At 43.5% G+C, this 115072-nt stretch carries 112 protein-coding genes (1 of these 112 cut by a window edge); 57 read left to right on the top strand and 55 right to left on the bottom strand.

Annotated features, from left to right (window positions below):
• On the top strand, positions 1 to 994 hold the 3' portion of the coding sequence (locus ACXAFJ_RS18565) for an ABC transporter ATP-binding protein (RefSeq protein ID WP_475325490.1). The gene continues 629 nt to the left of window position 1, outside the view; the window shows 994 of its 1623 coding nt (coding positions 630-1623); the start codon falls outside the window, past its left edge; it ends in the stop codon at positions 992 to 994.
• Between the two features lie 121 nt (positions 995 to 1115).
• Here ACXAFJ_RS18565 and ACXAFJ_RS18560 read toward each other — a convergent pair whose 3' ends face one another.
• On the bottom strand, positions 1116 to 2015 hold the full coding sequence (locus tag ACXAFJ_RS18560; protein ID WP_475325488.1) for a LysR family transcriptional regulator: 900 nt from the start codon (positions 2013 to 2015) through the stop codon (positions 1116 to 1118).
• Between the two features lie 217 nt (positions 2016 to 2232).
• Here ACXAFJ_RS18560 and ACXAFJ_RS18555 point away from each other — a divergent pair, with 217 nt between their 5' ends.
• Positions 2233 to 3918 (top strand): L-lactate permease, encoded by a 1686-nt coding sequence (locus tag ACXAFJ_RS18555; RefSeq protein ID WP_475325487.1) that lies wholly within the window; start codon positions 2233 to 2235, stop codon positions 3916 to 3918.
• Between the two features lie 14 nt (positions 3919 to 3932).
• Entirely contained in the window at positions 3933 to 5711 is a 1779-nt protein-coding gene (dld, locus tag ACXAFJ_RS18550; protein ID WP_475325486.1) for a D-lactate dehydrogenase, read from the top strand.
• Between the two features lie 70 nt (positions 5712 to 5781).
• Here dld and ACXAFJ_RS18545 read toward each other — a convergent pair whose 3' ends face one another.
• A complete protein-coding gene (locus ACXAFJ_RS18545; protein WP_475325484.1) occupies positions 5782 to 6621 on the bottom strand; it encodes a mechanosensitive ion channel family protein in 840 nt (279 codons plus the stop codon).
• 76 nt (positions 6622 to 6697) lie between these two features.
• Positions 6698 to 7147, bottom strand: a complete 450-nt coding sequence (locus ACXAFJ_RS18540; protein WP_475325483.1) for a DUF3429 domain-containing protein — start codon at positions 7145 to 7147, stop codon at positions 6698 to 6700.
• Positions 7148 to 7629: 482 nt separating this feature from the next.
• Here ACXAFJ_RS18540 and rfaD point away from each other — a divergent pair, with 482 nt between their 5' ends.
• On the top strand, positions 7630 to 8571 hold the full coding sequence (gene rfaD, locus ACXAFJ_RS18535) for an ADP-glyceromanno-heptose 6-epimerase (protein ID WP_475325482.1): 942 nt from the start codon (positions 7630 to 7632) through the stop codon (positions 8569 to 8571).
• A gap of 52 nt (positions 8572 to 8623) precedes the next feature.
• The gene (locus ACXAFJ_RS18530) at positions 8624 to 10396 is read left to right on the top strand and encodes a bifunctional glycosyltransferase family 4 protein/polysaccharide deacetylase (RefSeq protein ID WP_475325480.1); all 1773 of its coding nucleotides are present in this window, start codon (positions 8624 to 8626) and stop codon (positions 10394 to 10396) included.
• Positions 10397 to 10451: 55 nt separating this feature from the next.
• Here the strand turns inward: ACXAFJ_RS18530 and ACXAFJ_RS18525 are convergent, their stop codons facing one another.
• Positions 10452 to 10658: a hypothetical protein gene (locus ACXAFJ_RS18525; protein WP_475325479.1), complete on the bottom strand. Its 207-nt coding sequence runs from the start codon at positions 10656 to 10658 to the stop codon at positions 10452 to 10454.
• A gap of 69 nt (positions 10659 to 10727) precedes the next feature.
• Between ACXAFJ_RS18525 and ACXAFJ_RS18520 the strand changes: the two genes are divergently transcribed.
• A complete protein-coding gene (locus ACXAFJ_RS18520) occupies positions 10728 to 11567 on the top strand; it encodes an alpha/beta fold hydrolase (protein WP_475325478.1) in 840 nt (279 codons plus the stop codon).
• Between the two features lie 94 nt (positions 11568 to 11661).
• Here the strand turns inward: ACXAFJ_RS18520 and ACXAFJ_RS18515 are convergent, their stop codons facing one another.
• The 4 genes from ACXAFJ_RS18515 to ACXAFJ_RS18500 all read right to left on the bottom strand — a co-directional run bounded on the left by ACXAFJ_RS18515 (position 11662) and on the right by ACXAFJ_RS18500 (position 16582).
• Positions 11662 to 12525 (bottom strand): hypothetical protein, encoded by an 864-nt coding sequence (locus ACXAFJ_RS18515; RefSeq protein WP_475325477.1) that lies wholly within the window; start codon positions 12523 to 12525, stop codon positions 11662 to 11664.
• A 218-nt stretch (positions 12526 to 12743) separates the two neighbouring features.
• On the bottom strand, positions 12744 to 14327 hold the full coding sequence (locus ACXAFJ_RS18510; protein ID WP_475325475.1) for a methyl-accepting chemotaxis protein: 1584 nt from the start codon (positions 14325 to 14327) through the stop codon (positions 12744 to 12746).
• 127 nt (positions 14328 to 14454) lie between these two features.
• Entirely contained in the window at positions 14455 to 15696 is a 1242-nt protein-coding gene (locus ACXAFJ_RS18505) for an MFS transporter (protein WP_475325474.1), read from the bottom strand.
• A 1-nt stretch (position 15697) separates the two neighbouring features.
• Entirely contained in the window at positions 15698 to 16582 is an 885-nt protein-coding gene (locus ACXAFJ_RS18500; protein WP_475325473.1) for a dihydrodipicolinate synthase family protein, read from the bottom strand.
• Positions 16583 to 16739: 157 nt separating this feature from the next.
• On the opposite strand from ACXAFJ_RS18500, the gene ACXAFJ_RS18495 reads away from it, so the two are divergent.
• Positions 16740 to 18053 (top strand): aminotransferase class I/II-fold pyridoxal phosphate-dependent enzyme, encoded by a 1314-nt coding sequence (locus ACXAFJ_RS18495; RefSeq protein ID WP_475325471.1) that lies wholly within the window; start codon positions 16740 to 16742, stop codon positions 18051 to 18053.
• Between the two features lie 5 nt (positions 18054 to 18058).
• Here the strand turns inward: ACXAFJ_RS18495 and ACXAFJ_RS18490 are convergent, their stop codons facing one another.
• Positions 18059 to 18754: a carboxylesterase family protein gene (locus ACXAFJ_RS18490; RefSeq protein ID WP_475325470.1), complete on the bottom strand. Its 696-nt coding sequence runs from the start codon at positions 18752 to 18754 to the stop codon at positions 18059 to 18061.
• 168 nt (positions 18755 to 18922) lie between these two features.
• Between ACXAFJ_RS18490 and ACXAFJ_RS18485 the strand changes: the two genes are divergently transcribed.
• Positions 18923 to 19219 (top strand): DUF1330 domain-containing protein, encoded by a 297-nt coding sequence (locus tag ACXAFJ_RS18485; RefSeq protein ID WP_475325469.1) that lies wholly within the window; start codon positions 18923 to 18925, stop codon positions 19217 to 19219.
• 115 nt (positions 19220 to 19334) lie between these two features.
• Positions 19335 to 20711 (top strand): nicotinate phosphoribosyltransferase, encoded by a 1377-nt coding sequence (locus ACXAFJ_RS18480; RefSeq protein ID WP_475325467.1) that lies wholly within the window; start codon positions 19335 to 19337, stop codon positions 20709 to 20711.
• 77 nt (positions 20712 to 20788) lie between these two features.
• Here ACXAFJ_RS18480 and ACXAFJ_RS18475 read toward each other — a convergent pair whose 3' ends face one another.
• From ACXAFJ_RS18475 to ACXAFJ_RS18465, 3 genes are read right to left on the bottom strand one after another with little or no spacing between them, the layout of a single operon-like run.
• Positions 20789 to 21280, bottom strand: a complete 492-nt coding sequence (locus ACXAFJ_RS18475; protein ID WP_475325466.1) for a GDYXXLXY domain-containing protein — start codon at positions 21278 to 21280, stop codon at positions 20789 to 20791.
• Entirely contained in the window at positions 21270 to 22379 is a 1110-nt protein-coding gene (locus tag ACXAFJ_RS18470) for a DUF4401 domain-containing protein (RefSeq protein WP_475325465.1), read from the bottom strand. Before ACXAFJ_RS18470 ends, ACXAFJ_RS18475 begins: the two co-directional genes overlap by 11 nt.
• Positions 22376 to 23359: a DUF2157 domain-containing protein gene (locus ACXAFJ_RS18465; protein WP_475325463.1), complete on the bottom strand. Its 984-nt coding sequence runs from the start codon at positions 23357 to 23359 to the stop codon at positions 22376 to 22378. The genes ACXAFJ_RS18470 and ACXAFJ_RS18465 overlap by 4 nt, the downstream gene beginning before the upstream one ends.
• Positions 23360 to 23588: 229 nt before the next feature.
• Between ACXAFJ_RS18465 and ACXAFJ_RS18460 the strand changes: the two genes are divergently transcribed.
• The gene (locus tag ACXAFJ_RS18460) at positions 23589 to 24137 is read left to right on the top strand and encodes a GNAT family N-acetyltransferase (protein WP_475325461.1); all 549 of its coding nucleotides are present in this window, start codon (positions 23589 to 23591) and stop codon (positions 24135 to 24137) included.
• On the opposite strand, the gene ACXAFJ_RS18455 is transcribed toward ACXAFJ_RS18460, so the two are convergent.
• The 3 genes from ACXAFJ_RS18455 to ACXAFJ_RS18445 all read right to left on the bottom strand — a co-directional run bounded on the left by ACXAFJ_RS18455 (position 24089) and on the right by ACXAFJ_RS18445 (position 26620).
• Positions 24089 to 24988, bottom strand: coding sequence for a LysR family transcriptional regulator (locus tag ACXAFJ_RS18455; RefSeq protein WP_475325459.1), 900 nt, complete (start codon positions 24986 to 24988; stop codon positions 24089 to 24091). The two genes, ACXAFJ_RS18460 and ACXAFJ_RS18455, sit on opposite strands and share 49 nt — an antisense overlap.
• Before the next feature lie 83 nt (positions 24989 to 25071).
• Positions 25072 to 25575, bottom strand: coding sequence for an SLATT domain-containing protein (locus tag ACXAFJ_RS18450; RefSeq protein ID WP_475325458.1), 504 nt, complete (start codon positions 25573 to 25575; stop codon positions 25072 to 25074).
• Positions 25576 to 25711: 136 nt separating this feature from the next.
• Positions 25712 to 26620: a LysR family transcriptional regulator gene (locus ACXAFJ_RS18445; RefSeq protein ID WP_475325456.1), complete on the bottom strand. Its 909-nt coding sequence runs from the start codon at positions 26618 to 26620 to the stop codon at positions 25712 to 25714.
• A gap of 117 nt (positions 26621 to 26737) precedes the next feature.
• On the opposite strand from ACXAFJ_RS18445, the gene ACXAFJ_RS18440 reads away from it, so the two are divergent.
• Positions 26738 to 27376 (top strand): LysE family translocator, encoded by a 639-nt coding sequence (locus ACXAFJ_RS18440; RefSeq protein WP_475325454.1) that lies wholly within the window; start codon positions 26738 to 26740, stop codon positions 27374 to 27376.
• On the opposite strand, the gene ACXAFJ_RS18435 is transcribed toward ACXAFJ_RS18440, so the two are convergent.
• Positions 27359 to 27847 (bottom strand): GNAT family N-acetyltransferase, encoded by a 489-nt coding sequence (locus tag ACXAFJ_RS18435; protein ID WP_475325795.1) that lies wholly within the window; start codon positions 27845 to 27847, stop codon positions 27359 to 27361. The two genes, ACXAFJ_RS18440 and ACXAFJ_RS18435, sit on opposite strands and share 18 nt — an antisense overlap.
• Positions 27848 to 27892: 45 nt before the next feature.
• Positions 27893 to 28480: an outer membrane beta-barrel protein gene (locus ACXAFJ_RS18430; protein WP_475325453.1), complete on the bottom strand. Its 588-nt coding sequence runs from the start codon at positions 28478 to 28480 to the stop codon at positions 27893 to 27895.
• Between the two features lie 225 nt (positions 28481 to 28705).
• Between ACXAFJ_RS18430 and ACXAFJ_RS18425 the strand changes: the two genes are divergently transcribed.
• Both ACXAFJ_RS18425 and ACXAFJ_RS18420 read left to right on the top strand, forming a co-directional pair.
• Positions 28706 to 29293, top strand: a complete 588-nt coding sequence (locus ACXAFJ_RS18425) for a hypothetical protein (RefSeq protein WP_475325794.1) — start codon at positions 28706 to 28708, stop codon at positions 29291 to 29293.
• A gap of 2 nt (positions 29294 to 29295) precedes the next feature.
• Positions 29296 to 30378: a rhomboid family intramembrane serine protease gene (locus ACXAFJ_RS18420; RefSeq protein ID WP_475325452.1), complete on the top strand. Its 1083-nt coding sequence runs from the start codon at positions 29296 to 29298 to the stop codon at positions 30376 to 30378.
• 8 nt (positions 30379 to 30386) lie between these two features.
• Here the strand turns inward: ACXAFJ_RS18420 and ACXAFJ_RS18415 are convergent, their stop codons facing one another.
• Positions 30387 to 30980 carry a TetR/AcrR family transcriptional regulator gene (locus tag ACXAFJ_RS18415; protein WP_475325450.1) on the bottom strand — a complete coding sequence of 198 codons (594 nt, stop codon included), beginning with the start codon at positions 30978 to 30980 and terminating at the stop codon, positions 30387 to 30389.
• A 110-nt stretch (positions 30981 to 31090) separates the two neighbouring features.
• On the opposite strand from ACXAFJ_RS18415, the gene ACXAFJ_RS18410 reads away from it, so the two are divergent.
• Positions 31091 to 32287, top strand: a complete 1197-nt coding sequence (locus ACXAFJ_RS18410; RefSeq protein WP_475325449.1) for an MFS transporter — start codon at positions 31091 to 31093, stop codon at positions 32285 to 32287.
• Between the two features lie 121 nt (positions 32288 to 32408).
• Here the strand turns inward: ACXAFJ_RS18410 and ACXAFJ_RS18405 are convergent, their stop codons facing one another.
• On the bottom strand, positions 32409 to 32747 hold the full coding sequence (locus ACXAFJ_RS18405) for a cytosolic protein (RefSeq protein WP_475325447.1): 339 nt from the start codon (positions 32745 to 32747) through the stop codon (positions 32409 to 32411).
• Positions 32748 to 33254: 507 nt separating this feature from the next.
• Between ACXAFJ_RS18405 and ACXAFJ_RS18400 the strand changes: the two genes are divergently transcribed.
• Positions 33255 to 34328 (top strand): hypothetical protein, encoded by a 1074-nt coding sequence (locus tag ACXAFJ_RS18400; protein WP_475325446.1) that lies wholly within the window; start codon positions 33255 to 33257, stop codon positions 34326 to 34328.
• 279 nt (positions 34329 to 34607) lie between these two features.
• Here ACXAFJ_RS18400 and tdh read toward each other — a convergent pair whose 3' ends face one another.
• Together tdh and ACXAFJ_RS18390 are read right to left on the bottom strand one after the other, a co-directional pair.
• A complete protein-coding gene (gene tdh / locus ACXAFJ_RS18395) occupies positions 34608 to 35639 on the bottom strand; it encodes an L-threonine 3-dehydrogenase (protein WP_475325444.1) in 1032 nt (343 codons plus the stop codon).
• Complete coding sequence (locus ACXAFJ_RS18390; protein WP_475325443.1) at positions 35639 to 36835, bottom strand: glycine C-acetyltransferase; 1197 nt, start codon at positions 36833 to 36835, stop codon at positions 35639 to 35641. Before ACXAFJ_RS18390 ends, tdh begins: the two co-directional genes overlap by 1 nt.
• A gap of 302 nt (positions 36836 to 37137) precedes the next feature.
• Between ACXAFJ_RS18390 and ACXAFJ_RS18385 the strand changes: the two genes are divergently transcribed.
• Both ACXAFJ_RS18385 and ACXAFJ_RS18380 read left to right on the top strand, forming a co-directional pair.
• Positions 37138 to 38769, top strand: coding sequence for a methyl-accepting chemotaxis protein (locus tag ACXAFJ_RS18385; protein ID WP_475325441.1), 1632 nt, complete (start codon positions 37138 to 37140; stop codon positions 38767 to 38769).
• Between the two features lie 112 nt (positions 38770 to 38881).
• Entirely contained in the window at positions 38882 to 39814 is a 933-nt protein-coding gene (locus ACXAFJ_RS18380; RefSeq protein ID WP_475325439.1) for a LysR family transcriptional regulator, read from the top strand.
• Here the strand turns inward: ACXAFJ_RS18380 and ACXAFJ_RS18375 are convergent.
• From ACXAFJ_RS18375 to ACXAFJ_RS18365, 3 genes are read right to left on the bottom strand one after another with little or no spacing between them, the layout of a single operon-like run.
• Complete coding sequence (locus tag ACXAFJ_RS18375; protein WP_475325437.1) at positions 39782 to 40198, bottom strand: hypothetical protein; 417 nt, start codon at positions 40196 to 40198, stop codon at positions 39782 to 39784. The genes ACXAFJ_RS18380 and ACXAFJ_RS18375 overlap by 33 nt on opposite strands.
• Positions 40198 to 40422: a membrane protein insertion efficiency factor YidD gene (gene yidD, locus ACXAFJ_RS18370; RefSeq protein WP_475325436.1), complete on the bottom strand. Its 225-nt coding sequence runs from the start codon at positions 40420 to 40422 to the stop codon at positions 40198 to 40200. The genes ACXAFJ_RS18375 and yidD overlap by 1 nt, the downstream gene beginning before the upstream one ends.
• Positions 40423 to 40425: 3 nt before the next feature.
• On the bottom strand, positions 40426 to 40641 hold the full coding sequence (locus ACXAFJ_RS18365) for a DUF4177 domain-containing protein (protein ID WP_475325434.1): 216 nt from the start codon (positions 40639 to 40641) through the stop codon (positions 40426 to 40428).
• A gap of 256 nt (positions 40642 to 40897) precedes the next feature.
• On the opposite strand from ACXAFJ_RS18365, the gene ACXAFJ_RS18360 reads away from it, so the two are divergent.
• Positions 40898 to 41236, top strand: a complete 339-nt coding sequence (locus ACXAFJ_RS18360; RefSeq protein WP_475325433.1) for a hypothetical protein — start codon at positions 40898 to 40900, stop codon at positions 41234 to 41236.
• 11 nt (positions 41237 to 41247) lie between these two features.
• On the top strand, positions 41248 to 42036 hold the full coding sequence (locus ACXAFJ_RS18355) for a DUF2145 domain-containing protein (protein WP_475325431.1): 789 nt from the start codon (positions 41248 to 41250) through the stop codon (positions 42034 to 42036).
• A 57-nt stretch (positions 42037 to 42093) separates the two neighbouring features.
• Here the strand turns inward: ACXAFJ_RS18355 and ACXAFJ_RS18350 are convergent, their stop codons facing one another.
• From ACXAFJ_RS18350 to ACXAFJ_RS18335, 4 genes are all read right to left on the bottom strand, one after another.
• Positions 42094 to 43536 (bottom strand): PepSY-associated TM helix domain-containing protein, encoded by a 1443-nt coding sequence (locus tag ACXAFJ_RS18350; protein WP_475325429.1) that lies wholly within the window; start codon positions 43534 to 43536, stop codon positions 42094 to 42096.
• A gap of 106 nt (positions 43537 to 43642) precedes the next feature.
• Positions 43643 to 44002: a hypothetical protein gene (locus tag ACXAFJ_RS18345; RefSeq protein ID WP_475325428.1), complete on the bottom strand. Its 360-nt coding sequence runs from the start codon at positions 44000 to 44002 to the stop codon at positions 43643 to 43645.
• 110 nt (positions 44003 to 44112) lie between these two features.
• Positions 44113 to 44508, bottom strand: a complete 396-nt coding sequence (locus ACXAFJ_RS18340; RefSeq protein ID WP_475325427.1) for a cytochrome b562 — start codon at positions 44506 to 44508, stop codon at positions 44113 to 44115.
• A gap of 160 nt (positions 44509 to 44668) precedes the next feature.
• Complete coding sequence (locus tag ACXAFJ_RS18335) at positions 44669 to 45769, bottom strand: lysophospholipid acyltransferase family protein (RefSeq protein ID WP_475325425.1); 1101 nt, start codon at positions 45767 to 45769, stop codon at positions 44669 to 44671.
• A 196-nt stretch (positions 45770 to 45965) separates the two neighbouring features.
• On the opposite strand from ACXAFJ_RS18335, the gene ACXAFJ_RS18330 reads away from it, so the two are divergent.
• The 3 genes from ACXAFJ_RS18330 (at position 45966) to ACXAFJ_RS18320 (ending at position 48338) form a co-directional block, all read left to right on the top strand.
• Positions 45966 to 46562: a hypothetical protein gene (locus ACXAFJ_RS18330; protein WP_475325424.1), complete on the top strand. Its 597-nt coding sequence runs from the start codon at positions 45966 to 45968 to the stop codon at positions 46560 to 46562.
• Positions 46563 to 46643: 81 nt separating this feature from the next.
• A complete protein-coding gene (locus ACXAFJ_RS18325) occupies positions 46644 to 47294 on the top strand; it encodes a DsbA family oxidoreductase (RefSeq protein WP_475325423.1) in 651 nt (216 codons plus the stop codon).
• A 96-nt stretch (positions 47295 to 47390) separates the two neighbouring features.
• Complete coding sequence (locus ACXAFJ_RS18320; RefSeq protein ID WP_475325421.1) at positions 47391 to 48338, top strand: M14 family metallopeptidase; 948 nt, start codon at positions 47391 to 47393, stop codon at positions 48336 to 48338.
• Between the two features lie 3 nt (positions 48339 to 48341).
• Here the strand turns inward: ACXAFJ_RS18320 and ACXAFJ_RS18315 are convergent, their stop codons facing one another.
• Positions 48342 to 49133, bottom strand: a complete 792-nt coding sequence (locus ACXAFJ_RS18315) for an AraC family transcriptional regulator (protein ID WP_475325420.1) — start codon at positions 49131 to 49133, stop codon at positions 48342 to 48344.
• A 228-nt stretch (positions 49134 to 49361) separates the two neighbouring features.
• On the opposite strand from ACXAFJ_RS18315, the gene pyrC reads away from it, so the two are divergent.
• Positions 49362 to 50390 carry a dihydroorotase gene (pyrC, locus tag ACXAFJ_RS18310; protein WP_475325418.1) on the top strand — a complete coding sequence of 343 codons (1029 nt, stop codon included), beginning with the start codon at positions 49362 to 49364 and terminating at the stop codon, positions 50388 to 50390.
• 59 nt (positions 50391 to 50449) lie between these two features.
• Here pyrC and ACXAFJ_RS18305 read toward each other — a convergent pair whose 3' ends face one another.
• The 4 genes from ACXAFJ_RS18305 to ACXAFJ_RS18290 all read right to left on the bottom strand — a co-directional run bounded on the left by ACXAFJ_RS18305 (position 50450) and on the right by ACXAFJ_RS18290 (position 55541).
• Positions 50450 to 53881: a hypothetical protein gene (locus ACXAFJ_RS18305; RefSeq protein WP_475325417.1), complete on the bottom strand. Its 3432-nt coding sequence runs from the start codon at positions 53879 to 53881 to the stop codon at positions 50450 to 50452.
• A 146-nt stretch (positions 53882 to 54027) separates the two neighbouring features.
• Positions 54028 to 54423 carry a nuclear transport factor 2 family protein gene (locus ACXAFJ_RS18300; protein ID WP_475325416.1) on the bottom strand — a complete coding sequence of 132 codons (396 nt, stop codon included), beginning with the start codon at positions 54421 to 54423 and terminating at the stop codon, positions 54028 to 54030.
• Between the two features lie 123 nt (positions 54424 to 54546).
• The gene (locus tag ACXAFJ_RS18295; RefSeq protein ID WP_475325415.1) at positions 54547 to 55155 is read right to left on the bottom strand and encodes a sugar O-acetyltransferase; all 609 of its coding nucleotides are present in this window, start codon (positions 55153 to 55155) and stop codon (positions 54547 to 54549) included.
• Between the two features lie 185 nt (positions 55156 to 55340).
• Positions 55341 to 55541 carry a restriction endonuclease subunit S gene (locus ACXAFJ_RS18290; RefSeq protein WP_475325413.1) on the bottom strand — a complete coding sequence of 67 codons (201 nt, stop codon included), beginning with the start codon at positions 55539 to 55541 and terminating at the stop codon, positions 55341 to 55343.
• A 235-nt stretch (positions 55542 to 55776) separates the two neighbouring features.
• Here ACXAFJ_RS18290 and ACXAFJ_RS18285 point away from each other — a divergent pair, with 235 nt between their 5' ends.
• The 8 genes from ACXAFJ_RS18285 to ACXAFJ_RS18250 all read left to right on the top strand — a co-directional run bounded on the left by ACXAFJ_RS18285 (position 55777) and on the right by ACXAFJ_RS18250 (position 63724).
• On the top strand, positions 55777 to 56415 hold the full coding sequence (locus ACXAFJ_RS18285; protein ID WP_475325411.1) for an RpiB/LacA/LacB family sugar-phosphate isomerase: 639 nt from the start codon (positions 55777 to 55779) through the stop codon (positions 56413 to 56415).
• A 181-nt stretch (positions 56416 to 56596) separates the two neighbouring features.
• Entirely contained in the window at positions 56597 to 57556 is a 960-nt protein-coding gene (locus ACXAFJ_RS18280) for an AAA family ATPase (RefSeq protein WP_475325410.1), read from the top strand.
• Positions 57557 to 57576: 20 nt separating this feature from the next.
• Positions 57577 to 58494 (top strand): DUF58 domain-containing protein, encoded by a 918-nt coding sequence (locus ACXAFJ_RS18275; RefSeq protein WP_475325409.1) that lies wholly within the window; start codon positions 57577 to 57579, stop codon positions 58492 to 58494.
• Between the two features lies 1 nt (position 58495).
• A complete protein-coding gene (locus ACXAFJ_RS18270; RefSeq protein ID WP_475325407.1) occupies positions 58496 to 58972 on the top strand; it encodes a DUF4381 domain-containing protein in 477 nt (158 codons plus the stop codon).
• A complete protein-coding gene (locus tag ACXAFJ_RS18265) occupies positions 58959 to 59939 on the top strand; it encodes a vWA domain-containing protein (protein ID WP_475325406.1) in 981 nt (326 codons plus the stop codon). Before ACXAFJ_RS18270 ends, ACXAFJ_RS18265 begins: the two co-directional genes overlap by 14 nt.
• Positions 59932 to 61878, top strand: a complete 1947-nt coding sequence (locus ACXAFJ_RS18260; protein ID WP_475325404.1) for a vWA domain-containing protein — start codon at positions 59932 to 59934, stop codon at positions 61876 to 61878. Before ACXAFJ_RS18265 ends, ACXAFJ_RS18260 begins: the two co-directional genes overlap by 8 nt.
• Positions 61872 to 63488 (top strand): BatD family protein, encoded by a 1617-nt coding sequence (locus ACXAFJ_RS18255; protein WP_475325403.1) that lies wholly within the window; start codon positions 61872 to 61874, stop codon positions 63486 to 63488. Before ACXAFJ_RS18260 ends, ACXAFJ_RS18255 begins: the two co-directional genes overlap by 7 nt.
• Before the next feature lie 68 nt (positions 63489 to 63556).
• Entirely contained in the window at positions 63557 to 63724 is a 168-nt protein-coding gene (locus tag ACXAFJ_RS18250; RefSeq protein WP_475325402.1) for a hypothetical protein, read from the top strand.
• A 25-nt stretch (positions 63725 to 63749) separates the two neighbouring features.
• Here ACXAFJ_RS18250 and ACXAFJ_RS18245 read toward each other — a convergent pair whose 3' ends face one another.
• The gene (locus tag ACXAFJ_RS18245) at positions 63750 to 65897 is read right to left on the bottom strand and encodes a GGDEF domain-containing protein (RefSeq protein ID WP_475325401.1); all 2148 of its coding nucleotides are present in this window, start codon (positions 65895 to 65897) and stop codon (positions 63750 to 63752) included.
• A 226-nt stretch (positions 65898 to 66123) separates the two neighbouring features.
• Between ACXAFJ_RS18245 and ACXAFJ_RS18240 the strand changes: the two genes are divergently transcribed.
• Positions 66124 to 66663, top strand: coding sequence for a L,D-transpeptidase family protein (locus ACXAFJ_RS18240; protein WP_475325399.1), 540 nt, complete (start codon positions 66124 to 66126; stop codon positions 66661 to 66663).
• A gap of 37 nt (positions 66664 to 66700) precedes the next feature.
• Here the strand turns inward: ACXAFJ_RS18240 and ACXAFJ_RS18235 are convergent, their stop codons facing one another.
• The 4 genes from ACXAFJ_RS18235 to ACXAFJ_RS18220 form a co-directional block, all read right to left on the bottom strand.
• On the bottom strand, positions 66701 to 67552 hold the full coding sequence (locus ACXAFJ_RS18235; RefSeq protein ID WP_475325398.1) for a DUF6279 family lipoprotein: 852 nt from the start codon (positions 67550 to 67552) through the stop codon (positions 66701 to 66703).
• A gap of 251 nt (positions 67553 to 67803) precedes the next feature.
• Positions 67804 to 69033 (bottom strand): ABC transporter substrate-binding protein, encoded by a 1230-nt coding sequence (locus tag ACXAFJ_RS18230; RefSeq protein WP_475325396.1) that lies wholly within the window; start codon positions 69031 to 69033, stop codon positions 67804 to 67806.
• Between the two features lie 23 nt (positions 69034 to 69056).
• On the bottom strand, positions 69057 to 71027 hold the full coding sequence (locus ACXAFJ_RS18225) for a methyl-accepting chemotaxis protein (protein ID WP_475325395.1): 1971 nt from the start codon (positions 71025 to 71027) through the stop codon (positions 69057 to 69059).
• A 230-nt stretch (positions 71028 to 71257) separates the two neighbouring features.
• The gene (locus ACXAFJ_RS18220) at positions 71258 to 74539 is read right to left on the bottom strand and encodes a hybrid sensor histidine kinase/response regulator (RefSeq protein ID WP_475325394.1); all 3282 of its coding nucleotides are present in this window, start codon (positions 74537 to 74539) and stop codon (positions 71258 to 71260) included.
• A gap of 474 nt (positions 74540 to 75013) precedes the next feature.
• On the opposite strand from ACXAFJ_RS18220, the gene ACXAFJ_RS18215 reads away from it, so the two are divergent.
• From ACXAFJ_RS18215 to ACXAFJ_RS18205, 3 genes are read left to right on the top strand one after another with little or no spacing between them, the layout of a single operon-like run.
• Positions 75014 to 75562, top strand: coding sequence for an MSHA operon transcriptional regulator (locus ACXAFJ_RS18215; RefSeq protein ID WP_475325392.1), 549 nt, complete (start codon positions 75014 to 75016; stop codon positions 75560 to 75562).
• Between the two features lie 58 nt (positions 75563 to 75620).
• Entirely contained in the window at positions 75621 to 76166 is a 546-nt protein-coding gene (locus ACXAFJ_RS18210; protein ID WP_475325391.1) for a DUF924 family protein, read from the top strand.
• A gap of 37 nt (positions 76167 to 76203) precedes the next feature.
• Entirely contained in the window at positions 76204 to 76614 is a 411-nt protein-coding gene (locus ACXAFJ_RS18205; RefSeq protein WP_475325389.1) for a VOC family protein, read from the top strand.
• 84 nt (positions 76615 to 76698) lie between these two features.
• Here ACXAFJ_RS18205 and ACXAFJ_RS18200 read toward each other — a convergent pair whose 3' ends face one another.
• Complete coding sequence (locus ACXAFJ_RS18200) at positions 76699 to 77277, bottom strand: aldolase/citrate lyase/malate synthase family protein (protein WP_475325388.1); 579 nt, start codon at positions 77275 to 77277, stop codon at positions 76699 to 76701.
• A gap of 152 nt (positions 77278 to 77429) precedes the next feature.
• Between ACXAFJ_RS18200 and ACXAFJ_RS18195 the strand changes: the two genes are divergently transcribed.
• Positions 77430 to 78944: a DUF3612 domain-containing protein gene (locus tag ACXAFJ_RS18195; RefSeq protein ID WP_475325387.1), complete on the top strand. Its 1515-nt coding sequence runs from the start codon at positions 77430 to 77432 to the stop codon at positions 78942 to 78944.
• Between the two features lie 312 nt (positions 78945 to 79256).
• Here the strand turns inward: ACXAFJ_RS18195 and ACXAFJ_RS18190 are convergent, their stop codons facing one another.
• A complete protein-coding gene (locus tag ACXAFJ_RS18190) occupies positions 79257 to 80633 on the bottom strand; it encodes a diguanylate cyclase (protein WP_475325385.1) in 1377 nt (458 codons plus the stop codon).
• A gap of 172 nt (positions 80634 to 80805) precedes the next feature.
• Here ACXAFJ_RS18190 and ACXAFJ_RS18185 point away from each other — a divergent pair, with 172 nt between their 5' ends.
• A complete protein-coding gene (locus ACXAFJ_RS18185; protein WP_475325383.1) occupies positions 80806 to 81426 on the top strand; it encodes an alpha-ketoglutarate-dependent dioxygenase AlkB family protein in 621 nt (206 codons plus the stop codon).
• Positions 81427 to 81603: 177 nt separating this feature from the next.
• Entirely contained in the window at positions 81604 to 82785 is a 1182-nt protein-coding gene (locus ACXAFJ_RS18180) for a GGDEF domain-containing protein (protein WP_475325382.1), read from the top strand.
• Here the strand turns inward: ACXAFJ_RS18180 and ACXAFJ_RS18175 are convergent.
• Positions 82766 to 83041: a hypothetical protein gene (locus ACXAFJ_RS18175; RefSeq protein WP_475325380.1), complete on the bottom strand. Its 276-nt coding sequence runs from the start codon at positions 83039 to 83041 to the stop codon at positions 82766 to 82768. The two genes, ACXAFJ_RS18180 and ACXAFJ_RS18175, sit on opposite strands and share 20 nt — an antisense overlap.
• A 273-nt stretch (positions 83042 to 83314) precedes the next feature.
• Here ACXAFJ_RS18175 and ACXAFJ_RS18170 point away from each other — a divergent pair, with 273 nt between their 5' ends.
• From ACXAFJ_RS18170 to ACXAFJ_RS18150, 5 genes are all read left to right on the top strand, one after another.
• A complete protein-coding gene (locus ACXAFJ_RS18170; RefSeq protein ID WP_475325378.1) occupies positions 83315 to 84163 on the top strand; it encodes a pirin family protein in 849 nt (282 codons plus the stop codon).
• Positions 84164 to 84317: 154 nt separating this feature from the next.
• Positions 84318 to 84797, top strand: coding sequence for a DUF2850 domain-containing protein (locus ACXAFJ_RS18165; RefSeq protein WP_475325376.1), 480 nt, complete (start codon positions 84318 to 84320; stop codon positions 84795 to 84797).
• Positions 84798 to 84896: 99 nt separating this feature from the next.
• A complete protein-coding gene (locus tag ACXAFJ_RS18160) occupies positions 84897 to 85994 on the top strand; it encodes a mechanosensitive ion channel family protein (RefSeq protein WP_475325375.1) in 1098 nt (365 codons plus the stop codon).
• A gap of 37 nt (positions 85995 to 86031) precedes the next feature.
• Positions 86032 to 86679 carry a TetR/AcrR family transcriptional regulator gene (locus ACXAFJ_RS18155; RefSeq protein ID WP_475325374.1) on the top strand — a complete coding sequence of 216 codons (648 nt, stop codon included), beginning with the start codon at positions 86032 to 86034 and terminating at the stop codon, positions 86677 to 86679.
• Between the two features lie 170 nt (positions 86680 to 86849).
• Entirely contained in the window at positions 86850 to 88442 is a 1593-nt protein-coding gene (locus tag ACXAFJ_RS18150) for an EAL domain-containing protein (protein WP_475325373.1), read from the top strand.
• Here ACXAFJ_RS18150 and ACXAFJ_RS18145 read toward each other — a convergent pair.
• The 3 genes from ACXAFJ_RS18145 to ACXAFJ_RS18135 all read right to left on the bottom strand — a co-directional run bounded on the left by ACXAFJ_RS18145 (position 88434) and on the right by ACXAFJ_RS18135 (position 90784).
• A complete protein-coding gene (locus ACXAFJ_RS18145) occupies positions 88434 to 89582 on the bottom strand; it encodes a D-alanyl-D-alanine carboxypeptidase family protein (RefSeq protein ID WP_475325792.1) in 1149 nt (382 codons plus the stop codon). The two genes, ACXAFJ_RS18150 and ACXAFJ_RS18145, sit on opposite strands and share 9 nt — an antisense overlap.
• Positions 89583 to 89857: 275 nt before the next feature.
• Entirely contained in the window at positions 89858 to 90205 is a 348-nt protein-coding gene (locus tag ACXAFJ_RS18140; protein WP_475325372.1) for an NADH:ubiquinone oxidoreductase, read from the bottom strand.
• A gap of 234 nt (positions 90206 to 90439) precedes the next feature.
• On the bottom strand, positions 90440 to 90784 hold the full coding sequence (locus tag ACXAFJ_RS18135; protein WP_475325370.1) for an NADH:ubiquinone oxidoreductase: 345 nt from the start codon (positions 90782 to 90784) through the stop codon (positions 90440 to 90442).
• A gap of 657 nt (positions 90785 to 91441) precedes the next feature.
• On the opposite strand from ACXAFJ_RS18135, the gene ACXAFJ_RS18130 reads away from it, so the two are divergent.
• The 5 genes from ACXAFJ_RS18130 to ACXAFJ_RS18110 all read left to right on the top strand — a co-directional run bounded on the left by ACXAFJ_RS18130 (position 91442) and on the right by ACXAFJ_RS18110 (position 94320).
• On the top strand, positions 91442 to 91654 hold the full coding sequence (locus ACXAFJ_RS18130) for a cold-shock protein (RefSeq protein WP_475325369.1): 213 nt from the start codon (positions 91442 to 91444) through the stop codon (positions 91652 to 91654).
• A gap of 136 nt (positions 91655 to 91790) precedes the next feature.
• The gene (locus tag ACXAFJ_RS18125) at positions 91791 to 92363 is read left to right on the top strand and encodes a hypothetical protein (RefSeq protein ID WP_475325368.1); all 573 of its coding nucleotides are present in this window, start codon (positions 91791 to 91793) and stop codon (positions 92361 to 92363) included.
• A gap of 110 nt (positions 92364 to 92473) precedes the next feature.
• Positions 92474 to 93295, top strand: coding sequence for a helix-turn-helix transcriptional regulator (locus ACXAFJ_RS18120; RefSeq protein WP_475325366.1), 822 nt, complete (start codon positions 92474 to 92476; stop codon positions 93293 to 93295).
• A gap of 27 nt (positions 93296 to 93322) precedes the next feature.
• A complete protein-coding gene (locus ACXAFJ_RS18115; RefSeq protein ID WP_475325364.1) occupies positions 93323 to 94015 on the top strand; it encodes an AzlC family ABC transporter permease in 693 nt (230 codons plus the stop codon).
• Entirely contained in the window at positions 94012 to 94320 is a 309-nt protein-coding gene (locus tag ACXAFJ_RS18110; RefSeq protein WP_475325363.1) for an AzlD domain-containing protein, read from the top strand. The genes ACXAFJ_RS18115 and ACXAFJ_RS18110 overlap by 4 nt, the downstream gene beginning before the upstream one ends.
• A gap of 40 nt (positions 94321 to 94360) precedes the next feature.
• On the opposite strand, the gene ACXAFJ_RS18105 is transcribed toward ACXAFJ_RS18110, so the two are convergent.
• Positions 94361 to 95008: a fumarylacetoacetate hydrolase family protein gene (locus ACXAFJ_RS18105; RefSeq protein ID WP_475325361.1), complete on the bottom strand. Its 648-nt coding sequence runs from the start codon at positions 95006 to 95008 to the stop codon at positions 94361 to 94363.
• Between the two features lie 254 nt (positions 95009 to 95262).
• Between ACXAFJ_RS18105 and ACXAFJ_RS18100 the strand changes: the two genes are divergently transcribed.
• Entirely contained in the window at positions 95263 to 96174 is a 912-nt protein-coding gene (locus ACXAFJ_RS18100) for a DMT family transporter (RefSeq protein WP_475325360.1), read from the top strand.
• A gap of 24 nt (positions 96175 to 96198) precedes the next feature.
• On the top strand, positions 96199 to 96801 hold the full coding sequence (locus ACXAFJ_RS18095; protein WP_475325359.1) for a glutaredoxin family protein: 603 nt from the start codon (positions 96199 to 96201) through the stop codon (positions 96799 to 96801).
• Positions 96802 to 96879: 78 nt separating this feature from the next.
• Here the strand turns inward: ACXAFJ_RS18095 and ACXAFJ_RS18090 are convergent, their stop codons facing one another.
• Positions 96880 to 97230 carry a hypothetical protein gene (locus ACXAFJ_RS18090; protein WP_475325358.1) on the bottom strand — a complete coding sequence of 117 codons (351 nt, stop codon included), beginning with the start codon at positions 97228 to 97230 and terminating at the stop codon, positions 96880 to 96882.
• 79 nt (positions 97231 to 97309) lie between these two features.
• On the opposite strand from ACXAFJ_RS18090, the gene ACXAFJ_RS18085 reads away from it, so the two are divergent.
• Complete coding sequence (locus tag ACXAFJ_RS18085; RefSeq protein WP_475325356.1) at positions 97310 to 98194, top strand: LysR family transcriptional regulator; 885 nt, start codon at positions 97310 to 97312, stop codon at positions 98192 to 98194.
• A 161-nt stretch (positions 98195 to 98355) separates the two neighbouring features.
• The gene (locus ACXAFJ_RS18080; protein ID WP_475325355.1) at positions 98356 to 100188 is read left to right on the top strand and encodes a putative bifunctional diguanylate cyclase/phosphodiesterase; all 1833 of its coding nucleotides are present in this window, start codon (positions 98356 to 98358) and stop codon (positions 100186 to 100188) included.
• Positions 100189 to 100192: 4 nt separating this feature from the next.
• Here ACXAFJ_RS18080 and ACXAFJ_RS18075 read toward each other — a convergent pair whose 3' ends face one another.
• From ACXAFJ_RS18075 to ACXAFJ_RS18065, 3 genes are all read right to left on the bottom strand, one after another.
• Positions 100193 to 101437 carry a peptidoglycan DD-metalloendopeptidase family protein gene (locus tag ACXAFJ_RS18075; protein WP_475325790.1) on the bottom strand — a complete coding sequence of 415 codons (1245 nt, stop codon included), beginning with the start codon at positions 101435 to 101437 and terminating at the stop codon, positions 100193 to 100195.
• Positions 101438 to 101635: 198 nt separating this feature from the next.
• The gene (locus ACXAFJ_RS18070; protein ID WP_475325354.1) at positions 101636 to 101941 is read right to left on the bottom strand and encodes an isoamylase early set domain-containing protein; all 306 of its coding nucleotides are present in this window, start codon (positions 101939 to 101941) and stop codon (positions 101636 to 101638) included.
• Between the two features lie 172 nt (positions 101942 to 102113).
• Positions 102114 to 102689: a hypothetical protein gene (locus ACXAFJ_RS18065; RefSeq protein ID WP_475325352.1), complete on the bottom strand. Its 576-nt coding sequence runs from the start codon at positions 102687 to 102689 to the stop codon at positions 102114 to 102116.
• A 234-nt stretch (positions 102690 to 102923) separates the two neighbouring features.
• Here ACXAFJ_RS18065 and ACXAFJ_RS18060 point away from each other — a divergent pair, with 234 nt between their 5' ends.
• Complete coding sequence (locus ACXAFJ_RS18060) at positions 102924 to 104285, top strand: YjiH family protein (RefSeq protein WP_475325351.1); 1362 nt, start codon at positions 102924 to 102926, stop codon at positions 104283 to 104285.
• Between the two features lie 79 nt (positions 104286 to 104364).
• Here ACXAFJ_RS18060 and ACXAFJ_RS18055 read toward each other — a convergent pair whose 3' ends face one another.
• The gene (locus ACXAFJ_RS18055; protein ID WP_475325350.1) at positions 104365 to 104904 is read right to left on the bottom strand and encodes a GNAT family N-acetyltransferase; all 540 of its coding nucleotides are present in this window, start codon (positions 104902 to 104904) and stop codon (positions 104365 to 104367) included.
• Between the two features lie 154 nt (positions 104905 to 105058).
• On the opposite strand from ACXAFJ_RS18055, the gene ACXAFJ_RS18050 reads away from it, so the two are divergent.
• The 3 genes from ACXAFJ_RS18050 to ACXAFJ_RS18040 all read left to right on the top strand — a co-directional run bounded on the left by ACXAFJ_RS18050 (position 105059) and on the right by ACXAFJ_RS18040 (position 107967).
• Entirely contained in the window at positions 105059 to 106018 is a 960-nt protein-coding gene (locus ACXAFJ_RS18050; protein ID WP_475324701.1) for an IS30 family transposase, read from the top strand.
• A 256-nt stretch (positions 106019 to 106274) separates the two neighbouring features.
• Positions 106275 to 106772 (top strand): putative pterin-binding protein, encoded by a 498-nt coding sequence (locus ACXAFJ_RS18045; protein WP_475325348.1) that lies wholly within the window; start codon positions 106275 to 106277, stop codon positions 106770 to 106772.
• Positions 106762 to 107967 (top strand): GGDEF domain-containing protein, encoded by a 1206-nt coding sequence (locus tag ACXAFJ_RS18040; RefSeq protein WP_475325346.1) that lies wholly within the window; start codon positions 106762 to 106764, stop codon positions 107965 to 107967. The genes ACXAFJ_RS18045 and ACXAFJ_RS18040 overlap by 11 nt, the downstream gene beginning before the upstream one ends.
• On the opposite strand, the gene ACXAFJ_RS18035 is transcribed toward ACXAFJ_RS18040, so the two are convergent.
• From ACXAFJ_RS18035 to ACXAFJ_RS18015, 5 genes are all read right to left on the bottom strand, one after another.
• Entirely contained in the window at positions 107918 to 109291 is a 1374-nt protein-coding gene (locus ACXAFJ_RS18035; RefSeq protein ID WP_475325345.1) for a UDP-glucose dehydrogenase family protein, read from the bottom strand. The genes ACXAFJ_RS18040 and ACXAFJ_RS18035 overlap by 50 nt on opposite strands.
• 179 nt (positions 109292 to 109470) lie before the next feature.
• Positions 109471 to 110220, bottom strand: a complete 750-nt coding sequence (gene pstB / locus ACXAFJ_RS18030; RefSeq protein WP_475325343.1) for a phosphate ABC transporter ATP-binding protein PstB — start codon at positions 110218 to 110220, stop codon at positions 109471 to 109473.
• 77 nt (positions 110221 to 110297) lie between these two features.
• The gene (gene pstA / locus ACXAFJ_RS18025) at positions 110298 to 111161 is read right to left on the bottom strand and encodes a phosphate ABC transporter permease PstA (RefSeq protein ID WP_475325342.1); all 864 of its coding nucleotides are present in this window, start codon (positions 111159 to 111161) and stop codon (positions 110298 to 110300) included.
• Positions 111162 to 111165: 4 nt separating this feature from the next.
• Complete coding sequence (pstC, locus tag ACXAFJ_RS18020; RefSeq protein ID WP_475325340.1) at positions 111166 to 112095, bottom strand: phosphate ABC transporter permease subunit PstC; 930 nt, start codon at positions 112093 to 112095, stop codon at positions 111166 to 111168.
• Between the two features lie 100 nt (positions 112096 to 112195).
• Positions 112196 to 113017 (bottom strand): phosphate ABC transporter substrate-binding protein, encoded by an 822-nt coding sequence (locus ACXAFJ_RS18015; RefSeq protein WP_475325339.1) that lies wholly within the window; start codon positions 113015 to 113017, stop codon positions 112196 to 112198.
• 341 nt (positions 113018 to 113358) lie between these two features.
• Here ACXAFJ_RS18015 and ACXAFJ_RS18010 point away from each other — a divergent pair, with 341 nt between their 5' ends.
• A complete protein-coding gene (locus ACXAFJ_RS18010) occupies positions 113359 to 115002 on the top strand; it encodes a methyl-accepting chemotaxis protein (RefSeq protein ID WP_475325337.1) in 1644 nt (547 codons plus the stop codon).
• Positions 115003 to 115072: the final 70 nt, after the last annotated feature.

Raw genomic sequence — 115072 nt, 5'->3', positions numbered from 1 at the left:
TATCTTGTTTATTACTCACGATTTAGGGGTAGTTAAGCATTTGGCAGACCGCGTCATCGTTATGTGTAAAGGCGATGTGGTAGAAGAAGGAGAATGTTCCGCACTCTTTGCCAGCCCGACACACGACTACACCAAAATGCTGATTAACTCCATCCCTCGCGGTCATAAAGACCCCATTCAAGATGATGCTGAGGATTTGCTGAGTGCCAAAGATATTCGAGTTAAGTTCCTAATTAAAAAACATTTCATCGAAAGCAAGAGTCAGTATTTCGAAGCGGTTAAAGGTATTTCACTTGAACTCAAAAGGGGTGAAACCTTGGGTATTGTGGGCGAATCCGGTTCAGGTAAGTCTACATTAGGACGCGCTCTAATTGGTTTGCTACCTAGCACTGGTTCGATTCAATATCGTGGTCAAGATTTTGCAAAGATGTCTGATAAAGAACGTTTTGAACTTAAGAAAGACGTTCAAATGGTATTCCAAGATCCTTATGGCTCGTTATCTCCGAGAATGACCGTCGGTGACATTATTACTGAAGGTTTGATGGTTCATCGACCAGAAATGAGCAAAGCAGAGCGCATGGAAAAAGCTCGTCAAGCTTTAGAGGAAGTTCGGTTAGATCCGCACTCAATCAACCGCTACCCACACGAGTTTTCTGGGGGCCAACGCCAACGTATCGCTATTGCGCGCGCTTTAATTCTTGAGCCTTCTTTTATTCTGTTGGACGAACCAACATCTGCGCTCGACCGCTCGGTGCAATTGACCGTTATTGATTTGCTCAAAGATCTACAAAAGAAACACAATATCGGTTTCTTGTTTATCAGCCATGACCTAAGTGTGGTTAAGGCGCTGTCTGACCGAGTATTGGTTATGCAAAAAGGTGAAGTTATGGAAGAAGGATCAGCGGAAGAGATCTTCCACCAGCCTAAACACGACTACACGAAAAAGCTTATCGCAGCGTCATTCGACTTGGATGAAGATATCAAAGCAGCGTAGTTTACCTCTGATAGCTATATAAAAGGCCCGCGTAAGTCATGCACTAGCGGGCCTTTCAGTATTAGCAACCAATCACACAGTTGACCCTCTGCAAAAAGCCAACAGCCTCCACTATTTATGGTTAAAAATAGTGTGCAATCTGCAAGTAGCGAGACTTAATGTGATCAATCAACGCCCGTATCTTTTGCGGCGGTTGCTTAGTAAACGGGTAAACCGCAAAAATCCCCAGTTTTTTGCCCACTTGGTCGGGAAATAGGTCAATTAAATTTCCGTTCTGTAAGTCATGATAAACCAAACACTTTGGTACATAGGCGATACCGTGCCCGCCTAGGGCGGCCTTTCTTAATGCCGTCGCATTATCGGTTGAGAAGCTTCCCGACACTCTGACAATTTCATTTCCATCTTTGCCCTTGAATTCCCATTCTGAGGCACCAGTCGTTTGATAGGCGTATTGCAAGCAATTTCGAGTTTTAAGCTCATTGGGGTGAAACGGCTTACCAAATCGAGAAATGTAAGAAGGAGATGCACATACAATCCATTGTGAATCTAAGATATGTCTGGCTATTAGACTAGAGTCCTCTAGGTACCCGGTCCGAATGGCTAAGTCGAACCCATCTTCAACTAAGTCAACAAATCGATTGTCCAATGACATATCAACGCTTAACCCGGGATTCATGTTACAAAACTCTGCGACCGCATCAGCCAGTACCAAATCGCCAGAGATTGTCGGTACCGACATTTTGATGTTGCCGCTGATTTTTTCTCCCAAACCAAACACCGAATCAATTGCTTCTTGACTGGCTAGCTTCACATTTTTTGCATTTAATAGTAGCGTTCGACCCGCCTCTGTTAGCGCTAATTTCCGAGTGGTTCGATACAAAAGCTGCACCCCTAATTCTGCTTCCAAGCGTCCTATTCGCTTGCTGACCACAGAGTTGGTAAGGTCATGAGCTTCAGCAGCCTTGCTAAAGCTACCTAGCTCAACCACATCGACAAACAAAATCAAATCATCAGCTTTCATTATTTATCTACTTTTGAGAATAATGTTTTTCATTATTTCCATATATAAGCAAAAAGCAAGTGAGTATGGTCACAGCCAGTTAACACGTATTCAACATGTATTAATCAAAACACATACAAAGTCATTAACTGAATTTGACATTTATTATTAAGCCTGTGATTTGGGGCGAAATTACACAATTAGCAAAACAACAAAAAAACATTCATAGAGAATAACAATGAACGATACGCTACTTGCCCTTATCGCGTTTTCACCCATAGTGGTGGCCGCCATTTTACTTGTTGGCCTCAATTGGCCAGCCAAAAAAGCCATGCCCATTGCCTTTGCATTAACTGTTGTGATTGCCCTATTTCAATGGGAAATGAGCACGACACGAATTACCGCTTCCATATTGCAAGGCTTAATGATTACCGTCTCCGTGCTTTGGATTGTGTTTGGGGCGATTATGCTGCTAAACACGCTCAAGCATACTGGTGCTATCAGCGTCATTCGCAATGGCTTTACTCACGTATCTGATGATCGTCGTGTTCAAGCCATCATCATCGCTTGGTGCTTTGGCTCATTTATTGAAGGTGCATCTGGATTTGGTACGCCAGCTGCCATTGCTGCTCCCCTGCTGGTTGCAATCGGTTTCCCTGCACTCGCCGCCGTTGTCATGGGTATGATGATTCAATCGACTCCGGTGTCGTTTGGTGCAGTAGGAACGCCGATTATTGTTGGTGTAAATAAGGGCTTAGACAGCCATAACATCGGCGAAGTATTGGTCACTAATGGTTCGTCTTGGGAAGCATACGTCACGCAAATCACCTCTAACGTCGCGATTACCCACGCCCTAGTGGGAACATTAATGCCGCTACTCATGTCGCTGATGTTAACGCGTTTCTTCGGTAAAAACCGCAGTTGGAAAGAAGGATTAGAGATCGCGCCGTTTGCAATTTTTGCTGGCTTAGCGTTTACCGTTCCTTACGCCTTAACCGGTGTTTTTCTCGGCGCGGAGTTCCCGTCACTAGTCGGTGGTTTAGTTGGTCTAGCGCTGGTTGTCCTAGCGGCCAAAAATAATTTTTTGACACCAAAACGCCAATGGGATTTTGAAAGTGAAGATAAATGGCCAGCAGAATGGTTAGGCAATCTCAAGATCGATTTGTCTTCTTCGAGTAAACCCATGAACCTGGTTCTAGCATGGGTACCGTACGTACTGTTAGCCGCCATTTTAGTGCTGAGTCGGGTTTCCACTGAATTTAAGGCTTGGCTGGTTGGCATCAACGTGACTTGGTCAAATATCCTCGGCGAAACAGGTATCAGTGGAGCAATCCAACCTTTGTATTTGCCTGGTGGCATTTTAGTGTTTGTTTCTATACTTGCTATCCTACTTCAGTCCCGTTCGCTTTCGCACTGGACTGCGGCAGCAAAAGAGTCAGGAAAAACGCTTATCGGTGCGGGCTTTGTTTTGATTTTTACTATCCCGATGGTTCGTATTTTTATCAACTCGGGGGTCAATGGTGCTGATTTAGCCAGTATGCCAGTAACAACCGCGGAGTTTGCCTCTTCGATCGTGGGGGAATTCTTCCCTGCTCTCAGTGCAACTGTTGGTGCCTTAGGTGCATTTATTGCCGGCTCCAATACCGTTTCCAACATGATGTTTAGCCAATTTCAATTTGAAGTCGCGCAAACACTGAGTATTTCTACCGCGGCGGTTATTGCACTCCAAGCTGTTGGTGCAGCGGCGGGCAATATGATTGCCATTCACAACGTGGTTGCTGCGTCAGCAACGGTCGGATTACTTGGTCGTGAAGGCGCGACACTTCGAAAAACCGTAATACCGACCTTCTACTACCTTTTGGTTACTGGCATTGTAGGTTTACTTGCCATATACAGCTTTGGAATAAGCGACGCGTTACTTTAAGCAAAGGAATGATTATGACGACTCAAACTCAACTAAAACCCGCCAAACGTTTGTCCAGTCAAGAAAAGTCTGAATTTCTTGAAAGACTTCGTTTGGTTTGTAGTAACGAACATGTAGCAACTGATCCTAACAAAACCAAACATTATCGTGAGGGTTTTCGTTCTGGCAGTGGTGACGCGCTTGCGGTTATTTTCCCGACCAGTTTAGTGGTTCAGTGGCAAGTGCTGGAAATTTGTGTTGAGTTCGACGTCGTGATGATTATGCAAGCCGCCAATACTGGATTAACCGAAGGTTCGACCCCTAATGGCAATGACTATGATCGCGATGTAGTGGTGATCAACACGACCAAGCTGACTGGTCTTCAAGTCATTAATGATGGTAATCAAGTCATTAGTTTTCCGGGGACCACACTACACACGCTTGAAAAAACACTTAGACCACTCAAACGTGCACCCCATTCGGTCATTGGCTCCTCATGTATTGGTGCCTCCATTGTCGGTGGTGTCGCTAACAACTCAGGTGGTGCTCTTGTTAAACGAGGCCCCGCCTATACAGAGCTTTCCTTATATGCGCAAATAGATGATTGCGGAAAACTGAGTCTTGTAAATCACCTAGGTATTGATCTAGGAAACGACCCACAAGAAATTCTAGATCGGCTTGAAAACGGAAATTTCTCAAACAGCGATATTGTAAATGATGACAAATTGGCGTCTGACAAAGAGTATTTACAGAGAGTGCGCGAAGTCGATGAAGATACACCAGCGCGCTACAATGCTGACAAACGTCGTCTACATGAAGTGAGTGGTTGTGCTGGTAAGCTTGCTATCTTTGCAGTTCGACTAGATACCTACCCCATACCAGAATCCGAGCAAGTGTTTTACATTGGCACCAACGATCCAGATGTCTTAACCGACTTACGACGCTCAGTACTCACACAATTTAAACACTTGCCCGAAGTTGCTGAGTACATGCACCGTGAAGCTTTTGATATTGCGGACAAGTATGGAAAAGATGTATTCCTAGCGATAGGTAAGCTAGGCACTGATAGTATCCCTAAGATGTTTGCCGCAAAAGCGAAGTGGACATCTTGGCTAAACGCCATCCCCCTGTTTCCAAAAAACTTTCCCGACAAATTCATGCAATATGCAAGTAAGTTGTTTCCCTCTCATTTACCTACGCGAATGGTGCAGTTCAGAAACCAATATGAACACCATCTGATCTTCAAAGCATCCGATGAAGGAATTGAGGAGTCGCGAGCGTTTTTCGAACAGTTCTTCAAAGACACCGAGCGCGGTGGATATTTCGAGTGCACCGCAGATGAGGGCAAAAAAGCAATGCTACATCGTTTTGCCGCTGCGGGGGCAGCAATACGTTACGAAGTTATGCACCAGGATAAAGTTGAAGATATCTTAGCTCTGGATATTGCACTCAGACGCAATGACAAAGATTGGGTCGAAAAACTCCCCGAGAGTATCACTTCCAAACTTCATTCAAGTTTGTACTATGGTCACTTTTTCTGCCACGTATTCCATCAAGACTACATCGTCAAAAAGGGCGAAGACGTCAAAGCAATCAAAAAGCAGATGCTGGAATTGTTAGAGCAACGCGGGGCAAAGTATCCAGCCGAACACAACGTCGGTCACCTCTACAAAGCCGAAGCTGATTTGGCAAATCACTATATTACATTAGACCCGACTAACACCTTTAATCCCGGTGTCGGCAAACTCGAAAAAACCAAACGAGTGACCAAATGCGGTTGTTTGGACCACCAACTTAAACAAAAGGCGTCATAAAAACTCGACGGGGAATACAAAGGGCTGCACACGCAGCCCTTTCTTGTATTCGTTACTGTTTAGAATCACTTCAATTGTTCGAATAGGTGGCGTGATAAAGCTCCATAAAATCCGCTCTTACAAATTGCTCAAGTTCACCAGCACGTTCAGTAGGGCAAAACAGTTTAATATGAACCAGCTGCTCTCCCGTATTCACACTACCAATACTGACGCGAGGCTCAGAACCAGGGAGGTCGACACCTGCCCTTTTTTCAATAATGGTGTTATAACGTCTAGCAACTTCAAGGAAATCTAAGCAGTGGTTATCGATTTTCTCGACTAAACTCGGCATCATCGGATACAAGTTATGGAATTCGGGAACCACAATTGTGAAATGATGAAACACATACCGTTTCATGAAATTTAGATTTTTAACTGGGTGTGTGAAAAACAAGCTGTTCGGCAAAGTTGTCGTCTTACCTGTGTAGTTATATTCGCCGCTGTGTAAATCGATTTCTTGTAAAACGGTCGCCATCATATTGTGTTCGATAACTTCACCACACACGCTACCTACTTCAATCCAGTCACCTATACGAAATGAACGCGAGCTAGCACGTTGGATAGAACCGGTCACACACAGAATAATCTCCTTCGAAGCAACCACAATTGCCACAGCGATTGCCGTCACTGACAGAGCAAACTCGCTAATTTCCGCTTTCCACAGAATAAAAATGGTAATGAGAACAAGAGCAAATGAGCCATTTTTTGTTCTCGACATCCACTTTCGCTGGTCTTCTGAAACAAAGTCTGCCTCACCGCGAATCTTATTTAAAACAAGCTTTCGCAAAACCAAAATCAAGGCAACCAAACCTATTGTAAAAAGGCCTTTGCGAGTGGAAAAAAATACGTAAATCTGCTCTAGATAGTCCATGATTTAAAAACTCAGTGGGTGTGCTAATACCTTCACATATAAACAAAAAAAAGCCAATGAGTTTTCCATCAGAACATTAGATCACCAAACAAATAATGTGCAGCGCTACCACGATCAGAGTGAGCCTTTGTCGCATGCTTTTATAATGGTCAATATCTTGTTCTCGTTCAATGTCTCTCACCAAACGTTCCGATAGCCAAACACCCAAAAAGCCGAGTAATAGTAATATCAACGCAGTCTGACTATTTTGACCAGAGACTAACAAGACCGCCCAAGCCAGAACCGCGAATAAATTACTCAAATAGAGCGCGTTCTTGCTTACTGAGTTTCCAGCATGATCGATAGCGTTTCCCCACAGCGCACCAGAGAGAAAGCTTAGAATGATGGCGCTATACGAGATGAAAAAGGCATCACCATTCAAGTTGAACAACGTAACACCTGATATCTTCATTACAATTGCCAGCACAAATGGCAGTAGGCCTAGATAGCCCAGCTTTTGAACCGCATGACTTGATTCGAGTTTCATTGTGCCTCCAATTGACTTGAACTTTAAAACCAACAAAATTTCACAACCTAATGCAAAGGATTACATCCCCGTCATAGCAAGGATTGCAGTAATCTCAATCCTAGTTTAGTTGTTAGTGTTTGATGTTGCTCTAATTTCTAGATACGAAAAAAGCACTGCTGGGCAATCACTCAATTAGCGAACCAAGATCACACATCAGTTGAAAAGAACAAGAAATCATCAGATTTGTATAGAATTTATACAAGTCTAGTTCTAGAGTTTAAAAACTTAGTTTTCACTAAACAAGAATCCTAACAACGTCAGCGCTAAGCTTTTTCAAAAAAATAACATAGACTAACTGGCCTCATTTTCGAATGAGGCCTTTTTTTGTTCCCGAGCTGTGTTTTAGTGGTAATTTGCATGTATCACGAAAGTAAGTAACCCTACCAATTTCAATGAACAGTGATAGTATTAACCCACTGAAAGAGAAGCAGGTTAGACCCATGATTATTGTTACTGGTGGCGCCGGAATGATCGGCAGCAACATCGTTAAAGCGCTCAATGAAAAAGGCATCAATGACATCCTAGTTGTTGACCACTTGAAAGACGGCAAAAAATTCAAGAATTTGGTTGATTTGGATATTGCGGACTATATGGATCGCGATGATTTTCTTACACAAATTATGGCTGGTGATGACTTTGGCCCAATAGATGCGGTTTTTCACGAAGGTGCGTGTTCGGCAACCACCGAGTGGGATGGCAAGTACATGATGCTCAATAACTATGAGTATTCCAAAGAGCTACTCCACTACTGCTTAGATCGTGAGATTCCATTTCTCTACGCTTCATCGGCCGCAACTTACGGTGAAACGGAACAATTCATTGAAGAACCTGAGTTTGAAGGTGCGCTTAACGTTTATGGCTATTCAAAACAATTGTTCGACAACTACGTAAGAAAGTTGTGGCTAGATGCCGAGGCACACGGTGAGACATTGTCGCAAATCACCGGTTTTCGTTACTTCAATGTTTACGGCCCGCGCGAACAGCACAAAGGTTCTATGGCATCGGTTGCCTTCCATTTAAACAACCAAATGAATGCGGGAGAAAACCCTAAGCTCTTTGAAGGAAGCGAAAAGTTCATTCGAGATTTCGTTTACGTTGGTGATGTGGCCGCCGTTAATCTCTGGTTTATGGAGCATCAAGTTTCTGGAATTTTCAATCTAGGTACGGGGAATGCTGAGTCATTTGAAGAAGTGGCAAAAGCGGTTATTCAGTATCACGGCAAAGGTGAAGTTGAAACCATTCCGTTCCCAGAGCATTTAAAAGGTGCGTACCAAGAATTTACTCAAGCGGATTTGACCAAGCTCAGAGCAGCGGGTTGCGACCATACCTTTAAGTCTGTTGCCGATGGTGTGGCAGAGTACTTGTCTATCATCAACGCTTAACCTTGTAACGGGCTGTCTCTGACGGCCTGATTTTCTCTCCAAGAGTCAAACTATGAATATCTTGATGGCCCTTTCCCAACTGGAAGTGACCGGTGCAGAAGTGTACGCCACAACCGTGGGTGACGAGCTAACTAAACGCGGACACCATGTTTTTTATGTCTCTGACACGCTGACCAAACCACACCATGGTCCGTTTTTTAAACTCAGATTTAACAAACGCAGTATTCCTAGGCGTTTCTGGCACGTTGGCTATCTGGTTTACCTCATCAAAAAGCACAATATTCAGTTGGTTCATGCCCATTCACGGGCTTCTAGTTGGAGCTGCCATTTAGCTTGCAAACTGACCAAGACCCCTATGGTTACAACCGTTCACGGTCGTCAGCCTGTTCATGCCTCTCGTAAAAAATTTCATGCTATGGGAGACAAGGCGTTGCCTGTTTGCGAGGCAATTGAACAACAGCTAATTGAAGAATTAAACGTACCTGCCGAACAGTTGCAAGTTCACCGAAATGGTATCGAAACCAACGCTTTTTATTCAAAGCCAGCCCCAAAAAACTCAAAACCTATTGTCACTATTGTGGGTAGATTAACTGGCCCGAAAGGTGATTTGTGCTTTCGACTGCTAGACGAATGCTTAGATCTTGATAAGTATGATATACGTGTTGTCACGGGCTCAAAAATGGAGTCTAGATTTGAGCCGTTTTTAGATAGAGCTTCATTTCCAGGTTATACCAACGACGTTGCTGCGATGTTGAACCAGTCCGATTTAGTGATTGGTGCAGGTCGTGTGGCGATGGAATCACTGCTCTGTGGCAGACCAACTCTGGCAATTGGCGAGGCGATAAACGTAGGCATTATCGACGAACACAATATCGAAATGGCGATGGCAACAAACTTCGGCGACATAGGTCCGAAAATCCTCGATATTGACTTTGAACAGGTTCGTCAACATATTGAAATCGGTGTTAACCAAGGCCAATGTTCGCCCAACGTAACGCAAACAATCCAAAGAAATTACGACTTATTCCAAGTCGTTGACCGCTTAGAAAACACCTACCAAGATATTGTTGTCGATAAGCTTCAACGAGAAATCCCAGTCCTGATGTATCACAGATTCATCGATAACAATGAAGACAAAGGGACTCGTGGTCCATACATCGACGTTAAATTGTTTGAACAACATTTGGCTATGCTCAAGCGTAAAGGTTTTGAATCTCTGACTTTTGAAGACATAAGCTCCAGTGGAACCATCTCGCGATTACAACCAAATAAGAAATACGTGATGATTACGGTCGACGATGGATTTCTTGATAACTTAACGTTAATGCTGCCCTTACTGAAAAAATACGGCTTTAAAGCGGTAGTCTACGTCGTAACCGGTGAAACTTATAACCGTTGGGATGTCGAGGCTGAAACAAACCCAGACAAGCCGTTCCCATTGATGAATGTTGAGCAAATTAAAGCGCTTCATGACTCAGGGCTAATTGAAATCGGTGGCCACACGCTCAACCACCCTTTTCTGTCGAAATTAGAAGCCGATGAACAGTTAAAGCAAATTAAAGAAAACAAACAACAGCTTGAAGAAATCATCGGTAAACCTCTGACGTCGTTTGCCTATCCTTATGGTGATTTGGACACCAGTTCAAAAGAAATCGTTGAACAATTAGGTTATGAATTCGCGGTAGCGACAAATAGTGGTCCTCTTGCTTTCCATCAAGACAAATATCAAATTCGCCGCATCGCTATTTTCCCTAAAACGACCAAATTTGGTCTTTGGCGAAAAATACGCGGAAACTACGTGTTTAAGAAAAACAAACCCAAATAATGTAAAAGGCTAGATCTACCAAACAGACCTAGCCGCTTTCAACCAAATCAAGCAATTAAACTGGTTCACCCTCTTTAGATCGGTACACCCCTTCAAACTCCTTAAGCCTTATTTCCATAGAAGCGCCAAAGTACTCCAGCGCAATTACTGGGTCTTTTTGGTTTGAGAGTTGTTCACCAAAGTTTTCGAGAATCGTAGCCATGAAGTCTTTGACTGGCTGCTCAGCTTGTGACAAATACTGAGATAAGTCTTTGTTTTTCATTAAAGCCTGCCAACTATAAATATGTGTTTTGTTTTATATTTCAATTTCCATCTAACTAAGGAGTATAAAATGGAAATTAAGCACTTAATTTTAAACGGCAACCAATACCGCTTTGCTAAATACCCGAACTCAGATACAGCGCAGACTGTAATTTTTTTAATGGGGTCTATGCAAGATATCGAGTCGGTCCAGTCGTTTTCTAAAGCATTCTCGAAAACACTGAATTGTGTAACAGTTGAGATCCCAGGTACTGGTAATACCCAAGCTCTTGAAGCTAACATAAGTATCAAAGAGCAAACCCAGATGCTCATCGAGTTTCTAAATCACATGGGTATCAAATCAGCCCACGTAATAGGATTTTCCTATGCGACAGCAATAGCAATAGAGCTCTGTCACGCTTGGCCTAGTGTCGAAAGCGTTTCAGTGGCTGCTGGTGTACCCGGTATTCCAATTTCTGGTCGCGGTGCGACTAAACGGATGATCTCAGCTGCCTGCGAATCTCCAGAGGTATTAGCCAAGGTTTTCACGGATTCAATTACCGTGGCCAACAATGACATCCCGCGCAACAAGGCGATAATCCGTGCAACCGTAAAAGCAGTCTCAGCGATGGACATGAAGCGATGCGACATTTTCTTTGAAAATTCTGTTCGTTTACTTGCCCACCGACCCAGTTACCTAGGAGATATTCATACACCAGCTACCGTTTGCGCTGGCGAATTTGATCCCTATGCGACGCCTATGATTGTCAACGATTTCGCCTCACAACTGAAAAACAGCCGGTTCATTGTCTTTAAAAACGGAGACCACCTAGTTCACTTACAACATCCGGAGACTGTAATCCGGGTCATGATTGCTCTTGCTGCATCATCAGTGAAATTGGAACAGGAGTTCAATACTGTTAACAACTAACTAAGGTCATGTTAAATCAGTAAAAATTATGGTCAACCTAATCTGCTGCGCTTTTTAGGTTGACCATATTCACTCGGCAAGACTCTATCGCAAATTATTGATAGATTTTAGATAGGGATATCAATATGGAAGTGACATGTTCTCGACGATTAGGCGGAACCAACTGCATAGCAGCAACCGTTAACGAGTCACGTATATGTTGTTCACGTCTCAAATGATGGAACTGAGGAAATGCTCGCATTTCTGAGGTGAAGGACACATGAGAAAAAAGTTGGAACGCCATCTTGACTCTAAAGCCAACCGAAACAGGCAGGTGCACCACCTTATTCTTGTCCTCGAGCACACTGTATTGGTACTCAGACAACCCCAGAATCTCAGCCATTTGGTCGTATGAGAGGTTTGCTTCGGTTCTAAGTTGATTCGCACCTATCGCGACCGAGCGATAGTAGTCTATCGCGAAAGCATCAATGTCTAATGGCTCAGGAGGAAAGAGCTCTGCGTAGCCCTGTGATTGTCCAAACTCCTGATACAAGGATTCTCTGTACTCGTTAAAGGTTTGCCTATCGAGTTCATCTGCGCACTCAAGCATCATATTGATAAAGAGTTCGAACTGGCTGCTAGGCACTCGTCCAATACTCAGCAAGGCTTTGACAGCGTTGTCATCCATGCCGCGGTATGACTCTCGAATATTGAGGCATTGGTAGAAGGCTGTCATGGGAACCATCATCACCCATGAAAGTGCAGCGACAACATGAAGCGGTCGAACGGAAGGATAGCTTTGTTGCATGTATCTTTTTAGCGTGCTGGCATTTAGGCCAGTAAACCGGCTAGCAAGATCGGAAAAACTAAGATTTTGAGCCCTGCGAACATAAGAAAGAGACGCAGAAATATCGACATCTATACTGCTAAACAGCTTGTCCAACTGGACAATATCCTGCTGAGAGATATTAATATTCATTTTGGATACCTAACCACATGTGCAAAGCGCACTACTCAACCAGCTGAACGAATTCAACCTAGTTGAGTCAGATCCAAGCTATTACTATTTATAAATCAATGTAATAACATCATTCGTCGTCTGATATTATTACAGCCGACGAATGAAATGTAACATATTATGAATGCTAATGCACAAGCCAAGATTTTAGGAGTCTAAATATACTTCTTTCATAAACATTAACTCTGATTTGTTACGTAGGCGATACGCAGACCTCCCCAGTGTTTGCCGCTAACAACTATAGGTACCGAAAGGTCGTGCATCACCTCTCCGGTGTCTCTTTTATAGGTTTGTAAAAGCATATCTTGAGTATGACTACCACAACGCTGGCCTACTCTATCCGAAAAAATACGTTTAGTGCGATTTGAAAGAATATCTACTTGTGGATCACCAGTTAACGGTTTACAAAACTTGTTGTTATGAGTTGGGACATATCCTTTTGAGTCAGTCGCGATCGCGTAAATCAATTCAGGATTCGTATCTAAAAGCTTTTCTTGAATACTTGGAAGAACAGAGTCGCAAAACTGGTCAAACGTAGTCGTATACTTAGCAGGCTCAGTATCACCAAAACGCTGATAGTTTCGGTCAAACAGTTGATCTTCTGAAATTTGACGACTTTCTATAGCCTCATTAAACGCATGTTCAATAGCCAGTTTACCGTCACTGGCAATTCGGTAAAATTTTTGATGGTCACTGCCAGTATAAAACTTAGTAAACACTTCATTGCCAGATTCCGCATTTTCCATCAATTTTTTGGATTGAGTTTTCAATGATTCCAGTTCGTTACTACAGTATTCCATACCCGATTGCATCGACAGTAAGTCACTGTGAATGGTTTGCAAACTACTTTGAGTGACTTCCGAACCACTCGTTATTGATTCAATACATGCATCAACTTCTTGCGCCATATGAGAAAGATTAACCAGCGCTGACCCTACTTCTTGTACTTCAGCCGCGCTGCGCTCTGCATCATCTGACAACGCCAATATTACTTTTTCAACTTGTTTTGATTCCTCAAGAACTCCGCGAATGATGGATGACACCTCTTCCGTACTGGATGTTGTGCGACTGGCTAAGGTTCGAACTTCTTCTGCCACAACAGCAAATCCTCTACCGTGTTCTCCTGCGCGAGCGGCTTCAATTGCCGCATTCAGTGCCAGTAGGTTCGTTTGATCCGCAATGGCATCAATTGTGTCGGCCACTTCAGAAACTTTGTTGATCAACACACCTAGCGATTCAATTTGTTTAGCCGCTTGGGTAGTACTTTCATTGATCGAATGCATGTCTTGGATACAAGTATCTAATGATTGTCGACTTTGTTCACTCTGCTCTCTCATCACAATCGCTTTTTCAGCAGCAGCTGTACCCATTTCATGATTACCACGCATGGCTTCAGCAATTTGCTCACTCTCTGAGGTAATTGATTGGATGGAGTTACTTTGCGAGTGAGCCTCTTGGTTTAATACGCCGATCGAATGATCGACCTCTGCTGAGACGATCGCATTGGCTGTCATCTCTTTTGAAAGGTGCAACGCCACCTTGTCTTCCAAAATGAGCTGATTGGTTTCCTCTTTGGTTGCCTGACTCGCCTTTTTAGTGCGACTTTGAACTATAGAAAATAAAGAAAACGCGATAACTAAAGTGAAGACGCAATATAACCCTGTAGACCAATCTATCAACGTCAACTGTGCTGAAATTAGAACAGAAATTGAAACCAATATAGATAAAACTGAGACTTGAATTATTAGTCTAGCATTTTGCATAGCCACCCCCTCAACAAACGACTACTGCTACCATATTGCGAGATATTAGAACTTGGCTCTACGACCTTAGTCTAAATATAGGGGCATATTTAAGCCTTTGTTATTATTTTGTTACCACTATCACTCATTAATTATGACCAGACCGGCGCTTGTTTGGCTCGAATTTCATTTTATTAGTAAGAAAAACAATCAGGCCTAGCGATGTAACCAAGATGAACGGAAAGCTTGGATTTACAACAACCAATTGACCGGCGATTAGAGCACCAAATGATGCAGAGCCAATTTTCATCGCCGCTATCCACATAAAAACTTGAGTCGCGCCACCAGAAGGTGCGTTTTCGCTTCGCGAGGCCAAAGTGGCGGTGAAAAAAAATGCATTGAACACACCCAGTGCGACCAGTCCCGCCCCAAAAATCACCAGATTGGCAAGTTCGAAATACATTAAGAAAGCCAAACTGAACATTATCCCGATGAGTGCAAGAGCATATCTATTCACCAAAACCAAGCTCGCGGTTCTTGACGGCCATAACATCTTAATAGTTGACCCGACCAAGTTGCCGACACCATATAAAGATATTAGGGTTCCAACCATAGCTATTGGATGCTGCCATTCGCTGATAAGGTAACTGGTAAGTATGTTCAAAGAAGCCAGCCCAAAGGAGATACAGGAGGTCAGCAATAAGGTTTGCCGCAACGCTGGCGATTGAAAAATAACATTCACCACCTGCATAATCGAATAAGATTCTCTCTCATGCGTAACCACTTTTTTGGTTGCCGGCCATGTTGCCAAGAGCCCAATGGCAACCAAACTGAACAACCCCAACATCGCTGTTGCTATGTAAATTGAATACGTTTCACTGAAATACGATAACCAAAATGGGCCAGCGGTAGCGGCAATACCGTAACTTGCGACATCGAACCCCTGGGCTCTTCTCAGTTTGCTAGAGTGGTGCTCAAGCAATGTCTTTAGTTGACTACTAATGCCTCCCATTAAATACGGGCTAGCGCAACCAATTAGCAAAAGCAATAAGATGCTAGCTAGGCTCACAGTAGATTCAAATATCCATAGAAATAGGAACAGTGAGATTGTGAATATCAAAGCCGAAATCGAAATAACTAGGCGTGGCCTATCTGTGTCATCTAACCATTTGCCAAGTAACGGTCCGAATAGATGAGGTACCGTTAGACAAAATGCGAAACTCCCGATTGATTCAGGCTGATAACCGTATTCGGACGCTAACATCACAACGGCGACAATCACACCGCTTGTCGCGGTGCGTGCCAAAGTTGCCGTTAAAAAAAACCTCACTAACAAACTCAAAAAAGAAGGATCTGCTTGAGGTTGTTGGATTAAATCGGTGTTCGCCATTTTAGGCACTCAGCTTATGCCAAATGATTTTCAATTTTTTTCTGTCTTCATCAGTTACCGGTAACAGCGGTTCTGGTAAACAGTTCCCTTCCACATAACCCGAGAACTCGGCCAATGTAGCGACGACACGAACACCACCACGATACTTGACAAACAGTTCCCAGAGAATTTCCAACTCATTCTGGTTATCCACTGTGATTTTTGCTTGTGCGGATTTAATAATCTGCTTAACGGTTTGAGGAAAAAGACCGCCCAGCACTGAGTACCACAAATCACACCCATTGTTCATAGCGTTGTAACCATAGCGATCACCACTGATACCAATGGAACAAGACTCCGGTAAGTAACGTCTAGTTTGAGCTAGCTTTGTTACCCCTCCCTCCAAAGTTTCAAAATCAAATCCCGGAATCTTAAAGGAAGCCACATTTTTTAAATTTGCTATCTCCCGATATAGTTCCAGAGAAAAGTTAAAACCTGTCGACTTGGGATTGTCATACACAACAATGGGGACATCCGACTCTTGCGACACCTTTTCAAATAACCCTAATACTTCGGCATCATCCAGTCTGTGGTAGGAATAAGGGCTCAATAAAACTGCACTTACGCCCGCGTGTTGTGCATTTTGTAAATGAGTCAACACATCTCGTGTGCACAATGCGCTAATTCCCGTAATAACCGGAACAGAGCTTGCCAACTCGACGGTTCTCTTAGCCACTTGTCGCCGCTCTTCAGCACTCAGATAAACGGCCATCCCAGTCGAACCTAATGCGCCAATCGAATCAACTTGATGTTCGACCAAGTTAGATATCAATTTTTCATAGCTAACTAAATCTGGTTTGCCGTGTTTGAAAGGAGTGACGGGGAATGCGCTAAGACCTGTAAACATTGTGAACTTCCTTTTTCCGTTAGAGTTATTCAATTCGCTCGACCAGAGTTCGAAAAAACAATACTTGATTTGAGAAGCTCATTCGGCAGCGATATTATTGTCATAGTATAAATTTAGTTTTGTCATAGGACAAAATACATATTGGCATGGGTCATAAATGACAATCAAGTACTTTGGTAGCTCCGCGCAAACTCTTTTCGACTGTGTTAGACAACTTATTGAATCTGAAGAATTGAAACCGGGAGATGCTCTTCCATCTGTGCGAGATCTCGCTGAGCAATTAGACGTTAACCGTAATACCGTGTCTTCAGCATACAAAAAGCTGGCGCAAGCAGGCCTGGTAGTCAGTCAAGGAAGATTGGGAACTAAAGTCTCTCCGAGCACATCGATTAACGAATATGAAGGGATTGCCAACACAAAACTCATTGATCTAGCTGATGGCAACCCGTTATCAGATTGGTTACCTGACTTAAACCAATTGGCGTCTCATACAAAGATGAATCAATACCTGTATGGAGAAGGTGTAGTGTTGCCCGAATTGATAGAGTTGGGCAAGAATTGGTTTTCCGAAATCGTCGAACCAGATTTCGAGTGCTTGATCAGTAACGGTACCGTGGACGCTTTAGAGCGAATATTATTTGCTCACCTTAGGCAGGGAGACAAAATCGCTATCGAAGATCCGGCCTATTTGGGTGCTGCCAATTCCATCCGAATACAAGGGTACATCCCTGTTGGGTTGCGTTGCGACGAAAATGGAATACTGCCAGATTCGTTACAGAGCGCTCTTGAGCACGGTATTAGAGCGGTTGTCGTGACACCAAGGGCACAAAATCCAAGTGAAAGTAAGGTTACCGCACATCGGATAAAAGAACTTCAAGCCGTCCTGACCAAATTTCCTCATGTCCTCATCTTGGAGGATGATCATTTTGCACTTTTGTCTCAAGGTGAGTATCAAAGCCTAATTACCCCACAAACCATGCATTTCTCGATTATTCGTTCGGTTTCGAAAGGCTTGGGTCCGGATTTTCGATTGGCGCTATCCGCGTGTGATAAACACACCTACACTAAAGTCACAAGTCGACTGGCGCCGGGTATGTCTTGGGTCAGCCGGATTGTTCAATCCATCGCTTATACTGCTCTAACCTCTGAAAGTACGAAACAACTGTTGGCAAAAGTTTCAAACGAACTTGCCGAACGAAGACAACAATTCATCGATAATTTGAATCTTGTGGGAATAACTCAAGTTCGTAGTGACGAAGGATTAAGTGCCTGGCTTAAAGTCCCAACACAAGCAGAAAACATCGTTCAAGACCTAGCGAAAAAAGGTTGGTTGGTGAAATCTGGTGATGTGTTTTTCATCGACGATGCGAATCGATATTCCGCTATCCGAATAACGATCTCCAAACTAGATAACTCAATGTCACAGCAGTTAGCGGCTGATATTGCAGAAGTATTCCAAAAATACTCCTGACAAATTTAAACATCTGACTTTCTCTGCGAAAGCAACCAAGTATAGATGTCAGGATTGCGATACGTTTCGGTCCAAGAGTCATGTTTAACACCAGGGTAAACGGTGTACTTAACTTGAGAGCCTAGCTGTCTCAAATAGTCTACGATCTCGGCCGTACATTGCCCAGGCACTACATCGTCCACTTCGCCATGGAAAGTCCAAACGGGTAAGTTCACTAAATTCTGCTTCTCTTGGTCGAGTGATTTAAAGGGAAGCAAACCACCACAGACGGGCATAATCGCGGCTAAGTAATTCGGATAACGGGTGGCAAAATGCCAAGTGCCAAAACCACCCATACTTAATCCTGTAAGGTAAACTCTGTTATGGTCAACCCGAAAACTTGCCTTAATGTGCTCAAACAACTGGTGCAAAACATCTAGTTCTAATGACCAAATTGTTTGGTCTGGACACTGCGGTGATACTGCAATAAATGGAAAGTCTTGTCCCTCATCAATCCGCTTTGGGATTCCGTGTCGCCGAACATCATCGAGTTGATTACCTCTTTCATCAAGCCCATGAAGAAACATTACTAACGGATAATGCAACTGCTCGTGGTAATCATGGGGAACATACAGCAAATAGTTAAGGCAGGAGTATGGTTTCCCGCTTACTGGTAATGCTTGAGCTTTCTGAACAGTATTTTTGAGCTGGGTCTTTACCATTGATCAAACTCCCATTTAAGAACTCCCATTTGAGAACTGTAATCTCTTCAATTTCTTGTACGTCGAGAATGCCGCCGACATTCAGGATAAACATGAGCGTTAGCGTGGTTGATAATTCCGAGATAAGCCGTATATTGACTTCTCACTTCAACAATTCAAGGTCAGCTAATGTACGAGCTTCTTATGGCAATCGAAGTCACCAATGACGACGTTTACGCACAATATCGAAAAGAAATGACACCGATCCTACAACAATACGGTGGTGGATTTCGATATGATTTCACGATTGATCAAACACTCAAATCCGATTCCAATCACCCTATTAACCGTGTATTTGCAATCTACTTCAAAGACAAAGAATCTAAAGAACAGTTTTTTACCAACCCTGATTACCTAGCCGTTAAAGAGCAGTTGTTTTCCGCATCCGTGGCTGGAGTGACATTCTTAGCCGAGTATCAGCGTTGACAAGTAAGTCCTCACCCCAATAGGATTATCACAAATATACTCAACTACGCGAGTATTAATTTGGATCGTTTCACGCAGTTTTGCCTCACTAATTAGCCTTATTATTGGTAAGCCCATGAATATTATTCTCAACACCGACTCCTACAAAGCCTCCCATTTTTTACAGTACCCACCAGGTACACAATATGTATCCAGTTATATCGAATCGCGTGGTGGAGAATTTAACGAAGGTGTATTTTTCGGTTTGCAAATGTTCTTGTTGGAATACTTGAGTAAACCAATTACCCAAGACAACATCGATGAAGCCCAAACACTGCTTGAGGCACATGGCGAGCCTTTTAATCGAGAAGGCTGGCAATACATTTTAGACAAGCACCAAGGGTATCTGCCAGTTCGAATCCAAGCACTGCCCGAAGGCAGCGTGACGCCGTCACATACTGCTCTGGTTCAAATTCAAAACACGGATCCGAAATGTGCTTGGTTAACAAGCTATCTTGAAACCGCGCTACTTAGAGCCGTCTGGTACCCAACTACCGTTGCAAGTAAATCATTTCGCTGTAAAAAAATTATTGCTGAGTACTTGGATAAAACCGCTGACTCTTTGGACGGATTGCCATTTAAGCTGCATGATTTTGGCGCGAGAGGAGCGGCGAGTAATGAAGCGGCAGCGATTGGTGGATTGGCGCACCTTCTTAGTTTTATGGGCACCGATACAGTCGCCGCTCTAGTCTATGGGAAAAAGTACTACGATACGCCTGTCGCCGGTTTTTCAATACCTGCGGCCGAACACAGTACCATCACCGCCTGGGGCAAAGATAACGAAAAAGACGCGTATCAGAACATGCTAAGCCAGTTTAGCCAGCCCGGAAAGTTGGTTGCAGTGGTCAGTGATAGCTACGACCTTTTTCACGCCATTGACCACATTTGGGGAGAAGAACTCAAAGATCAAATTATCGCCAGTGGTGGCACGCTAGTAGTCAGGCCTGACTCGGGCGATCCTGTTGAGATTGTGGCTAAAACCATCGAACGCTTGATGGCTAAATTTGGGGAACGACAAAATATCAAAGGATATAGAGTACTCCCCGACTACATTCGTGTAATTCAGGGAGATGGAATTTCAGAAAAGTCCATCACAGCAATTCTCGAGAATTTAGATAAACTGAAAATCAGTGCCGACAATTTAGCCTTTGGTATGGGTGCAGAGCTGTTGCAGAAGGTGAACAGAGACACAATGAAATTCGCTATGAAAGCTTCTGCTATTTGCATCAACAACCAGTGGCATGACGTTTACAAAGACCCAATCACGGACCCCGGCAAGACTTCTCGAAAAGGCCGACTAGCGGTAGTAAAAACCAAAGGGCATTGGTCGACGATCAGAGAGTCTGATCTTAACGACAGATCCAATCAGCTAAAAACTGTCTTTGAAAATGGCGAGCTGCTTCATCGTCTTACCCTGGAACAAATTCGCCACAACATCGATGCTTCATCTTAAACCAAATGTAAAAACCAAAAAAACGCTAAAGGTTAATCGAACCTTTAGCGTTTATTTCTAATTAGCATATTTTGATATTAGAGCTTTTGGAAATTGTCATCTAGTAGGCTTACCAAGCGAAGTTCTCCGCTGTCGTTAACACGAAATTGCCCGTATTTGGCACCGTTATAGCGAGAAGCCTCACCTTCTTCAAAGAAAAAGGCGTCCGTCCCAATCCTAATACCCCGTGGAGTCACTCGATAACTTAACAGTATCTGATTCTTTGAGAGGGTTTCAGAGTCGCCAAGCCTTTCGAAAGTAGCCAAGCTAGCGTCATTTATGTTGGCGACGATAGTATCGTGAGAAACGACTTCTGAACGTTCAACTTGGTCTTCGATTTGTCTTTCAAGCTGATAATCAAGCGCCATATAATCACCTTGCAACAATGACCTCGGGTCGACTGGGACTAATTCTAGAGAGACCAAACGTCCGTTATCTAAAATCGATTGGTTTTGCCAAATGCTCCAGTTCGCCAGCAATAATACCGCCATAACAGACGCTGCCATCCACTTCCATGCATTAGCTTTCATTCTGTACTCTTCCCGTTCGATTTGTTGCCGAGTAGCGCAAAACAACATAGCCAAAAAGTAACATTGCCAACCCACTCGAAATTAGAATGAATGATTTATCAAGCAGGCTATAACCCACAAAGTAGTAATACGCGGATGCCGACATCAGAGAAAAAACCACGCCAATGCTAAATAACTTACGATTCGATAGATAAAAACCTAACCCTAAAATCAATAAACTGGTGAACAAACCGTGCAGCTGGTAACCAACCGCAACAAGCAAAACAACTAGGATGAGATATGGCCAAAATCGTTTTGAAAGAATCCGATCTTTAAACTGGGGCGCGTTTGCTGACCCGCGATACATGATGACACCGACCACACATAAAACAATCGCAGCCTTAACCAACTGAGTCGCATCTAGCAGCCAATGATTGGTGATATTTGCGCCCCACCCCAATGAATTTGATTGAAAAATCACAGATTCAAAAATGGGCAGTAAACTTAGCGTAAAACCGTACGCGCAAGCTCGCCAATGAGACTTAAATTTGGCAAAGTACAAATCGAACAGCCAATAGACTGCTGTGACAAGTAACAAAACAGTGCTACCAATGCCCGGTAAGTTGGATTCTGCAAGTAGATATTCCAATGAGAAACCTGCGATAAATGCAAACCCAAATTTGACCATGGCGCTGGGCAATAGAATCATTTGACCAATTAACATCAGCCACCAGCATTCCAACAACCATTTTTCTGGTGCTAATTCAACAATAGAAAGCGACAAAAATACGTATCCAGAAACTCCGAGACCAACACCAAAATTTTGCAAGTAACTTGAGTTTTGGTCTCTTACCAATCCCCAAGCCGCAGACGTGAATACAACGCCAATTGTAAATACAACGGGTATGTCATCAATATCGAAGCCCATGACAAGAAAAATGATAGCGGTGATTAAAATCGCACTAACCCAGCCCGCAACACCAGCGATTATCTTTAGATACCATGGCGTTGAGATCGGCATTTCAGCGCTACTGTCTATCAACCCTTTTTGTGTTAGGTCATTCCATAACTGACGATGAGAACCTGAACCCGAGTTTGGTTTCAACCATTCATTAATCATAGAGTCCACCTTTTATGTAAAGCCATCAGGTTATTAACCGCAAATCCGGATATACCAATCAGCATGAATACGATAAAGATCCAATAACTAATTTCATCATCAACCGATATAAAACTTAAAGTACCGACTAGGTAGATGACAGAGAGCCATAGACAAGCGATTAGATAAAGCTGCTTTTGCTTGAAGCCAAACCGATACAATAGGAAAGTCCCTAGTATCCAGGTAAACGCAAATACCGTCAGATCGTAAATTACTGTGGACCGGCTGTGTTCACTTAGCGATACGTATTCATGGAATAGGATTTGTAGACCGATGGTAATCAAGGCGGTTATCGATAACACCAAGAGTTTTTCAAACCAAGGCTTAACAATATGTTGGCTTGAATCAAATACTCGAATAGACAACAACAAGGATAGAAATACCGCGTTGGATAACAAGGCTAAGCTACCTGTATCTAACAATTGCCACGGTACATAGGCTTGACCAAAAAACAGCGTAATACCTAAAGTACTTACCACTGTCCAAAGGCACAGCAACCCGCTACCGATAGTTGTAAACAATAGTGGAAGGCTGACAATAGACCACACGAAAAATAGCTGCCAAGGGTCAGCGCCAGTTTGGTAATGCTGACCAATGAGTGCAAAGAGCCCGCCAATCATTAAAAATGCAAACTGCGCACTTAGAGCAGCGAGCCACTTTTTTTGCCTAAACAGGTAAAACAAGATTGCGCTAATAACAAGCAATGACTGAACTAAAAGAGATTTGTTCAGAAAACTCCAGCCAGACCAATTTGCTGCAATAAAAAACATGACTCCAAGCGCGACAGAAATACCCCCTAAGGTTTGTAAAAGTCGCCCGATAAAAGTTTGCCAGTCGTTGGCAGTGGGTTCTTCGTATACATGATTGAGCACATCCAAGAACTTATTTGGACTAATTGCTTCACTGCTCATCCATTCGATGACTTGCTCTCGTTTATCCACGCCTCAACTCCTTACAAAAGTTGTATTTGGGTAATGTACACTGTTCAAAAATAAACCACCAAACAGATTGTGTACAGTGTTTTTTATTGAAAATTGCTAATTAATTGCGAACTCGCTCCAAACAATTGAACTAAAGCAATGAGGTAGACTAGAAACACTTTTCCGAAACAAAGACCAAGAAACAAATTCTCTGTATAAACACCCCGTCGTTCGTTAATGGTTTGCCCGTATGTTTTCACTAGAAACGCAAGATCTACGCTTAAGAGACATGCTTAATAAAGATCAACACCATTTTGTGGAGTTGACCCAAGATTGCAAATACCAACGATTTTATTCAGAGTCAGATAGTCAGCCTGAGCACTATCGGCAGTTATCTGAGGTATTTATGCAGCAAGCTAAGGATTGTCCTCGGCTCGCGTATCAATTAACCATCGCCGATAAAAAAACAGATGCATTTATGGGAGTCATTTGCTTAAGACTTGAAGACTACCATCAAGCTTCACTGGGTGCTGGATTAGCCAGAAAGTTTCAGGGCAAAGGATATATCCAGCAAGCCGGCCATGAATTGGTAGACTTTGCTTTTAATCGGTTGGCTGTGCACCGGATTTACTGTGAGACCATTAGCAAAAATATAGCAGCCGTTAATCTATGCCGACAGTTGGGGATGACAAAAGAAGGGCACTTTAAACACCACCGATTTTTCAAAAACCAGTGGTGGGATACGGTCACTTACGCTTTAACATCTGATGACTGGTCTGCAAAGGTTTCAAACAAGTAGTCGATAAGGGTTTGAACACGAACGGGGAGACTGCGATTAGGATGAACCAACCAAATGGCCTTTTCTTTGGGCTGGTATTTAGCAAGTACGACTTCTAGCGCGCCTTGCTTGATGTATTTCGCAACCTGCGCTTGAGGGGCAGCCACTAGCCCTTTTCCTGCAACTGCAGCGGCAATCTGCGCTCGCACATTGGTCACATGATAGCGACCTTGAACTCGCACCGCTTTGTCCTCACCATCAACACTAAATTCCCAGATCCCTTCGTCGCCAATGATGCAGTTGTGAGTATCCAAATCGTCTACCGTTTGAGGGATACCTTCTTGCTTTAGATAGGTAGGCGCTGCCACACACACAAACTTTTTAGTAGCAAGGGAGCGAGAGACCCACTCGCCATCGTTCATTTGAGGAGAACCAATGGCGAAATCCAATTTTCCATCAATCAAATCGGCTTCTGTATGATTAAAACTGGCTTGAATATCAATGTCGGGATACTCATCCATAAATTCTAACAAAGCCGGACAAACTCGCCTTTCGCTAAACTCACCCGCAAGCCCCAATCGAATAACCCCGGCCACTTCTCCACTTGTTGCGCTAATCCTATCGTGTGCTTCGGAAAGAGCATCAACCGCTTTTTGGCAATCCCGATAAAAGCTCCCACCTTGCGGCGTTAACGTGAGTTTGCGAGTTGAACGCAGTAATAGTGCGCATTTCAACCGTTTTTCTAGCTGAGTGACTTGCCTCGATATGTGCGCAACCGAAACACTCAGTTTTTGTGCAGCTTGCGTGAAACTGCCAGTTTCGACAACAGCGTTAAACTCTTCAATTCCTTGCCACGGGTTAGGCTTATCCATATCGGCGCGAGATCTCTTCAGATTAGGTTTTAAGGGTGAGTGTAACTATACGTTTATAATGGCAAATCACATCAAAATATCGACTAGTTTGTAGCATGACTTTCAACAATACGCTGTTGTTTTAGCACCGCTGAACGAGCCTTCTTCAATTGAGCATCAGTCAAATAAGGTTCGATTTGTTTTAATCGACTAATTTCATTATCGATCCGCTCTATCTCCTCTCGGAGTTGATCACCTTGTAAATACACCAATGCACGCTGCAACTCAGCCAATAAGACTTCAAACTGAGCAGACTTTTCTTTGTGGCCCTGAGAAGATTCAAGTGGTCTTAAGAAAGTATGCGCTGCGGTAAACAAAGCCACTGACCACGCAATAACTAAGCCGATAATCTCCATGTTTGAGAAGTGATCTTCTATGCCGGCGGCATCTGCGTTAACCGTATGCAAAGAGCCAGCGATCGCGGCTAGCAACGCAGAAGGCAGCCCCAATTGGATATGAAGTTTTCGGAATCGAGAAAAACTGTTGCGGTGAGCCAATGCCATAATTCGGCAGTCGTCTTCCATTCGAGCTATAAGGTCGGTTTTCACTATAGTTACCTAATTCTAACCATTTGTAACGTTGAATATTTTTAGAAATTATTGATTAGTCAGCATGTTATCTCAAGTAACACCTAAGGTTACATTCAAAAAGTAGACCGAGGGCAAACTAATCGCAAAAATCCGTCTAAACAAACGTGATTTCTTGTCCGAGTTCTTCTGAGATCGCAGGTGTTCTTTGTAGAAGATACTCCGCCAGACAAGCGATTTGGTCTTTTTTGCTCGTATGAGTTGGCCAAACCAAGTAATACTGATCGCCAGTTTCAAAAGCGTATTTAAATGGTAATGACAATAACTGACTTTGGATCGCCGGAAGACTGAGCAATAGGTCTCCGACTGAAACACCATGACCACTAATTGCAGCCATATTTCCCTGCTCTAGCGTGCTAAACACAGTTCCTGCCGTTATATCTAAATCCACTAATTTAGTCGCTTTTAGCCAACGTGACCAGTCACGCCGGTCGGGGGAAGGATGAAGTAAATGACAATCCGAAAGTTGCTTTTGAGCTGCCGTGAGTAACTTAGGAGAGCAGATAGGCACAAGCCACTCTTTGAACAAGGGAACGGATTTTGTGTTAGGGCCGAATTTACCGTTGCCAAGCAAAATCGCGCAGTCGAACTCTTCAACAGAAAAATCTACGCTATCGATATCCATCCAAACGCTTGAAACCTGTAACTCACTTGCACAGTTTGTATTTTGGAAACCCGCTTGATGATTGAGTAACCAACTCGTTGTTAACGTCGATGGTGCCTTAAGCCTCAAAACATGTTTTTGGCTGTTCACAGAATGACAAGCAGCATCAATCAGTGTAAAGCCTTGCTCTAACCGATGGGCAAAACCTTTAGCCAATTGTGTGGCTTTGACTCTTGGCCCAGTCCTTTCAAACAGCACTAACCCATACCAATCTTCAACAGTCTGAACATGTTTACTGATCGCGCTCGGCGTAATGTTCAACTCAATTGCTGCTCGACTAAATGATTCGAGAAATACAGCACGCTCAAAAGCCCTTAGCGCATATAAAGGAGGTTTGGCCATTGCGACTCCATTATGAATAAAACTCAACTTAAAGCTGATTATATTCCTTTTTTTGTTTACTGCATTAGGGGTGACAATAATCAAATAAACCTAAGTGACGCGATTTGGGAGAACTCTGTGGATTGGACCGTTTTTTTTACCTACCTGTTAACCACCACTTTAGTGATTGCCACTCCAGGACCAGTTGTCTTGCTGGTAATAACAACGGTTAGTAACCAATCCATTAAACAGGGGGTTAGTCTAGTTGCTGGAACCAATTTAGCGTCTATTGTCTTATTATGTCTTTGCTCAATCTTGCTAATGGGTGCATGGAGCCTATCACCCCACATAATGCCTAGTGTGGGTTTTGTAGGCTCAGTCTATTTGATAGTTATGGTCTATTCGAGTTGGCGTTCGTCCATCATAGAAAACCCAATAAATCGATCTACTACGAATAAAACTCAAACTAATATAAGACTATTTATTCGTGGCTTTGCGGTTGGAATAAGCAACCCTAAAGATTTGTTATTTTTTACCGCGCTTCTTCCGCAGTTCTGGACAATGTCCGAGTCTTACACAACCAGCATGTCAATTATGGCGGTCACTTGGGTGGTTTTGGATTGGGTGATAATGCTATTTTGGATAGCGTTTGTTCATTTTGCTCTGAGTAAAAAATTCCAGCTAGCCATTGGGCGATTCTCGAACTGGGTAATATTGATAGTTGGTTTGACCGGTCTCACCAGAAATGGCCAAGATTTATTAGCCATGATGGTTTAGCCATAAGAAGCTATCGACTTGGATATCGCGAGCAATCATTAGCACCTCATCGGCCGAATAGAGATCACGCAGTACTGTTTCTACTGTCGCACCCAGTGTTTTACGATATAGTTCTTGCGCATAATTGTCAGCGCGAGTGGTCACCAACACATGCTTGATGCTTGTTCCCTGCTCTCTTAGATATTGTTGAACTTGCTTTAAACTCTGAATGATCAGGTTGGTTGCAATCCCTTTGCCCTGCTGGCTCGACTGAACTGCCAATAGTTCCAGTTCCAACACGGCTTCTTTTCTAAATCCGCTTTTTTGTGTCCAAATAATAAACCCGACAATATTACTCTCTAGCTCAGCAACATAGATCATCGACTTGGGGTTCGAATTGAATACACAAGTCAACCAATCCAATGAACGATGCTGACGCACAAAGGCTTCTTGGTAGATTGTGGCTGTGGCAATTAGGTCTTGCTCAGTGATTGGGCGATACAGCAAAATTCGGTCCTCGTAGTTTTTTCTCGGTATTTAGAACTTAACGGAAATGGTCGCCATAATATTATCGACACGCTGAGATTGTCCGTATTTTTTTAATTGATAGCGATTCCATTCTACGTCGAGTGACCAATCATTCCAGTCTTCTGTTACTGTAAAGCCAGCGCCGTATACGTAACTAGTCCCATCGAAATCCTGAGCGTTTGTGCCATATATATCTTGCGTATTGCCGTCTACACTTAGATCCCAACGAGTTAAGCCCACTCGGGCAAACACGCCAGCGTTCTGATTGTAGGCATGAATCGCTTTAGCCGAAATCACAAACACGTCAGCATCGTACGTCACTTCGGCTTGGTCAGACCGTCTTTGGCTCTTGGTTTTGCCTAACGAAACGTAGTGTGACTCAACTGCAAAATTAGAGTGAAACTGATAGCCGCCACCTAGCTTCCAAGCAAACGCATTTTCATCTTCGACATAGCCTGCCGTGTCAGGGTGTTCAGTATAGGTATAACCTAAACCATATGAAGGATATAAACCCAATTGCTCGATGGTATTGTCGGCAAAAACCTGAGAGCTGAGCACCAACAAAACACTGCCAGCCAGTCTGAATAAGAATTTCATAGTTCGAAATAGGTGAGGTTACGGTATGTGGTATTGCAACACGAAGTCTGTGCAGTGGCGTAGTAAATTCAAAAGTAAATGCGAGCAGTGGCATAAAAACCAAGGCCGATAAATATGCGTCTTAATGCAAATTTTTGACTCCAAAAGTTGGGATTTTGATATGCAACCATTAGAATCTTGCGCTTCAAAAACATACAAACTAATTAGGTGATTTTTGTGAAAGGGATGGCGGCAAAAATGACGGGGACTCTATCGGAGAAACTCGATAACAAAGATCTTAAAAGCTCTGGATTTTGGTTGAGCCAAGTATTTATGGTGGTTTCAACAATATTTGGGGTTTATTTAGCGGCTCAAGCAGGTCTTCATCAGGCTTTGCTATTTGATACCTATTCAAAAATGGAAGACAACTATTACTTGCGAGTATCTCTACATGATGAGTTGCAAGACAACACGCTACTGCTGCAGGACTATGTCGATAATTATTTGAGCAAAAACCGTCCTCAAGGCGAGCTCAAAGACAATCTGCCTAAGTTAGACAAATTCGTTTGGGAAACCATGAAGCGCAGCCCAACCACGCTCGAAACTCCGAGTGTTTTCTTGACCGACGCTAGACGTTTTTATCGGGATACAGAACAACTACTCGAAAGAGCCTTGGCGAAAAGACTTGGCGCCAAATATGCCGCTGGAGAAATTCAGAAGATACTAGACAAGATGAACAACACTACGCTCCCTACACTGAAAAACAGTGCCGAGAGTTTACAATCTCAATTGGCGGATAACGGTGTCCACATTGGCAGTATCAAAGGTTCTTAACCATGACTAAAAAATGCCCCAAGTGTGCAGGTGCACCTCTGAAGCCAACAAAATACCAAGGAGAAACTATTGATGTTTGCTGTCAATGCGGTGGTCTTTGGTTTGAAAAAAACGAAGTAAATCGGTTAATCGAAGAGGTTAACGATGGTCCAGTCGGTGAATGCTTCACTGAGCACTTTGGTGAACACCTAGGTGAAACCGATCTTAAATGCCCAAGTTGTCGCGAACCCATGCAAGCTCACCACTTACTTAAAGACTACCGTCATGAAATCGATGTCTGTCGCTCATGTGACGGCACGTGGATTGACAAAGATGAACTGGTGGCGGTCGAGAAAAGCCCAGAATTGAGAGAAACACTCGATCGGCTCAATAAGAAAATTTCTTGGAAGACCTACTTGTTCCAGTTCCTGACGCAAATGCCAGTCGAGTACAACGTTAAACCGAAAATCACACCTTGGGTGACTTGGTCTCTCATCGCACTCAATATCCTCATTTTTGTTGGCTACGCCTTTAATGATGATGCATTTTTCTGGATGTTAGACCACTTTGCCATGACGCCTATGGAAATCAGTGAAGGTCGAGAATGGTGGACGTTAGTCACTGCAACTTTTTTACATGGTGGCTGGCTACACTTAGCAGGCAATATGTATTTCTTGTATGTGGTTGGAGACAATATTGAAAGCGCAGTTGGACACAAAAAATACCTGTTGCTCTATCTAGCCTGTGGCGTTCTCGCGTCAATGGTAAGCTGGCTATCTGACCTTTCAGGAGCCATCCCATCGGTTGGGGCTAGCGGCGCAATTGCCGGCTTCTTTGCCATTTATTTAATGTGGTTTAGACACGCCAGCCTCACCTTTATGTTCATCGTTTTTCAAAAGAAAATCTCTCCCATGTGGTTCTTTGCTATCTGGTTAATCATTAACTTTGTCGGCATGGCCAACCAAGAGCAAGGCGTGGACTTTATGGCTCACATTGGAGGATTTTTTGCGGGCCTAGCGATTGGATTTGCTATGCTCAACAAGGTATTGGACCAAAACCCGATGATAAACCTACTTCGGCAAGATGTAGTCAATATTCAACGTTAGAGCGAAGCCTATTGCTGAAGCAAACCTGAAAGCAAAACCTGCACTTCTTTTTTGGCTTCAACCAGCCTAGATTCTCTATCTGGGCTGGTTGCAATCAATACAGCTAACTCCATAAGCCCACCATTTATGAATTGCGCCTGTAAAGTCGGATTAATAGGTTTCACTTTGCCACTTGCGACTAAGATTTCTAGTTGGTCGGCCAAATTGACAACACACGCCTTGCGCATATTGTGCAATAGGTCTGGATCAAGCACCGAAGGCGCATCTCGCAGCATAATTCGTTGAACATCAGGTTCCGTTACGCGATCAAGATACAAGTAACACCGTTCAATGAGTTTATCCCAACTGTCTTTGTTGGTTCTACTAATCTCTGAAAGCTCATGACCGAGTTCTTGATCAATTTGCTCGAGTACCGCTTGGAACAGGCCTTTTTTATTGCCGAACTGATGATGCAAAGCACCACGAGTGAGGCCAATTTGCGCGGTTAAGTCATCCATTACTGTTGCGCTAAAGCCAATGGTTCCAAACAATTTTCGGGCAGTTGCAATCAGCTTTAGGCGAGTTTGTTCCATTTGAGCTTCGCGGCTGGAGGGCGTTTTCATCTGATTCTATTAATTTTTTCAAAAAACGGTTGCTTCTTATAACTCACATACGTAGTGTATGTCAAAAATCACACATACGCGGCGTATGTTAAAAACAACAAGGATTGGCTATGGTTTATCGACAATTATTCAAACCAGCGGGTACATTCGCATTTTCGTTTTCTGGCTTTATCGCAAGAATGCCGATATCGATGACATCGATTGGCATTATTACCATGTTGTCCGAGCTGCAAAAAAGCTATTGGCTTGCAGGCAGTGTGGCTGCGGTTTTTGTGTTTAGCACTGCCTTGTTTGGCCCCCAGGTGTCTAAGCTTGTTGATAAGCGTGGCCAAAGCAAGATACTGCCTTGGGCAACGGTAATCAGTACCCTTAGTATTTTATTGCTTCTTGCAGCGACTTACTTAGATTGGGCAGACTGGACATTGTTTGTGTTTGCTGCTGGTGGTGGATGTATGCCAAACATGGCCGCGCTAGTGCGAGCTCGCTGGACAGCAATTTATAAAAACAGTCCCATGCTACATACCGCCTACTCGTTTGAATCCGTCATCGACGAGATTTGCTTTATCATTGGGCCGCCAATTGCCGTTGGACTCAGCGTGGCATTGTTTCCACAAGCCGGCCCACTGGCATCGACCGTGTTTCTCGTAGCCGGTGTATTCGCTTTTACGATGCAAAAAGCCACCGAGCCTGCAGTAGTCAAAGAGCAAAATCATGCCAAAGGCTCCGCTTTGTCATCGCCGCCACTAAGAGTTCTCGTGTTCAGTCTGATATCACTCGGCACAATTGTAGGTGCGGTCGATATCATTAGCGTTGCGTTTGCAAAGCTTGAGGGTAACCCAGCTTCCGCCAGCATTGTTTTGTCTGTCTATGCTCTGGGCTCTTGCTTGGCGGGTTTGGTATTCGGCACCTTAAAACTCGTCATGCCACTGCAAAAACAGTTTGTGATTGCCTCTTTGTTTACCGCGTTAACTACCCTGCCATTGTTATTTGTAGACAGTATTCCCGGCTTATCCGTTAGCGTATTTTTCGCCGGACTGTTTTTTGCGCCAACCATGATTATCGGCATGGGGCTAGTCGAGCAGAACGTCGACGAATCTAAGCTAACAGAAGGATTAACATGGATGAATACGGGTTTGGGTGTCGGTGCGGGAATCGGCGCTGCGATCGCAGGATGGCTTATCAATGACTTCGGTATCACCTATAGCTTCTATCTCACTTTGTTCGCAGGCTGGATGGTACTGCTACTCGCCTATTGTTTGTCAGCCATGCTAGGCCAAAAGCCAGAAGCTATTTCGACAGCTGGCTAAACTCCTTTACCTAGTGCACAACTAAAAAACGCACCCGATGGTGCGTTTTGAATGGTAAATCTGGTTGATTAAGCTGTTAATGTGCATTGATAACAATTGGACAGTTCATTAGATGAAAGGCTCAATCCATTCGGGTAATAAAGGTTTTATCTTGGTCGACAAACGCCACATACCCACCGTGATAGATAAACACTCTACCCCGCCCCTCTACAAGGCAGGCAAGTTGCGGGTTTAGGTCTTCTTCGATGTCTTTGCTTTGAAAAGTGCCCGTATCGGTGACAACTCCCGTAAACGAAGGCAAATAGCCATAACAGCGCTTAGCTTGGTCAATCAAACTCAACTCACTAGCAGTCGAGAAACACGAGGGTATCCTTCCTGCGTCTTCGATAAATAGGGTTTTGAATTCTTCAAAAGCGGTAATCACCAGCCAGTCGATACCGTTAACATGATGGATAAACATTGAATATCTCGGTCATTCGAATCGCAGAATTTTACCACTGTCGGTATTGATTGTGAAAAGAAGTGGCTGACTGAGATTGTTTACGGACGGTCTACAACCTAAGTCAGTCAGAAAGCAAAAAGAGAGTCAGCACTTTTGCTGTGGAAAACGAGCATTCGGTCAAATCTATTGCTGACAAAAAATTCTAACAGTTGGCTCTTGGTAATTCGGAAGTGTCCCAAAGTTTGTTAGAGAATCAAATTATTAAGAGTCACTCATATGCTTCTATCACTAATAAACGAACTGACAAATCAATCGGTTGAAGTGGTAAAGCCGCTAAATGATAGAGAAGCTATACCTCTCAGTAAACTATGCTCAAATTTTACTGTTTGGTTGGAAGTGTGCTTAAGTGCCTGTAGCTGGTGGATAAAGAGAACTAGCTCAAATAAAGAGCTTAGACGTGACAAAATGAGAGCGTAGTGGCATAAGAGTGCGATATAATCCTTCTGTTAGTTGAGGGATTAGTGAATGTTAAATAACGAAATATATGAAGTACCTACGAACAGACGCTACTGGATGGTTAGGTCTAGTGGTGGTCACTACTACAACCACTTCACTTCCAATAACTGTATTGGTATTGGCCATCTGAATGTACTGGATTTGGAGTCTAAGTCAGCAGGGGAGTTCTATAGCACTGAAGCTGACCTAAGGCATGCACTGAGACAGAAAGGCTTTGAGAAGAAGCGCTTTGATAAGTACAACAGACAACTAAAGCAAGCATCAAAGTTCATCCATGAAATGGCTATCGGTGACTGGATTATTACGGTTGGTCAAGCTGGCTACAGATACGGTGTAATCACTAGTAAAGCATACATAGACCGTGAGCCTGTAGTACTAAAGGGTGAAGCTCGTGGCTATAGAGGCGATGCTGATATGCACCTACGTAGGGATGTAAATTGGGGTCCTGTAATCCGCAGAGAACATGTACCGTATGGTCTAGCTCAGGCACTTCGAGCAAGGCAGACGGTTACTTGTCTTGATGACCATTGGCAAGCATTGTGTCATACAATTTACCCTGCTTTTGCCCAAGGTGAAGAACTGTATTTATCAGTTAAAATAGGTACAGATAACCCTATTAGTAGTTATTCGATTGGTACATTGTTGACTCTGTACAGTGAGATAGAAGTGCTCGCGAAAGAGGTGGATAATACCTTTAAAAACATGGATTACAATGCAGAAGCATTTGATGCTCTGTTTAAGCAATATCTGAATTTGGGGCAGTTAACTGTAACTAACAAAGCAGCATACCACTCTCAGGGTGATGTTTGGTTGAAAGTTGCAGCTAAACACAAGCATTGGTTCCACATACTTATGCTATCAACAGTGCTACTTGGCAATGATGTGGCTGGAGTAAACGGTATTATCCCTGATGAAATTCAGCAGAAACTTTGGGAAATGGCGATAGACAGACTTACTACACATGATGCTACCGAGCAATTAGAGAAGCTTGATTTAGGTGTACCTAAGTTCCAAACCGGAGAGCTTGAAGTGCCTGTTGAGCGAGAGGTTCCTGAGCCTAGAAATATGAATCAAAAAGCCTAGCTTTACAGAAAGGAGCACGTCTGGAAAGTGTATATACGGCCACGTATCGAGAGTGCGAATCCATTAAAGATGGTTGAAATAACCTCATTTTTCTTTTCTGGCAGATTAGTCGCTAACTCATGATTGTCCAGAACTTATCTAGGTGTTTCTAAACTAAAACGAAATTATTGAAGCAGTCTCACCAGCTAATTGTTCTTCCCACTTTGAGACTCCAGAAAGTGTTAGGCAAAACTAAAAAAAAAAACGCACCCGAAGGTGCGTTTAGCTATCAATTATCGACTATTCCCAATCGAGGATGACTTTACCGGAAGCCCCGCTGCGCATAGCGTCGAAGCCTTTTTGGAAGTCATCTATTTTGAAATGGTGAGTGATGATTGGTGTTAAGTCTAAGCCTGACTGGATTAGCGATGCCATCTTGTACCAAGTCTCGAACATTTCACGACCGTAAATGCCCTTAATCACTAAGCCTTTGAAGATTACTTGGTTCCAATCTATCGCCATATCTGATGGTGGAATACCTAGAAGTGCAATTCTGCCACCGTGGTTCATGGTTTCTAACATGCTGCTAAAGGCGGCTTGCACGCCTGACATTTCAAGGCCAACATCAAAGCCCTCTGTCATACCCAGTTCAGCCATCACATCTTCAAGCTTTTGGTCAGCAACGTTAACCGCGCGAGTCACGCCCATTTTGCGTGCCAGCTCAAGACGGTATTCGTTCACATCGGTAATTACCACATGGCGAGCGCCTACGTGTTTGGCAACTGCCGCAGCCATAATGCCAATTGGACCAGCTCCGGTAATTAGGACATCTTCGCCCACAAGGTCAAAAGACAGTGCCGTGTGTACCGCGTTACCAAATGGGTCAAAGATAGAAGCGAGGTCGTCTGAGATACCGTCAGGAATTTTAAATGCATTAAAGGCCGGTAACACGAGATACTCAGAGAAAGAACCGGTGCGGTTCACCCCTACCCCTTCGGTATTTCGGCATAAGTGAGTACGGCCGCCGCGACAGTTTCGGCAATGACCACAAGTGATGTGCCCTTCGCCAGAAACGCGATCGCCAATTTCAAAGCCTCTCACTTCTTGGCCAATACCAACCACTTCGCCAACGTATTCATGGCCCACTACCATAGGAACAGGTATGGTTTTTTGTGACCATTCATCCCAATTGTAGATATGAACGTCAGTGCCACAAATGGCGGTTTTTTTAATGCGAATGAGCAAGTCATTGTGGCCAATTTCAGGCTTGTCGACTTCGGTCATCCAAATCCCTGGTTCAGCCTTTAACTTTGAAAGTGCTTTAATTTTCATTATTTGATCACTCCCATGTCTTTACCTACCTGAATAAAGGTATCGATCGCTTGATCAAGCTGCTCTCTTGAATGAGCCGCTGACATCTGGGTTCGAATTCTCGCTTGGCCTTTTGGTACTACAGGGAAAGAAAAACCAACCACATAGATGTCTTTCTCTAAGCAGCGCTCTGCAAATTCAGCCGCAACTTTGGCATCACCGAGCATGATTGGAATGATGGCGTGATCCGCACCCGCTAGCGTAAAGCCAGCCTCACTCATACGCGCGCGAAAATGCTCGGCGTTTTGCCATAGGCGGTCACGTAACTCGCCACTTTCCGCAAGCAAATCTAATACGCGAATCGAAGCTTGCACGATAGCCGGCGCAACGGAATTCGAGAATAGATATGGACGAGAGCGTTGACGCAGCCAGTCAATCACTTCTTTTTTACCAGAGGTATATCCGCCCGAAGCGCCGCCTAGTGCTTTGCCCAGTGTGCCGGTAATAATGTCGATTCTGTCCACTACGTTATGGTATTCAGGGGTACCCGCGCCCGTTTCACCCATAAAGCCAACCGCATGGGAATCATCCACCATCACTAATGCGTTGTACTTATCAGCCAAATCACAAATCGCTGGCAGGTTCGCGACCACGCCATCCATAGAGAACACGCCGTCGGTTACGATCAGCTTATGGCGAACACCTGCGTTATCGGCATCAATCAAACATTGCTCAAGTTCGGCCATATTGTTGTTGGCGTAACGGAATCGCTTAGCCTTACACAAGCGAACGCCATCAATAATCGACGCATGATTTAGCGCATCAGAAATAATCGCATCTTCGGCGCTCAGGATGGTTTCGAACAAACCGGCATTGGCATCAAAACAAGAGGTGTAAAGAATCGTATCTTCTTTACCTAAAAACGCTGAAAGCTTGCCTTCTAGCTCTTTGTGGATGTCTTGAGTTCCGCAAATGAAACGGACTGAGGCCATACCAAAACCATGACTATCCATGCCCTCCTGGCCGGCTTTAATCAGCTCAGAGTGATTGGCTAATCCTAAGTAATTGTTGGCACAAAAGTTTAACACCGTCGCACCATTGGTGATTTTTACATCAGCACTTTGCTGAGAAGTGATAACTCGCTCGGATTTATACAGTCCTTCTGACTGTACCTCATCAAGCTGCTCTTGAATTTGTCGATAGAAAGCTGAAGTCATTGAGTTTTCTTCCAGTGTCTTGGTTTTGTTTGTTTCACAAACGGATATTTATAGTTTTGTCTGTTAATAACCAAGTGTAATGGAAGCCAGGCAGAAGCATTATCTAGGAGGTAGGAAAAACATTAGTGACTGAAATTCATAAATAGATTGCTCAATGTAAGTAGCTGTTAACAAAGCAACAAATTAAGTAAACAAAACGACATACGCCTCACAAAGTTTTTATTGATAATTTCTATATTAAATCAGTTGTATTATAAAGGCGTAAATTTATAAAAAATCTAATAAATTCAAGGCCAAACACTATGAAGAGTTTATCAATAGGGCAAAAAACCACTCTCCCCATCATTGGGATTATTCTGGTTTTCTTGATATCAACTGGTGTCTCCATCTTCCAAGGTAACAAGCAACACGATCTTAACTTTCAACTCAACCAACTGGTTCAACCAACGTTGGACGACTTAGAAGATGCCTATCGCGACTATTACCAAATTATTGTCGCGGGTGGAGGTTTAGCCTCTGCACGAAACGACAAAGAAAGAGAGCTACATATTTTCGACTATGTTGATAATTCAGATGAAATTATCAATCGTGTCGAATCGACTTATAACTTGATCGAAGCGGGTATTCTCCCCGAAAGTAAACGCGCTCCGGTCGTAGCGTTAGTTGAAAAAACAGAATCATGGTTGGCACTGTATCAACAGATGTTTGATCAGCCTAAAAAAGCGAGCATGTTGTTCCTTACCCATCAAAGAGACATGATGACTCTGTTTGGAGAAATTAGAGCAAACCTAACGGTTGTGCGAGACACCATTGCTGATGAGCAAGCAGTCTTGAGAGAGCAAGTCGAAGCTGCCAACCAATCATCAAAAATCACAGGTTTGATTTCTTTAGTTATTGCTTTTGCCACAGGTATAGTCGCGTTTTGGTCTAATAGACAATTTGTGGTCAAACCAATTGTAAGCATTCGCCGCGCAATGGCCGACATAGCTGAAGGTGAAGCTGACTTAACACGTCGAATAGAAGTTTCAAACAAAGATGAACTGGGGCAACTTGCGACGTCTTTTAACCAATTTATAGACCGTATTCATAACACTGTAGGTTCTGTTATCCAATCAACCGCATCGGTCAAAGACGATACGGTAAACATCCAATCCATGACCCAAGAGATTGCTACCTTTGCTCAACAGCAACAAAGCGAGGGTGATGCTGTCGCCACCTCGGTTGATGAAATGCGAGCAACCAGTGAAAGTGTCAGCGAGAATGCGAAAGACGCGGCATTGAGTAGTGATCAAGCGGCTGATGAAACCCGCCAGACTCACCAAGTGATTGAGAAAACCGGTGATGCAATTCGTGTGTTATCTCAAGACATTGACACTGCCAGCGGTGTGATTCATCAGTTAGACAATGACGTTAATAACATCGCCTCTGTGCTCGATGTTATCCAAGGTGTTGCTGAACAAACTAACCTGCTTGCCCTTAACGCAGCTATTGAAGCAGCTCGAGCTGGCGAACAAGGGCGAGGTTTTGCAGTCGTTGCCGATGAAGTTCGTTCACTTGCGAGCCGCACACAAGAGAGTACTGGTGAAATCCAAAATATGATCGATAAGCTGCAAGCCGGCGCCAAACAGGCGGTCAGCGTGATGGAAAGCAGTAAATCCAACAGTGAAGAAACACTTCAAATGGCAACCTCCGCGCTAGATTCACTGAGTGTTATTCGACGCTCCATTGAACAGATGAACCAAATGAATACGGAAATTGCAGCCGCGGCAGAGCAACAGTCTCAGGTTAGTTGCGAGGTTAACCAAAACGTACAGAGCATTGCCAATAACACCCATCAAATGGCGGATATGGTTGTTGAAGCAAACCGAGCTTGTGACAATCTATCAAGCCAGTGTCGTTCGCTAGATGATTTAGTGGCTGAATTTAAGGTCTAGACTGAAGCCAAATTTGCAAGAGCCTCGATTAGAGGCTCTTTTTGTTGGTTCATTTGGGGCTTTCATATCGGAATCCGTTATACTGCTCGTCTAGTCCAATTTCTAATTCGACATGAACAATTCCAAACTTATCGCCTTACTTCCCGATCTTGCCTCGTTCATTCTTGTGGTTGAACACGGCAGTTTTACGCTTGCGGCAAAGCAACTCGACGTCACACCATCTGCATTAAGTAAGCTCATCACTCGATTAGAAAAAGCGCTGGGCTCACAGCTTCTCGAACGCACCACACGAAAAATTCACGTGACACCCGCTGGCGAGCAAGTTTATACGCAGGCTTGTGTCATGCTAAACGCAGCGCAACAAGCCGTGGAGAGCGCGCAAGATGACCACAGTCTTACCAAAGGCATAGTGACAGCCGCGGCGCCAGAGGCTTTCCTGAATTCAGTATTGCAACCGCTAGTCCCTGACTTTCTCGAGCGCTATCCCGATATTGAGCTGAGATTGAGAGTCGTCGACAGCCAAATCGACCTGTTTAACACAGATATTGATGTCGCGTTTAACTTAACAGACCAACCCTACGAGCACTTGGTTTCTCGAGAAATTTGTAAGTCAGATTTAGTACTTTGCGCTAGTGCGAGTTATGTTGAAGCTAACGGTACACCTCAACACCCTACTGACCTTGTATCACACCAATGCTTGTACTTAGCTGAACATGAGAAAGACAACGTTTGGTCTTTTTCTAATGGACACGAAAACCATTCGATTGCTGTTAAAGGGCGCTACGCCGTTAATCACTCACAAATGCGACTAAATGGGGTTAAACAAGGACTGGGCATTGGGATTTTTCACGACTTTGTCGTAAAAGAAGACATGAAAAGTGGCACCTTAATTCCGGTTTTAAGTGATTGGAAAATAAAGAGCAATTACCACGGAGCGATTGCGATGCAATACGCGCAAACTCAATATCAACCCGCAAGAATACGAGCTTTTATCGAGTTTGCACATGATAGGCTAACGAGTTTGCTTGACTCCACTGGTATCTAGAGCTTTGAGTCTCTGATAGATATCTTGAGACAACAGTAGATTGTGTTTTCTGGAAATGTTTTGCGAATAAAACAACTGAGGCAGTTCGTAAACTGCGATCGCCAACATGATGACAATTGCCCAAGTCTGCCCCATGAACAGTAAAAGTACACAAGTGACTAATAAACCGAATTCAATCGCGAACGTCTTGTACTTGCCCAGATACCAATGGTGAATACCCCCAACAAAGAACCAGTTGAGAGCGGCATATGTATCCGGATCTTTGAGTAATCGCTTTTGTTCCTGAAAATACATCTTACGCATGTCGTCAGACAAACCTTGTACTTCTTCACGAAGCGACTCTTCTTGAGCTTCTAGCTGCTCTATCGATTCAAAGCGCGCCACTATGGTACCTCATCATGGATTTTCTCCACCAAATCAGGTTGATTGCAACGTTTAATTCGAGACAGCCCGAGTTTCCAACCTTTAAAAAAGCCATATTTAATAATGGCTTGTTTGGTGTATTCCGAACAACTAGGAGTAAAGTTACATTCAATATTGAATTTAGCTTTTGCGCCACCTTTATCTTGATAGCGTTGAATCAAAGCCAGAGACAATCTTCTCAACACAGTTTATCGGCCTAGGGTGATTATTACCGCTTCACGTTTCCAAAATAGCCAAAAACGCTTTTGCTCTACGATTTGAAAAACGACTTGCCAACCGTCTTGAGCATAGCTGTTTAGTTCAGCTTCCATTTTTTGAGTCGGGATACCACTTGCTCCTAGCAAGATAGTTCCACAGCCACCTTCAACAACGTGTACCACTTTATATTCTTTAAAATTAGACATTTTTCCATCCTCAAAATTTGAAAAACATAATATATCTCAACCAGTTGCCGTACGCCATTTGGTCATTGAGGAGAGGCGCTCAGATATATAACGATATATTGACATTTCAATCATCAAGTCACTTTTAGTTAATCAAAAGCAGCCATTCGGATTTTTTTGAGATGTTTATCACACAAACAAATATTGCACAGTGTTTTTTATAAATCAAAGCACTAAGATTCAGTCAATCGAACAGTGTTTTATTAAGGAGTGCGACATGAAATCACTAGTTAAACCTATCTCTTTACTACTTTTAGTTATGAGTTCGAGCGTATTTGCGTCAACCAACCATAGTGCCCAGTCTGCTCAGCACACTTCAGCCGCGGCAGAGCACGGACTAGCAAGTGGCTCAGATGCAGTTGCTATATCCGCCGTCGCGACATCAGCGATTGTTCTTGCCCCTGCCGTTGGCTTGTCGGTAACGGGCGCGGCAAGCGAACGTTCTATTCAAGAAATCATCAACAACGATGACACTAATCAGTGGGCTCCACTAGAGATTTCAAATGAAGTCTTTACCGCAGGTGTTAGTCCTGAACAAGCATTGAATCAACAATAAGGAAGTTCACTATGTCTACTTTGTCCCGTTTAATCCAATCATTGTTTGTAATAGTTCTGTTTACCTGTACATCAGTACAAGCTGGAAGCGAACGTAATCAAAAACCGATTTTTGCCGCGGAAGACATCGCAAAATTCGGTAAAAAAGTCGAACGAGAGTTGGCAAAAAACGGGGCAAGAGTTGCCATTCTTAGTCGAGTTGGAAGAGAACGTAAAAAATTACCAGAGGGCGTTCTTTATACACATACTGCAATTGCAGTGTATTCACAAATTACCAAAGCCGATGGCACAGTACACCCTGGATACGCAATCTATAACCTTTATCAAACCGTGGAAGATAAATCGAAAAGTGAGCTAGTCGTCGACTACCCAATAGACTTCTTTGCAGGAGCTAAGATGCTAGAGACTGGAGTGGTGATTCCTACTCCAAAGCTACAAAAACGTATTCTTAGCGTTATCAACTCCGAAACGTACCAAGCTTTGCACGTTGCTGACTATTCCGTTATTGCAAATCCATTTAACCTGCAAAAGCAAAACTGTACCGAGTTTACGTTAGACATCATTACCGCCGCCATTTATCAAACTGACAACGTGAAACAAATTAAAGCGAACCAGTTTGCTTACTTTAAACCTCAACCCGTTGAGGCCAGTGGTTGGAAACTGATGCTTGGAAGTATGTTCGTTGATGATATTTCAACATCTGATCACAAGGGCAAGCCTTACACCGCGACATTTTCCACCATCCAAACTTTCTTGGAGCAGTACAACGCCGTACAAAGCGCTTTTACTGTCAAAGCATAGACACATCAAATGATGAAAAAGAGGAGCCTAGTAGCTCCTCTTTCACTGGTTTTGCTGTTAACTGTTAGTTTGCAATGACCGCGCACCTAGCTTTGAAAACACCAGGTAATCTAAAGCGAGAACAAACGCGATACTTAGTCCTGCCATCGGGAAGGCAATACAAATTAGGATTAACCCGACCAGACCTGTTTTCCATATACCTGGTTGAGTAAAACTCGGCGGTGGAGCGAGACTGAGCGCTTGTTTGGGCCGACGAATCCACCACATCACCACACCAGTCACTGAAACAACAATAAAAAACAAACATAAGGCAGCGTTAAGCCACTTGTTCCAAAGCCCCAAATCACCCTGATGTAAAGACGTGCCCGCTGCCATAAGTTTGGCAACCACACTGTAGTCTTGCCAAGTTACTTCCATAATGACATTGCTCGAATACTGATCAATATGAGTGGTTCTATCATCTCTTGGATCAACAATATCGCCGGCCATGGTGTTTGCTGCAATGGTAAACACGCCCTTTTCATCACGCGGGAAAAATATTCTAAATTGGTAAAAACCTATTTTCTTCGCTTGATCAACCAGAGCCTGCAAGGACAACTCACTCTCCCAAACTTCAGAACTGGTTTGGTGATGATGGCCATGATGATCGGATTCCGGCACTTCTGTCAGTTCAACACCCCATGGCATTTCCTCTTCACTTCCGTGATTTAAGTGTTTGTGAAGTATCTCCGATTCAGGCTTAGAGCCCCATGTATAAAAGGTAGGGAAAGAGCTCCACGGTTGAACAAACTTACCGCCCCAAATCCCTGCCCAAGCCAAACCAGACAACAAGAAAAACAACAGCGCAATTGAGGTTACGCCACCGATGTTAGCGTGGAGATCGCGGTAGAAGATTCGCGGACCTGAAGACTTACGAAACTTAAGGAAACCAGCCGCTCGTGCTTTATCAAGCGGCAGCCAAAGGTACACACCCGAGAGCAGTAGTAGTATTGATAAACTGGCTGCGATTTCAATCAGATAATCACCCCAATCGCCTATCAACAAAGTACCGTGAATGTCATTCGCCAGTTGATAAATACCGGTTGAACGTGGCATTTCACCAAGAACACTCGCATCATACGGATTGACCGTGACGAAAAAGCTGTTGCCTTCAGGAGAGCTCAGCGAAAATCGATGTGCGACATCTGGCTGGAATGAGGGAATATATTGGGTAATTTGGTGTTCCGGGTAAGCCACTTTGACCGAATGCATCATACGATCAGCACTTTGAATTTGCTCTCCTTTCACTACTGTAAGGATTTCTTGATGCTGAAAGTGTTCGATTTCTTCGTCGAAAAGCATGATCAAACCGGTAAGGGATAACATGATCGTAAATGGCACGACATAGAGACCTGCATAAAAATGCCAGCGCCACGTTAAAAAATATCTGGCTTTAGTGCGAGATGAAGCAGTTTTGCCGTCAGCAGAATCTGAGGCAGGTGTTTGAGTATCACTCAACATAGTTCTTCCTTATTTTACGCAACACAAAAAATCTCAATGGTGATGTGCCATTGAGTTTCATTTGAGCGATGCGTATTTATTTGACTTTACTTATATTTTTAGTTTTTTACGTTGGAAGAACGTTTGCTGGTGGCGCTCTTGGCGCATGGCGATCAACTCGGACACTTAGAGCCAAATAAGTGTAGTGAGCGTCAACAACATGGCTGAATGTTTTGATTAAAGGAGTGGTTGGAAGTTCATCTTGATGAAACGTGGAAAACTGAGCGAACGGACAGGGCTTAGAGTGCCGAGGTTCAGACTTGCCCTCTTCTACTTGTACAAGTTCAAAACCATTGATCGTACATAGAGTTGCCCAGACGCCTGCACTGCTTCCATGGGCATTTATCACAGGCATCAAGCTAACCAGGAGCCAACTTAAGGCACTGGCAAATAGCATATGTCTGTGAAACAGGCGCGAACGTATCATCGAATTAGCTTTTGGTTACGCTACGAGAGCGTGGGAATTCTTCTGTATTTTAGCCCAATACTACCTCAGATTTTAGGTATTTAAGGCAAAAAAGTTCGAATTTTGAATCTCTATCCGAAAATTAAGTTCCACACACTGGGGCTTTTTTTGTCGTGATACTCAAGGCGGAGATCATCAACCTTTTTTAAGTACTGCTTTGCAAAAGCTAAGTCGTTTTGCTCAAGGTGGAGTTGAATTTTTTCAAGCGCTCTGTCTACTCGCTCAAAGCCTTCCATATAAGTGTGGTGATGTTCTTCTGCGTACTCTTGCTCCATGCAGAGCGAAATGTACTGTCTTAGTGTTCCAACTTTCAACTTCATTTGCTCAACAGATTGAGACTCAGCCGCTTTTTTAAACGACAAACTCATTTTTTTCATCGTTTGTTTCAAATCGAATTGATCGTCTGCGTAGGTCGAAAACGATAAGCAGCTGAAAAACAATATCAAAGGGACGATAAAACGAGACATAGTGAAGTGTTCAGTAAGATAAGAGTGACTAGTTATTAGTGTAAACAAGGCGATAACAAAAACGTATTATCGAATTGTTTCAAAGTGCAAAATAATCTAGCTCCAAAAATAAGGATCGGAAACGTTCCACATTGGTTTCCGATCCTATCAACCGAGTTCTCTACTGTTGATTCTTCGCAGGGTTCGCGTAAGCCTCAACAAGGTAGCTTTGCGCCGATTCAGGTAACTGCGATAACTTTTCCTGGAGCAGCTGCTTTGTTTTTGAATCCACCGTTTCATCGCCAAAGGCCAGTTTATTAATTGGGAAAAGGCGATAGTTACTGTGTATTTGGCGATCGATTTCTTCAGCAAGTGCTTCCGGTGTTTCAAAATCTGTATCAATCACATCACCAAAGGAGACGGCGACTCGGCCTTTTTTGCCGACTATACCTTGGATGATGCTGTCAATGTCTTCCATCTCAGACTTCTCGTAGCTACCGTTGGTTGCTTTTTGATACAACTCATTTGCCTTAGCAAGGTCACAAGGGTCGTTCTCGTAAGAGATCGAAACCGGAACAATCTTTAGCGATTTTACGTAGTCCGCGAACGGTAATTTTTGCTTGCGTCCTTCCACATGGAACATTTTCAAAATCGCTGGATCGGTGAAATCGTTACCATCTTTGGCTCGACCTTCTTTTTGAGCAATCCAGATCGAGTGGCCCTCATCTAACGAGTGTTTAATGTAAGACGAAAGCGTGCCTAGCGCCTTCATTAGCTCACGAGGCCCCTTGGCTGAACGCTTAACAATAAAGCTCTTGTTCAACCTCATTAATTCAGTCGCGCATGGCTTCTTCAATAGGTTGTCGCCAATGGCAATTCGAACCGTTTTGTGCCCGCTTTGATGCAAACCGTAGGCGATAAGCGCTGGATCCATAGCTATGTCTCTGTGATTAGAGACGAATAAGTAGGATGTATTCTGATCGAGCTTTTCTAGACCACTAAAAGTCAGTCCGTCAGTGGTGCTCTCCAGCATTTGCTCTAGATAGGCTTTGATTTCAATTTGAATGCTTTCAACTGAATCCAGTTTGGCCCATTTGCGTTTAAGGAACATTTTTACAAATGGCGACATCACGGCTTCAAGCCATTTCGAACGAGTGGAAAACTTGTGTTGAACGATGGCATGGATAAACTCATCGTCGTTGACAAGTCTGTCTATAGCAGCAGGAATTTCATCGTCATTGTATGGGCGAATATCAAAATATGGATCGTTGTTGGCGCTCATTGTTGTCGTCTAATGGTAAAAAAAACCGCACTATCTTACGCATACTTACCTATCTTCGCAGCTAGAATACCTAACCAACAACTCAGGTCAGACCAGAATACAGCCCAATTTTGATCTTGCTCCGATTTAAGTTCTCGTAGAATTTGTACTAAAAAATGATAACCTTGGCGGCAATTGAGCTAACTAAAGACTGTGCATGAACCTTAGCCGACAAATTACCCAAGTAAACTGCCCCTTTTTGACAACCTCTGGCCGTAAAAGAACGGTGAAAGATCAGTTGATTCACGTTCAACGAGGGCACGCGTTGTTTAAGCTTGGAAAAACGGAATACCACCTTGGCCCATCACAGTGCTTCTGGCTACCCAGAACCTGCCTAACGGCGGTGACTTTTCTTCCTAATACTTCCTACGTTCAAGTAGCGCTTTCGGTAAGATTGAAACAAAGTTATCCGACGCAAGCAGGCTATGTTGCGCTTCCCGATCTCGATGCTCAGTTATTGGTGGCACTTCCCAACGAATCTAATGATGAAACGAAAACGCTCATGCTAAAGCTTTTGTCTTCACGACTCGCTCATGTAAATCCTGTTTTAAAGCAGAATGACATGTCGCGACAAATTGAAGACTTTCAATCTGGAAAACCGACGTCTTTGGGCAAGGATATCACCGAGGCACTATTAGCACGTGATGGCAAAAAAATGCAGCAAAGTGGCGCGACGGATGAAATGGTTGCATCTAATCTTTTTGACAACAACCTTGAGCATTGGCACCAATTGAAAGAGAAGATACTTGGTTAACGTTTTTCTCACTAAAACTGCGGCAAGCTATACTCTGTATTAGACCGATTTTTAATACATGATTACTCAAGGAGGACAAACATGGACAAGATTCAAATCGATCTCGTATCAGATGTTGTCTGCCCTTGGTGCATCATTGGTTATAAACGCCTCCAAATCGCCCTCGACCAGCTTAAGGATCAATTGTCTGCCGATGTTCACTGGCATCCATTTGAATTGAATCCCGCTATGACGCCAGAAGGTCAGAACCTTTTTGAGCATATCAATGAAAAGTACGGTTCTGATAGAGAAGCAAGTCTAAGCAGCCGTCAAACCCTGTCTGAATTGGCTCATGAAGTCGGATTTGAAATGAACTTTTCCGAAGACATGCGTATTTACAATACCCGCAAAGCACATCAGTTGCTGCTTTGGGCCGAATCAGAAGGTAAGCAGCACGATTTACAAATGGCACTATTTGATGCCTACTTCACCCAAGGGCAAGACATCAGCAACAACATTGTATTATTGAGCATCGCAAGAGCATTTGGGTTAGACCCAGACATTGCCAAGCAAGTACTAAGTGATGAAGGTTGGGCAGATAGTGTCGCGTCTACCGAGCAGCAGTGGATTGAAGCTGGAATCAATGCTGTTCCAACCATTATTATCAACCGAAAACACATCATATCCGGTGCTCAACAAGTCGAGGTCCTTAAAGAAACCTTGTTGCAAGCTTCTAAGTTACCCACTTCTTAACTATCAGTCTTATCAACATTTTGTTGTGTAGATAATCCGTGTTTCATTACACTAGGCTTTGCTGTTTAGAGACACCAAATCACAATAAGGATCGTTATGTCTACTCAACACTCCTACCCTATTGGTCGACCAAACCAACCTTGGAATGAAACAGAAAAAAAAGAATGGTTGGATACGATCACAGTCAAGCGTGCGTATTCCGATGAAGTGCTATCAAAGTTGCAATCATTGGACGAATCGAACCCTGAGTTAGCCATCGTGCAATATGGTTCTCTATCGCACGACGTAAAACGATACCCATTGCACTATATAAAAACGGCGAAGTGGGACAACAATAAACCAAATGTCTTGGTAACTGGGGGCGTTCATGGTTATGAGACAAGTGGTGTGCAAGGTGCGTTATTATTCGCCAAAGACCATGTAAAACACTATCTCGAACACTTCAATTTCATCATTGTTCCATGTGTCAGCCCATGGGGTTACGAGACAATTAACCGATGGAACCCGCTTGCCATCGACCCTAACCGCTCATTCTACGCAAATAGCCCAGCGGAAGAATCCGCCAAGCTTATGGCATTGGTAAACGAGCTTGGACATGATTTCCTAGTCCACATCGATTTGCATGAAACCACAGATACCGACGAATCTGAGTTTCGTCCTGCTCTTGCGGCTCGCGATGGAAAAGCGTATGAAGCCGATATCGTCCCAGATGGTTTTTACACGGTCGGCGATAGCAATAACCCACAAATTGAGTTTCAGAACGCGGTGATAGAAGCGGTAAAACAAGTTACCCATATCGCACCACCTGACTCAAACAATCAGATTATTGGCTCCGATGTTGTAGAGGATGGTGTAATTCTCTATCCAATGAAGCAACTCGGTCTGTGTGGTGGTCTCACCCATTGCCAGTTCGGCACCACAACGGAGGTCTATCCAGATAGCCCCAAAGTAAATGATGAAGAATGTAATCTTGCTCAAGTCGCGGCGATCAGAGGTGGACTTGATTTTGTCATAGCCGAAATTGCAAACACTCAATCGGCCTAAGCGTTAATATAGTTTTTTCTTGTAATGCTCCGGTGTCATGCCGGAGTATTTTTTAAACATGCTGATAAAAGGGCTCGCTTGCTTATAACCCAGCGTCAACGCGACGTCTTTCACCGATTTACCTTCACGCAATAATTTCATTGAATAGAGATAACGCACTCGAAGTCGCCATTCTGTAAAGCTCATACCAAGCTCTTTTTGACAGTACCTCGCCAAGGTTCTCTCCGTCGTGTGCACAACGCTAGACCATTCAGAAAGGCTGGTGTTATCGAGCGGGTTTTGTTCTGTTTTGGTCAAAATGGTTTGTAAATACTTATTGTTGGATGTAGGCAAAAAGTGCTCTTGCTGAGGCTCAACAGACAACTGATCGATCAAAACATCGATAAGACGCCGGTCTTCAGCAGATACTGCAGCACGAATGTCTCGAGATCTGAAGTCTTCGACAATCGCCTGGGCAATCGCGGAGACTCTCACCAAACTAGTATGCTGCGGAAACTTAGCGGTCAGTTGTGCTGGAATATTGATTGAACAATAGGCCAACGGCTCGCGATTAAAACTAGTGTGGATCACCCCAGCTGGCACCCAAATGGCCAAATGCGGCGGTGCCAAAAATCGGGTGTTTTCTGCGTTCATTTCTAAAATGCCACCGGTGATCAATTGGATCTGTCCCCAATCGTGGCTGTGTAAACGTGTTTCCGTGTTGGACTCAAACGCCTCGAAATTTAAAAACACATCAGAAGGCGCTTTATCAATTAGTAATGGGGTGTGAACTTTCGTCGATTTGTTTCTTTTCACGAGGCGCTGCTCGGGCTTAAACGTTTAATGTAAAGGTTATCATAGAAAAGGATGCAATTAGCCGGCTAATCCACTATCATCCTGACGCCTAAACGTTTGCACCGTGTTTTGTTTACCAGTATCGAAATCCAGACTGCGTTTTATCGCAGAATGGCAACTTCATCGCTTGGTAAGCCGATACTAAGATTACTTTAGGCATCTTGGAATTATTACTAGGTGGGAGCTCACATGACTACAATCACAATCACTCGTCCTGACGACTGGCACGTTCACTTGCGCGACGGCGATGTACTAAAAGATACGGTACGCGATATTAGCCGTTACAATGGCCGCGCACTTATCATGCCAAACACTGTCCCACCTGTTACCACAACCGAACTTGCCCTTGCTTACCGCGAACGCATTATGGCAGAAAAGCCTCACGAGAGATTTGAGCCAGTAATGACCTTGTACCTCACTGACAACACATCACCAGATGAAATCCGCAAGGCAAAAGAGACTGGCAAGATTCACGCAGCCAAACTTTATCCGGCCGGCGCGACCACCAATTCAGACTCTGGTGTTACTGACCCGAAAAATATCTACCATGTGCTTGAGGCTATGCAAGAAGTTGGTATGTTGCTACTCATTCATGGTGAGGTCACGACGCACGATGTTGATATCTTTGACCGGGAGAAAAAGTTCCTAGACACCGTATTGGCTCCTATTGTCAACGATTTCCCAAATCTAAAAATTGTTCTTGAGCACATCACAACTGCAGATGCCGCTGAATTTGTGAAAAACGCAAACGACAACGTGGCAGCGACTATCACTGCGCATCACCTGTTGTACAACCGCAACCATATGCTAGTCGGTGGAATCAAGCCACACTTTTACTGCCTACCAATTCTTAAGCGCGGCACCCACCAACAAGCACTGATTGAGGCAGCTACCAGCGGTAGTAGTAAGTTCTTCTTGGGTACGGATTCCGCCCCTCACGCTAAGGGAGCGAAAGAAAGTGCTTGTGGTTGTGCAGGTTCGTACACCGCGCACGCAGCACTAGAACTGTACGCCGAAGTATTTGACGCGGAAGGCAAGCTTGAAAATCTAGAAGGATTTGCCAGCCACAATGGCCCGGATTTTTACGGCATGCCGCGTAATCCAGATACCGTTTCACTGACTAAAAAGTCGTGGCCAGTAGCGGAAACCATGCCATTTGGCAGTGATGTTGTTGTACCGATTCGCGGTGGTGAGAACATCGAATGGACAGTTGAATAACACTTAGCCATTCAATCTAAAACTACAAACAAAAATCCCTCAATAGAGGGATTTTTTTGTTAATTGGCACTCAAAAAAACTGATGGTTTTATATCTCTATAACGCTGAGGTTCAATAAGCATTGAATTGGAACTAGCATGGCGACCAATAGTAACAACGGTGCCATCAGCTTGCTTAACAAAGAAAGTATAGTTTGTAGTAAAAACGCGTTCCACAGACGAAAACTCACTTGGGCCTGAATAAACATGATTGCCATACAAAATGGCTTCTGTGTTTTTGATTGCAAGCCAACCATTGTTATTAATGGCCACATCTGTAACGCCAATGGTGATTGGATTACTGGTATCAGGATTAGGGTCTGATTGGCTCTTAGCCACGAACAGTTTTGCGTCGTCAAGCAAGTAGAGTTGCCCCGACCGCGCTGAAAAGACCTTAACCCCTTCCATACTACTTAAATTTTGTAGTAAAAGAGGAGGACTCGATTCATGTGTAGCAGCATTAGTATGGTCATATAACCACAGACTATGGTCTGCGTGACGTAAAATATAACTGTCTTGGGATGAATAGAACTCAAGCATAGCTTTTTTTTCGATTTCTACTTGGGCTGGGTAACCCAATGGGTATCGGCTTCCCCATGTAGTAACGTTATTCGCTCCATCAATCGCCAGAAAGAAATCATATCCGGTGAACAGTTTTCTAGCGTCCGTAACCCCAACCACTGAGGGGTACCGTTCTGAATCGAATGACGTTGAATACCAAGATTTTAACTTGCCACTTTCCAAGCGAACTGCAAAACCAAATTCATTAGAAACAACTTCAACGACTTTATCCGTAAGTTCTAGAGGTGAGTAAGGAATAGATTGCGATTGACCAAGTACTAATCCCCAGTAAACAATACTCCCGTCTTCTTTAAATGCGATAAACCCGTCGTAATGAGCTTCTACTTTAGAAATGTTATTGTTTTCAGCACCCAGTAGAGTTGCATCACCACCTTTGGAGCCACCGAACCCGACAACAGTTTTATCTTCCAATAGAAAAGCACAGGCGTTGTTACCGGCTGTGACCGACGTGGTTCGTCCATTAACAGTCGATTTAATGCTATTAAATTCGCTTAACATTGGTCCCCAATATTCGAAGCTACCATTCGAATATTCGGCTAAGTATCCTGCACTGCATTTATAAATATCAGTAACTCCAGACTGCAATTTTGCGTCCAGTGATAACTCCCTTATATCCCCACCTCTTTCAGGTAGCCCCCATGCTAAAACGCTACCATCAACTCTTAGCACAGCATACGAGTACCCATCTTGGCTCAAAATTTTTGTAGGTTTTGAGTAAACTGCCCTGCTAGCATCTTCGTGCCCTAACATTGCCGCTTGCCTAAGAAAGGACTGTGCCTTAACAAAATCAACAGGAGAGTTAGGCACCAAACCTAACTTGTACATTTCCCCCAGCATATAGAATGCTTCAGGGTTATCATTTACGGAGACTTCACTGCTAAACGTATCAAATGCTAGCTGATAATTGGGATTCGAGGTTCCAAGCTTCTGGTACTCCATCTTAGCAAGCTCAAACGCAGCGTTACTGTGTTGCTTGTTAGCGGCTAAAGTGAAGTTTGCGCGTGCCTCTGTATAGTTAAGTGAAACATGAACACCCTCCCGGTAGAGCTTTCCGAGCTGAAACTGAGCTTCTGTCCAACCTAGTTCTGCTGACATTTTATATAGCTCAAACGCTTTCGAATGGTTTACAGGTAGACTCATCAGTCCATTTGAATACAAGTTAGCCAATATAGCAGCTGCTTCCGCATTTCCCCTAGAAGACGCTCTTTCTAAATACTCGGTAACATGATGATGATTTTGATTTCTTTCGATATAAAGCTTCGCGTAGGTATTCTGTGCAACCTCTAGCCCCCAGCTAGCAGCCGATTGGAGATAGTTTTTTTCCTCAGAACTACATCCAGAATTTATCTTCGAGCATTCTTTAAGGTCGTAAACTTGATACATTGCATGTGCGTCGAAATAGTATTGTGTGGCTCCCTTGTTAAATTCTACTAAGGCCGAAGAATGAAAAGGTGGAGTTATCGCACCAGTTAAATAGCCAAGACCTAAGCTTGTATGTCCAGAAGCTTGATTGTTGGAAATAGCCAAATCAAACAGCCGTTTCGCTTCCTCAGCATTTTTTGTTACTCCCAAGCCATAAAGCTGAATTAACCCTAATCCACTATAGGCTTGATAGTCTTTATCTTCTCCTAATAAGGCTTGGTCGAAGTAGCTTTTGGCTTTCACAACATCTTTAGAAACCCCAATGCCGTTAAGATGTAAAAAACCGAGCTTAGTTTTGGCTTCGTTCAAACCCTTTTCAGAAAGTTCTGTATATACTTGAACCGCTTTTGGTAAATCAACAGGAACACCTTGTCCCAATTCGTACAAAGTCGCATTTCTAAATTCTGCAACTTGGCAAACTTTTTCATTTTGTTTTGATAATGTATTACAAGCATTTATTGCCTTCTCATAGTTCTGCCTTGCTTCGAGAAATGAAAATGCTCCGTTATGAAAAGTAAGTTGGTAGTAATGACCTAAATTTATAAGACCATAAAGGTTTTCTTTGGCTGCCAATTCGGACAACAATTGGTATCCGGAAGTTTTGTCTGTGATACCCCCAAGCCCTTGTAGCTTCAACAACGCGAGATTGTTCTTAGCGGGATCGATATCCTCGTTAGAAAGAAATTCAAGTCTAGTTCTTGATTCGGTGTAGTTTCTGGCAATGGTTAGATCCCCGATAGACCCATTATAAAAAACACTAGCGAGTTTAGACTTGGCGAAAAGGCTTCCCAATCTTTCGGCTTTTAGATACGTATCCAGTGCTTTTTGACCGTTGACCGCAACACCTTTACCAAGCTCATAAAACTCAGCCAACTTTAATACGGACTCGACTAAATCATGTGCGGCTGACTTGATGTAGAACTCATAAGACTTTTCATAGTTCTGTTGAGTCCCCCTTCCGGTTTCGTACATTTCGGCAAGCAAATTTTGAGCTAAAGCTAGATCTGATTCAGCAGACTGTCTTGCCCATTCAAAAGCCAGAGTTTCATCTTTTATTACCCCGAAGCCATTAAAAAGCACGTAACTGTAGTTGTACTTACCATATCGACTGCCTCGTTCTGCTGAGAGTTTATACAGCTGATAAGCTGTCGTAAGGTTCTTTTCAACCCCACGCCCTTTTTCGTACATTAGTCCCAAATTGTTGGCAGCGGCCGCATCACCCAAGTCAGTCGCTATCTGATATTGCTCGGCTGCAACTATGTAGTTCTTTTCCTGCTCTGCATTGTAAGCGGCTGTAAAATGGTATTCAGGAGTTCCTACAGTGTGGGGGTTTTCGGTAACAGGAGTATCGGACCGAGAGGCTGGTGCAGCAGAACCGCCTCCGCCTCCACCGCCGCCACATCCGAATAATGTAATGGAAATAACCAAAAACAAGACTGCTTTCAACATACACCTAGCCTATAAAAATCAGAAACTTAGTTAGTATTTTTATCTAGGTATTTTCTCACTATTTAGAGAATCAAACAGAGTAAGAAGTGATAGTTTGACCGCAATATTACCTCTGGTTATCATTTTTTAACTCAATAAAGGTAGGACTAGCTTATATCTCGAATCAAGGAGATTTTATCATCGGTTAACTCAAAGTAGGTCTTGCCGGACAACTCTAGCTTTTGACCGGCTTTCAAGCCATTGGGCAGATCGACGGCCAGCTCCCCTACATAGTCGATGTCAATCGTGGCTTGGTTTGCCTCAAACGTTGTCCCCACAATCGTTTGTTGTCTAAATCGGAATAATTCTGCGGACTGGCTAGCCATCAATTTGAATTCTTCGATACCATCGGCTCTTGCATTGACTTCTCCAGCCGAGACATTTTCAAAAACAACGTCTTCAGTGACAAGTTCCACCATTTTTGTCACGTCAAACTGGTTGTAGGCGTTAACGTATTCTTCAATGATGGTTTGAATCGATGTTTGGCTAACCTTTTGTTCCATATATACCCCTTGTTTAACAATTTAGAAAGCGGCTTAATCACTCGCTAAATCAAAGTAACAAAACGAAAACCAGAGTCAAGAGTTTAAATTTCATACAGAACATCAATTAATAATGGAAAGCGCCTAATCCAGATCCATTACCGGTTTCCACATTTCGATAATCTCTTCTTCGCTCGGCATTTCTCCATGTTCAATGGTTTTAATCACCTTCGCGGGATTCCCCACTGCAACCACATTGGCTGGAATGTCTTTGGTCACCACACTGCCAGCACCAATGACACTGTTCTCACCGATTGTGACGCCATCCAAAATGATCGCTCCGGCGCCAATCCAAACACTGTCGCCAATGTGAATCGGATTACCAGTAGCGACTGGCCTAACACGTTCAGCCAAATTTAATGGGTGGCCTGCCGTTGAAATTACAACATTCGGACCTATTTGGACGTAACGGCCAAAATGAACAGGAGCGATGTCCAGTACAGTCACGCCGACGTTGAGAAAACCACCTTCGGTAAAGTGGATGTTACTTCCCAAATCACAATAAAAAGGGGCAAAAATTTCTGCGCCATTATGGGAGCCTAACAACTCGCCTAATATCTCTTTTCTTTTCTTGGTTTCCGATGGTCGAGAGTGGTTATAGTCGAATAGCTTTTCTTTCACCTTTAGCTGACGTTCGATCATCGCTTTATCAATTGGGTGATGGACGGAAAAATCATCGAGGCCGTAAGACATAAACACTCCTAAGTACAATACGTTAAATGCTGCTTTAACCGCTACGTTATCACGGCCGAGCCACGATGATTAGTACACTTCGGTCAATATTTGTGTGTAGAGCTCATAGATTCTGCAGGTGACAAAAAAGCGAGCTGGTTAGCTCGCTTTGGATATGGTGTGTTGAACGCTTATTTTTTGATGGATTAGTGAACTGGCGTCTCTGTCTTGGCGTAGTACTGACCAAAGTATGTTTCCAGTACCTCCGGCGTTAACTCGCCTTTTTCTTCAAGCTCTTTAAGTTTAGCGGCAATTGCTTTTTGCTCTTCTAAGGAAGGCAAGGCAACCTCAGGCTCTTCACTAACTTGCTCTGACATTGCCTCTAATTCTTTTTCGAAATCACTCATAACGTACTCCAGATTTTACAACTGACCTTAGTATATCGCTTTGAACAGGCTTCGCCCATAACTACATTTTGGAGATAAGCAGTTGAGAAGACATGTCTGGTCATTCGCGCAATTTAGTGACTTATCGCACACTGCAATAATTATATTTGAAATGGCTTTTCATTATTGTTGATTGAATTTTCCAAAATGCATAGTATAGCCGTGTTTGTTACTCCACAACTTAGAGCGTAGTCTTATGAAAATTGCATTAATGATGGAAAACAGCCAAGCGGCTAAAAACGCCATTATTCTTAACGAGCTAAACGCAGTCGCTGATGCCAACAACGATTCAGTATTTAACGTAGGCATGAGTGACGAAAATGATCATCACCTAACCTACATTCACCTAGGTATCATGGCGAGTATCCTAGTCAACGCTAAAGCAGTTGATTTCGTAGTAACAGGTTGTGGTACGGGTCAAGGTGCACTAATGTCACTTAACGCTCACCCAGGTATCGTCTGTGGTTACTGTATCGATCCTGCAGATGCGTTTTTGTTTGCACAAATCAACAACGGTAACGCACTATCTATTCCTTTCGCTAAAGGGTTTGGTTGGGGTGCAGAACTAAACATCCGTTACATCTTCGAAAAAGCATTCACAGGTCGTTACGGTGAAGGTTACCCAATCGAACGCAAAGAGCCACAAGTTCGCAATGCTGGTATCCTAAACGAAGTGAAAGTAGCAACAATGAAAGATAACTATCTTGATACACTTCGTGCAATGGATCCTGAGCTAGTGAAAACTGCGGTATCTGGTGAGCGCTTCCAAGCATGTCTATTCGAAAACGGTCAAGACCAAGAAATCATCGAATACGTGCGCTCTGTATTGGCATAAAACTATCCAATACAAACTGTTTCGTTTGAAAGAGGCCGTCATGGCCTCTTTTTTCGTTTTTGTACAAAACTTTCCTGGCGAAATTGTAGGCAAATGGTTGACTAAGGGCTTGCTTTAACGAGATGAATTCCATACATTTTTGCAACAGTCATTAGGTATCACACACTCGGAGCATGTGCGAATGTCAGTAGAAACACTCAAACAACTCGAGAACTACTTAAATCAACAAGTTATAGGCCAACAGGACCTAATAAAACAACTGTTGGTTGCACTACTCGCTGATGGTCATATTTTGGTAGAGGGCCCGCCAGGTCTTGCAAAAACCCGCGCAGTAAAAGCACTGGCAGAATGCATTGAGGGCGACTTTCATCGCATTCAATTCACACCAGACCTACTTCCGTCTGATCTAACAGGTACCGATATCTACCGACAAGAAACGGGCGAGTTTGCATTTCGACGCGGTCCCATTTTCCATTCTTTAGTTCTTGCCGATGAGATAAACCGCGCGCCGGCCAAAGTACAAGCCGCCATGTTAGAAGCCATGGCCGAAAAGCAAATTACTGCAGGTCAAAAAACGTATTCGTTGCCGGAGCTGTTTCTAGTAATGGCAACACAGAATCCGCTAGAACAAGAAGGGACCTACCCGCTACCAGAAGCACAGCTCGATCGCTTTTTGTTGCACTTGGATGTCGATTACCCTTCAGCAGAAGACGAACTCGCAATCTTACGTTTAAATCGCGGCGAAGCAATGAGTGCAGCAAGCCAATCTGAGCCTCCGGTTATGACTCAAGCTCAAGTGTTTGAACTACGTCAACAGGCATTGTCAATCTATATGTCTGACGCCGTCGAGCAATACATCATCCGCCTTACCATGGCTACCCGACAACCAGAGAAGTACGATACTGAACTTGCCAGTTGGCTATCACTGGGAGTGAGCCCTCGCGCCACTATCGCATTAGACCGCTGCGCGCGCGCTCATGCCTTGTTAAACGGACGAGATTTTGTCTCTCCCGAAGATGTTCAAAGTATGGCCTATCCTGTCTTACGCCATAGATTACTGCTGAGTTATCATGCTCAAGCCGAGGGTGTGAACGGCAATAATGTGGTGAAAAAGATCTTATCTCTGGTTGGCAGTGCGTAACCAAAAGCAATGTGATGCCAATGACTCTCGACTTACCAAACTATGCCGACGGCTTCAATTTGAGCCTTGAGGAACTGGAATACTACCGCAAGCATGCGAGACGTTTTTCTCCGCCAAACAAAAGCTTGTGGTCTAGAATGCACGGCCAGCATCAAAGTCGTCAGTTGGGTCGAGGCATGGATTTTTCTGAGGTTCGACAATACCAAGCAGGAGACGATATTCGCCACATTGATTGGCGAGTCACCGCAAGAACCGGTCAAGCACACACTAAGCTTTTTACCGAAGAACGTGAGCGCCCGACTACGTTGATGCTGGATTGGTCCCTTTCCATGTTCTTTGGTAGTCAATTACTATTGAAATCGGTGCAATCTGCGCACGTTGCTGCGCTTATAGCTTGGATTGCCGCGCAACAAGGCGACAGAGTCGGCTCATTGTGCGTCACTCCCAAAGGAATTTCAATTGAGAAAGCACAAGCGCGAAGTCTTGGCGTATTACACAACCTCAAAAGATGGATACGCTCTCACCAAGATCTTGCATCTAGCCATCAAAATTCAGCGCCATTGTTGCGTCAAGCCATGGATGAACTGGTAAGAATCGCTCCGAAAGGGCAAGATTTAGTGATCATCAGTGATTTTTTAAATTGGCAAGATCAAGAGTGGTCAACTCTTACCCGGTTAACCCAACACAATACTCTAAAACTGGTTGAGATATTCGACCCGTTAGAAGCCGGAGAAACCGCATTTAGACAAAGAATCAAGGTAACGGATGGGACTAAAAGCCGCTGGCTAAACTTCTCAGATTCGTCGACCAAACGCGCCTTTAACCAAGCCTTTCACGACAAACATCAACGTATTGATGAGTTCACTAAACAATACGCGATTCCTCATTACCAAGTAAGTGCTGCCAAAACGCTTACTGAACAATTGGACAAACTTTAACATGTCACAGTCATCCCAGCCTTTGCTAGAACAACTAAGAGATATCCACCTGCCTGAAGATATCGGTTGGTTTCCACTCGCATGGGGATGGTGGGCATCCATGTTTACTGTCTTGCTAATTGCGATATTCGCCGTCGTTTGGTTCAAGAGGCGACAAAAAAAATTGGCTGCAAAGCGAGCTGCATTGTCAATGCTAAAGTCATCGAACACGCCATCTAGTGCTATCGAGTTGGTTCGTCAGGCCACACTTTCTTATTTTCCCCGTGCAAAAGTAGCCAGTTTGACAGGGTCTGAATGGTATCAATTTTTAGATGCTCAGCTAAAAGACCCGCTTTTTGCGGTCAACCAAGAAAAATGGAACTTGGCTTTGTATCAACATGAACCTATACATACCGAAGAGCTTGTAGAACATTGTCGTATCTGGCTTGAGAACGCATTACCCCCAACACGGAGACAATTGAAACGTGTTGGTCAGTGAATGGAACATCGCATGGTTGTGGTGGCCTGTTTTTGTGCTGTTACCACTTCCTTTCTTGATTTGGTTTTTTGCACCGCAGGTTAAATCGGAGCAAGGAATTTACCTACCCTTCATTCCGCATGATTCCCTGTCACCACAGCGCAGTAACCGACTGGCCATCGCGCTTGCCAGCATCGCATGGCTAGGCCTGATCACGGCTTGCGCTAGGCCTGTCGTGTTAGGCGAACCGATCAGACAGCAACTCGAACACAGAGACTTAATGTTGGTTGTCGATTTGTCTTACTCGATGAGTAAAGAAGACATGCAATCTGGGTCGAACTACGTTGATCGGTTAACCGCGGTCAAACAAGTAGTCAGTGAGTTTGTTTCCAAACGACAGGGCGATCGCATTGGACTGACATTGTTTTCCGACCACGCCTATTTGCAAACACCTCTCACGTTAGATAGCAAAACGCTAGTTAAGCAATTGAATGAAATGCGCATTGGTATGATTGGACAGTCTACCGCCATTGGAGACGGACTCGGCTTGGCCACCAAAAGCTTTGTTGACAGCGAAGCAGAGCAAAGACTGATTATTCTGCTTAGTGATGGCTCAAATACCGCTGGTGTGCTGGATCCCCTAGAGGCAGCCAATATTGCCCACTCATATAACACAAAAATTCACACCATAGGTGTAGGCGCGGGCGAGATGGAAGTTCGCGGCTTTTTTGGTAACGAGGTAGTCAACACGGCGCAAGATCTCGATGAAAAGCTATTGATGAACATCGCTTCGGTTACTGACGGGCAGTATTTTCGCGCTCGAGATGCAAAAGACCTCGCCACTATTTATGACACCATTCACAGCATAGAGCCCATTAAACAAGCCGACGTTTTTTGGCGACCACAAACGGAATGGTTCGCTCTACCGCTTTCGATTGCAATGACATTACTGCTGGTCCTACTTGGATTAAGGAGGCAGTATGTCTGAGTCAGCCCTGACTTCATTTGTCTTTTTATACCCAGTTGCCTTACTGCTTTTGATTCCGTTGGCTGCCGTCTTAATCTTTCTCAAACGCAGTAACATTCAAACGAATCTGATCGCGCCACATTTGGCCAAAAATATTGGTCAAAGCCACAGAAAACCGATTGGTGTATTCGTCGTTTTTATGTGGTTTTTTATCGCCATCATCGCTTTAGCTGGGCCGTCTTTTTCTCATGAGAAAAGACCGAGTTTTCAAAATGGCGAGGTGAAAGTGATTATCTTAGATATGTCGCTATCTATGTATGCCAACGACATTACGCCAGACAGGTTAACTCGAGCTAAATTTAAAGCGACGGATTTGCTCAATGGCTGGAAAGACGGTCAAGTGGGCTTAATCGCCTACGCTGGTGATGCTTATGTAATTACTCCGGTGACGAGAGATACTCAAACCATTATTTCGCAAATGAAAGAACTGAGTCCGGCGATTATGCCCTACCCCGGCTCCAACTTACCTGCCGCCGTTGAGCTTGCTCAGAATTTAGTTCGAGACGCTGGAGCCGATCGCGGCCATTTGATTGTCATCAGCGACGAAGTAACGGACAGCCAAGTCTCAAGTGTCGAAGATTTGGTTAATCAGGGGGACTGGCGACTCGATGTCATTGCCGTAGCCACTGAATCCGGCGCTCCAATTCGCTTACCTAATGGCAAACTACTTCACCAAGAAAACGGAGCCCCAGCGATAGCCACCAGCGACTTTGCGGCGTTCGAGTCGCTGACCCAAGGGGTGAACGGTAATTGGTATCCAATCGCTGCAGACAATACTGATGTTGATCAGATTCTCGACTTTAGCTTTGCGAGTATGGATAGCCAAGACATACAAGCAACTCAAACCGTTCGAGTTAATCACGGGATTTGGCTGTTGCCATTACTTTTACTCCCGGTTGCCGCGCTGTTTAGACGCGGTGTGTTGCTCGTTTTGCTTAGCATCACCACCTTGTCACCTGCCATTTCCGAGGCAAGCCCTTTTTTAACTCAAGACCAAGCGGGTTTTGCGGCGTTCAAGCAAGGTGATTACCAAAGTGCCAGTGAGTTGTTCACAAATCCTGAATGGAAAGGTGCTACGCAGGCACGGCTTGAAAACTGGGAACAAGCCGCTGAACATTTTGCCAACGATATATCAGACCAAGGGTTATACAACCAGGCGACAGCACTTGCCAAAGCAGGACAGCTACAAAAATCTCTCGATATTTTTGATCAGCTACTAGAGCGCAACTCAAATCATCAAGATGGTCAATTTAATCGCAATCTGGTTGCCGAGGCGCTGAAACAGCAACAGCAACAGCAACAGCAACAGCAACAGCAACAGCAACAGCAACAGCAACAGCAACAGCAACAGCAACAGCAACAGCAACAGCAACAGCAACAGCAACAGCAACAGCAACAGCAACAGCAACAGCAACAGCAACAGCAACAGCAACAGCAACAGCAACAGCAACAGCAACAGCAACAGCAACAGCAACAGCAACAGCAACAGCAACAAAATGAAAGCTCTGAGTCGAGTAGTCAAGAGAAGTCTGGACAAAATTCCGAGTCGGGTAATAGCACAAATAACACTGCTGACTCACAGCAAAACAATGAATCAGCCTCTGAAAATGACCCACAAAACCCGTCTTCGGCGCAACAAAACTCAGAGACGCGAGCTGAACAAACCAACCAAGAGCTCGGTAAAACAAGTACTGCTGACGATGTAAGCCAACAACCTGATAAAGCTTCCGATGAGAGCAATACCGCTCATAGCCAAGGTCAAATCACTGAAGCCGACATTAACATGAGAAAGTTAGAACAAATTGAACAAGCTCGAGATCCTAGCCAACTGCTGCGATCACAACTGTTAATCCAAGCAGAAAGCCGACAAACACCAGAGCAAGAGGGCAAACTATGGTAAGGGCATGCAAATCTCTTTTGTTACTGCTGTCTTTTTTTATCTCTCACGCCTACGCAAGTGATATCCAAGTTACGGTCAGTAAAAATAAAGTCGCGAAAAATGAAGTGTTTGAGTTGGTGGTCTTAGTCACCGATATCGTAAAGCGTGACGCATTGGATTTATCTTCGCTTAAACAAGGGTTTTATCTGGGTACACCTCGATTTTCCAGTTCGAGAAACTCTATCAATGGTCGATCGTTTAACCGCTCTCAATGGGTAATCCCAATTGCAGCGCAGTCTCTCGGCATAGTAAAAATTCCCAGTCTTAGTGTTGGTCAACTGCAAAGTGCGGAGATCGCTATCCAAGTCGTAAATCAAGTGGCTGAGATAGCCGATGAAGACATAGGGGCCATCAAACTAAGCGTTGCCAAAACTAGCTTGATGCCACAAGAATCGACCGAAGTTACATTAACCGTCGAGGTGCTTGCGAATACAAGGCAGCTACAGAATACCCAAATTTCTGAGCCTGTTGTCGAGCAAGGAACATTAACTAAGGTGGGTGAAGCGCAGCAAAGTGAGAAGATTCGCAATGGCCGTCGAATTACCTTAGTTGAGCAGAAGTTTCTATTCCAAGCTGAAAACGCTGGTCGAGTAACCGTCTCACCCAGTACTTTTTCTGGTACCTATTTTTATCGAGATCCGAGTAATAATCGTGTCCTGCAACACAACTTTAATCTCGTCAGTGAGTCTCCTGAGATAACCGTCAATGCCAAGCCAGAGAATTATCAAGGGATGTGGTTACCCGCGAAGAGTCTTGAAATCAGCCAGCAGTTTATCGATAGCAATGGTGACCAAGTATCTATTGACAACTTATCGCTGGAGCAAGGTCAAGCGTTGACACGTATCATTACACTTACGGCTTCCGGCATCACTATAGAGCAACTGCCCGATATACAAATCACTTATCCGGCGGGGTTGCAAAACTACCCTGAAAAACCGCTATTTCGCTCTAATGGTGTTCAGAGCAGTTCCATGTCTATAAAACATGTCATTGTAGCCCAGAATCAAGGGGACTATACGCTTCCAGGTATAAACGTAAATTGGTGGAATACCGAATCTGATCAGATGCAAAACGCTGAGTTGAACTCAGTAGAGATGGTCGTTTTACCCATTGAAAACGCGGTTACTCAGCCAATATTAACTCAATCTAAATCAACGACTGTTACCGAAACATCAACAAACCTATGGTGGCCCATTTCAACGCTTTGCTTTGCGTTTCTGTGGCTCACCACGTTAGCTTTATTGCTCAAACAGCGTCATCTAAACAAAATGACCACCACTGCTAAAGTTCAAACACGCGACTTATCGCCAATCGACCATGCTATTTCTGTTGTTGAATCAGAGGACTGCGCAAAAATTAATGACAGTCTGACACTACTCTTACAAAGCGACAGTATGATTCCAGCAGAGCTTAGCAATGCGATATCTACTGAATTGGCGCAGATGCACCAATCACATTACTCTTTGGACCAATCGTCTTGGAGTAATAAAAGGCTCATTGAGATATTGAAGAATTGCAAGAAAACAACCAAACTTCCTAATAGCAAAACGAGTAATCTAGCAACTCTGTAACGCTTATTGGAAGGTGGTTGGCAGATTTTCTATTGGTAAGCGACCTATTTTAAGTCATTGGAGGCGGCGTGTCAGCATTGGAACAAACTGATCAAAGTCAGCTGTATGTCATTTTGTTTTTTAATGGTACAGGTATGGCACAAGTAGAACTTGAAGCAATATCAAGAGAAGACGCACTGCGCCAGTATCGCGATATGGGGTACTCTGATAAGGATATTTTCTCTATAACACCATAGCAGGCTTGGTATGAACGATTTGTGATCAGGCCGATTCTATTTGTCTTGGTTCAACCTTCAAAGATTGATAACTCACCACTCGATTTCGTCCATTCTGCTTGGCTTTGTATAGTGCTTTATCTGCCCTGGCATACAACACATCAAAATCAAATTGAGTCGCTTGCATTTTCGTGACTGTATAGCCGATTGAAACGGTTAAGTATTCAGACACTTTATTTGCTCGATGGGACATCGCTTCTTTTTCGATACAACGGCGAATTCTTTCAGAAACCTCTGACACCGACTTTTCGCTTTTTCCTGTCAGCAGTAGAGCAAATTCTTCTCCACCAATCCTGCAAAAGACTTCACCGTTTGAAGATGCGTGGTTTTGTAACAGGTTTCCTATCCGCATTAGTGCAATATCGCCCTGCATGTGGCCATATTCATTGTTGTATAAGCCAAAGTAATCAATATCTAATAGTATTAACGCATAGGTCTCAACTTGGTTACCCTCACGACCATCACAAGCTTTAGCAAGTAGCTCTTCCAACATTCTGCGATTGCCCAAACGTGTCAACGGGTCCATCTTTGACATGAGCTCGAGCTTGGCATTGGCTTCTTGCAATTCTGCCGTACGCTCGACAACCTGTTGTTCTAACGATTCGTTGAGTGCATGCACAGCTTCCTGAGCTCTAGCCTTAAGCATGACTTCCGTTAAGTTAGAAGCAAACATACGGATAACTTCGCGCAACTGTTGGGTAAGCGGCTTGCGCTTTAACAAGTTATCCGCAGCCAAAAAAGCAATAGGCTCACCGTCGTTGCTGGTTAACATGGTCATGGCGCTCCAACCTAAGCCAACGACTTGAAAATCGTGATAGATGGGCACCGATTCTTGAAACACCACCTCATTTGGATACTGTTTTGCGAGGTGAACAATTGAGCAGCCATCCGACGAAGCTTTGTAATAAGACTCATCGGTAAGTTTGCCTTTGATATCCGTTCCCCATGTGCCTTGCATGTACGAGCAATCTTTGTCGGTGAGGAACACCGCGAATCTATCAATGCCCATTTTTTCAATCGCGTATTGAGTCGCCGTTTTGCAAACGCTATTTACGTCAGCACAACGTGACAACTCAACCATACTGGCATGCAGCATTCTAATATTTTGTTCTTGACGCTTGCGTATGTAGACCTGAGACAAAATGGAGCCAAACGACTCCAGCATTTGTTTTTGATAAGAGGAAATCGGCGCACGATTGATTAAGTTATCAATGGCAATCCATCCAAATACTTCCTCTTCATCGCGAAGGATCAGCATGGCATTCCAACCCTGACCTTTTACTTGGCCGGCGCTGTATAAAGGCGCACCGTCAATGACAATCAAGGTTTTTTCGTCACCGAATAGCCCATCAAGGAAAGTTTCTTCCATCTGATGTAGGTCATATTGAGTATGGTGCTCATCGACCGTTTCACCTTGATCGTTGGTTCCATAAGTACCGTTAAAACAGCGCTTTTTAATGTCCAACAACATGAAAACCGCGCGATCAAAACCCAGTTTTTCTCGCAACGCCTCCACTGCCAAGCGATGAATTTCGTCAAGCGTCGAGAGGCTAGACAACTCCATCGCAGTTTGTTGCACCATTCTCATCGATGAAATAAACAACTCGCGTTGCTCGATCACGTCGAGATGTTTGGCTTCTTTCACATCGCGCAGCTTAAACTCTTTAGAGGCCTCAGACTCGGCGCGAACACACTGCCAGCGGGCTGCGATAAGTTGTAGTCCATCTAAGCCGTCACTGTGGTTGGCCTGTTGAACCTTATCCGGATTCGCACCTTCTAACAGCACGTAGGTACGACGGTCTGGTCGATTGTCCAACATGAAAATATAAGAATCTTTGTGGATTGACTCGGTGTGATCCCATTCGAATGGGTTCATTGATATGGGAAGAAGACCATCACTGGTATCGAACTGAGCAACCCAAGACCAAAAGATATCTGGAATGGGTTTTAACTTTGACGGTTCGGCGTACGTAAAAATGGCTTTAGCATGAGCGTTTCCATTGACACTTGGCGCGTATGCAATGACTACTGAATCAACTTCAATGATCTCTTGTAAATAACCAAACAAAGTATCCGCTAGCAGTTTATGGCTTCTAGCAGCACTGGCATCTTTCATTAGGTTTCGCGAGATCATTTTTTAAACTATTCACACATCCGAACTTTGTCTCATCATGGCGAGTTAGTATTATGCAATCAAACGAATTACACACTCGTTGTTAACTAAATCTCATTTCACCCAATAAGGATGACTTTTTCGGGAGTTTGATTACAATTTTTTGAAGGTAAAGCGACAAATTTCACCTATTGGATTGTGTTATTTGACTCAACAACTCATTTTTTCACTAAGCACGTGTGATCTTATGCCAAAAATGCCTGTAAACCAGATAACTGTCTTTGTTTTTGCCGCTTGGGTGCTTGGCCAATCGTTTTTTTCCCCGGCATTAGCGAAAATAGACAAAACGTTAGCAACCAAACAGATAGTCCAGAAAGTAACGGTAGATAAGTCAAAACGCCGAATGTATCTATGGTCTAATGGTGAGATAACCAATGAGTTTAGAGTGGCACTGGGTGGCCAACCTAAAGGTCACAAACAGTTTGAAGGCGATCAGAAAACACCAGAAGGTCGCTACCAAATCACTTACGTCAACAATGAATCAGATTTTTATCGCTCGGTCCACATCAACTACCCCAATCATGCAGATAAGGCATACGCCTTAAGCCGAGGAAAAAGTCCGGGAGGCGATATCAAAATTCACGGTTTAGCGAACGATGAAACGAGGCCCGCTCAGTTTATCCAAAGCTTCGACTGGACAGACGGCTGCATTGCGCTTTCCAATGAAGAAATGGACATTTTTATCGACCTCGTCCCTTCGGGAACCATTATCGAGATTGCGTGGTAACTGCTAGCGACTGGCAAAGGCTAGCGATTCGCAAAGGCTATTGATTCACAAAGTAAGTTTGGAAATCTTGTAAAATTTCCACCCAATCGTCGAGCTCATCGTGAAAGGTTTCTACTTGCTTGGGTTCCATAAGCGTCAGAGCTTGCATGAAATACGTCAGACTGGTTGTTTCGTTATGATCTGCTTTTCGTTTCAGTTCGCCAGAGAACCTATCCTCAGGATCGGTAACCAGTTCTTTAAACACCGCTTCCAATGCAACGGTATCAGTTCGGTTTCTCAATGCTTGCTTGAGTCGAATACGAGAATGAGTTTGAAACTCAACCCACTCTGGTGAAGCAATTTCTAACTCACCTGCCCATTTTTCAATCAATGCTTTTTGCTGTTTATTGGGGCCATCAAACCATGTCTCAAACGAATCGGATATGTTGTCGACATAACGGTCATAAGAGTCTTGTTTGGTGCGTTTTACGACTTCTTGTTTATACTCGGTATGATTCTCACGGATATTATCCATAAGTTCACTTACCTGATCGTCGTTGAAGGTCGCGACAATTTCGGTAACTTCAGGTATAACTTTATCAACAATCCGTAACCAATGGGCCTCAGCGCGTTCCTCCTGAGCGAGATAATTTTGCTCATCAATACTCTGAACATTTATCCCCTTTATATCGTCAATATGCGCTAGGTACTTAGGTACCTCTTCTTTCGCAGCCCATTGAAGCAAGCGATTAATTTTTTCGGTTGCTAAGTCTTCTTGCTCATCGGTAAGCTCAACATAATCTTCGACAAACTCAATAATTATCCAGTCCAAGTTGCTATAAACAACTTGAGATCCACAGCCCGCCATTGTCAGAGCCGTTAAGCTCGCTATTAGCCACTTTTTTAACATGGTTCACTACCTACTTGGTTATCCTTGCCTTGTACGCAGAGATGTTTTGTTTGGATTGCTAAAGGTGAGTTGAAACAGAAACAACCTTAAGCCGCTTTTTGAGACATCTCAGTGTGTCTAAGTCATTTTAAATAAGCAAGTAGCGCTGTGTGACAGAATGTCCAGAGAGGCGCTTTTGAGCAAAAGTGGCTGTACGGAGTTCGTTCAAAACGAAAAAAGGGGCTTTCGCCCCTTTTAACATCGATAGATTATTAAGGTTGATACCAACCTTCCAATCCGCTTTGTAGTCGGTTTGCAGCATCACCCGGTGTCATCGAACCATTGATAACACTAACGCTGGTTTCCCAAATTTCTAGCTCAAGGCTTGGTTCACCACGGTTAAGAATTTGGTACGAGTTACGGATTGTAGAGTCACAAGTATCACGCCAACTAATCATGCTCTGAGCAGTTGGATCAGACACATCAATAAAATGGTTAGACAATGAGAAGAATCCTGGAAGCGAGTTGGTTAACAAGCCCGCAAATTCTTCTGAGGTCATCCATTGCAGAAGCGCCATGGCGGCTTCTTTGTTGGCACTATTGGCATTGATACCAATACCAATATCGGTATGGTCACTAATAAAACAGTCATCTCCAGCTGCCAATACTGGCGGTCTAAAGACACCTAGGTCAATTTTGGTGTTAAAGGCTGAAATATCCCATGAACCAGCTGGATAAATCGCGGCTTCTCCGGCACCAAACATGGCGATGGCATCATTGTAGGTACGAGTTTGATAGCCTTCACCCATGTACGGCGACCATTTGGCTAGCTGCTCAAACACCGCGACGTATTGCGCTTCGCTGAGCTTTTCTTCACCGTCAATAACACCGAGACGTCCATCTTCCCCTTTCCAATAGTTTGGCCCAATGTTTTGGAAGCCCATAGTGGCGGCTTCCCATTTATCATTAGTGCCCATTGCGATTGGCGTATATTTTCCACTCGCATTAACTTTGTCTAGCACCATCATAAATTCGTCCACTGTCTGTGGTTCTGACAGCCCAAGTTCTGCAAATACAGATTTGTTGTAGAAGAAACCATGAATTACTGATGCAAGTGGTAAACAGAACGTCACTGAACCATCATCGGTTTGCCAAGCTGATTGAGCAAATGACGGGAAGTTTTCCATACCCTCTAAGTCAGTCAAATCTAAAAGATGACCATCTTGATAGAGTTTGAGTGAATCATCGAAAGGTCGACAAGTGATTATATCACCTGCCGATCCAGCAGCTAACCCGGCGTTTAGTTGGCTGTTGTAATCCGTCGCAACTGTGTGTTTGTATTCCACCTTAATGTCTGGATGAGCTTTGTTAAATGCTGGGATAATGGTGTTATCCCAAATTTCAGCATCTTCTCGCCAACTCTCCAATGTCAAAGTGGCAGCTTGCACTCCCATTGGCAACGCCAAAGAGGCAAGTAAAGTTAGCTTTAACGAAGGTTTCATAGTTTTCTCCTGTATATTACCAACTACAGCTTGAACCGATGTACCAAGGTTCGTTGCTGCTCTGCTAGTTGCGCTAGCACATCACTGACTGATGCTGCACCACGAGCTTCCATTTCAGTTTCCAACGAGACATCTGCGATGCCGTTGATATTGACTGCAATCTCTTTACTTACTTGAATTTGTTCTTGCGAGGCATGAGCAACTTGTATGCTCATTTCTTTGAGGACTTCCATCCGCTTGGCAACCTGCTGTAAGGTCTCATCTGTGATCCGACTTTGCGCCACACACTCTTCGGTTTTGGTTTGGCTGGCTGACATAACACCTACCACTTGTTCAGAGCTCGCTTGTAGGTTTTCAATCATGGCTTGAATTTCAACTGTGGATTCTTGAGTTCGAGTGGCCAACGTACGTACCTCATCTGCCACAACGGCAAACCCGCGACCATGGTCACCCGCCCGTGCAGCTTCTATTGCCGCGTTCAATGCCAATAAATTGGTTTGCTCTGCAATGCCCCGAATTACGTCCAAAATACTGCCGATGTTGTCACTGAAGCTTTCCAATTTGTGGGTGATCTCTACCGCTTGGTTGGTCGACTCCATCAACTGCTCGACAAGATTGAGGTTGTTTTCCACCTGTTGTCGACTTCCTTGAGTATCGGTGTAGGCCATTTCAACTTCATTTTGAGATTGTTCCGTCGAACGGAATACCTCTGTCACGCTGACTTCCATTTCGGAAATTGCAGCAGCAATCTGTTCGATCTGACCTTTTTGGCGGGAAACTTTGTCCATAGTAGCTTCACTGATTTTGGAGGCGTTTTGTGCCTCTTCCGCCAAACTATCTGACCCTGAATTTATTTTCGTGAGTACTTCACTCATCTCCGTAACTAGCTCATCAATCGATCTAGATAGCTGTCCAAACTCATCACTACTTTGATAGTTGACTCTATCCGTCATGTCACCCTTGGCCATGTTCTCCAATACGCGGTTGATACGCTTGAAAGGCTTTTGAATGGCTCTTGAGGTCGTAAAGCCGATTAGTGCCGCGACGACAGCGGAAGCCGTCGCCACTGCGATTATCAAAAGGTTGGCTGATTTCACAGCTTTTTCAGTGGTATCGCCTGTCTGATTTACGGCGGACAACGCACGTTCAGTAAGTTGCGACAACAACTCTTCCATTTGCCTGGTTGTCGCTTGAGCCAATTGAATGCGCTCGCGTATGTCTCGAACTAGCATTCGATCTTTGATCATTAGCTGAATCATGCCAGTCTCAGACACACCCGCTGTTTCAAGACGGCCAATCGTGGTTTCAAATCGCTTTACGACCCCCGCTGGGAGTTTGATTTTTTTGATTCCTTGTTTAGAAAGCTGAATATTGCGATCAAATTGGGCGATGATTTTGTCTAGGTCTGCATCAGGTCTCGCGGCTCGGAGGTTACTCAGGTCACGTTTAATACCGGACAATAAACGTTCCACTTTGTTAGAGAGCGATCGACTTTTACTTGCTCTCTCTAACATCAATTCCGACACATTTCTAAAGGCATCTTCGTGTTTGGCAAACTCACTGCGTGTTTCGATTAGTTGACTGCGGACCTCAAGCAGCGACAAATGCACCATCATCATTTCTTCTGATTGATTGAAATAGTCGGTCGCAAGACCATTCACACTATCCAGCACAGAGGTATCCGAAACCAAGGACCCTGCTTCTTCAAGGTAGGTTAAAAAGCTTTGTTTCTGACTATCGAATTGCTCATTAAGCTCAGTTAACCCTTCAAGTTCGTCGTAATTTAGGTATTCCAACAGGGTACGTTGGCTAAGGAGAATAGAATTTTGCAGTTGAGAGTTGTTGACGAGTACAGGGGTTGCAACTTGGGTTACTTGGGCAATATTAGTCTCAATACGACTAAAGTTTACGTAACTTAAAACGCCCAGTGCGGCAACTAATCCCAACATAATCAATGAGCCAACAACTGAACGTTGCACCACACTTAATGTCATACCCTGACCCCTTTAAATATATTTCTATAATTAAAACTAGACCAGTATGTGACCAATACCAAAAGTTTTTTAACAAGAAATGAAATTTTGACATTCAGGTATTCTATGGCCGTATGTGCAACCATTACCGAATTTAACTCAAAAACATTAAGCCATTGAAATAAATAATTTTATTTGGTTTTTTCGATTGCGATGATAAGGGTGCGATTTGTTTTAGACTGGTATCTTTCTTAAATGTACTTGGCAAGGGTACGATTGAAGTGATTGATGTCGATGGGTTTACTCACAAAATCATTCATTCCAGCGTCAAAGCACGCTTTCGCATCTGCTTCGCTAGTGTTTGCGGTAACCGCGACGATGACCATATCTCGCCACGCAGTATTTTCACGTATCTTGCGTGTTGCAGTCAGCCCATCCATCACTGGCATTTGCATATCCATGAGTATCAATGAAAAGTCGTTAGATTGTTTTTGCAAAATCTCGAGTGCTTGTTGTCCATGATCTGCACAAATAGGTTCAAGGCCCACTCGGAGTAGCATGGCTCTGATAAGCTCTCTATTCACCAAGTTATCTTCCACCACTAGCACTTTTTGATGACTAAAACTAAAGTCCTGCGCTAGGACAGTTGGTGACTCAGAATACGATTGTTCCGATACTTGTTCAGGGCTTTTATCGAGAACATGGAGTAACTCACTGGGCAATATTGGTAGTTCCATAATTGCGTGATAGAAATGCCTAGTTTCATCTGACAATTCCAAGTTGTCACAATACCTGGCGATGCGGACAACAGGTATAGACGACGAAGCTGCCCTAATCACAGTCAGCACTTCGTTAAGTGCGTTTTGGCTCATGTCGTAGCTATTTACAAAAACGAAGTCAAAAGTGCGAGACGACAGCGCCAACTTGGCCTTGGTTAAGTGCGTTTCCAAAGCGACCTTTAGATTTACTGACTGAAATAGTTCAGCTAACCAGTTTGCCGTCTTCGAATTTGGGTCAACAAGTAACACCGTTTTATCGGCGTGCGAAGCAAAGCGCTGATAAAGATCATCGCTGTTGGTTTGGTAGTCATATTCAATATCAAAGCTAAAACAAGACCCAATACCCAGTTCACTTGCAACTTCTATATTCCCGCCCATTTTTGCGACCAGTTCTTGACTGATACTGAGTCCCAGACCCGTTCCTCCGTATTGACGAGTGATACTACTGTCGGCTTGAGAAAAGGCATCGAACAATTCGGGTATTCTCTCGGTTTCAATGCCGATTCCACTATCTTCAACCACAAACTTAACACCAACTTTACGGTTATTTTTATTGGTCAACGACACTCTCAAATGAACACTGCCTGATTCGGTAAATTTCACTGCGTTACCGCACAAATTGACCAGTACTTGGCCGAGGCGGGTGGAATCACCAATTAAACTGTCCGGAATAGACGGGGCAATATTCACCACAAATTTTATACTTTTTTTATCGGCGGTAATCGCCACGACAGAAACGGTATTTTCAATCACCTCGTGCAGTGAAAACGGCGAGTTTTCCATAACGATTTTTCCCGCCTTCGCTTTTGAAAAATCAAGAATGTCATTCACTAAGGTCAACAAGGTCTGAGAGGCTTGATTGATTCTCTGCAGATATTTCTTTTGCTCTTCGTTTAGCGGCGTAGTGAGAACCAACTGACTCATGCCAATGATGGCGTTCATCGGCGTGCGTATTTCGTGGCTCATATTCGCGAGAAAATCATCTTTCGATTTACTCACCAAATCTGCCAACTCTTTCGCCCGACGCAGCTCATGTTCTGTCTGCTTTTGCGCCGACATATCAATCAAAACGCCCACGATACCGGGCTCTGATTCCAAGACTTGATTCACAGAGGCTTCGTACACCAAAAAGTCAGTTTCGCTGACGTCCCGATTTTCGCTCTCTTTAAACGAGATTTCATAATTCCGGACTTCCCCTAACTTCAGGGACCTTTTATGTTGCTGAGCAAATTCTTTAGAGACGTGTTGGCTAAGCACATACTCAGATTTCATAGACAGCAACTCTGCTCGAGGGACGTCGACCAGATGACAAAACCGCTCATTGACCATAACAAAATGGCCAGATTGCGCGATGCAGTACATGGGGTTTGGCGCTGCATCGATAATATGTTGGTTGAGTACCGACTGGTCCAGCAACCTTCGTTCTGATTGACTTTTTAATTCAAGGTTAATCGCCAGTTTAATACTCAGCGCAAAATCGGGAGTTAACGCGCTTAACCAAGCGATTTGTTGATTTGTTAGACGGTTTAACGTTCCGACCTCGACCAGACCGATGGTCTCTTCACCAACGCTCAAAGGGAAAAAGTGCAATTCATTGAGCCGAACGACACCTGCACCCACTTGCATCACGTGTTTGTCTTCTAGATCGTACAAGCCAAAGTGTTTTTTTTGGTCGATAATCTTGTGGAGCAAGTTGTCACGTTGCAGTTCAAGGTTGCCATTTTCCGCACCGTATCCAATTCCCGAAATTCTGACCAATTCATGCTTTTGGTACAGGTAAATCCCAATCAAGTCGGCAGTAAAGTTTTCCCCTATAAAATAGGTCACCTCATCTGCCAAAGATTGAGTCGTTTGCTGCTTCCTCAGCAAAATGTTGAAGTCTTTTATTAGAGTACTATGTGCTAGTTGAGTGGAAATCTGGTGGAACACATGATTAAGGCTGGCAATGAATTGATTGAGTTCGGCATAAGCACGCTGTTTAATTGTGAAATTGAAGTCTTGTTTATTAACGTGGTGAACTACCTGCTTGAGTAGATGTGAAATCGGGTTAATGTAGACTTTGAAAAGTAGTAAAAAAGACAAACCAATCGCGATTAATAGTGATAAACCATAAACCGTCATCCACATCTCTTGGTCCGCCATCTGTCTTCTCAGATCTTTTGTTTGTCGATCTAACCGGCTCACTATGGTTTCGTGTGCCTCTCCGATCGCAGACATGATCTTGGCTTTTTCGCTGAAATAAAGAGGGCTATAAAGAATTTGCGTCGCCAGTTCGAGGTTTGGTTCTACCTTTTCGACCGCATTGCCAAGCTCATCGCGTTTAACTCCTTGTACTGCATCGAAGGCTTTTTCTTCTAATTTAACAAGTTGGTCAGATAAACTCAGTGCACTTTTCAACAATTCGAATTCAGAAGGTTCAATGCCAGAATCACGAAGGCGAGTTAATAAAGATAAGGTATTTTGAGCCCCCAATGTTGGGAGCGTTTGAATATTTGGTTCCACAACGACCACATCCCAATAACTGTAGTCATCGTAACTTGGTTCAGGTACATCTCCACGTCTCACGTCCAGTACATGATTAAACAAGTCAAGCCATCGTGATTCGCCTGTTGTCGCGTATGCTCTAGCAAACTTTGTTAAATGATCTGAACTCGTTTTCAACTCATACGACAGCCTGTAGAACTCTCTCAGTTGGTCTTTGCTTTCTTGCAATACATCACTCAGTGCGGCCTCTTTTTGCGCACTTTGAAACATGAGCACGGAACAGGAGCCCATTAAAACAAACAGCAAAATGAAGAGTGTACGTAGTGAAAGCATCGCTCATGAATATGATACCGAGTTATTAAACAAGTGTAGTCGATAACTCGTAAACCTCTGTACTGGTGTCTGTTTCTCTATTTTGATTTGAAACAGATTTGTTTCAGTATTCATCTCAGAAATGAAAATTTTGTTACTAATATTAAAGTTTACTAATTTATTACTAATGATAAGTGGCGGGTACTTGGTCTTTTCACTAAAATACTCATTGTCGGTAGTAACGCAGGGCTCAACCTTCCCTTTCTTGACGGATGGCAGCACCAATAAAAGCAAACACTGACTTATAAATACTTGAGCTGGGTACATCCAGCCACCCAATCAAAATCAGCTTGGAAGCTAATTGACACAGAGCGTAAGTGTGTGGCTGTCGCTTTGAGTCATAGCCAAGAGCAATAATTATTAGTGTATTTCATGGACCAGGACAAATTTACTAACATTTACCGTTTGCCGAACGCTTTTCAAGTTCGTATTGGCAAATGGCAAAAAACGCTTAAAGGGACTTCTGATATCGTTCTTCATCAGGCCTTACAAGCTCGTAATGAAAAGTTCAGACAATCCGATATGTTTGCCACCGGATGGCATGTGAGACTGTTTGAAAACGACGACATTTCCGTCACCAACCATGGTAAGTATTTGCAAACTGCTATGCGTACTATGATTGACCGTAAAGTGTCTTACAAGCGCGTTTATTTAACTCGAGTACCGCTCGAAGAAGCTGAGCCTAAGTTGATTGAATACAAAAAGGAGTGGATTCAAAAGCACAACCGAGTGGCTCGTAAATACAATCAGATCAAGAAAAAGCACTTTATGAGATTTGCTCATGAAGAGCTTGATACCATGTATCCCTCGATACCTAAAATGGACTTTGATCGCGATCTATGGAACAAATTGGTGGTGAGTGAACTAGGGTCACCCAAAAAATTTGATAACCCCTATTTCGTAAAAAAAGCGGTTTTTTAATCGACAAAATATTCAAGCCCAGCCATCTCGCTGGGCTTTTTTGTAACAGGAGCGAACCATGCAGGATGAAGCAGAGAAAGTCATTAATTTTTGGTTCAATGAAATTGAATCTGACCAATGGTTCACGTCTTCCGAAGAATTTGATGCACTCGTAACGGAACGCTTTGGCGTAATTCTTCAGCTAGCCAAAGAAGGTGAGCTCACAAGTTGGAGAGACACCCCACATGGCCGGCTGGCTGAAGTGCTGGTGCTTGACCAATTTTCTCGCAATGTATACCGAGGGACGGCCGAAGCTTTTTCCCAAGATAATTTGGCTTTAGCGCTATCAAAAAAAGCAATCGAATTGGGTGACTTAGATTCTCTCAATAGCGACCAACGTGCTTTTCTTTTACTGCCACACATGCACAGCGAGTCGCTAGAAGTACACCAAGACGCGCAAACACTGTTTGCTGCGTATACCAACGAAAATACGCAACATTTTGAAAAACTTCACAAAGATATCATTGATCAATTTGGTCGCTATCCACATAGAAACCAACTATTAGGTAGAGAAAGTTCTGAAGCGGAGATTGCGTTCTTAACACAACCAAACTCTAGCTTTTAATAACAGTTTTTCAAATTCATCAAATGCAGAGATTTTAATGATCAATATTTGTGCTATTGACCACGTGGTGTTGCGCACGTCCAAACTTGAGGCCATGGTCCATTTCTATCAAACCGTTTTAAACTGCCAAGTGGAAAGAACCCTTCCTGACGAGGTGGGGCTTGTCCAACTGAGAGCAGGCAACGCGCTCATCGATATTGTTCCAGTAGACAGTCAATTGGGCAGGCTAGGTGGAAAACCACCAAGCCAAGATGGCAGAAACATTGACCATGTGTGTTTTCAAATCAGCTCATTCGACGAAGAACAGCTTATCGCCTATTTGGACCAACATCAGGTTAGCTATTCCGACTTTGCAGAACGTTATGGTGCACAAGGGTTTGGTCGTTCGATTTATATCGATGATCCAGAAGGTAATGTCATTGAGTTAAAGCCAGTCAAACCACAATAAAAAACAGCAGGTACTTTTCATACCTGCTGAAGTTTGTAGTGCTCTTTGACCACACAGAACCAGTTAAGGACATTTTGCTTTTAGCTACTTAGGTGAAAACATTGACTCCAACAAATACTCATCACCATTTTTAGCGGTAAATTCGCGAGATTCCGAACAGGCTAACGGATGCCCGTTTTGGTCTCCATTGACCAAACTGATCCAATGACGCATTCCGGTCTTGGTGTCCTCTTCCAGCCCAATCTCGAATGTGGTCACTGTTTCAAGCTGTAACTCGACTATTTCTACTTGTTCCAAATTCCCTGTGCCTTTATGGGCCCCAAATACAATTTCTAGATGCGAGCCCGACGCGTCTTTTAACAAGATGGAGTTAGGATCATCTCGCTCTCCGGTAAAAGCGACAAAATGTTGTGGGTATTGCAATCCGCTGTGGCTGCCATCAGCAAAATAAGCGACAAAGTGTCGAAGATCGACCAAGTAACTCACTACGTCTTGATGAGAGCCGTGCTCCAAAGGAAACAGCTTGTCTAACATAAGTTTGGCTTTGCATTGCGTCGCTTCCCCTTTGACCGAGCAATTGTCTTCCACTTCTTTTACCGCCTGAGCAATGTATTTCGCGTCTTTACCAGTCAATTCACCTGTTGAGAAAGTCTGCATATTCATATGTCTATCCTTGATTCTGCTGCATCGTAATCTGCAAGCTCTACGATGCGGCGACTAATTTTTGTACATTTTGTGAACTTGCTTACTAGATAGACTAGTCAATCATTGACTACAATTTCACAACAAAAATTTTACAGTGTGAATTTTACAAAATGGCAATGTCAAAAAGTTTGGTTAGGCAATCGCACTTCCTCGGGACAAAAATCCGAAATTTGAGGAAAAAGAACAACCTAACAATGGAAGACTTATCTACACGCTGTATTCGTGTCAGCCCAGAATATGCGCCGTCTGTATCATACCTATCCATGATTGAACGCGGAAAACGAGTGCCAAGTGTTCAAATGCTGGAAGTCATTGCCGAAGTATTTCAAAAAGAACCTAAATGGTTTTTAGACGATGAACCAGAGCATGCCGAAATTACACCGGTAAAAGGCAATAGAGGCGGGATAAAAGGTATGGCGCTGGAGCCTAGCTTCCTGTTTTCCAATGAAATATTACAAATTGCGATTCCAGAAATGTTGTCCCAAACTGGAATTACCGGTAAACAGTTCGCTCACCTACTGATTCGCGCGCACCAAGAAAACCATCAAAATCATTTCCCTGATTTAGAAAGAGCGGCAGAAGAGGTCGGCAAAAAACAGTTAAATTTATCCGTCGATGAACTACTTTCCATTGCGAGAAGTTTGGGATTAACCACTAAGTGGATAAAACGCACGCCAATTGAAGTTAAAGACGAACTTGGTGTCTCTGCTAAACAGTTAGTGACGTCTTTTTTTGAACCTCCTGGCATTATTTATCTCAATGAAAAGCTTAGAGAAACGCCTACTAGGCTGAAGTATGATCTCGCGGTCTACATAGGTCATTGCTTACTGCACAGCAAAGACGGCTTAAAAAGCGTTCTTTCCGTTGGTCACTCCAACAGTTGGGAACAATCGGAATACCACAACCAGAATACCGAGCTCAATTCGCAAGATATATTACAGGCATGGCGTGACTTCGAATCGAGCTTTTTCGCTGGCGCGCTATTGTGCCCGAAAGTCCCATTTCGACAGCTGCTCGATCGTAATGGTTATGAGATCTCCTCACATTCTAAAGCTGGGGTGTCACCTTCGGTCGCGATGCGCCGTATGACGGTTGTCTCACCATATCCACACTGGCACTATTTTGATGCTTACGGACAGAGCAAATTGAAAGCAGTCTACCGCGGAAACGGTATACCACTTCCCTGGGGCAACATGCGCCAAGTTGAAGATCCTTGTCAGCATTGGGCTGTATTTCGACGACTTAGTCAGCCCAAAGATGGAAGTTCAGCGCAAATATCTATGTTGAACGTTGGCGACGAAACGCGCATCTACTGCTGCGAATCGGTGAATGTCACCGATCCTGCTGGAAACAACCGCGTGCTATGCGCTGGTATTGATCTCAATCCGGCAATTGATGCACAAGGTGGAAATGCGCTAGAGATTGCAAATGAGCTAAAACAAAATGCAATTCAAAACGGCGGAGAAACCGCTATTCCCAAAAACATTCAAAAAGAGTTGTTGGCCATCGCCAAAATCCTAAATATCCGCTGGATTGAACGAGGTATAGACACTGATGCCAGACTGATCTGCTCTCGGGGTTCAGTCTGCCCAAGACAACCGAGTTGCTACAGTTTGAATCAGTAGTTTTTGGAGAGCCAATAGACTTTATATGTCATAGAAACCCTAATCACTAAAAATCTTTGAGCAATAAAAAAGGCCAATCACAATCCGTGATTGGCCGTATTAATTGTGAACAAAAAAAGGGTTCACTAACAACGTCAGTTGGCTAGGTGACCCTCGGCTTAATAAGGGTCACTTTAGATAATGCATTAGGCATGCCAACTTTTATCGCACGGTATTTCAACAACCTGTACGATCACAGGTCAAAAAATAGCAAACTGAATGCATACTTGGTTTGCAAATCGCTATAAATTTGCAACTTGCAAAAATACTAAGTTAGAGCGAGAAGCGCAGTTGATTTCGAGACTTTTTGTCGTTGTACATTCTTTGATCGGCGATTCGTATCATCTCGTCGACATCTGTCAGTTCACTTTTGTACATGGCATAACCAATGCTGACTCGAATATCGATAAGGTGGCTTTTGTAAATAATCGGGTTGTTACAAATGGCTTTTTCGAGCTTTATGGTAATCGATTCTAATTGGTTTGCATTTGACACTCGGGGTAGCAAAATTAAAAACTCGTCGCCGCCAATCCTCGCGATGACATCTGAATCTCGTAGTACCCCTCTTACGCGGTCAGCAACTGCGACCAGAACCTTATCTCCTGCTTCGTGGCCGTAATTGTCGTTCACTTGTTTGAACTTATCGAGATCCAAATTCATAATTGCAAAGCTCTGCTTACCCATACTTTTTTGAGCACTGCTAAAGAAGCGATTCACAGTAAACATGAAATATCGACGATTCGGCAATTCCGTAAGCTCATCATGCAAAGCGCGCTCGTTAGCAAGACTATAGAGTCGGTAAATCGTCATAAGTGACGCAAGTAAAATGGCAAGAATCAAATACCCCAATATTCTGACTAAATCCGCGCGATACCATGGAACTTGCTCTAGTAAGTCGGTTTTCTCCGCAACCGCGATTTGCCAGCCACCGTGAGGAAAGTGAACCAATTCGGTAGCAAAAGCATTGTCAAAAGTACTGGCTTTGCCGTAGAAAACTTCTCCCTTTAGCCCCGTACTATCGCGTCCACGAATCGCAACTTCGTATTTGAACTTAAAGCGCTCTAAACCGATATCAACGAACAAAGATTCAATATTAATGGCAACGGTACATACGCCCCAGTATTGGGTGTTGGCTGGGGCATCGGAAAAGATAGGAATACGGACCAGAAGAGCACGACCACCTTGGACTAAGTTTACAGGGCCAGAGATGAATATCTGCTTGAGCTCTCTAGCCCGGTTTATCGACTGCAACTGCTCCGGAACGGTTCGATAATCTAAGCCAAGTGCACGTTCATTGCCCGTGACCGGGTAGATATATCGAATAATATCATCGGGTGCGAGTGCCACGATTTCAACGTGGCGACTTTTTCGAATGGTGCGTCGTGCCAGTTGATTCCAAAGCTCATTGTCCAACTCGCTTTGAATGGGTACCAAAGTGGATAAGCTGCTGACCACAAATATGTCAGAAAGGATTGTTGATTCTAGCTGAGCTCGGATAATAGAAAGCTCGTCACGAGTTTCAGACTGCAAACTATCCCGCAGAAAGTCTTTCTGACTTCTATCCATCAGCTCAATCAAAAACACCAGTAGTATGATGACAGCGGATACCAACAGCCTCAGTGACCATTTTCTACCCGATTCAACAAGCATTCCTTCTCCCCAATTATCTTCCGCCACTTACTGCTGAGATTTGGCTAAGATTCAGAGTTCCATTTAAAATTCTCGTGACAATCATCATAATCGGTTTGATCTGATGGACATAGTTCAAAGTATACTCGCTATTTAGGGTTTTCGCATTCTTACTAATAGGTTTGTAGATAACATGCAGATATCACTTTTCGACTCTGATGCAACACAGGGTGCGGTACAGGATGCAAATAAAATTGAGCTAAACGGCGGCAAACTGATTTGGTACCCGAGCTTTTTCGAACAAGCTCAAGCGACTGAAATTCAGTATCAATTGAAGGAAAGCCTCGCCTGGAAACATGAAGCTATAACGCTATTTGGTCGAAATGTAATGCAACCCAGATTAACGGCTTGGTATGGTAGTAAATCGTATCGCTATTCGGGTCTCACGTTACAACCAGATCCCATGACACCCTGTTTAGAGCTCATAAACCAACGGCTTAAAAACGCGCTCAACATCAATTTTAATTCTGTTCTCGCCAACCTGTATCGAAATGGACAAGATTCCATGGGTTACCATCAAGATAATGAACCCGAATTAGGACCCAATCCGATTATTGCTTCGCTGAGCTTCGGGTCCACTCGTAAGTTTAGCTGTCGGCACCTTTCAGGCGATGACAAATTCGACATCGATTTGACCCACGGATCACTCTTGGTCATGGCTGGTAACTTTCAGACGAATTGGAAACACGCGATCCATAAAACTAAACGACACCTCAACGAAAGAATTAATTTGACTTTTCGAACAGTGCGTTAATCAGCACTCTAATCAAATAATAGCCAAGAGTCTTCCGTCCACAGCTTTTAGTTCGACATTGCGGCCTTTAGCAATAAATAGTGAGATAAATCACATCATTATTCATTAATTTGGTTTAACTCACTTCAATATGAACTAATCTTAGTAACCATAAATAAAAGAGTTCGGAAAACGTCAATGTCTGGGTTGGTCGGTAATAATCTTGAAGAGATGGCCAAGATTCAAGCAAACAGGAAAGTGAAAATTGTTTCTGCCTGTTCAGTTGTGTCTTTGCTTATTTTGTTCTTCTACGGGTTTATCCACATCAGTACCGGTGAACTGGAATTCGGCGTCCTAAATCTTTTATGTTGCGTTATCCTATGTTGGAATTTGTACCGACTGTACAAACACAAAAGCTGCCCTATTTCAGACTTAACCATTAGTGGTGTTTTACTGTTCCAAGCCGTGGTGATGTTATTGTATGTGGAAACCGTTCCCGATCGGGTTTTATGGTTGTATCCAATTTTAGCCGCAGTCATTTTTATCAATGAGTTTAAGTATGCAGCCTTATTAAGTGGCGGCTTCTGCTTACTCGTCACGCTTGCCACGGTTGTTACCCAAGTCATCCCACTCCACGAATCCATCGCTGCTGACCGCTTTTTAGTGAGTCTTTTTGCTATGTGTTTGCTGGCCAATTTTTCTTGTTATTATTTCGGCAAGATTACCGACTACTTACAATCTCTGTATAAGGAAGGTATTCAAGATCTGGCCTATCGAGATCAACTTACAGGACTCGCGAATCGTTGGAGCTTTGAAAACTGGGCAAAACAAAAACTAGAAACTTTGCGAAACGAAAATTCACTGACAGCCTTAGTATTTTTAGATATTGATGACTTTAAAACGATAAATGATACGTACGGGCATGAAGTCGGCGATATGGTACTGAAACACTTTGCCAACCGATTGAAGAACAACTTAAGAAACAAAGACAGAGATACCAACCAGGAAGACTATTCCATTGCTCGATTTGCGGGTGACGAGTTCGTTCTCCTGCTTTACGGTGTCAGTTCAAAAGAAGATTTGAACTCGATTATGCGGCGGATTTGTCGTTTGTTTGCAGATAGTTATCAAGGTTCGGAAAGGATCAACCAACTTAGCCTCAGCGCTGGTTTAGCCATTTTCAAAAAAGATGCTGACACACTAGAAGAACTGACCCGATGTGCTGATAAAGCAATGTACAACGCTAAACACAGTGGTAAAGGGCGCTATTGTTTTTACAATGAAAAGCCGATCCTGGGTGCCAGAGATAATTTGGAAAACGAGCAAAGCCTAAAAAACGTCACTCCGATCAAACGTGTTCCTAGCGGCTCATATACATAGCCCATAAACTCACAGCCATAACAACAATTAGCCAAATTGCGTACCGAGTGGTATTTGGCTTGTCCTTCTTAGGCGTAACGACGGGTTTGAAGGCCGCTCGACGCGCCGCTCCAAACACACTGGTATCTTGTTCCAGTCTCTTTCTTCTGGCCATAGCAGTGTTTGCCGCCTTGCCAAACCGATGAATTTGGTCAGCGGTTAAATCTTGTGAAGGATCATATCCCTTGCCCTTCTGCTGCTTTGGTACAACTGCCATAATCGTACCTCCTCAGTTGAAGATAAAATCAACCAGTCACGTATGACATACTGATAATTATAGTGCTAACTCACTAAGCAGACTGTGCGAAATTGCAACAATTGATAAATGACACGAATAAACTACGCCCTCATGAGCAGTTGAAATTTACATATTTTTTCGAGAAACAAACCATCAGATTTTTCGAACAACTCTCTCAAATTTTAACTCTACTCAATAGTGCCGTTCGTACTAGGATGTCCTAATCATTGTGAAAATAGCGAGTGAGTTTGTATGTCTCAAACAAATATGATTAATCGCGTAATCAAAGCCGCACCCACATCAGATGGAGATGGTGTAAAGATACGCCGAGTCGCGCTATTTGATTCTAACGATGCATCGCCAATATTGATGGTTGATGAATTAAACTCCAACGATGAGAAGGATTATGTTGGCGGCTTTCCTCCTCATCCACATCGGGGTATCGAAACACTCACCTATATGCTTGAAGGTCACTTTCAGCATAAGGATCAAATGGGAAATGTAGGTGAACTTCACTCTGGTGGAGCACAATGGATGGCTGCGGGACGTGGAGTCATTCACAGTGAAATGCCAATGATGGATCAAGGCCAGTTGCATGGGTTTCAAATTTGGATCAATCAGTTTGCTGAGCACAAGATGAGACCTTCTCAGTACCAGGACTTTCAATCGGAATCTATCACAGAGCATTCAACACCTGATATAGGTAAGATCCGCGTAATTGCAGGTAAACTTTACGCTAACGAAAATGTTTTATTGGGGCCTCTTCAGCAAACCAGCACCCCTATCACTGTTGCAGACTGGCAACCCAACGCTAACAATGTAATTGAAATCAGCCATCTGTCAGGACTAAACGTATCGATGTTTGTCTATGCCGGGCAAATTCAAGTTGGTGATGAGAATATTGAACAAGGCCACTTTGCGCTTCTTAATGACTTAGACATTCTGACATTGACTGCAAATAAATCGTCTGGTGCTCTTTTCTTTGCAGGTAACGCGATAAACGAGCCCGTTGTCCATTACGGCCCATTTGTGATGAACTCAGTACAAGAAATTGAGCAGGCTATCGAGGATTACAACAATGGTGTTTTTCACAACTATTGATGTTTGAAGCCTTGTTAGATTATGAAAAGCTTGATCTTTCTTCCGTGAATAGTAATAGGTTGATTGCAAGACTACACTTAGGTTGAATCGCGTTCTGCTGGTTGCTAGTGTGTGGCCAGACTCAACCTAGGTGAAGAGAGACTAGAGAAGTAGTATGAGCAAGTCTAAATCAACGGCCAATCCTGCAAACTCTGCTACGCGTTTTTCTTGGGCAAAACCTTTCTTTTACTTAGTTCTATTAACGTTAGCTGGCGTTTTTTCATACATTTTTTACGTAAGTTATCAGGATTATGTCCACCCTAAAAATGCTTATGGCACTTGGATTGAAGTCGGTGCGCCCGGATACAACCGTGAGAGATTAGTTCTGTCAGAGAACGGCGTCCACAAAAACAGCCGGCTGATCGCCACTCAGTTTAGGTTTGATGGTGAGCGCGTTTACGTTCAAACTGGCAAAGGCGAGTCTGTTTATGAACTGTCAGGTACGTTCGATTCGCCGCAACTAAAACGTATTGTCCCTAACAGCCCAACCCAACGCTTTGTTAAATCGGGTTACGAAGATACTGTGAACTTAGAAGGCGGTGGCGCGGCGAAAAACCGTAGAGCTGCGCTAGCAGAGCATTTCAACGAAGACTAATTCGATCTACCAAGCAAAAAAAGCGACGTTTGTTGAATCGTAATCTTACATCACAGACACTCTTTCAAAACCCTCTTCCCTCAGCAAAAAAAGGTCTTCATGGAAAGCTGGTTACAGAGCATTTTACAAAATACGCAAACACTCTTAGTTGACTGGAATCGAAATATTCTTTTTGTCCTGCTAGGTTCTTTAGTCGCTTGGTTGATATGGCGTGTTGTATGTGGCCGCTTGGCACAATTAGCCGCGAAAACAAAACTAGGTTGGGATGATATCGTCGTACGCGCGGTGAGCACGCCCGTTAGTGTGCTCATTTGGTGTTGGCCAGCAATGATTGGTCTCGACTATATTTTGGAAAATCACTTTTCTAAGCAAATTGATTGGATGGAAAGACTTGAGTTAGTTCTGCTCTCCACCACAGTAGTCTGGTCAGTCTTAAGACTTATCAATTACGCTGAGTCACACATTCTTGCTCAGAAAAAACGTGATGAAACCGCCGTTCAAGCTGTCGCGAAAGTCGCCAAATTGTTTTTCGTTGTTGTTGCCGCTTTAACCATCATGCAGGCTTTTGGACTCAGCCTTTCTGGCTTGCTAACGTTTGGTGGTGTTGGTGGTCTTGTTGTTGGTTTTGCTGCGAAAGACTTGCTGTCTAACTTTTTTGGTGGGGTGATGATCTACTTTGAACGCCCTTTTAAAGTCGGAGATTGGGTGCGTTCACCTGACAGAAACATCGAAGGAACTGTCGAAAGAATTGGTTGGCGTATGACAGTCATTCGCACGTTCGACAAACGTCCTTTGTATATTCCCAATTCTATTTTTAACAATATCATCGTAGAAAATCCTTCACGTATGCAGAACCGAAGAATCTACGAAACCATAGGTATTCGTTACGAGGACAGCGCCTCGCTGAGTACCATAGTTTCTGAAGTTGAAGCCATGTTACGCAACCACCCGGATATTGATTCAAAACAGACATTGATCGTCAATTTAAATGCGTTTGGTCCTTCTAGCCTGGACATTATGGTGTACACCTTTACCAAAACGGTTAACTGGGTACGCTTTCACGATGTTAAACAAGACGTGCTAATGAAAATTCTTGAGATCATTCATAAGCAAGGTGCAGATGTCGCATTCCCAACTCAAACTCTCCACATAGATGGCCCACCACTTGGTCAAGCTAATGACTTACAAGATCACTAAGCAAACTCGGAAGCAGTGGTAAGCTAAGTAAACACTTGTGTATACTTACTGGGTTGAGACGGATTGGGGAACCTGTGGATTGAAAAGAAGTGAACTTAAACAAGATGATATCGTCAATGCTGCTATTCGCGTTTTTTCTGATTCCGGCTACCAACAAGCAAGTATGGAGCAAATTGCGAAGAGCGCTGAGGTATCTAAGCGTACACTTTACAAATATTACCCAAGTAAAGATGTTTTGTTTACCGTAATCGTGGATAAGTTACTCTGCAGATTTGATGAAGCAGACCAATCTTACGTCAACACTTCAACTTCGCTCGAACAGCAACTTAAAGCAATCACTCAACAACAGTTGTGTTATTTGAATAACCAAGACTTTCACGCTCTTGCTCGGATGGTCATTTCAGAAAGCGTTCGTTGCCCAAACACTGCGCAAATTTTTATGACCAAATTGGCACAGATAGATGACAACTGCTCGATTCGAAGTTGGGTCGAAAAACAAAATTCGAAAGGAAACCTCAATATAGACAACGTACCCATGGCCGTTGAGCAATATATTGGTTCGATTAAGGCCTGCGTATTTTGGCCTCAAATGCTAGCACATCATCCAATTGCTAGTGCGGATGTCGTTGATCAAACCTTAAGTCTTGCAGTCTCTACGTTTTTAGCTCGCTTCAAATCAGATTAAACCACTGGACGATATACGCCATAACCTCATGAACTTTATTCCATATTCTACTAATGGCTATTCGCGTTCTCATTTATGAGAAGTCACCTAGGTTATTCGAATAACAACATGGCACCGGGGAATACATACGATATAGTCATACGCACTGAGTTTTACCATCTATTGGTTGCATGCAATTTCCTCATCAGCAAGTGTTTAATCGTGAACTTGCCATACCCACATTCAAAAGCTTGCCCAAAGCGCTTCCTATACTAATTGTGTCTATTTTGGTTGGTATGGCGTGTCTGGTTCACAATTTTTATTCTGTCACCAGTAACGCCAAGAACATTGGTCACGACGCGGTCATTTTGCTGGAAAAGAAGTTCCAAAACGTTGCTGATGAACTTACTACTCTCTACAGTCAAATCGATGAACGATGCTCTATTCGTTCTGAAAACCTAATGATGCGCTATGTATTTGACTCTCCACTGGTCAAAGAAGTGGTGCTAAGCAGAAATGGCGTTACGGTATGCTCAAGTAGCCGAGCACTCAGTACGTTACCAAAACAAGCGAGCGTTCCTTTAGTTGGCGAAAATGGAGTTCGTACTCATATTCGTGTAGTGGACTCCAACTTCGCACAGCAATTGATCGTGGTCTCAGTTGCTATTGATGCTCAGCGTAGTATTAGCGCCTATATTCCACCTAAACAAATTACTTCTCGCGTATTTGCCAACGTCCAAAGTGATTTATTCTCGTACAACCTATTTATCGACCGTCACTCTGTCGCCGAAACACATAGTTACGAGTCACTTTTAAACGAACCTGCTCGATTTTTCTCTTCCGAATTCCCGATAAATCTAGAAGTTCAAACACAAAAGTTGGCCTTTATTCAGGCCGTATACAACAGCTTGCTTAGCACTTTGCTTTACATTGCTTTAGCGGTTTCTTTGTATCTACTGATTCGATTTCAACTGCTATCAAAACGCTCTGTTGAATATTCTCTCAGTCACGCTATCAACCGCAATGAAATTGATCTGATTTTCCAGCCGATTGTCGATTCTCGTTCAAACAAATTAGTTGGGGCTGAGGCATTGGCGCGATGGCAACACCCAAAGCTGGGCAGTATTTCTCCCGATGTGTTTATCCCACTTGCTGAACGAATTGGTGTAATTGGCCGGATCACTGAAAAAACGATGGAGTCGGTCGCAAGCTTTATGTATCGACACAGGAACGAGTTACAAGGTGTCTACTTCAGCGTCAATATCAGTCGAACCCTTATTCTGGACCTATCCTTTCGACGCTTTTTGACCCAATACGCTGCAACTCATGCTTACTTGATTCCCAATCTCATGCTCGAGATTACCGAGAATATGGAGTTCGGCGACCATACTACTGATGAAATTCAGATCGCACTTGATGAACTCACCATGCTGGGCTTTAGACTTGCTGTCGACGATTTTGGGACTGGTTACTCGGGTCTGCAGTTCATTCGTACGCACCCTTTTAACGTGATGAAAATAGATAAAATTTTCGTCAACACCTTAGATTCAAGACAAGAAATTGAGCCTGTTTTGGCTTCAATGATCCGCTTAGGCAAAGAGCTGGATATGGAAGTGATTGCTGAAGGTGTTGAAACCACGGCCCAATTAGACGCTCTTAAACGTCTTGGTGTGCACTATATCCAAGGCTACTACTATTCAAAGCCAATAAAAGCGTCTTGTCTCATTGAGATGTCACAGCAATCCAAGCAAATGACACCTCAATGGATAAAAGCTCTAGAATAGATTACTAAACCAGCGGGTCACCCAATCAGTAACTCGTTTAAACCAACTCCCCTGCTCAACATCGTGTAATGCGACCAAATCGGCCGAATGAATCACCTCACCATCAAGCAGATAATTGACTTGACCCATTTTGTCACCTTGTAGAATGGGCGCTTCAAGATTTGAGCCCAAAACTAGCTCGGCTTCGACCTTATCCGCTTGCGATTTCAACACACTTAAATAAACCGTTTCATTTACACCGATGTCGAGAGTATCTTCATTCCCCATCCAAATTCGAGCCTGTGTCACTGACTGCTCTTTGGTATGAGGGTTCAAGGTTTCGTAAAAGCGAAAACCATAACTGAGTAACTGCTTGCTTTGAGATTCACGAGCTTGAATGCTCTTTGCGCCCATAACAACCGCAATTAATCTCATTTTTCCTTCAGTTGCAGATGTCGCTAAGCTGTAGCCCGCCCCTTTGGTGTAGCCGGTTTTCATACCATCAACATTTAGCATTGGGTCGCGTAACAACCCATTGCGGTTGTACTGAGTAATACCGTTGTAGGTAAATGAACGTTCTTGATACATAGGGTAGATGTCAGGCAAGTCTCGGATAATCGCTCGTCCCAACATTCCTATGTCATAAGGTGTCGAATATAGCGCCTCACTATCTAGGCCATGAGGATTGGAAAACGAGGTGTTTTTGAGTTCAAGCTGGGTTGCCCAAGAATTCATTACACCGACAAAACCATCTACTGAGCCAGCGATATGCTCCGCAATAGCCACACTGGCATCATTTCCAGACTGTATGATCAAGCCACGATACAAATCAGAAAGCGCGACTTCTTTACCAACCTCAATAAACATTTTTGAAGAATCTGGAAACTTTTTCGCCCACGCATTTTCGCTGATCACTACTACATCATCCAATGAAGCAGAGCCCGATCTTATTTCCATACCAGCTGCATATGCTGTCATCAATTTAGTCAAACTGGCTGGGTTTAATCGCCCATGAGCATTTTTTTCAACCAACACTTCTCCAGAGTGGTAATCAATTAGCACATAACCTTTCGAATTAAGCTCTGGAGGGTTTGGGATGGCAACTGGCATCGCCATCATAGGGAAGGAAATTATAGCCGAACCAATTAAACTCATTGACATCGCTAAACGAGAAGTGTTTTTCACCTAAACCACCTTGTAAGCACTCTGAAAAGAAGACTCGCTCTATTTGTTCGAACGATCTAAACACTAATAATTTGATTAAGAGGTACTGAGTATATCGACTCTCCGATGCAAATCATCGCAGTGAAACGGTTTCTTACTATTTATGTCTGGCTTGTGAGATTTGAAGCGAGTTCAAGAGATTTCTTTGAGATTAGATTTGAGCAAGATAATTAAACGTTCGAGTATCTTGCTCAGTGCCGTGGCATTATAGATTAAGCACTAGGTTGGGCTCTTCGCTTAGCGTTACGTCGTGTGTAGAACAGTAAACTCGCGATAATAGAAAAGTAGAGGTAAGACATTGCAAACACAAATGGAGAGCCAATTAACTGTGCCGATGAAGCAATCAACAAACCAAGAGCGGCGATTACAACCTTAACCAGCAATCCGCAAAACAATAATGCCAACATAAATTCTGGGAATCGGTCTGAGCGGAATGCCACCCAGTAACAACCGGCGACCGCAGCACTGGCGATACTTAAACCAAGAACAAAAGATTGAATGTGATCAGCAGCCGCATAACCGGCAGACAAGCTCAACATTAAGATCAAGAACAGTTTCATAAGTACTCCAAGATAGAAACGATTCCGTTCGATGGATGTGCTATTTATGGAAACATTTTGAATTAAAGCGGTTAAATATCAAGCGATAGACACACTTTATTACACCTTGAAATATCGGAATCACACACTGAAACAATATGTTAACAAAAGGCTAGTGAACCGATATTTTATGGGAACAGTTACCGCCTATTCGAATGAGAAATCACGAACTAAGCGGTAATTGAAAAGAGATGATTAAGCGAGGGATAAACGCTCTTGTTGCTTGCGAACTGAACGCCACGCTAAAACGATAGCAACAGAGAACAATAGGTACGACATTGAGAATACAACAGGTGAACCAATGGTTTCGTTAGACAATCCCCAAACTACGCCCACAGACGCAATAGCCAATTTGGCCACGACAGCACTAACAAAAAGAACAGCAGACAATTCTGGCAATTTTATTGAACGAGACGCTATGGCGAAACAGCTACCTACCGCGAATACCGCAACTACCAATCCGTATAAATAAGAATTTAAGTGATCAACACTAGCGATAGCCAAACCAAACGCGATAAACACAATAGCTAAAAACTTCATATAAAACCTCATTGATAGTTAATTAATTCACTCTCTCTTTGAAAGCGTGGGCATTGTGCTGATGAGCTGGTTATTTTTCAAGCAAATTAATAGCATTTTGGGGCTTGTTTTTTTGAACCTACCACATGTAGTTAAGTCAATTTTTCAGTCGATTATTCGCTCAATCAAAGTGTTAGATTTCAGAATGAAAGTTAGTTTATTTTTACTATTTTTTAATACCTAAATTAGTACTTTAGTTTATTTCACGCTGATATTATTCCATCGGGTTTATATTGAAAATCCACTAGATGCATATAGAATTTCATTATCGACCACGTTACCCAACAACAGATAAGACCTAACGCAACATCGACCTATTTTGTATTTTTCTTGTTGCTTTCATTGTGTCGCCAATATGAAACTTGCGACTTAATTTATTAAAACGGTATAAAGTGCATAAAATCTAAATAAAATACTTACAAATCACTATGTAAGGAGCAAATTTGGTTGACTTATAACCAGTGAGTTCTAGACTGAATCTAGCTCGAAAATGATTCTATGTTTTTACCTACGCTTGGTTCGGTCACTCTTGGCACTCCACACCGTATGTACGCAGTAGCAATCTACTTTTCCACGCTATCCGTGCCAATAACGGCGTTTGTAATTTAGGAGTTTTCCATGTCAGAGACAGTAACAGGAACAGTAAAGTGGTTTAACGAAACCAAAGGCTTTGGTTTCATCACACGTGAGAGTGGCCCAGATGTATTCGCCCACTTTAGCGCAATTCAAGGTGATGGTTTCCGCACTTTAGCCGAAGGGCAAGCGGTAGAGTTTCAAATCACTCAAGGTGATAAAGGACCACAAGCTCAAAATATTCGTGTACGCGCTTAGTTCTCTTATACGACTCAATCAGAGCCAGCCTGTCTGGCTCTTTTTTATTCAAGAATTCCCATCATTCGAATCAACGGATGCAGTCAGACCAAATATTCGCTAGTGTAGTCCTAATACTGTTTGACGCGAACGTTCCATGACAAACTCTTCTTCTTTCTCCCAAGCTTCAATATCAGAAACTCTCGCTAATCTAGGTGTTCTCCGGCTAAAACCTGTATCAAAATTCCGCGTGCAATTTGAACAATGGATTGAAGAAAACAACTCTAAATATATGGTTAAGCTTGAGCAAGGTCGCCAACCTAACGATGTATTGCTCGGTTTGCTTACTCACAGTCACTTGCAATTGTTTTCAAATATCGAAGCAAATAAAGCAACAACAGAATCATTACGCGAGATAATGGATGAAACACTCGGCTCAACCCACGCCAGCAAATTTGTTGAAACTAGTGAATCCAGTTTGATCTTGGTTACGCACCTTTGGCTTTACTTCCAAGGCTTAATGGAAATGGATTACAGCTTAGCCAACGACTATGCCATCCAAACGCTTGAAGCACTCCCCTGCTCTGGCGACAATACACAAGAATTGCAAAGACGAGAATTTCTAGAAAGCTATTACTTGGGACGAGACTATGCAGTAAACACTAGTGCTAGACCTTCGAACAAACTTAGCCTGCTAAGTAAACTCGGTAGATGGATGAACGGTAGATAATCTCTCCCGCTTTTAAACCTCGATATCAATTTTGTACAAAACAGGTTTTGATTGGTTTGGTATCGTCTTGTCACACAACCACGATACATTGAGTAAAGGACAGAGTTCACATGGAATGTGCACAGTATTCAGTTTCCCACGAACTACCAGGTCTCGAGTTGCTTGATGCCTCATACACCCATACAAACTTTTCCAAGCACAGCCACGAAGGGTACACAGTTGGGCTAATCTCATCCGGTGCACAAAAATTCTACCGTTCAGGTGGCAATCATGTTGCACCGACACACAGTATCATCCTAGTCAACGCTGACGACGTTCATAATGGTCGAGCCGCCACACAAGATGGTTGGTCTTATCAAGCGATGTACCCACTTGAAACACACTTTAAACTCATCAGTGAGGAAATATTTGGGCCTTCACAAAGCTGGGTACCGTATTTTGATCAACCCGTCATTCATGACCAAGTATTGGCCCGACGGTTGGCTCACATGTTTAGCACGATGAAAAGCTCCAGTAACCGTTTGGAACGGGAAAGTTTGTTGTATGAATGTTTACGAATACTCATTGTCCGGCACGCTAGAAAAAGACCACCACAAGAACACACGCTTAAATGCCAGTCTCAGTTGATGATTGTGAGGGATTTTTTACAAGATTTTCCAGAAGCTGACGTATCACTCAGTGAACTGTCAACACTAGTTGGTTTGAGCAGTAGCTATTTAGTGAGAGCCTTTCAAAAAGCCTTCGGCTTACCACCGCATAAGTTTCAAATACAGTCTAGAATCCGTAAAGCAAAATGTTTGCTGCGAGAGGGTCACTCCATTATTCATACTGCGCATACTTGTGGGTTCCACGACCAAAGCCATTTTCATCGTCACTTCAAACAAACACTCGGAGTCACCCCGAAACAATACGCCACATCCGTAACACAGTAAGTCAGTTTTCCCAGATAGATATTAAATATGAGTCGAATCAACAAATTTGGCCGCGGTTGCGTGGCTACTATCCCCCTTAGCATTGCCGTAATACCGTGGGGGGTTCTCGCAGGTTCATTTGCTTTAGAAGCGGGGATGACAGTATTAGAAAGCCAAGCCATGTCTGCGGTCGTCTTCGCAGGGGCTATTCAGTTGGTTGCGTCAGGGATGATTAAAGCGGGCGCTGGCATTAGTTCGATTTTGCTCGCCACGTTTTTTATTACGGCCCGACATTTTTTATACAGTATGACGATGCGCGACAAAATCAAGCACTTGCCCTTACGCTGGCGAGTAGCCCTTGGGTTTTTGCTCACCGATGAGCTTTTTGCAGTGTGTGGGAATCAATCGCCAGAACGATTTGATCGCTGGTATGCATTAGGCTCCGGCTTAAGCTTCTATTTGGTGTGGAATATAGCAACGGTCATCGGCATTATCGCTGGGAGTCAATTCCCCTGGATACATGAACTAGGCCTTGAATTCGCCGTTGCCGCTACGTTTATTGCTATTGTAATACCGAATATTAAAACCACGCCCGTTTTAGTCTGTGTCGTCGTGGCACTAGTGTCATCGGTCCTATTGAGCTTCTATCAGGTTTCGGGATCACTAATTATCGCCAGTTTGATCGCCATGATTAGTGGTTACCTATCCGACAGTCTTGTAAATAGAGGGCGCAGAGTATGATAACAACGATTTTATTGATGACGAGCATCGTGTTTTTAAGCCGATACCTTTTCTTAGAACCAAAATTACCGTTTTCGGTCAGCCCAAAGCTTCGTCAATTTTTGACTTTTTCGAGCCCGGCCGTGTTAACAGCAATTTGGGCACCGATTGTGTTCATGCCAGAAAACCAATTGGATGTCAGTTTCACTAACCCGTTTTTAATCGCCGCCGGGTTTGCGGTTGTTTTGGCAAAAGCGACCAAGAACGTGTTGCTCACCACGATAGTCAGCATGGCGATCTTTTTATTTCTACACCACTACATGTAACTATTAAACAGGGGGTACACATTCAACGGCGAGTCCAAAGTTAAGCCTTGGCCACCCATTCACTCTCCAACAAAATGGTATCGCCTAGTTTGATTCGACCTAAGAATACGTCGCCCGCATGGACCTCTCCAACACCTTTGGGTGTACCAGTCATAATGACGTCACCGTCACAAAGTGCCGTATAGGTTTTTAGCTCGTCCAGTATGGTTAATGGTGGATACAACATTTGAGAAGTTGAGCCTTTTTGCACTCGCACGCAATTAATATACAACTCAACTTCTAACTGGCTTATTTCCAAATCGGTAATCGGAACAAAACGACTGAACACGGCAGAACCGTCAAAGGCTTTTGCTCGCTCCCAAGGTAAACCCTTAGCCTTTAGGCGACTCTGTGTTTCTCGTTTGGTTAGATCCAGCCCAAACCCAACGCCGACAAATTGGCCTTTTTCAACCAGAAAACAAATTTCTGCCTCGTAATGTAGCCTTTCTCCATCCACCGCTTTGAGGTTATTAGAAATGGAAGAATTCGGTTTGTTGAACACCACCATTTCAGTGGGGATAGCATTACCTAATTCCTCAATATGTTCGACATAATTCCGCCCAACACACAGAATCTTACTGGGCTGAACGGTTCTACTTTCGAATTTTACACTGGGCATCAGCTTTCCTTGTCGATGTATTAACCGCATGAAATGTATTAGAAAAATTCAGATATTCCTAATCTGACTAGTTAACAACGTGAACCTTAACTCGATCTTTTTCAAAGACATCACACTACACCAATGCAAATAATTTGATATGAGAGTTCAACGCCGTGTATAGTTGCCCCAATTTTCAAACCCGTCAACGCCAACTAAAAGCTTAAAACGTCTTAATTATTAAAAGGACTTGGGTTTGAATATTGAAATCGATACTAACTAGTAACTCGTATAGGGATCATACGATGAAAAACCAACATCAACCGCTCAAAGGCGCCTCTTGGATGTTGCTCGCAGGATTTGCTTTTGCCGTGGTCAACAGTTTGTCGCAAATTGCGAGTATTAAACTAGGCTTGCCATCGACGATGGTGGCGCTCATCCAGTATTTTGTCGCCCTCATCGTTATCTTGCCCTTTTTAAAGTCACTGGGCATCTCTCAATCTCTGCGAACTGACCATTTGCCATTGCACATCTTTCGAGTTTTTCTTGCCGTCATTGGTATTCAATTGTGGCTTTGGGCCTTAGCCTACCCAGTTCCCATATGGCAAGGTATTGCATTGTTGATGACATCACCGCTGTTCGCAACATTGGGCTCAGGGTTATTTTTGAAAGAAACTGTTGGTTGGGCTAGATGGTCGGCAACCGTCGCCGGTTTTATTGGTGCAATGATCATTCTACAACCTTGGTCCGAAGACTTTGTATGGGCCAGCTTATTACCCGTCGGTGCCGCGTTTTTTTGGGCCTGCTATTCACTAATGGTCAAGCGCCTATCTTCTCAAGATTCACCAGCAACTATGGTTGTCTATCTGCTGGTGTTACTCACTCCGTTTAATCTATTTTTGGCAATCCCAGAATGGCAACTTCCAGACTCTTGGCTGCTTTGGTTTAGCCTAATTACTGCCGGCGCTTTCACTGCACTCGCGCAGTGGGCCATTGTTAAGGCCTATTCCAGTGCTGATGCCTCGTTTGTTCAGCCGTTTGACCATGCCAAATTGCCAATGAACGTACTCGCAGGCTGGTTAGTATTTAGTTGGGTTCCACCTGGAAGGCTCTGGTTAGGAGCCGCTATAATCATTTTGTCTGTTGCTTTTATTACCCACTGGGAAAATAAAAAAGCGAGAGTTGAAATGAAAACCGGATTACAAGGTTCCAATTAATAAAGTAACAAACGAGTAAAATGTATGACAAAGCCAATTAAAGTCACTTTGTATCGATGGGGCGGAGCTTGGGGACCATTTAGCGTTAAAATCCCTTGTGGAGAATGTACCCTAACTAAAGATATTTTGGCAGATACCTTTGAAAACGAGCTCAACGGTATCCCAGTAGAACTTGAAGTAAAAGATTGGCTTTCTCACTGGTGGGAACCACTAGTAAAAGGCGCATGGCACGCTCCGATTGTCCTTGTTGAAGGTGAAGTTGTCAGCCAAGGTGAAGCGCTAAATCGCGGTGTGTTGGTTCAATCCATAATTAAAAACTGGGTTGGCAAAGAACCTATGCAAGGCAACATCGTCTACGGGAAAGCGACTTGCCCTTTCTGCGTCAAGGCAAAAGCCAAGCTAGAGGCTGCTGGGATTTCCTATCAGTACTTTGATGTAGTCAAAGACGCTGCAGCTTTGTACCGTATGATTCCGGAAGTAAAAGCCATTATTGGCGAGAAAACCCCTGTGACCGTTCCTCAGATTTGGTTAGATGGCGAGTACATAGGTGGGTTCGACAAATTGGAAGCTTGGATTGAAGAAAACCCGGCCTCTGTAAACAAAGATAACGTGGTCAATTTGTCGTAGTATCAATTAGATTATTCTCGCTAGAATAACTGGATACTATTCTAGCGAGACTTGTTTATAGCTGATTCCGTGTAGTAATTAAGACCTTTTAGGCTGACGATAGGTTTTTCCAGCTGCTTGATAGGTGTCTTTACGCTTTATTTCGAAAAAGGCATCGAAGAACCAAGCAACTGCAACAATGGTGTCATCTGAAACCGTCATGACTTGCTCAACAAATTCTTCTTGTTCTCCCGCTTCATTTGTATCGGTCGTGACATGGTAAATACGCTGTGCTCCTTCAACTTCAGCCAGCGCAAACTGCCCAGTTAAAGATTCCGCCACCTCAGCAATCTCTTCATTTTCCTGCTGCTTAAGGTAAGCGAGCATTTCTTTTAAGTTTTCAGTCTGGCATAGTGCTTTAACTAATGTTTCGAACTCGTTTTGTTGCATTTTCTCGTTCCGCAATTTCGAAAGCGCTAGTGTATCAATTCCAAACTCGCTTTGCTTATCATTTGCTATCGGTGTCTACATGGATCTTTTTCGCAGTATAAAAACCTATTTAAGAGTGGTCGATGAAGGAAGCTTTTCGGGCGCCGCTCGGCGCATGAATACCACCAGCTCAGCCTTAACCAAGCAGGTTCAAGGACTAGAAAGTCACCTAGGCGTGCAATTACTCAAACGGACTACTCGTTCAGTGACACAAACGGAGGCAGGGTCCGTTTTCTATGACCGAGCCAAGCAGCAGCTCGATAACTGGCAATCGGTTTTTGACGAAACGCGCTCTGTTAACCAATCGCCAGCGGGGGTGCTTAAGATTGGAGCTACCTCTGTAGTTGGTTCACGCTTTCTAATGGATTACTTGGAAGGCTTTTTTATCGAGTATCCAGAAATTCGGGTCATGCTAATCACGACAACGCCTGGAGAAATGCCCGAATTAAGTTTGGATCTGTATATCACTAGAGAGATTGATAACTTGAATAGTTTGAGTTTCATTGGCACGCCACTCTTTCACAGCCAAGTTGGTTTTTATGCATCACCAAGTTACATACAACGCAAAGGCGTGCCGGAAAGTCTTGATCAGCTGGATGATCATGATCTCTTGGTTTGGACAGAGCAAACTCAAACGGATTTAAAGCTAATGAACGGTGATCGAATTACACTTCAAGGCAAGTTAATGAGCTCTAATAGTGAAGCACTATTTCATGCTGCTAAACGAGGCGCAGGGATTTTGTTGGCACATGAGTTTATGACAAAACACGATGTCAATGATGGTTCGTTGATACGAATTCTCAACCAGTACTCAGCCAACGAAAAAACCATCTATGCCTATTACCCCAAACTGGCGTACACCAACACACGCGCCAAGCTTTTTATGGACTATCTCAAAAAACGTTTAGCGGACGCTAACGAGTAATGACACAATAAAATCTCAATATTGAGACCATTCGTTCAACCGACTTAATCTTACCAAAACATCAATCCATCAAGTTTGAAAAACTACACACCGTATACCATAGTAATTGGGTGCATATACTAATAACAAAGCTCGATTATAACTTTCGATAGGTAGTGGCTATGGTGACAAGTCGGTCTAAGATCGAATCATTTACTGCTGAAGAACTTGAACAATTGTTACTTTTGGAGGGCATTGAACTTCAAAAACAATTGATTACTTCGTTACAAACCAAAACATCCAGTCTGTTCAGCTGTGTTCTAGAGCTTGATAAGTTTCAAGGACAAGTCAACACGTTAGCCCAAGCGTTTTCGCCTAACATTGACGCAGAGTTTAGACAATTTGATGTAAGCGCCATATCTCGACTTGTTCTAAGTGGTGTTGAGCAGAAATGCGTGGTTAAACAGGACCTACTTGACGAATACCCTACCAACCATTGGTTGCGCCAAATCGAAGCCAATTGCTTAGTCGGAATGCCTTTGCGCAATAGCAAAAATGAAGTGATCGGAGCGCTGGTATCCTTATACGAACAGGAGCCATACCAAAAAGACCTTATTTGCGGCTTACATGCAACACTCGCCAATGTATCTGTGCATACGCTGCGCGCCCGCTGGTTAGCGGCGCGATCAGACAGTCTTGTTAATCAACTAAGCTACGAGGTATCACACGATAACCTGACAGGGCTAATGAATCGTAGTTTTTTGGCTGACAAATTGGAGACCATAACTGAAACCACTGACGACAGCTTCACTCTTGTGTATTTAGATATTGATAACTTTAAATCAATCAATGATCTATACGGAAACTACATGGGTGATCAGGTGATAAAATTTGTTGCTCAAACCATTGCCAATTCAGTCCCAGAAGAGCAAATGACATTTCGAATCTCAGGAGATGAATTTGCCTTCATTACTAGGGAAACAGACTCTGGTTCCGTTTGTCGCGGCATTATCCAAAGGCTAAAAGAAGGTTATACCGATACCAACTACACCATTAGCATATCGGCGAGTATGGGACTTGCTCAACGCTCAGACGTCAAAGTGACTTCAGACCAACTGATGCTGCACGCCAGCCTTGCTCTAAAAGATTGTAAACAGACAAAAAATCGTAACATTCAAAACTACGATACCAATCTAAGCGCTCAGTATTATCGACGGACCATGGTCATTGATGCACTAAGAGTCGAGCTAGAGAAAGCGAATATTGATGATTTAGAAGTTTACGTGTTGTTGCAACCCATTGTTAATCGTCGTGAGCAACGATGGGAATCCTTCGAAGTCTTAGCTAGATGGAATAGCCAGTTGTTAGGTTGTATCTCACCGGTAGAGTTTATCGAAGCTGCTGAGCAATCTGGCCTGATTGTCGACTTGGGTGAGAAAATTTTCGAGCTTGCATGTATCGCCAAACAGAGAATGGAGCGAGGATTAGGTTACAAGATCAAACTCTCAATAAACTGCTCTGCTCATGAGCTTAATGATTCAACTCGGTATTTAGGTTCACTTAAAAAGACACTCAGCAAATACGAATTTAGCCCAAATGAGTTCACGTTAGAGCTAACAGAAACAGTGTTACTCACTCAGAATAACGAAGTGAAATATATTCTGAGCAAACTGCGTTCTATGGGATTTAAAGTAGCGCTAGATGATTTTGGAACGGGCTACTCGAGCCTAAACTACATCTACAGTTACCCAATTGACTGTATCAAGATAGACGCAACTTTTATTCGTAATATGTTGTCCAGCGAGACAGCGGAAAAGGTCGTTTGGCTAATAATTCAACTCGCCAAGCAATTAGAAGTTCGCCTAGTTGCGGAAGGGGTTGAAGACGTCGAAGCGCTTGAAAAGCTCTCTAATTTAGGCTGCGATGAGATACAGGGCTACTTTTTCTCGCGCCCTGAATCTCCAGAAAAGTTGATTGAGCAGTGTAAAGACGCATTGGGTTCACGCTCTGCTTAAACTGCTATCCTGTTCCTTTATTGTTAGATTGAGCAGCCCAACGCAGTTCTTGCGTTCTCAGCAAGATATCAAGCTCATCGCGATTCGCTTTGAATGAAGCTAGTTGAGATTTAGGAACTGAGCTCGCCATTGGTATATTGGCTTTCATCGCATTAACTGCGCGTCCTTTGATGATCAACTCGTAATGAATGTGCGCACCGGTAACCCGACCGCTTCTTCCAGACAAACCAATTTTTTGCCCACGGCTTACTTTCTGACCTTTACGAACAAGAATCTTACTTAAATGCAGATATCGCGTTTTGTAGGTGTTGCCGTGTTCAATCACCACATAGTTTCCAGCATAAGGATGTTTGCGTGTCATAGCGACCACACCATCGCCAGTGGAAACAATCGGAGTGCCTACTGGCGTTGCCCAATCCGTTCCATTATGGGGCGCAGTTCGACCAGTGACGGGATGACGACGTTTAGGATTAAAGCCAGATGTTAAACGGTAGTTACCCGTGATGGGTTTACGCTGAAATGCTCTTTGCAGACTATTGCCGTCTTTGTCGTAGTACTGTCCATCAGAATGCAGGTAAGCCGTGTAAAGCTTGCCACGGTTATGAATCTTAACTGCTTTAATTTCACGCTTTCCTGTCAAGGTTCCTTGTACGTATTGCCTAGCTTGAACGACTTCAAATTTGTCACCCGCTCTTAAATCACGAGCAAAATTTAGCTTGCCATTTAACAGGCTGACAATTTGATCCACGTCTTTTGAGGTAAGTCCTTGCCGACTAACAGACTGAGAAAAGCTACCTTCGATTTCTCCAACTAATGGATAATTTTTCCATTCACCAGGAATCTCGACCGCTGTGTACTGAAAACCACCCTCTGGCAGCAAGGTATAGACTGCCTTATCGACAATGCTAAACTCCAGCTCCATCTGTTTTAATCGACCATCGTTTTCTGATGTCCAAAAACGCAGTGTGTCTCCAGGCTGCAAGGTATCTAATGCTAGGTAGTCAACATCGGTCTCCATTACGTTCAGCATTTCACTGTAGCCAAAACCTAATCGCTCAAAAATCGCGCCTAGGTTGTCACCATTTTGAATGACGTATTCGTATTTCGGCGGGATATCCAGTACCGGAATATTGTCATTGTTCTCACTGGCTTGTACGAGCGTAGCATTGATTAGAGTTAGCAGAGATAAAGCGACTAAAAGCGCTGGTTGAGCTAAGTATGCTGTGATGATTTTACGAGCGATAAGCATAAGCGCCTTCAAACAACTTCCTACACCATTGGCAGTGAATAAAGGCTAGAGGTTACGTAGAAAAAGTAGCGATGTCACGCTTAACTTCTAGGAAAAGGCGCAAATTTAGGTCTATTAGCGCCTAACAACCAGATTTTAATGTTATTTTTATCAATTAATTATTAGCGCTACAACAAGTAGTCTATTTAAGAGCTATTACTAGGTTGGAGTGTGAGTGAAAACCAAACCATTATCTTCGCCAAACCCGTTTGGTGTGTAACGATCTGCGGCTTCATCATTGCGCCACTGATGTTTGTTCACCAAATATCTAAACTCAAATTGTTGATCTTTCGGTAATCGAGTTTTGAATTTGAATGATTTAGCTTTACTGTTTTTTTTCATCGGTTGTGGCTTCCAACCAAGAAAATCTGCACACAAATCCACACTATTCGTTTCATTACATGCTGGAATTTCAAACGTAACTTCCACTTCGTTCTTGGTTTTGAAAAAGCGTTTACTGATCATGGTGTGACTCTTACTATCCAACTGACATTTCGACTAAGCATAGTTCAGAGCTGGGCATCCGCAATCTCGCTTTTTAGATCTGCAAAACAGACCGAAAAATCTAACCTGGATAATTATTCTTCTATCAGTATTGATTGCGCGAGTTCGTCACGATTTGTCTTGGAATCTGTAACTATTCCACAATCACTAACTTCGATTGCGCTTGGTCTACCCGCACTCTTAATAATCGTCTCTCAGAACTCAATACATCAATTTCATTATCGATAACTGAAATGTCTAACGGACTATTAACTTCTAAGGTAACAAAGTCCTTCGACACAAGGCGTTTAACCGTTTGGTCAAAGCTTAAAAGAACCAACTTGGTTTGGTGGATGGCTTCACCATGATCACTCTCGGTAATTGCCAGTAGTGCAAGATGGTAGTCATCACCAAAGCGAGTAATTGAATCTGTGAAAAGAACCACTTTGCTGGGTTTACCATTATGTTGGTACTGACCAACAAGTTCAGAATCCTTGTGCCAACTTAACAAACTGGCACCGCCAGGGAGCAAGAGCGTCACAGGATGCGGACTTTGATATCCAAACAATTCCAGAACTGCTGAATTAGTCGTTGAAGATCGTTGCATCTTGGCAAGGATATCCGCATCCGATGTATTAAAGCGAATCAATCCCGCTATTGCGACTATAACTAAAAGTGACATCGGGATAAATAGGAGTATTGGAATAGAGAAAATTCGTTTGGACTTCATGTTTTTGCGTTGGTTTGCTTCATTAATCGCATAGCACTATACAGGTTCTTGCGTCGTTTACTAAATGTTCTGCCATCAATAGAAAGCCTGTAAACCTATCAAGCAAAGAAAACAAATTCTTTTAACTTGCATGACTATGCAAAAAGAACTAACATCCTCAAAACCTACTAAAAATGGATTTTTAGTGAATTATTATGCCAAGAGGCAAATTTTTCGTCTTTAGTAGTAATTATCATGCAAAACAATAATCTAGACAAAAGCAACAAATCAGGATTAGCGATATTCTTGATTCCTTCGCTGATCGGCCTTGTGTTATTCATGTTGCCGGTAAGTTTTCAGGGTGAAATTACGATTCCCGTTGCTATCTTAGCAAATGGATTAAAAAGCCTTTTGGGCGATGCCATCGTCCCGATCATAACATTCACCATAGTAACAATGACTGTGGCATCGATCGTTTATCGCTTTGTTAAACCAAGCTGGATTAGGCAGCACAATTTTGCTGACAACCTCTTAGCGCCATCCACGGCTTGGTTAATTGTACGAATCATTGGCGGTTTAGCTGCATTGGCTACCTTCTTTCAAGTTGGACCAGAATCAATTTGGGAAGAAAATACTGGTGGCTTGGTATTAGAAGGCTTGTTACCGACTCTGTTTGCAGTATTCATTTTTGCTGGCTTGTTGCTCCCGCTTCTTTTGAATTTTGGTTTGCTTGAGCTCTTCGGAACCTTGCTATCCAAAATCATGCGTCCGTTGTTTAACCTGCCGGGCCGCAGCGCGATAGATTGCATGACCTCATGGCTTGGGGACGGCAGCGTCGGGATTTTGCTAACCAGCAAGCAGTACGAGCAAAAATTTTACACCCAGAGAGAAGCTGCAGTTGTCGGTACGACATTCTCTGCCGTTTCGATTACGTTTAGCCTAGTCGTCATCGCTCAAGTTGAACTAGAGCATTTGTTTTTGCCTTTTTATGCGGCGGTTTGTTTGGCAGGCTTAGCGGCGGCTGTGATCGTCCCTCGTTTACCTCCTTTACGTTGGAAAAAAGATCTTTATGTCGATGGCACTAAGCCAACGCAAACCGAACATACCGTTCCGAATGGTCAATCTTTGTTTGGCTATGCCCTAAATCTTGCAACGCAACGTGCGCAAAAGAGCCCTGCACCTCAACACGTTTTGCAAGAAGGATTTAAAAATGCAGCAGATATGGTGTTTGGCGTATTACCGGTCGTAATGGGCCTAGGGACGGTCGCGTTGGTTATTGCGGAATACACACCTGTATTTGCCATTCTAGGTCAACCTTTTGTCCCATTGCTTGAATTGCTATCGATTCCTGAAGCCGCTAAAGCATCTGAAACAATGGTGGTGGGCTTTGCCGATATGTTTATTCCAGCAATTCTGGCCGCCTCTATCGACAGTGAAATGACGCGCTTTGTGATTGCCGCAATGTCAGTGACTCAGCTTATCTACATGTCAGAAGTTGGAGCACTGCTATTAGGCAGTAAAATCCCGGTCAATATCGCTGAGTTGTTCGTGATCTTTGTATTACGTACTTTGGTAACCTTGCCAGTAATCGCTGCTGTCGCTCACTTAATCTTCTAGACTTGGTCTCGTAAATTCAAACGGCGCTTTGAGCATTTCAAAGCGCCGCTTAATCCAAAAGTCACATGAAAAACCCGAATCAAACTGTTTTCTGATAAAACACTAGCTCCGCTTCACCTAAAATTTCGTCTTTCAGCCATTCTTTTTTCAAGAATGTCATTCCCAGCTTTTTCATAATGTTTATTGACCCAATATTGTCTTCCAAAGCAATAGCTGAAAAATGGGTAAGTTGATTGGTGCGGGTCAAATGGTGTGAGATGTGTTCCGCTGCCTCTGTCGCATAACCTTTCCCCCATGAACTACTACAAAACCGCCAGCCCAGTTCAAGGTCATTATATTGCGGGTCATCTGAGAAGAAGCCCATAGGTCTGACTAAGACCCAACCTATAAACTGATTGCTTTCTTGAATAAAAACTCCCCAAAGTCCCCAACCTTTAGCGTCATCTCGATAGCTCATTAACCTTGGAATTGCCTTGGTTGTTATATCACCCCATGAACTTGGCGTTCCACCATTAATAAACCTCATCACTTCAGGCTCTTGGTCCAAGTCAAACAACAATTGTCCATCATTCTCATCTAGCAGACGGTAGGATAATCGAAGTGAGTTTTCTAATTTCATAACGGGCTTCCTTAAAACTAACGTGGGGTATATACCCAGTCGAGCACTTTGATTGTTATCAACCTTGGATTCATATACTAAGTGCAACACTAAAATTTAAAACAGTGAGCTGTCATAATTCTTGTGTTTTCCTCCCGCCAAGAAGAAAAAATACATGAAATACAAACAGCTCACTGAGAATGAAAGGTATATGCTTTCTATGCTCAGAAAGCAAGGTTATAACCAAGCTCAAATTGCTCATGCCCTCGGAAGACATCGGAGCACGATCTCCCGAGAAATCATTCGTAACTCATGCAAAATTGATAAAGCCTATCGGCCTAGCAAAGCCCAGAGTCGGTCCATTCGGCGAAGAAGTTGTTCAAGGCGAAACAAACGCATCACACCAGAGCAATTCAATCAAGTTAAGCAGTTGCTGGTTAAAGACTGGAGCCCTGAGCAGATTGTCGGCCATCTCAAAACCACCGGTAAATTAACGATAAGTCACGAATCTATTTACCAGTATGTCTGGAGAGATAAAGCTAATGGAGGCCAGTTATGGCAACACCTCAGGCAATCGAATAAGAAACGTCGGAAGCGTTACGGGGCCTACGACAGCCGTGGTCGTGTTGCTTCAAAACGCCACATATCCGAACGGCCGGCTTCCGTTGAAATCCGAAAAACACGTGGTCACTGGGAAATCGATACGGTCATGGGTGCTGGCTCTAAACATTGTATTGTCACTCTGGTTGAGCGGAAAACTGGTTATACCCTGATAGGCCAACTGAATAATAGAACCACCGAATCTCTCAACCGGAGAACCATTAAAATTATGAGCAAATTTGATGGACTATTTACTTCTATTACAGCTGATAACGGTACTGAGTTTAATCAATACAAAGAAATTGAAGAAGCGACCGAAACACGCTTCTACTTTGCCACTCCTCACCACTCATGGGAGCGAGGGACGAATGAAAATACCAATGGATTAATACGTCAGTATCTCCCTAAAGGCACATCAATGGCGTCGTTAACACAGGCTAAATGCAATGCCATTGCTAAGCGATTGAACACACGTCCTAGGAAACGGCTAGGCTTTAAAACACCAGAGGAATGCTTTGTTGGTTACTACAGATAAATGTTGCACTTCAAACTTGATATCAGGAACTATCGCGGGCATCAATTATCACGGGCATCAATGGCACTGGTCCATTTTAACTAACTATTTATTATATCGGCAGCTTATTTCTAGAACTTATTGAGTAGATTGATCATTTGGCAATTACTTCTATTGTTAAATATGTAGATAAGGAATTACACTAGGTCCTAGCAAAAAGTAGTGATAACAATCTGCCAATTGTTTTTCAACCAGCGGACCATAAGGAGTAGACAATTTGAAACGAACTAACCTTCTGAGATGCTGGGCTTTTATTGTTGGGTTGGTAATAACACTCACCTCGACCTACTCGCGAGCGAATGAACTTGTCGTGCATGACATCCAGGGTAATAGTCATACACTCAACCTTGATTCCATTGAAGATACTTTCAAATTGGTGGAGTTTGAATCTAAGCTGCCTTGGTTCGAAAACAGAAAAAAATTCTCTGGGTTTTTATTGTCTGACTTAATGCTTTCGGTTTCCAGTCAAGCAGCGCAATCCGTCTACGTACGAGCCCTCAACGACTATGCATCGACAACGACTATTGCGGATATTTTGCAGTATCAACCCGTAATTGTGTACCGAATTGATGACGAGTTAGTCTCCGTTCGAGAAAAAGGGCCTTATTGGTTGGTATTCAATTTAGATAAATACCCCAATATAGACAATGCGGTTTACCATGGCCAAATGGTGTGGCAGATAAACCTAATCAAATTTATTGGCAATGAATTTTAAACACATCACCTCCGGCATTCACCCCAGTGTATTACTGGGTAAACGGTTACTGATTTTGCTGTCAGCAGTTTTGATTGCCGCCAATTTGTATTTTTTGAACGTCACTCGAGACTTGGCTCAGTCTTATTCTGACCAACAAAATGAAGCCACTTGGTTTTTACTTCAGCTAACAAAAGAGTACTCGGAGCTTGTTGCCTTAACACAATACGCAAAAGACGCACCCAATTTTGTTGAACAAGCCACACTGCAGTACGACCTTACTTGGTCTAGGTTTGATTTACTCATCAATAATCAAAAAGCTGATAGCTTTATGAAGCTTAAAGGTGCGAGAAGCTATTTTGAGTCGGCATTTGAACAATTTCAGTCACTTGAACCGCTACTACTCACATTAAGACAAACAAACCAAGCTTCTATATTTCATCAAGAACTTGTTCGCCTAAATCAAAGCATGGTGGATTATGTTAACGCGAATTTTCGAATTCAGAGCCCACTCTACAAAAGGCAAAGTGACCAAGCAAAAAAGCTTAGCGAAGTACAATTTATCCTCATGACTTTGCTATTTAGCTGTCTTGGTTTGATGGGTTACGTGCTACATCTAGAGTCAAAGCATCACAAAACACTGGCACTGACTGATCCCCTCACGCAAACATCAAACCGTCTCGCGTTTCTTCGGGCATTACAAAAACGCACCGACAAAGCTGAACCTTTTGCACTTTTGCTGCTCGACCTGAACGGATTTAAGCAGATTAATGATATCCACGGTCACATCGCCGGCGATGAAGTTTTGGTAACGTTAGCAGAAAGGCTTTCTGGAGACTGCAACGGTCATGTATTCAGTTTATTCCGTATTGGTGGAGATGAGTTTTCGATTATTCTCGATTCTATCAAAGCGACTAAAATTGCAACCCTAGAACGTTGTATCTGCGAGTTGATTGAACAGCCAATTCAACTTACTAAATCGAACTCAGAAAATGCTGAGGTAACCATATCAACCAGCATTGGTATAGCACGGTATCCAACCGATACCGACGACTACAACAACCTAATTTCACTCGCTGACCAACACATGTATCAGATGAAGTTTGGTCAGCCCAGCGAGACTATATCTAATACCAATGACGCACAAGATTCTAACTCGGCGAAGGTTACAGACTTGCAGACGATCCGGCACCACGCCCAATCGAAACGTACTTAAACCCTCTCGCTGCCATGGTTTCTGGTTCGAATAAGTTTCGACCGTCAAAAAGTAATCGTTCCTTGTTAACCCCATAGGGCGTTAACCTTAGCTTGAGCTCCTGCCAATCCGGAGCTTTGAAGCTTTGCCACTCAGTACAGATAATGAGTGCATCCGCGTCCACTAGCGCTGCTTCCTTAGTTTCTACCAAGGTCAGGTCGTTTCGTTCTGCGTAAAGCAGCCCCGCTTGTTCCATGGCTTGTGGGTCGTACGCTTTTATTGTCGCTCCAAGTTTCCAAAGTGTTTCCATGATCACTCGACTTGGCGCTTCTCTCATATCATCAGTATTAGGCTTGAATGAAAGCCCCCATAAAGCAAATGTCTTGCCTTGCAAAGACATCTCTCCAAAGGCCAAAAACGTCTGTTGAATTTTTTCAACCAAGCGCTTTTTTTGTTTAGCGTTAACATACTCCACCATAGGCAAGATAGAGGGTGTGTATCCGGCTTGAATTGCGTTTTTTTGTAGGGCACTGACATCCTTAGGGAAACAAGAACCACCATAACCACATCCCGGATAGATAAAGTGGTACCCGATTCTTGGGTCTGAACCAATTCCTTGTCTGACTGCCTCTATATCCGCCCCCACATGTTCTGCAATATTAGCCATTTCATTCATGAACGAGATCTTGGTGGCAAGCAGGCTGTTCGCCGCATATTTGGTTAATTCTGCACTGCGGCTATCCATAATAATGACTTTTTCGTGATTGCGATTAAAAGGCTGGTAAAGCTCCCTCATCACCTTTTGCGTATGATGGTCGTCGGTGCCGATAATAATTCGATCAGGGCGTTTGCAGTCGCTTACCGCTGAACCCTCTTTGAGAAACTCAGGGTTAGAGACCACCTGTACTGAGTACGATACTTGTCGATTCGATAGAGCGCGCGTAATTATCTTAGACACTTGATCAGCCGTACCGACCGGGACTGTAGATTTGTTTACTACGATTTTATCTTCATTGATGAAGTGACCAATATTGCTCGCCACATCCGTCACTGAAGATAGATCTGCGCTTCCATCTGCTAGGCTGGGTGTCCCTACGGCAATAAAGAGAACGGTTCCAAAATCCACACATTTTCTGATATCGCTGACTAAGGTTAGCCGACCATTTTGGATGTTTTCGACTAATAGTGGACTCAATCCTGGTTCAAATATATCTAACTCGCCCTTTGTTAAGCGCTCGATTTTGCCGAAGTCGGAATCGTAGCAACAAACAAAATGTCCAGCATCGGCCAACACTGCCGCCTGAACCAAACCAACATAACCTACTCCAAAAACACTCACTTTCATTGTCATACTCCTAGCCTGTAAACATTCAAACTATTCAGGCTCAATGACAAAGGCGTGAACACCAAAAGAAGGTTTTGTGTCTTACCGAAACAAGAAAGCTGGGATGAAAAATAAAAAAGCCCCTCACAGAGGGGCAAAGGTTACCATCGCTTATAGTTATAAGTGTATGCCAGTTGTTCTTAACCGAACTCACCGTTTACATAGCCTTTGGTGCGCTCGTCTCTTGGCTCTGAGAAAATTACTTGAGTTTCATCGTGTTCAACTAGCTCACCCATCAAAAAGAAAGCGGTGCGGTCTGAAATACGGCGAGCTTGCTGCATGGAGTGCGTGACAATCACTATGGTGTAATCTTTCTTTAGCTCTTCCATTAGCTCTTCGATCTTGTGAGTGGCGATTGGATCTAGTGCTGACGTCGGCTCATCCATTAAAATCACATCAGGCTCCATTGCAATTGTACGTGCAATACACAGACGTTGTTGCTGTCCGCCAGATAAGCCAAACGCATGGGATTTTAGTCGGTCTTTTACTTCATCCCACAAAGCCGCGCCGCGCAAAGAGCGCTCTACTACTTCATCGATGTGCTTTTTGTCTTTGATACCTTGGGCACGCAGACCATAAGCAACATTTTCATAGATACTCATTGGGAACGGATTGGGTTTTTGGAAAACCATTCCAACCTTGATGCGCAAATCGGCGACATCGATGTTACCGTAGATATCTTGGCCATCCATCTCCAACTTACCGGTGATCTTAACCCCTTCGATCAAATCATTCATTCGATTCAAACAACGAATTAGCGTCGACTTTCCACAACCAGATGGGCCGATCAATGCGGTTACTTGGCGTACCGGAATAGGTAGATTGATGCTCTTAAGAGCTTGGTTTTCACCGTAGTAAAGGTCTAGATTTTCAATATTAAATTTGTTCATTGTCTTGTTCTCAATTCTGTCGCTATCGTTACATGTTTGCTATTGCTAGCTTGTCGCCGAATGTCTGTTAATCGTGGTTAGTAAGTCGCTTTGTTGAAGCGCTTGGCGATCAATTTGGTAAACATGTTAATCATAAGTACTACTACGATGAGTACCGTCGCGGTTCCGTATGCCTGATTCCACTCTTCAATGGTAAACAGTTCAGTTGTTAACTTGTAAAGGTGTACCGTCAGGGTTCGACCAGAATCCATAATAGTGTCTGGAATTCTCGCTACCATGCCCGCAGTTAGGAAAACGGGAGCCGATTCACCGATAACACGGCCAATACTCAAGATTACTGACGTAAGAATACCCGGCGTAGCACTTGGCAAAATCAAGCGCCAAATCGTGTAGATCTTCGAAGAACCTAAGGCGTAAGAGCCTTCGCGATAGGTTTGCGGCACTGCCATCAACGCTTCTTCCGTGGTTCGAATAATGACAGGTAGAATCAAAATACTAAGCGTTAAAGCACCAGACAAAATCGAGAACCCGAGCCCGAGAATCGCGACGAAAAAGGTCATGCCAAACAGACCAAAAATGATCGACGGAATACCCGCTAATGACTCGGTACAAAAACGTATCACTTTGACCAATCGACTACCGACCTTTGCGTATTCGGTCAGGTATATGGCCGTCATGATTCCCAATGGAGCCGCAACTGCAATTGATGCGATAACCATATAGATGGTTGAAACAATCATTGGGAAGATACCCTGCTCATCACCGGTACGAGTGTAATCGTCGGTAATGAAATCCCAGTCTACATGCTGAAGCCCATTAGATAGGATGTACCAGATAATCCAAAATAAGAACCCTACCGTTAGCGCGGCGGCCAAACAGATAAAGCCGTATAAAATGGCGTCTTTACGGACGCGAGCTTGTTTAAGTTTTACCGTATCCATGTGATTACTTCGCCTTCTCTCGGTTTAGGTACAGAAGCACTGCATTTAGCATCATGATGAACACCAGCAATACAACCCCAGTGGCGTAAAGTGCATTCGCGTGGACACCACTTGCGTAAGACATTTCTATTGCGATGTTTGCTGTTAGAGTACGAGCAGAATCTAAGATCCCTTCTGGCATCGCAGGAGCATTACCCATCACCATTATGATCGCCATGGTCTCACCTAAGGCACGGCCAATCCCTAAGATCACGCCAGTCATGATGCCCGACCGTGCAGCGGGTACAAGCAGCTTAAAAATGGTAAAGATTTTTGATGCGCCGAGTGCAAAAGAGCCTTCTTTGTAGGTACGAGGGACAGCACGAATCGAGGTTTCAGAAACAGTAATCACCGTCGGAAGAATCATCACACCAAGGACAATGATACCCGCAAGAATCGTATTACCTGCCGGTACATCGAACACGTTTTGAATAAGCGGTACGATGATGACAAGGCCGAAGAAGCCGTATACGACCGATGGTATCCCAGCCAGCAGCTCTACCGCTGGGCGGATAATATCGGCAAGCCGTTTAGGCGCGATTTCAGCGATAAAAATTGCTGACAACACACCAACCGGCACACCAACAACCACAGCTCCGAGAGTAGACACTAGCGAGGCAACAATCATGGTTGCCACACCGTATAGTGCAGGTGGTAGCCAATCTTGGCCTAACACTATCCCTGAGACACCGGCTTCTTGAAATGCTGGGATACTTTCTTTAACGATGAAGTAGGCAATAACTGCCAAAGACACAATGCCGATTACGGCACTGGTAAGAAATAACGAGTGGAATATACGTTCGCGCCAATCTACATTTCGTTTGGTGCGCAGTGCCGACTTACTTGATTCAGAGTTAGATTGATTCATAGCCGACTTTTCAGTTGCGATGGTCATGGTTTTCTCACTTATCGCTTATTACAACTTGATGCGATTCATCGTGATTGAAAAAGCTCAGCCCTAATATGGCGGGCTGAGCAAGGGTCTTGCAGAAAGCTTAGTTAACTGAAATGTAGCCTTTCTTCTCTACGATTTTTTGCGCGTCAGCAGAATCCATCCAAGCTAGGAATTTTTGGGTTTCAACTGATGGCTTACCTTCTTTGTAAAGTACTAGGAATGGACGCGCTACTTTGTAAGAGCCGTTTTTCACATTGTCTACCGTTGCTGGCGTACCATTGATATCAAGAGCGTTTACTGAATTATCCACAGTACCTAATGAGATGTAGCCGATAGCGTACGGGTTTGAAGCAACCATAGTTTTCAGTGCACCGTTACCGTTTGCAACTTGAGCGCGCTGAGAAATCGCAGACACTTTTTTACCTGAGATTTTCTTTTTCAGTTTCATGATGTCTTCAAATGCACCACGAGTACCCGATGCCGTATCACGAGTAATCGCAACGATAGGCTTATCTGCTCCGCCAACATCTTTCCAGTTAGTGATTTCACCTTTGTAGATAGCGGTTACTTGCTCCGCCGTTAGGCCAGAAATCTTGTTTTTTGGGTTAACAACAACGGCGATACCATCACGAGCAACCACTTTCTCTACTAGTGTTGACTCTTTTTCAGAATCTTTAAGGTTACGAGAAGACATACCTAAGTCAGCTGAACCATTCTTCGCTGCTTTAACGCCTGCTGAAGAGCCCGGTCCTTGAACTTCGATGAACACGTTGCTGTGTTCTTTCATGTAAGTTTCAGAGAACAGCTCCATAAGAGGAGTAACACTGCTTGAACCTACTGCTGAGATAGTTTCTTTTGCAGCTACAGTATTCATTGTTAGCGCGCTTACTAGAGCGACGGCACCGATAATTGTCTTTTTCATCTCTTTGTTTCCTTCCTGGCGAAAATGCCGTTGAGTTATCTATGTGAACGGTGCTCACTTTAGAAATACTTTGTGACAGTTGTGTTTCACTTCGTTGAAGCCTCTGTGACAAGAAAGAAAACAGACTTAACCGATCACAACATGATGAAATGCGAACAAAAAACGGGCAAACATCAACAAATTGTTTATCTTTGGAACAAAAACAGAACGGCGTTCTAACATCATTGACTGACCTCTTCAGTTTTGCGACACGCGTCCTGTTTATTAATTGAATTATTAGTATAAGCCTATAGAATCGAACGATTCTCACTTACAAATTTTGGTTTATTGTAGGGATTCAAATGCGCCAAATACTCTCCGGTCTGTCGATCAAGACACAAGTTGTGTTACCGATCATCGCCTCTTCCATTTTGCTACTCACAGGGATCATTTTTAGCAGCCAAGTTTTAAAGTCCACATTCAACCATGTCTCTAACTCCACTGAAGAGCTCATCTTGCACAAAGATGAAGTAACAAAACTCGTCGATAGTATCTACTGGATGAGAATTCAGGCTATCTACGGCATTTTTAAGCCAAGTGATGTCCATAATATTCCTAAAGTCATCAATGAGACCCAATCAAAGGCAAAAACCTATCTTAGCTCTTTGGCATCGGTACAAGGCATGGAGTCAGATGTAAGAGAGTTTGAAAAGACATTCCAGCAATACACGATTATTTTGGGTGAGAAGCTATACCCGCTATTGGTTGAAAAACACAAAAACCAATCGTTATCGGCAGAGCAGCAACGTCAGTACGATTCCGCATCATCGGAAGGCCGAGAAGTTGGCAACCGCTTAGTTCAGCAGCTAGATAATTTGTCTGAAAGACTCAACCAGATTGCCTTGAATCATATTGTTCATCATGAAGCTAAGCACAGTAACATTTTGTGGGCATCATCAGCTGGTATGGTCGCGCTACTCCTGTTAACCGCATTACTCAGCTGGATGTTGGCAGGTGTCATCGTATCGCCAATCAAAGCTTTACAAAAAGTGATGAAAGAGTTGGCGGCTGGCAATCTTAACGTAAAGGCAAAACCAGAAGGTGATAATGAACTCTCTGCATTAGGAGAAGATGTAAATGCCACCATCGGACAACTGAAATCGACCGTCGAAACGTTGGAGCGAATTAGTCATGATGTTGCTTCTGCTTCAACTGAGCTCGCCGCTGTTATGGTTCAATCAAGTCAAAACTCGGACCAAGAAAAAGACGAAATAGAACAAATTTCTTCGGCAATCAACCAACTTGAAGGAGCAGCAGCGGAAACAACGCAAAACGCTACTCAAGCAGACTCACAAACGTTGCGTGCACAGAAAATGACTAAGCATAGTGTTGAGATGTTTGATCGCAGCAAGACTGTCAGTGAAAAGATGTCTTCAGAGATTGGCAATGCTGCTGAGTTAGTCAATGCCGTTTCATTGCAATCAGATCGTATCGGCAAAGTAATCGAGGTAATCGAAGATGTGTCTGAACAAACCAATCTTCTTGCGTTGAATGCAGCTATCGAAGCGGCGCGCGCCGGAGAAAGTGGTCGCGGGTTTGCGGTTGTAGCGGATGAGGTTCGCTTGCTGGCTGCTCGAACTCAAGAGTCCACCAAAGAAATTCAAAGTATTATTGAAGAGCTGCAGTCCACCTCAGTTCAAGCGAATCAATCAATGGAATCCAGTATTAGCTCTCTAGAGCAAAACGATGAAATGTCAGCGGGAATGCGCCAGTCAATAGAAGACATCCACCAGACTATTTGCGAGCTAACGTCTATTAATGCTCAAGTGGCCGTCGCGGCAGAAGAGCAAAGCGAAGTAACTGCGGATATCAATATGAACCTGAAAAACATCTACCAGTTAGTGACTGAAAATGTAACGGGGATTAACCAATCTGCCAGTGCTAGCCAAGAGCTATCTCAACTTTCAGAGAAGCAGCAACAACAGCTATCTTTCTTTAAGGTGTGAACCTTTACTAAGAAGCAAAACAAAAGGGATAACCACTGGTTATCCCTTTTTCATTACAATCCGATTTGAT

Source organism: Vibrio sp. ABH4_348, from assembly GCF_056159765.1.
This window is presented reverse-complemented; position numbering and strand designations above follow the sequence as displayed.

Excerpts from the sequence above, each read along its gene's own strand:
- ACXAFJ_RS18560 (WP_475325488.1), bottom strand. The coding sequence starts at position 2,015 with ATGAAAGCTGATGATTTGATTTTGTTTGTCGATGTGGTTGAGCTAGGT.
- ACXAFJ_RS18555 (WP_475325487.1), top strand. The coding sequence starts at position 2,233 with ATGAACGATACGCTACTTGCCCTTATCGCGTTTTCACCCATAGTGGTG.
- dld (WP_475325486.1), top strand. The coding sequence starts at position 3,933 with ATGACGACTCAAACTCAACTAAAACCCGCCAAACGTTTGTCCAGTCAA.
- ACXAFJ_RS18545 (WP_475325484.1), bottom strand. The coding sequence starts at position 6,621 with ATGGACTATCTAGAGCAGATTTACGTATTTTTTTCCACTCGCAAAGGC.
- ACXAFJ_RS18540 (WP_475325483.1), bottom strand. The coding sequence starts at position 7,147 with ATGAAACTCGAATCAAGTCATGCGGTTCAAAAGCTGGGCTATCTAGGC.
- rfaD (WP_475325482.1), top strand. The coding sequence starts at position 7,630 with ATGATTATTGTTACTGGTGGCGCCGGAATGATCGGCAGCAACATCGTT.
- ACXAFJ_RS18530 (WP_475325480.1), top strand. The coding sequence starts at position 8,624 with ATGAATATCTTGATGGCCCTTTCCCAACTGGAAGTGACCGGTGCAGAA.
- ACXAFJ_RS18525 (WP_475325479.1), bottom strand. The coding sequence starts at position 10,658 with ATGAAAAACAAAGACTTATCTCAGTATTTGTCACAAGCTGAGCAGCCA.
- ACXAFJ_RS18520 (WP_475325478.1), top strand. The coding sequence starts at position 10,728 with ATGGAAATTAAGCACTTAATTTTAAACGGCAACCAATACCGCTTTGCT.
- ACXAFJ_RS18515 (WP_475325477.1), bottom strand. The coding sequence starts at position 12,525 with ATGAATATTAATATCTCTCAGCAGGATATTGTCCAGTTGGACAAGCTG.
- ACXAFJ_RS18510 (WP_475325475.1), bottom strand. The coding sequence starts at position 14,327 with ATGCAAAATGCTAGACTAATAATTCAAGTCTCAGTTTTATCTATATTG.
- ACXAFJ_RS18505 (WP_475325474.1), bottom strand. The coding sequence starts at position 15,696 with ATGGCGAACACCGATTTAATCCAACAACCTCAAGCAGATCCTTCTTTT.
- ACXAFJ_RS18500 (WP_475325473.1), bottom strand. The coding sequence starts at position 16,582 with ATGTTTACAGGTCTTAGCGCATTCCCCGTCACTCCTTTCAAACACGGC.
- ACXAFJ_RS18495 (WP_475325471.1), top strand. The coding sequence starts at position 16,740 with ATGACAATCAAGTACTTTGGTAGCTCCGCGCAAACTCTTTTCGACTGT.
- ACXAFJ_RS18490 (WP_475325470.1), bottom strand. The coding sequence starts at position 18,754 with ATGGTAAAGACCCAGCTCAAAAATACTGTTCAGAAAGCTCAAGCATTA.
- ACXAFJ_RS18485 (WP_475325469.1), top strand. The coding sequence starts at position 18,923 with ATGTACGAGCTTCTTATGGCAATCGAAGTCACCAATGACGACGTTTAC.
- ACXAFJ_RS18480 (WP_475325467.1), top strand. The coding sequence starts at position 19,335 with ATGAATATTATTCTCAACACCGACTCCTACAAAGCCTCCCATTTTTTA.
- ACXAFJ_RS18475 (WP_475325466.1), bottom strand. The coding sequence starts at position 21,280 with ATGAAAGCTAATGCATGGAAGTGGATGGCAGCGTCTGTTATGGCGGTA.
- ACXAFJ_RS18470 (WP_475325465.1), bottom strand. The coding sequence starts at position 22,379 with ATGATTAATGAATGGTTGAAACCAAACTCGGGTTCAGGTTCTCATCGT.
- ACXAFJ_RS18460 (WP_475325461.1), top strand. The coding sequence starts at position 23,589 with ATGTTTTCACTAGAAACGCAAGATCTACGCTTAAGAGACATGCTTAAT.
- ACXAFJ_RS18455 (WP_475325459.1), bottom strand. The coding sequence starts at position 24,988 with ATGGATAAGCCTAACCCGTGGCAAGGAATTGAAGAGTTTAACGCTGTT.
- ACXAFJ_RS18445 (WP_475325456.1), bottom strand. The coding sequence starts at position 26,620 with ATGGCCAAACCTCCTTTATATGCGCTAAGGGCTTTTGAGCGTGCTGTA.
- ACXAFJ_RS18430 (WP_475325453.1), bottom strand. The coding sequence starts at position 28,480 with ATGAAATTCTTATTCAGACTGGCTGGCAGTGTTTTGTTGGTGCTCAGC.
- ACXAFJ_RS18425 (WP_475325794.1), top strand. The coding sequence starts at position 28,706 with ATGGCGGCAAAAATGACGGGGACTCTATCGGAGAAACTCGATAACAAA.
- ACXAFJ_RS18420 (WP_475325452.1), top strand. The coding sequence starts at position 29,296 with ATGACTAAAAAATGCCCCAAGTGTGCAGGTGCACCTCTGAAGCCAACA.
- ACXAFJ_RS18415 (WP_475325450.1), bottom strand. The coding sequence starts at position 30,980 with ATGAAAACGCCCTCCAGCCGCGAAGCTCAAATGGAACAAACTCGCCTA.
- ACXAFJ_RS18410 (WP_475325449.1), top strand. The coding sequence starts at position 31,091 with ATGGTTTATCGACAATTATTCAAACCAGCGGGTACATTCGCATTTTCG.
- ACXAFJ_RS18405 (WP_475325447.1), bottom strand. The coding sequence starts at position 32,747 with ATGTTTATCCATCATGTTAACGGTATCGACTGGCTGGTGATTACCGCT.
- ACXAFJ_RS18400 (WP_475325446.1), top strand. The coding sequence starts at position 33,255 with ATGTTAAATAACGAAATATATGAAGTACCTACGAACAGACGCTACTGG.
- tdh (WP_475325444.1), bottom strand. The coding sequence starts at position 35,639 with ATGAAAATTAAAGCACTTTCAAAGTTAAAGGCTGAACCAGGGATTTGG.
- ACXAFJ_RS18390 (WP_475325443.1), bottom strand. The coding sequence starts at position 36,835 with ATGACTTCAGCTTTCTATCGACAAATTCAAGAGCAGCTTGATGAGGTA.
- ACXAFJ_RS18385 (WP_475325441.1), top strand. The coding sequence starts at position 37,138 with ATGAAGAGTTTATCAATAGGGCAAAAAACCACTCTCCCCATCATTGGG.
- ACXAFJ_RS18380 (WP_475325439.1), top strand. The coding sequence starts at position 38,882 with ATGAACAATTCCAAACTTATCGCCTTACTTCCCGATCTTGCCTCGTTC.
- ACXAFJ_RS18365 (WP_475325434.1), bottom strand. The coding sequence starts at position 40,641 with ATGTCTAATTTTAAAGAATATAAAGTGGTACACGTTGTTGAAGGTGGC.
- ACXAFJ_RS18360 (WP_475325433.1), top strand. The coding sequence starts at position 40,898 with ATGAAATCACTAGTTAAACCTATCTCTTTACTACTTTTAGTTATGAGT.
- ACXAFJ_RS18355 (WP_475325431.1), top strand. The coding sequence starts at position 41,248 with ATGTCTACTTTGTCCCGTTTAATCCAATCATTGTTTGTAATAGTTCTG.
- ACXAFJ_RS18350 (WP_475325429.1), bottom strand. The coding sequence starts at position 43,536 with ATGTTGAGTGATACTCAAACACCTGCCTCAGATTCTGCTGACGGCAAA.
- ACXAFJ_RS18345 (WP_475325428.1), bottom strand. The coding sequence starts at position 44,002 with ATGATACGTTCGCGCCTGTTTCACAGACATATGCTATTTGCCAGTGCC.
- ACXAFJ_RS18340 (WP_475325427.1), bottom strand. The coding sequence starts at position 44,508 with ATGTCTCGTTTTATCGTCCCTTTGATATTGTTTTTCAGCTGCTTATCG.
- ACXAFJ_RS18335 (WP_475325425.1), bottom strand. The coding sequence starts at position 45,769 with ATGAGCGCCAACAACGATCCATATTTTGATATTCGCCCATACAATGAC.
- ACXAFJ_RS18330 (WP_475325424.1), top strand. The coding sequence starts at position 45,966 with ATGAACCTTAGCCGACAAATTACCCAAGTAAACTGCCCCTTTTTGACA.
- ACXAFJ_RS18325 (WP_475325423.1), top strand. The coding sequence starts at position 46,644 with ATGGACAAGATTCAAATCGATCTCGTATCAGATGTTGTCTGCCCTTGG.
- ACXAFJ_RS18320 (WP_475325421.1), top strand. The coding sequence starts at position 47,391 with ATGTCTACTCAACACTCCTACCCTATTGGTCGACCAAACCAACCTTGG.
- pyrC (WP_475325418.1), top strand. The coding sequence starts at position 49,362 with ATGACTACAATCACAATCACTCGTCCTGACGACTGGCACGTTCACTTG.
- ACXAFJ_RS18305 (WP_475325417.1), bottom strand. The coding sequence starts at position 53,881 with ATGTTGAAAGCAGTCTTGTTTTTGGTTATTTCCATTACATTATTCGGA.
- ACXAFJ_RS18300 (WP_475325416.1), bottom strand. The coding sequence starts at position 54,423 with ATGGAACAAAAGGTTAGCCAAACATCGATTCAAACCATCATTGAAGAA.
- ACXAFJ_RS18295 (WP_475325415.1), bottom strand. The coding sequence starts at position 55,155 with ATGTCTTACGGCCTCGATGATTTTTCCGTCCATCACCCAATTGATAAA.
- ACXAFJ_RS18290 (WP_475325413.1), bottom strand. The coding sequence starts at position 55,541 with ATGAGTGATTTCGAAAAAGAATTAGAGGCAATGTCAGAGCAAGTTAGT.
- ACXAFJ_RS18285 (WP_475325411.1), top strand. The coding sequence starts at position 55,777 with ATGAAAATTGCATTAATGATGGAAAACAGCCAAGCGGCTAAAAACGCC.
- ACXAFJ_RS18280 (WP_475325410.1), top strand. The coding sequence starts at position 56,597 with ATGTCAGTAGAAACACTCAAACAACTCGAGAACTACTTAAATCAACAA.
- ACXAFJ_RS18275 (WP_475325409.1), top strand. The coding sequence starts at position 57,577 with ATGACTCTCGACTTACCAAACTATGCCGACGGCTTCAATTTGAGCCTT.
- ACXAFJ_RS18270 (WP_475325407.1), top strand. The coding sequence starts at position 58,496 with ATGTCACAGTCATCCCAGCCTTTGCTAGAACAACTAAGAGATATCCAC.
- ACXAFJ_RS18260 (WP_475325404.1), top strand. The coding sequence starts at position 59,932 with ATGTCTGAGTCAGCCCTGACTTCATTTGTCTTTTTATACCCAGTTGCC.
- ACXAFJ_RS18255 (WP_475325403.1), top strand. The coding sequence starts at position 61,872 with ATGGTAAGGGCATGCAAATCTCTTTTGTTACTGCTGTCTTTTTTTATC.
- ACXAFJ_RS18245 (WP_475325401.1), bottom strand. The coding sequence starts at position 65,897 with ATGATCTCGCGAAACCTAATGAAAGATGCCAGTGCTGCTAGAAGCCAT.
- ACXAFJ_RS18240 (WP_475325399.1), top strand. The coding sequence starts at position 66,124 with ATGCCAAAAATGCCTGTAAACCAGATAACTGTCTTTGTTTTTGCCGCT.
- ACXAFJ_RS18235 (WP_475325398.1), bottom strand. The coding sequence starts at position 67,552 with ATGTTAAAAAAGTGGCTAATAGCGAGCTTAACGGCTCTGACAATGGCG.
- ACXAFJ_RS18230 (WP_475325396.1), bottom strand. The coding sequence starts at position 69,033 with ATGAAACCTTCGTTAAAGCTAACTTTACTTGCCTCTTTGGCGTTGCCA.
- ACXAFJ_RS18225 (WP_475325395.1), bottom strand. The coding sequence starts at position 71,027 with ATGACATTAAGTGTGGTGCAACGTTCAGTTGTTGGCTCATTGATTATG.
- ACXAFJ_RS18220 (WP_475325394.1), bottom strand. The coding sequence starts at position 74,539 with ATGTTTCAAAGTGCGCAAAAAGAGGCCGCACTGAGTGATGTATTGCAA.
- ACXAFJ_RS18215 (WP_475325392.1), top strand. The coding sequence starts at position 75,014 with ATGGACCAGGACAAATTTACTAACATTTACCGTTTGCCGAACGCTTTT.
- ACXAFJ_RS18210 (WP_475325391.1), top strand. The coding sequence starts at position 75,621 with ATGCAGGATGAAGCAGAGAAAGTCATTAATTTTTGGTTCAATGAAATT.
- ACXAFJ_RS18205 (WP_475325389.1), top strand. The coding sequence starts at position 76,204 with ATGATCAATATTTGTGCTATTGACCACGTGGTGTTGCGCACGTCCAAA.
- ACXAFJ_RS18200 (WP_475325388.1), bottom strand. The coding sequence starts at position 77,277 with ATGAATATGCAGACTTTCTCAACAGGTGAATTGACTGGTAAAGACGCG.
- ACXAFJ_RS18195 (WP_475325387.1), top strand. The coding sequence starts at position 77,430 with ATGGCAATGTCAAAAAGTTTGGTTAGGCAATCGCACTTCCTCGGGACA.
- ACXAFJ_RS18190 (WP_475325385.1), bottom strand. The coding sequence starts at position 80,633 with ATGCTTGTTGAATCGGGTAGAAAATGGTCACTGAGGCTGTTGGTATCC.
- ACXAFJ_RS18185 (WP_475325383.1), top strand. The coding sequence starts at position 80,806 with ATGCAGATATCACTTTTCGACTCTGATGCAACACAGGGTGCGGTACAG.
- ACXAFJ_RS18180 (WP_475325382.1), top strand. The coding sequence starts at position 81,604 with ATGTCTGGGTTGGTCGGTAATAATCTTGAAGAGATGGCCAAGATTCAA.
- ACXAFJ_RS18175 (WP_475325380.1), bottom strand. The coding sequence starts at position 83,041 with ATGGCAGTTGTACCAAAGCAGCAGAAGGGCAAGGGATATGATCCTTCA.
- ACXAFJ_RS18170 (WP_475325378.1), top strand. The coding sequence starts at position 83,315 with ATGTCTCAAACAAATATGATTAATCGCGTAATCAAAGCCGCACCCACA.
- ACXAFJ_RS18165 (WP_475325376.1), top strand. The coding sequence starts at position 84,318 with ATGAGCAAGTCTAAATCAACGGCCAATCCTGCAAACTCTGCTACGCGT.
- ACXAFJ_RS18160 (WP_475325375.1), top strand. The coding sequence starts at position 84,897 with ATGGAAAGCTGGTTACAGAGCATTTTACAAAATACGCAAACACTCTTA.
- ACXAFJ_RS18150 (WP_475325373.1), top strand. The coding sequence starts at position 86,850 with ATGCAATTTCCTCATCAGCAAGTGTTTAATCGTGAACTTGCCATACCC.
- ACXAFJ_RS18145 (WP_475325792.1), bottom strand. The coding sequence starts at position 89,582 with ATGTCAATGAGTTTAATTGGTTCGGCTATAATTTCCTTCCCTATGATG.
- ACXAFJ_RS18140 (WP_475325372.1), bottom strand. The coding sequence starts at position 90,205 with ATGAAACTGTTCTTGATCTTAATGTTGAGCTTGTCTGCCGGTTATGCG.
- ACXAFJ_RS18135 (WP_475325370.1), bottom strand. The coding sequence starts at position 90,784 with ATGAAGTTTTTAGCTATTGTGTTTATCGCGTTTGGTTTGGCTATCGCT.
- ACXAFJ_RS18130 (WP_475325369.1), top strand. The coding sequence starts at position 91,442 with ATGTCAGAGACAGTAACAGGAACAGTAAAGTGGTTTAACGAAACCAAA.
- ACXAFJ_RS18125 (WP_475325368.1), top strand. The coding sequence starts at position 91,791 with ATGACAAACTCTTCTTCTTTCTCCCAAGCTTCAATATCAGAAACTCTC.
- ACXAFJ_RS18120 (WP_475325366.1), top strand. The coding sequence starts at position 92,474 with ATGGAATGTGCACAGTATTCAGTTTCCCACGAACTACCAGGTCTCGAG.
- ACXAFJ_RS18115 (WP_475325364.1), top strand. The coding sequence starts at position 93,323 with ATGAGTCGAATCAACAAATTTGGCCGCGGTTGCGTGGCTACTATCCCC.
- ACXAFJ_RS18110 (WP_475325363.1), top strand. The coding sequence starts at position 94,012 with ATGATAACAACGATTTTATTGATGACGAGCATCGTGTTTTTAAGCCGA.
- ACXAFJ_RS18105 (WP_475325361.1), bottom strand. The coding sequence starts at position 95,008 with ATGCGGTTAATACATCGACAAGGAAAGCTGATGCCCAGTGTAAAATTC.
- ACXAFJ_RS18100 (WP_475325360.1), top strand. The coding sequence starts at position 95,263 with ATGAAAAACCAACATCAACCGCTCAAAGGCGCCTCTTGGATGTTGCTC.
- ACXAFJ_RS18095 (WP_475325359.1), top strand. The coding sequence starts at position 96,199 with ATGACAAAGCCAATTAAAGTCACTTTGTATCGATGGGGCGGAGCTTGG.
- ACXAFJ_RS18090 (WP_475325358.1), bottom strand. The coding sequence starts at position 97,230 with ATGCAACAAAACGAGTTCGAAACATTAGTTAAAGCACTATGCCAGACT.
- ACXAFJ_RS18085 (WP_475325356.1), top strand. The coding sequence starts at position 97,310 with ATGGATCTTTTTCGCAGTATAAAAACCTATTTAAGAGTGGTCGATGAA.
- ACXAFJ_RS18080 (WP_475325355.1), top strand. The coding sequence starts at position 98,356 with ATGGTGACAAGTCGGTCTAAGATCGAATCATTTACTGCTGAAGAACTT.
- ACXAFJ_RS18075 (WP_475325790.1), bottom strand. The coding sequence starts at position 101,437 with ATGCTTATCGCTCGTAAAATCATCACAGCATACTTAGCTCAACCAGCG.
- ACXAFJ_RS18070 (WP_475325354.1), bottom strand. The coding sequence starts at position 101,941 with ATGATCAGTAAACGCTTTTTCAAAACCAAGAACGAAGTGGAAGTTACG.
- ACXAFJ_RS18065 (WP_475325352.1), bottom strand. The coding sequence starts at position 102,689 with ATGAAGTCCAAACGAATTTTCTCTATTCCAATACTCCTATTTATCCCG.
- ACXAFJ_RS18060 (WP_475325351.1), top strand. The coding sequence starts at position 102,924 with ATGCAAAACAATAATCTAGACAAAAGCAACAAATCAGGATTAGCGATA.
- ACXAFJ_RS18055 (WP_475325350.1), bottom strand. The coding sequence starts at position 104,904 with ATGAAATTAGAAAACTCACTTCGATTATCCTACCGTCTGCTAGATGAG.
- ACXAFJ_RS18050 (WP_475324701.1), top strand. The coding sequence starts at position 105,059 with ATGAAATACAAACAGCTCACTGAGAATGAAAGGTATATGCTTTCTATG.
- ACXAFJ_RS18040 (WP_475325346.1), top strand. The coding sequence starts at position 106,762 with ATGAATTTTAAACACATCACCTCCGGCATTCACCCCAGTGTATTACTG.
- ACXAFJ_RS18035 (WP_475325345.1), bottom strand. The coding sequence starts at position 109,291 with ATGAAAGTGAGTGTTTTTGGAGTAGGTTATGTTGGTTTGGTTCAGGCG.
- pstB (WP_475325343.1), bottom strand. The coding sequence starts at position 110,220 with ATGAACAAATTTAATATTGAAAATCTAGACCTTTACTACGGTGAAAAC.
- pstA (WP_475325342.1), bottom strand. The coding sequence starts at position 111,161 with ATGGATACGGTAAAACTTAAACAAGCTCGCGTCCGTAAAGACGCCATT.
- pstC (WP_475325340.1), bottom strand. The coding sequence starts at position 112,095 with ATGACCATCGCAACTGAAAAGTCGGCTATGAATCAATCTAACTCTGAA.
- ACXAFJ_RS18015 (WP_475325339.1), bottom strand. The coding sequence starts at position 113,017 with ATGAAAAAGACAATTATCGGTGCCGTCGCTCTAGTAAGCGCGCTAACA.
- ACXAFJ_RS18010 (WP_475325337.1), top strand. The coding sequence starts at position 113,359 with ATGCGCCAAATACTCTCCGGTCTGTCGATCAAGACACAAGTTGTGTTA.